General features: G+C 73.9%; 109 protein-coding genes, 1 tRNA gene and 1 pseudogene (2 of these 111 running past the window's edge). 52 read left to right on the plus strand and 59 right to left on the minus strand.

Annotated features, from left to right (window positions below; all coding sequences use genetic code 11):
* The 4 genes from EDF38_RS13260 to dnaK form a co-directional block, all read right to left on the minus strand.
* Positions 1-121, minus strand: the 5' end (the start) of a protein-coding gene (locus EDF38_RS13260; RefSeq protein ID WP_123357001.1) for a heat shock protein transcriptional repressor HspR. It extends 317 nt beyond the left edge of the window; the window shows 121 of its 438 coding nt (coding positions 1-121); the start codon lies at positions 119-121; its stop codon lies off the left edge, out of view.
* Positions 122-157: 36 nt separating this feature from the next.
* Positions 158-1165, minus strand: coding sequence for a DnaJ C-terminal domain-containing protein (locus EDF38_RS13265; RefSeq protein ID WP_123356186.1), 1008 nt, complete (start codon positions 1163-1165; stop codon positions 158-160).
* A gap of 122 nt (positions 1166-1287) precedes the next feature.
* Positions 1288-1986, minus strand: a complete 699-nt coding sequence (locus EDF38_RS13270) for a nucleotide exchange factor GrpE (RefSeq protein ID WP_233572463.1) — start codon at positions 1984-1986, stop codon at positions 1288-1290.
* 6 nt (positions 1987-1992) lie between these two features.
* The gene (gene dnaK, locus EDF38_RS13275; RefSeq protein ID WP_123356188.1) at positions 1993-3864 is read right to left on the minus strand and encodes a molecular chaperone DnaK; all 1872 of its coding nucleotides are present in this window, start codon (positions 3862-3864) and stop codon (positions 1993-1995) included.
* Positions 3865-4133: 269 nt separating this feature from the next.
* Between dnaK and EDF38_RS13280 the strand changes: the two genes are divergently transcribed.
* A complete protein-coding gene (locus tag EDF38_RS13280) occupies positions 4134-5516 on the plus strand; it encodes an MFS transporter (protein WP_123356190.1) in 1383 nt (460 codons plus the stop codon).
* 77 nt (positions 5517-5593) lie between these two features.
* Here EDF38_RS13280 and EDF38_RS13285 read toward each other — a convergent pair whose 3' ends face one another.
* From EDF38_RS13285 to EDF38_RS13305, 5 genes are read right to left on the minus strand one after another with little or no spacing between them, the layout of a single operon-like run.
* Positions 5594-6790, minus strand: a complete 1197-nt coding sequence (locus EDF38_RS13285) for a glycoside hydrolase family 1 protein (protein ID WP_123356192.1) — start codon at positions 6788-6790, stop codon at positions 5594-5596.
* A 35-nt stretch (positions 6791-6825) separates the two neighbouring features.
* Positions 6826-8574 carry an ABC transporter ATP-binding protein gene (locus EDF38_RS13290; RefSeq protein WP_123356194.1) on the minus strand — a complete coding sequence of 583 codons (1749 nt, stop codon included), beginning with the start codon at positions 8572-8574 and terminating at the stop codon, positions 6826-6828.
* Positions 8571-9530: an ABC transporter permease gene (locus tag EDF38_RS13295; protein WP_123356196.1), complete on the minus strand. Its 960-nt coding sequence runs from the start codon at positions 9528-9530 to the stop codon at positions 8571-8573. Before EDF38_RS13295 ends, EDF38_RS13290 begins: the two co-directional genes overlap by 4 nt.
* Positions 9527-10507 carry an ABC transporter permease gene (locus EDF38_RS13300; protein ID WP_123356198.1) on the minus strand — a complete coding sequence of 327 codons (981 nt, stop codon included), beginning with the start codon at positions 10505-10507 and terminating at the stop codon, positions 9527-9529. Before EDF38_RS13300 ends, EDF38_RS13295 begins: the two co-directional genes overlap by 4 nt.
* A complete protein-coding gene (locus EDF38_RS13305) occupies positions 10504-12180 on the minus strand; it encodes an ABC transporter substrate-binding protein (RefSeq protein ID WP_123357005.1) in 1677 nt (558 codons plus the stop codon). The genes EDF38_RS13300 and EDF38_RS13305 overlap by 4 nt, the downstream gene beginning before the upstream one ends.
* Positions 12181-12488: 308 nt before the next feature.
* On the opposite strand from EDF38_RS13305, the gene EDF38_RS13315 reads away from it, so the two are divergent.
* Positions 12489-13910 carry a globin domain-containing protein gene (locus EDF38_RS13315; protein ID WP_123356202.1) on the plus strand — a complete coding sequence of 474 codons (1422 nt, stop codon included), beginning with the start codon at positions 12489-12491 and terminating at the stop codon, positions 13908-13910.
* An 84-nt stretch (positions 13911-13994) separates the two neighbouring features.
* On the opposite strand, the gene EDF38_RS13320 is transcribed toward EDF38_RS13315, so the two are convergent.
* Positions 13995-15146, minus strand: a complete 1152-nt coding sequence (locus EDF38_RS13320; RefSeq protein ID WP_233572464.1) for a LacI family DNA-binding transcriptional regulator — start codon at positions 15144-15146, stop codon at positions 13995-13997.
* Between the two features lie 351 nt (positions 15147-15497).
* Between EDF38_RS13320 and EDF38_RS13325 the strand changes: the two genes are divergently transcribed.
* Positions 15498-16454 (plus strand): hypothetical protein, encoded by a 957-nt coding sequence (locus EDF38_RS13325; RefSeq protein WP_123356206.1) that lies wholly within the window; start codon positions 15498-15500, stop codon positions 16452-16454.
* Between the two features lie 168 nt (positions 16455-16622).
* Here EDF38_RS13325 and EDF38_RS13330 read toward each other — a convergent pair whose 3' ends face one another.
* Entirely contained in the window at positions 16623-19316 is a 2694-nt protein-coding gene (locus EDF38_RS13330) for a S8 family serine peptidase (protein ID WP_123356208.1), read from the minus strand.
* Positions 19317-19608: 292 nt separating this feature from the next.
* Between EDF38_RS13330 and acs the strand changes: the two genes are divergently transcribed.
* The 3 genes from acs to EDF38_RS13345 all read left to right on the plus strand — a co-directional run bounded on the left by acs (position 19609) and on the right by EDF38_RS13345 (position 23745).
* Positions 19609-21687, plus strand: a complete 2079-nt coding sequence (gene acs, locus EDF38_RS13335; protein ID WP_123356211.1) for an acetate--CoA ligase — start codon at positions 19609-19611, stop codon at positions 21685-21687.
* A 217-nt stretch (positions 21688-21904) separates the two neighbouring features.
* Positions 21905-22903, plus strand: coding sequence for a hypothetical protein (locus tag EDF38_RS13340; protein ID WP_123356213.1), 999 nt, complete (start codon positions 21905-21907; stop codon positions 22901-22903).
* 44 nt (positions 22904-22947) lie between these two features.
* A complete protein-coding gene (locus EDF38_RS13345; RefSeq protein WP_123356215.1) occupies positions 22948-23745 on the plus strand; it encodes an isocitrate lyase/phosphoenolpyruvate mutase family protein in 798 nt (265 codons plus the stop codon).
* An 88-nt stretch (positions 23746-23833) separates the two neighbouring features.
* On the opposite strand, the gene EDF38_RS13350 is transcribed toward EDF38_RS13345, so the two are convergent.
* From EDF38_RS13350 to EDF38_RS13395, 11 genes are all read right to left on the minus strand, one after another.
* Entirely contained in the window at positions 23834-25000 is a 1167-nt protein-coding gene (locus EDF38_RS13350; protein ID WP_199734748.1) for a YihY/virulence factor BrkB family protein, read from the minus strand.
* Between the two features lie 121 nt (positions 25001-25121).
* The gene (locus EDF38_RS13355) at positions 25122-25421 is read right to left on the minus strand and encodes a DUF3618 domain-containing protein (RefSeq protein WP_123356217.1); all 300 of its coding nucleotides are present in this window, start codon (positions 25419-25421) and stop codon (positions 25122-25124) included.
* Positions 25402-25836, minus strand: coding sequence for a phage holin family protein (locus tag EDF38_RS13360; protein WP_233572465.1), 435 nt, complete (start codon positions 25834-25836; stop codon positions 25402-25404). Before EDF38_RS13360 ends, EDF38_RS13355 begins: the two co-directional genes overlap by 20 nt.
* Positions 25829-26302, minus strand: coding sequence for a hypothetical protein (locus EDF38_RS13365; protein WP_123356219.1), 474 nt, complete (start codon positions 26300-26302; stop codon positions 25829-25831). The genes EDF38_RS13360 and EDF38_RS13365 overlap by 8 nt, the downstream gene beginning before the upstream one ends.
* 203 nt (positions 26303-26505) lie before the next feature.
* On the minus strand, positions 26506-27912 hold the full coding sequence (locus EDF38_RS13370; protein WP_123356221.1) for a glycosyltransferase 87 family protein: 1407 nt from the start codon (positions 27910-27912) through the stop codon (positions 26506-26508).
* A gap of 117 nt (positions 27913-28029) precedes the next feature.
* A complete protein-coding gene (locus EDF38_RS13375; protein WP_123356223.1) occupies positions 28030-28953 on the minus strand; it encodes a prenyltransferase in 924 nt (307 codons plus the stop codon).
* On the minus strand, positions 28950-29396 hold the full coding sequence (locus EDF38_RS13380; RefSeq protein ID WP_123356225.1) for a lycopene cyclase domain-containing protein: 447 nt from the start codon (positions 29394-29396) through the stop codon (positions 28950-28952). Before EDF38_RS13380 ends, EDF38_RS13375 begins: the two co-directional genes overlap by 4 nt.
* Complete coding sequence (locus EDF38_RS13385) at positions 29393-29767, minus strand: lycopene cyclase domain-containing protein (protein ID WP_123356227.1); 375 nt, start codon at positions 29765-29767, stop codon at positions 29393-29395. The genes EDF38_RS13380 and EDF38_RS13385 overlap by 4 nt, the downstream gene beginning before the upstream one ends.
* Positions 29767-31491, minus strand: coding sequence for a phytoene desaturase family protein (crtI, locus tag EDF38_RS16110; protein WP_199734749.1), 1725 nt, complete (start codon positions 31489-31491; stop codon positions 29767-29769). The genes EDF38_RS13385 and crtI overlap by 1 nt, the downstream gene beginning before the upstream one ends.
* On the minus strand, positions 31488-32450 hold the full coding sequence (locus EDF38_RS16115) for a phytoene/squalene synthase family protein (protein ID WP_199734750.1): 963 nt from the start codon (positions 32448-32450) through the stop codon (positions 31488-31490). The genes crtI and EDF38_RS16115 overlap by 4 nt, the downstream gene beginning before the upstream one ends.
* On the minus strand, positions 32447-33517 hold the full coding sequence (locus EDF38_RS13395) for a polyprenyl synthetase family protein (protein WP_233572466.1): 1071 nt from the start codon (positions 33515-33517) through the stop codon (positions 32447-32449). The genes EDF38_RS16115 and EDF38_RS13395 overlap by 4 nt, the downstream gene beginning before the upstream one ends.
* Before the next feature lie 18 nt (positions 33518-33535).
* On the opposite strand from EDF38_RS13395, the gene idi reads away from it, so the two are divergent.
* The gene (idi, locus tag EDF38_RS13400; RefSeq protein WP_123356229.1) at positions 33536-34108 is read left to right on the plus strand and encodes an isopentenyl-diphosphate Delta-isomerase; all 573 of its coding nucleotides are present in this window, start codon (positions 33536-33538) and stop codon (positions 34106-34108) included.
* A 93-nt stretch (positions 34109-34201) separates the two neighbouring features.
* Here the strand turns inward: idi and EDF38_RS13405 are convergent, their stop codons facing one another.
* Positions 34202-35299 (minus strand): acyl-CoA desaturase, encoded by a 1098-nt coding sequence (locus tag EDF38_RS13405; protein ID WP_123356231.1) that lies wholly within the window; start codon positions 35297-35299, stop codon positions 34202-34204.
* Positions 35300-35574: 275 nt separating this feature from the next.
* Between EDF38_RS13405 and EDF38_RS13410 the strand changes: the two genes are divergently transcribed.
* A complete protein-coding gene (locus EDF38_RS13410; protein WP_123356233.1) occupies positions 35575-36279 on the plus strand; it encodes a DUF308 domain-containing protein in 705 nt (234 codons plus the stop codon).
* On the plus strand, positions 36276-36521 hold the full coding sequence (locus EDF38_RS13415) for a hypothetical protein (RefSeq protein ID WP_123356235.1): 246 nt from the start codon (positions 36276-36278) through the stop codon (positions 36519-36521). The genes EDF38_RS13410 and EDF38_RS13415 overlap by 4 nt, the downstream gene beginning before the upstream one ends.
* A gap of 96 nt (positions 36522-36617) precedes the next feature.
* Here the strand turns inward: EDF38_RS13415 and purB are convergent, their stop codons facing one another.
* Genes purB through EDF38_RS13430 form a run of 3 tightly spaced genes read right to left on the minus strand, consistent with a single transcriptional unit; the run spans position 36618 to position 38892 of the window.
* Positions 36618-38000: an adenylosuccinate lyase gene (gene purB, locus EDF38_RS13420; protein WP_123356237.1), complete on the minus strand. Its 1383-nt coding sequence runs from the start codon at positions 37998-38000 to the stop codon at positions 36618-36620.
* On the minus strand, positions 37997-38434 hold the full coding sequence (locus EDF38_RS13425; protein ID WP_123357011.1) for a low molecular weight protein-tyrosine-phosphatase: 438 nt from the start codon (positions 38432-38434) through the stop codon (positions 37997-37999). The genes purB and EDF38_RS13425 overlap by 4 nt, the downstream gene beginning before the upstream one ends.
* Before the next feature lie 50 nt (positions 38435-38484).
* Entirely contained in the window at positions 38485-38892 is a 408-nt protein-coding gene (locus tag EDF38_RS13430) for a phage holin family protein (protein WP_123356239.1), read from the minus strand.
* Positions 38893-39010: 118 nt separating this feature from the next.
* Between EDF38_RS13430 and EDF38_RS13435 the strand changes: the two genes are divergently transcribed.
* Genes EDF38_RS13435 through EDF38_RS13455 form a run of 5 tightly spaced genes read left to right on the plus strand, consistent with a single transcriptional unit; the run spans position 39011 to position 44628 of the window.
* Complete coding sequence (locus EDF38_RS13435; protein WP_233572467.1) at positions 39011-40081, plus strand: histidinol-phosphate transaminase; 1071 nt, start codon at positions 39011-39013, stop codon at positions 40079-40081.
* A gap of 30 nt (positions 40082-40111) precedes the next feature.
* On the plus strand, positions 40112-41269 hold the full coding sequence (locus EDF38_RS13440; protein ID WP_123356243.1) for a thiamine pyrophosphate-dependent dehydrogenase E1 component subunit alpha: 1158 nt from the start codon (positions 40112-40114) through the stop codon (positions 41267-41269).
* Positions 41270-41328: 59 nt separating this feature from the next.
* Positions 41329-42294: an alpha-ketoacid dehydrogenase subunit beta gene (locus tag EDF38_RS13445; protein ID WP_370275642.1), complete on the plus strand. Its 966-nt coding sequence runs from the start codon at positions 41329-41331 to the stop codon at positions 42292-42294.
* A gap of 11 nt (positions 42295-42305) precedes the next feature.
* On the plus strand, positions 42306-43865 hold the full coding sequence (locus EDF38_RS13450; RefSeq protein WP_123356248.1) for a dihydrolipoamide acetyltransferase family protein: 1560 nt from the start codon (positions 42306-42308) through the stop codon (positions 43863-43865).
* A 25-nt stretch (positions 43866-43890) separates the two neighbouring features.
* Complete coding sequence (locus EDF38_RS13455) at positions 43891-44628, plus strand: GntR family transcriptional regulator (RefSeq protein WP_123356250.1); 738 nt, start codon at positions 43891-43893, stop codon at positions 44626-44628.
* A 24-nt stretch (positions 44629-44652) separates the two neighbouring features.
* On the opposite strand, the gene EDF38_RS13460 is transcribed toward EDF38_RS13455, so the two are convergent.
* Both EDF38_RS13460 and EDF38_RS13465 read right to left on the minus strand, forming a co-directional pair.
* Positions 44653-45114: a glucose PTS transporter subunit IIA gene (locus EDF38_RS13460; protein WP_123356252.1), complete on the minus strand. Its 462-nt coding sequence runs from the start codon at positions 45112-45114 to the stop codon at positions 44653-44655.
* A complete protein-coding gene (locus tag EDF38_RS13465; protein ID WP_123356253.1) occupies positions 45111-45347 on the minus strand; it encodes a glucose PTS transporter subunit EIIB in 237 nt (78 codons plus the stop codon). The genes EDF38_RS13460 and EDF38_RS13465 overlap by 4 nt, the downstream gene beginning before the upstream one ends.
* A gap of 153 nt (positions 45348-45500) precedes the next feature.
* On the opposite strand from EDF38_RS13465, the gene EDF38_RS13470 reads away from it, so the two are divergent.
* The 11 genes from EDF38_RS13470 (at position 45501) to EDF38_RS15955 (ending at position 53804) form a co-directional block, all read left to right on the plus strand.
* The gene (locus EDF38_RS13470; protein ID WP_123356255.1) at positions 45501-46763 is read left to right on the plus strand and encodes a PTS transporter subunit EIIC; all 1263 of its coding nucleotides are present in this window, start codon (positions 45501-45503) and stop codon (positions 46761-46763) included.
* Positions 46764-46874: 111 nt separating this feature from the next.
* Positions 46875-47843 (plus strand): metal ABC transporter solute-binding protein, Zn/Mn family, encoded by a 969-nt coding sequence (locus tag EDF38_RS13475; RefSeq protein ID WP_123356257.1) that lies wholly within the window; start codon positions 46875-46877, stop codon positions 47841-47843.
* Positions 47840-48715, plus strand: coding sequence for a metal ABC transporter ATP-binding protein (locus tag EDF38_RS13480; protein WP_123356259.1), 876 nt, complete (start codon positions 47840-47842; stop codon positions 48713-48715). The genes EDF38_RS13475 and EDF38_RS13480 overlap by 4 nt, the downstream gene beginning before the upstream one ends.
* Positions 48712-49617: a metal ABC transporter permease gene (locus EDF38_RS13485; RefSeq protein ID WP_123356261.1), complete on the plus strand. Its 906-nt coding sequence runs from the start codon at positions 48712-48714 to the stop codon at positions 49615-49617. The genes EDF38_RS13480 and EDF38_RS13485 overlap by 4 nt, the downstream gene beginning before the upstream one ends.
* 13 nt (positions 49618-49630) lie before the next feature.
* A complete protein-coding gene (locus EDF38_RS13490; protein WP_123356263.1) occupies positions 49631-50080 on the plus strand; it encodes a Fur family transcriptional regulator in 450 nt (149 codons plus the stop codon).
* A gap of 170 nt (positions 50081-50250) precedes the next feature.
* Entirely contained in the window at positions 50251-50487 is a 237-nt protein-coding gene (rpmB, locus tag EDF38_RS13495; RefSeq protein WP_043595945.1) for a 50S ribosomal protein L28, read from the plus strand.
* The gene (rpmG, locus tag EDF38_RS13500) at positions 50487-50654 is read left to right on the plus strand and encodes a 50S ribosomal protein L33 (RefSeq protein ID WP_043595944.1); all 168 of its coding nucleotides are present in this window, start codon (positions 50487-50489) and stop codon (positions 50652-50654) included. The genes rpmB and rpmG overlap by 1 nt, the downstream gene beginning before the upstream one ends.
* 2 nt (positions 50655-50656) lie before the next feature.
* A complete protein-coding gene (gene rpsN / locus EDF38_RS13505) occupies positions 50657-50962 on the plus strand; it encodes a 30S ribosomal protein S14 (RefSeq protein ID WP_123356265.1) in 306 nt (101 codons plus the stop codon).
* Positions 50963-51067: 105 nt separating this feature from the next.
* Entirely contained in the window at positions 51068-51355 is a 288-nt protein-coding gene (locus EDF38_RS13510) for an HU family DNA-binding protein (RefSeq protein WP_123356266.1), read from the plus strand.
* 187 nt (positions 51356-51542) lie between these two features.
* Positions 51543-53525 carry a cytochrome c oxidase assembly protein gene (locus tag EDF38_RS13515; RefSeq protein WP_123356268.1) on the plus strand — a complete coding sequence of 661 codons (1983 nt, stop codon included), beginning with the start codon at positions 51543-51545 and terminating at the stop codon, positions 53523-53525.
* Positions 53526-53645: 120 nt separating this feature from the next.
* Entirely contained in the window at positions 53646-53804 is a 159-nt protein-coding gene (locus EDF38_RS15955) for a hypothetical protein (RefSeq protein ID WP_158613379.1), read from the plus strand.
* A gap of 90 nt (positions 53805-53894) precedes the next feature.
* Here the strand turns inward: EDF38_RS15955 and EDF38_RS13520 are convergent, their stop codons facing one another.
* Positions 53895-54587 (minus strand): SDR family NAD(P)-dependent oxidoreductase, encoded by a 693-nt coding sequence (locus EDF38_RS13520; protein ID WP_123356270.1) that lies wholly within the window; start codon positions 54585-54587, stop codon positions 53895-53897.
* A gap of 101 nt (positions 54588-54688) precedes the next feature.
* Here EDF38_RS13520 and EDF38_RS13525 point away from each other — a divergent pair, with 101 nt between their 5' ends.
* A complete protein-coding gene (locus EDF38_RS13525) occupies positions 54689-55585 on the plus strand; it encodes a helix-turn-helix transcriptional regulator (protein ID WP_123356272.1) in 897 nt (298 codons plus the stop codon).
* On the opposite strand, the gene EDF38_RS13530 is transcribed toward EDF38_RS13525, so the two are convergent.
* The 12 genes from EDF38_RS13530 to EDF38_RS13585 all read right to left on the minus strand — a co-directional run bounded on the left by EDF38_RS13530 (position 55582) and on the right by EDF38_RS13585 (position 67048).
* On the minus strand, positions 55582-56631 hold the full coding sequence (locus EDF38_RS13530) for an LLM class flavin-dependent oxidoreductase (RefSeq protein ID WP_123356274.1): 1050 nt from the start codon (positions 56629-56631) through the stop codon (positions 55582-55584). The genes EDF38_RS13525 and EDF38_RS13530 overlap by 4 nt on opposite strands.
* Positions 56632-56771: 140 nt before the next feature.
* The gene (locus EDF38_RS13535) at positions 56772-57389 is read right to left on the minus strand and encodes an HD domain-containing protein (RefSeq protein WP_123356276.1); all 618 of its coding nucleotides are present in this window, start codon (positions 57387-57389) and stop codon (positions 56772-56774) included.
* Positions 57390-57450: 61 nt separating this feature from the next.
* On the minus strand, positions 57451-58818 hold the full coding sequence (locus EDF38_RS13540; protein WP_123356278.1) for a GH1 family beta-glucosidase: 1368 nt from the start codon (positions 58816-58818) through the stop codon (positions 57451-57453).
* Entirely contained in the window at positions 58815-59180 is a 366-nt protein-coding gene (locus EDF38_RS13545; RefSeq protein WP_123356280.1) for a tautomerase family protein, read from the minus strand. Before EDF38_RS13545 ends, EDF38_RS13540 begins: the two co-directional genes overlap by 4 nt.
* 70 nt (positions 59181-59250) lie before the next feature.
* Positions 59251-60204: an aldo/keto reductase gene (locus EDF38_RS13550; protein WP_233572468.1), complete on the minus strand. Its 954-nt coding sequence runs from the start codon at positions 60202-60204 to the stop codon at positions 59251-59253.
* Between the two features lies 1 nt (position 60205).
* The gene (locus EDF38_RS13555) at positions 60206-60976 is read right to left on the minus strand and encodes a VOC family protein (protein WP_123356282.1); all 771 of its coding nucleotides are present in this window, start codon (positions 60974-60976) and stop codon (positions 60206-60208) included.
* Between the two features lie 111 nt (positions 60977-61087).
* Positions 61088-62326 (minus strand): ROK family transcriptional regulator, encoded by a 1239-nt coding sequence (locus EDF38_RS13560; protein ID WP_123356284.1) that lies wholly within the window; start codon positions 62324-62326, stop codon positions 61088-61090.
* 22 nt (positions 62327-62348) lie between these two features.
* On the minus strand, positions 62349-63137 hold the full coding sequence (locus tag EDF38_RS13565; protein ID WP_123356286.1) for a carbohydrate ABC transporter permease: 789 nt from the start codon (positions 63135-63137) through the stop codon (positions 62349-62351).
* On the minus strand, positions 63130-64098 hold the full coding sequence (locus tag EDF38_RS13570) for a carbohydrate ABC transporter permease (protein ID WP_123357015.1): 969 nt from the start codon (positions 64096-64098) through the stop codon (positions 63130-63132). Before EDF38_RS13570 ends, EDF38_RS13565 begins: the two co-directional genes overlap by 8 nt.
* A 25-nt stretch (positions 64099-64123) precedes the next feature.
* Positions 64124-65512: an ABC transporter substrate-binding protein gene (locus EDF38_RS13575; RefSeq protein WP_123356288.1), complete on the minus strand. Its 1389-nt coding sequence runs from the start codon at positions 65510-65512 to the stop codon at positions 64124-64126.
* 171 nt (positions 65513-65683) lie between these two features.
* Entirely contained in the window at positions 65684-66256 is a 573-nt protein-coding gene (locus EDF38_RS13580; RefSeq protein ID WP_123356290.1) for a YdeI family protein, read from the minus strand.
* A 105-nt stretch (positions 66257-66361) separates the two neighbouring features.
* Complete coding sequence (locus EDF38_RS13585) at positions 66362-67048, minus strand: hypothetical protein (protein ID WP_123356292.1); 687 nt, start codon at positions 67046-67048, stop codon at positions 66362-66364.
* A 158-nt stretch (positions 67049-67206) separates the two neighbouring features.
* Here EDF38_RS13585 and EDF38_RS13590 point away from each other — a divergent pair, with 158 nt between their 5' ends.
* Positions 67207-67875: a response regulator transcription factor gene (locus tag EDF38_RS13590; RefSeq protein WP_123356293.1), complete on the plus strand. Its 669-nt coding sequence runs from the start codon at positions 67207-67209 to the stop codon at positions 67873-67875.
* A complete protein-coding gene (locus EDF38_RS13595; protein ID WP_123356295.1) occupies positions 67872-69497 on the plus strand; it encodes a cell wall metabolism sensor histidine kinase WalK in 1626 nt (541 codons plus the stop codon). Before EDF38_RS13590 ends, EDF38_RS13595 begins: the two co-directional genes overlap by 4 nt.
* Positions 69498-69505: 8 nt before the next feature.
* On the opposite strand, the gene EDF38_RS13600 is transcribed toward EDF38_RS13595, so the two are convergent.
* On the minus strand, positions 69506-70501 hold the full coding sequence (locus tag EDF38_RS13600; protein ID WP_148061498.1) for a hypothetical protein: 996 nt from the start codon (positions 70499-70501) through the stop codon (positions 69506-69508).
* Positions 70502-70638: 137 nt separating this feature from the next.
* On the opposite strand from EDF38_RS13600, the gene EDF38_RS13605 reads away from it, so the two are divergent.
* Positions 70639-72033 (plus strand): ATP-dependent RecD-like DNA helicase, encoded by a 1395-nt coding sequence (locus tag EDF38_RS13605; RefSeq protein WP_123356299.1) that lies wholly within the window; start codon positions 70639-70641, stop codon positions 72031-72033.
* A gap of 16 nt (positions 72034-72049) precedes the next feature.
* Here EDF38_RS13605 and EDF38_RS13610 read toward each other — a convergent pair whose 3' ends face one another.
* Together EDF38_RS13610 and EDF38_RS13615 are read right to left on the minus strand one after the other, a co-directional pair.
* Positions 72050-72706, minus strand: a complete 657-nt coding sequence (locus tag EDF38_RS13610) for a heme oxygenase (biliverdin-producing) (protein WP_123356301.1) — start codon at positions 72704-72706, stop codon at positions 72050-72052.
* 115 nt (positions 72707-72821) lie between these two features.
* A complete protein-coding gene (locus tag EDF38_RS13615) occupies positions 72822-73253 on the minus strand; it encodes a DUF4383 domain-containing protein (RefSeq protein ID WP_123356303.1) in 432 nt (143 codons plus the stop codon).
* A gap of 77 nt (positions 73254-73330) precedes the next feature.
* On the opposite strand from EDF38_RS13615, the gene EDF38_RS13620 reads away from it, so the two are divergent.
* A complete protein-coding gene (locus EDF38_RS13620) occupies positions 73331-74239 on the plus strand; it encodes a diacylglycerol kinase family protein (RefSeq protein ID WP_123356305.1) in 909 nt (302 codons plus the stop codon).
* A gap of 73 nt (positions 74240-74312) precedes the next feature.
* On the opposite strand, the gene EDF38_RS13625 is transcribed toward EDF38_RS13620, so the two are convergent.
* Positions 74313-74681: a hypothetical protein gene (locus EDF38_RS13625; protein ID WP_123356307.1), complete on the minus strand. Its 369-nt coding sequence runs from the start codon at positions 74679-74681 to the stop codon at positions 74313-74315.
* 201 nt (positions 74682-74882) lie between these two features.
* Here EDF38_RS13625 and EDF38_RS13630 point away from each other — a divergent pair, with 201 nt between their 5' ends.
* Positions 74883-75089 carry a hypothetical protein gene (locus tag EDF38_RS13630; protein WP_123356309.1) on the plus strand — a complete coding sequence of 69 codons (207 nt, stop codon included), beginning with the start codon at positions 74883-74885 and terminating at the stop codon, positions 75087-75089.
* Between the two features lie 43 nt (positions 75090-75132).
* Here EDF38_RS13630 and EDF38_RS13635 read toward each other — a convergent pair whose 3' ends face one another.
* Positions 75133-76128 (minus strand): helix-turn-helix domain-containing protein, encoded by a 996-nt coding sequence (locus tag EDF38_RS13635; RefSeq protein WP_123356310.1) that lies wholly within the window; start codon positions 76126-76128, stop codon positions 75133-75135.
* 89 nt (positions 76129-76217) lie between these two features.
* Between EDF38_RS13635 and EDF38_RS13640 the strand changes: the two genes are divergently transcribed.
* The 6 genes from EDF38_RS13640 to EDF38_RS13660 all read left to right on the plus strand — a co-directional run bounded on the left by EDF38_RS13640 (position 76218) and on the right by EDF38_RS13660 (position 83888).
* Positions 76218-76712 (plus strand): glutathione peroxidase, encoded by a 495-nt coding sequence (locus EDF38_RS13640; protein ID WP_123356313.1) that lies wholly within the window; start codon positions 76218-76220, stop codon positions 76710-76712.
* Between the two features lie 193 nt (positions 76713-76905).
* Positions 76906-77451 (plus strand): MarR family winged helix-turn-helix transcriptional regulator, encoded by a 546-nt coding sequence (locus tag EDF38_RS13645; RefSeq protein ID WP_123356315.1) that lies wholly within the window; start codon positions 76906-76908, stop codon positions 77449-77451.
* A gap of 279 nt (positions 77452-77730) precedes the next feature.
* Entirely contained in the window at positions 77731-79908 is a 2178-nt protein-coding gene (locus EDF38_RS13650) for a hypothetical protein (RefSeq protein WP_123356317.1), read from the plus strand.
* Positions 79909-80104: 196 nt separating this feature from the next.
* Complete coding sequence (locus EDF38_RS13655; RefSeq protein ID WP_123356319.1) at positions 80105-81565, plus strand: polysaccharide biosynthesis tyrosine autokinase; 1461 nt, start codon at positions 80105-80107, stop codon at positions 81563-81565.
* Positions 81562-82788 carry a lipopolysaccharide biosynthesis protein gene (locus EDF38_RS15960; RefSeq protein ID WP_158613380.1) on the plus strand — a complete coding sequence of 409 codons (1227 nt, stop codon included), beginning with the start codon at positions 81562-81564 and terminating at the stop codon, positions 82786-82788. Before EDF38_RS13655 ends, EDF38_RS15960 begins: the two co-directional genes overlap by 4 nt.
* Positions 82785-83888 carry an EpsG family protein gene (locus EDF38_RS13660; protein ID WP_158613381.1) on the plus strand — a complete coding sequence of 368 codons (1104 nt, stop codon included), beginning with the start codon at positions 82785-82787 and terminating at the stop codon, positions 83886-83888. The genes EDF38_RS15960 and EDF38_RS13660 overlap by 4 nt, the downstream gene beginning before the upstream one ends.
* 16 nt (positions 83889-83904) lie before the next feature.
* Here EDF38_RS13660 and EDF38_RS13665 read toward each other — a convergent pair whose 3' ends face one another.
* Positions 83905-84774 (minus strand): NAD(P)-dependent oxidoreductase, encoded by an 870-nt coding sequence (locus tag EDF38_RS13665; RefSeq protein ID WP_148061499.1) that lies wholly within the window; start codon positions 84772-84774, stop codon positions 83905-83907.
* Positions 84775-84921: 147 nt separating this feature from the next.
* Here EDF38_RS13665 and EDF38_RS13670 point away from each other — a divergent pair, with 147 nt between their 5' ends.
* The 7 genes from EDF38_RS13670 to EDF38_RS13700 all read left to right on the plus strand — a co-directional run bounded on the left by EDF38_RS13670 (position 84922) and on the right by EDF38_RS13700 (position 92859).
* Positions 84922-86277 carry a polysaccharide biosynthesis tyrosine autokinase gene (locus EDF38_RS13670; protein ID WP_123356325.1) on the plus strand — a complete coding sequence of 452 codons (1356 nt, stop codon included), beginning with the start codon at positions 84922-84924 and terminating at the stop codon, positions 86275-86277.
* A complete protein-coding gene (locus EDF38_RS13675) occupies positions 86274-86882 on the plus strand; it encodes a low molecular weight phosphatase family protein (protein WP_123356327.1) in 609 nt (202 codons plus the stop codon). The genes EDF38_RS13670 and EDF38_RS13675 overlap by 4 nt, the downstream gene beginning before the upstream one ends.
* Positions 86879-87700, plus strand: a complete 822-nt coding sequence (locus EDF38_RS13680) for a glycosyltransferase (RefSeq protein ID WP_148061500.1) — start codon at positions 86879-86881, stop codon at positions 87698-87700. Before EDF38_RS13675 ends, EDF38_RS13680 begins: the two co-directional genes overlap by 4 nt.
* Positions 87701-87868: 168 nt before the next feature.
* Positions 87869-88915, plus strand: coding sequence for a polysaccharide biosynthesis protein (locus tag EDF38_RS13685; protein WP_123356331.1), 1047 nt, complete (start codon positions 87869-87871; stop codon positions 88913-88915).
* A complete protein-coding gene (locus tag EDF38_RS13690) occupies positions 88912-89931 on the plus strand; it encodes an NAD-dependent epimerase/dehydratase family protein (protein WP_158613382.1) in 1020 nt (339 codons plus the stop codon). Before EDF38_RS13685 ends, EDF38_RS13690 begins: the two co-directional genes overlap by 4 nt.
* Positions 89928-92333 carry a glycosyltransferase gene (locus tag EDF38_RS13695; RefSeq protein WP_148061502.1) on the plus strand — a complete coding sequence of 802 codons (2406 nt, stop codon included), beginning with the start codon at positions 89928-89930 and terminating at the stop codon, positions 92331-92333. Before EDF38_RS13690 ends, EDF38_RS13695 begins: the two co-directional genes overlap by 4 nt.
* A gap of 52 nt (positions 92334-92385) precedes the next feature.
* Entirely contained in the window at positions 92386-92859 is a 474-nt protein-coding gene (locus tag EDF38_RS13700) for a hypothetical protein (RefSeq protein WP_123356335.1), read from the plus strand.
* A gap of 175 nt (positions 92860-93034) precedes the next feature.
* Here EDF38_RS13700 and EDF38_RS13705 read toward each other — a convergent pair whose 3' ends face one another.
* From EDF38_RS13705 to EDF38_RS13715, 3 genes are read right to left on the minus strand one after another with little or no spacing between them, the layout of a single operon-like run.
* Positions 93035-93820 carry a glycosyltransferase family 2 protein gene (locus tag EDF38_RS13705; RefSeq protein ID WP_233572469.1) on the minus strand — a complete coding sequence of 262 codons (786 nt, stop codon included), beginning with the start codon at positions 93818-93820 and terminating at the stop codon, positions 93035-93037.
* A complete protein-coding gene (locus EDF38_RS13710) occupies positions 93817-95370 on the minus strand; it encodes a PIG-L family deacetylase (protein ID WP_123356337.1) in 1554 nt (517 codons plus the stop codon). Before EDF38_RS13710 ends, EDF38_RS13705 begins: the two co-directional genes overlap by 4 nt.
* Entirely contained in the window at positions 95364-96641 is a 1278-nt protein-coding gene (locus EDF38_RS13715) for an acyl-CoA dehydrogenase (protein WP_123356339.1), read from the minus strand. The genes EDF38_RS13710 and EDF38_RS13715 overlap by 7 nt, the downstream gene beginning before the upstream one ends.
* A gap of 141 nt (positions 96642-96782) precedes the next feature.
* Here EDF38_RS13715 and EDF38_RS13720 point away from each other — a divergent pair, with 141 nt between their 5' ends.
* Entirely contained in the window at positions 96783-97619 is an 837-nt protein-coding gene (locus EDF38_RS13720; protein ID WP_123356342.1) for an alpha/beta fold hydrolase, read from the plus strand.
* Positions 97620-98150: 531 nt separating this feature from the next.
* Here EDF38_RS13720 and EDF38_RS13725 read toward each other — a convergent pair.
* The 3 genes from EDF38_RS13725 to EDF38_RS13735 form a co-directional block, all read right to left on the minus strand.
* Positions 98151-99467 carry a GNAT family N-acetyltransferase gene (locus tag EDF38_RS13725; RefSeq protein ID WP_158613383.1) on the minus strand — a complete coding sequence of 439 codons (1317 nt, stop codon included), beginning with the start codon at positions 99465-99467 and terminating at the stop codon, positions 98151-98153.
* 220 nt (positions 99468-99687) lie between these two features.
* Positions 99688-100533: a hypothetical protein gene (locus EDF38_RS13730; protein WP_123356345.1), complete on the minus strand. Its 846-nt coding sequence runs from the start codon at positions 100531-100533 to the stop codon at positions 99688-99690.
* A 70-nt stretch (positions 100534-100603) separates the two neighbouring features.
* Positions 100604-101098, minus strand: a complete 495-nt coding sequence (locus EDF38_RS13735) for an Lrp/AsnC family transcriptional regulator (protein WP_123356347.1) — start codon at positions 101096-101098, stop codon at positions 100604-100606.
* Positions 101099-101293: 195 nt separating this feature from the next.
* On the opposite strand from EDF38_RS13735, the gene ald reads away from it, so the two are divergent.
* The 5 genes and pseudogenes from ald (at position 101294) to EDF38_RS13760 (ending at position 104505) form a co-directional block, all read left to right on the plus strand.
* Positions 101294-102397, plus strand: a complete 1104-nt coding sequence (gene ald, locus EDF38_RS13740; RefSeq protein WP_123356349.1) for an alanine dehydrogenase — start codon at positions 101294-101296, stop codon at positions 102395-102397.
* Between the two features lie 249 nt (positions 102398-102646).
* A complete protein-coding gene (locus tag EDF38_RS13745) occupies positions 102647-102919 on the plus strand; it encodes a hypothetical protein (RefSeq protein ID WP_123356351.1) in 273 nt (90 codons plus the stop codon).
* 407 nt (positions 102920-103326) lie between these two features.
* Positions 103327-103779 (plus strand): CrcB family protein, encoded by a 453-nt coding sequence (locus tag EDF38_RS16260; RefSeq protein WP_233572470.1) that lies wholly within the window; start codon positions 103327-103329, stop codon positions 103777-103779.
* Positions 103776-104159, plus strand: a pseudogene (locus EDF38_RS13755) (CrcB family protein); the annotation flags it as partial. The gene EDF38_RS16260 and the pseudogene EDF38_RS13755, both read left to right, overlap by 4 nt.
* Before the next feature lie 34 nt (positions 104160-104193).
* Entirely contained in the window at positions 104194-104505 is a 312-nt protein-coding gene (locus EDF38_RS13760; RefSeq protein WP_123356353.1) for a DUF1905 domain-containing protein, read from the plus strand.
* Positions 104506-104664: 159 nt separating this feature from the next.
* Here EDF38_RS13760 and EDF38_RS13765 read toward each other — a convergent pair whose 3' ends face one another.
* Together EDF38_RS13765 and EDF38_RS13770 are read right to left on the minus strand one after the other, a co-directional pair.
* Positions 104665-105591: an isoprenylcysteine carboxylmethyltransferase family protein gene (locus EDF38_RS13765; protein WP_123356356.1), complete on the minus strand. Its 927-nt coding sequence runs from the start codon at positions 105589-105591 to the stop codon at positions 104665-104667.
* Between the two features lie 64 nt (positions 105592-105655).
* Positions 105656-105729, minus strand: a tRNA-Gly gene (locus tag EDF38_RS13770).
* Between the two features lie 271 nt (positions 105730-106000).
* On the opposite strand from EDF38_RS13770, the gene EDF38_RS13775 reads away from it, so the two are divergent.
* A complete protein-coding gene (locus EDF38_RS13775; RefSeq protein ID WP_123356358.1) occupies positions 106001-106477 on the plus strand; it encodes a hypothetical protein in 477 nt (158 codons plus the stop codon).
* 405 nt (positions 106478-106882) lie between these two features.
* Here the strand turns inward: EDF38_RS13775 and EDF38_RS13780 are convergent, their stop codons facing one another.
* Together EDF38_RS13780 and EDF38_RS13785 are read right to left on the minus strand one after the other, a co-directional pair.
* Entirely contained in the window at positions 106883-107548 is a 666-nt protein-coding gene (locus tag EDF38_RS13780) for a hypothetical protein (RefSeq protein ID WP_148061503.1), read from the minus strand.
* 70 nt (positions 107549-107618) lie between these two features.
* The gene (locus tag EDF38_RS13785) at positions 107619-108227 is read right to left on the minus strand and encodes a GrpB family protein (protein WP_123356362.1); all 609 of its coding nucleotides are present in this window, start codon (positions 108225-108227) and stop codon (positions 107619-107621) included.
* A 179-nt stretch (positions 108228-108406) separates the two neighbouring features.
* Here EDF38_RS13785 and EDF38_RS13790 point away from each other — a divergent pair, with 179 nt between their 5' ends.
* Positions 108407-110356, plus strand: coding sequence for a sodium:proton antiporter (locus tag EDF38_RS13790; RefSeq protein ID WP_123356364.1), 1950 nt, complete (start codon positions 108407-108409; stop codon positions 110354-110356).
* Between the two features lie 97 nt (positions 110357-110453).
* On the opposite strand, the gene EDF38_RS15965 is transcribed toward EDF38_RS13790, so the two are convergent.
* A complete protein-coding gene (locus EDF38_RS15965) occupies positions 110454-110606 on the minus strand; it encodes a hypothetical protein (protein WP_158613384.1) in 153 nt (50 codons plus the stop codon).
* Positions 110607-110616: 10 nt separating this feature from the next.
* A protein-coding gene (locus EDF38_RS13795; protein ID WP_123356366.1) for a PfkB family carbohydrate kinase crosses the window boundary here: on the minus strand, positions 110617-111418 show its 3' portion. The gene runs 152 nt beyond the window's last position; only the last 802 of its 954 coding nucleotides appear in the window; its start codon lies off the right edge, out of view — the gene reads right to left on this strand; the stop codon is at positions 110617-110619.

The raw sequence follows: 111418 nt of genomic DNA on the forward strand, positions 1-111418 counted from the left end.
CGAGGCGGTCGTACTGCCGGAGCGTCTGCGCGTGCATGCCCGTCAGCTCGGCCGCCGCGGCGATCGCGAAGACCGGAGAGTGCTCGTCGAGGGGCCACTGCGTGGCGTCGGGTCGGTCCATCGTCTCCACCTCCGGTCGCGGGTCGGTCTGGTCGGTCTAGCCCCGGGCGCGGACGATCAGGTCGTCGCGCGGGTTCTCGGCGGGCAGCGCCGCCGCGAGGGCCTCGACCGCCTCGCGGGCCTTGTCGCTGAGGTGCGAGGGCACGGCCACCTGCACCGTCGCGAGCAGGTCGCCGGTCGACGACTTGGTCGAGACGCCGCGGCCCTTGACCCGCAGCACTCGGCCCGACGGGGTGCCCGGCGCGACGCGCAGCCGCACCGGCTCGCCGCCGAGCGTCGGCACCTCGATCGTGGCGCCCAGCGTCGCCTCGGCGAAGGTGACCGGCACGTCGAGGCGCAGGTTGGCGCCGTCGAGCTCGAACACGGGGTGCTTGCGCACGGCGATGGTGAGCACCATGTCGCCGGACTCGCCGCCGTCGGGGCTCGCCTCGCCCTTGCCGCGCAGGCGGATCTTCTGGCCGTCGTGCACGCCGGCGGGGATGCGGACCTTCATCGGCCGGCCGTTCGCACCCTGCAGCGAGATGGTCTCGCCGACCACCGCCGTCTGGAAGTCGAGGGTCGTCGTCGCTGTCATGTCGCGCCCCTTGGCGGGCCCGCCGTAGCCGCGGAAGCCGCCGCTCGTCTGGCCGAAGCCGCCGCCTCCGAACATGCCGCCGAAGATGTCGTCGAACCCGCCGCCGCCCTGCTGGTACCGGGGACGCTGGCCCGCGCCTGCTCCGGCACCGCCGCCGAACATGGTGCCGAAGACGTCCTCGAACCCTCCGCCCGCGCCTCCTGGTCCGCCGCTGCCCGCGGTGAAGCGGGCTCCGCTGCCCATGGCACGCACCTGGTCGTACTCGCGCCGTTGCTCGGGGTCGGAGAGCACCGAGTTCGCCTCGCTGACCTCCTTGAACTTCGACTCGGACGCGGCGTCGCCGGGGTTCGAGTCGGGGTGGTACTTGCGCGCGAGCTTCCGGTAGACCTTCTTGAGCTCGGCCGGCGTCACGTCCTTGGAGACGCCGAGGATCGCGTAGAAGTCCTTGTCGAACCAGTCCTGACTCGCCACCGGGCACCTCCTTCCTGTGATCTCGGTCGGCGCCGTGCGCCGACCCGAAGAGAATGTGGGAGGCGGTGGGCACCCCCTCGAGGACGCCCACCGCCGGTCGCGACCTGCGTCGCGGATGGTGCTTACTGCGGGGTGTGGACCGCGACCTTGGCGGCCCGGATGACCCGGTCGCCGATCTTGTAGCCCGGCTCGATGACGTCGGCCACCGTGTTCACGGTGACGTCCGCGCTCGGCAGCTGGACCAGCGCGTCGTGCATGCTCGGGTCGAAGACCTCGCCCTTCGCACCGACCTGCGTCAGCCCGAACTTGTCGAGCCCGCCGCGGATCTTCTGGGCGATGACCGTCATCGGGCCCTCGGCCAGGTCGCCGTGCTGCTCGGCCCGGGCGAGGTCGTCGAGCGCGGGCATCAGCGAGCGGACGACCTCGGCCACGACCGCGTCGCGGTTGGCCTCGCGGTCGCGCTCGACCCGGCGACGGAAGTTGACCAGCTCGGCCTGTGCCCGGAGCATGTCCTGGCGCATCTCGGCGACCAGGTCGACGCTCGCGCCGTCGAGGATGGCCTCGTCCTCGGCGCTGAGCGCCTCGGCGGCCATCTCCTCCGCGGCGGCCGCGGCCCCGGCGGGGGCCTGGGCCCCCGCCGGCACCTCGACGTCGGGCGCCTCGGCGTCGACCAGCTGCTCCGGGTCGGTGACGTCGGCGGTGCCGCCGTCCTCCGACGGAGCGGCCGGCTCGGGCCGCAGCTCGCCGGTCTCCGGGTCGATGCGTCGCTTGTCGTTCACGACGGGCTCCTCGTCGGGAGCGCGGTTCTGCTCGTCAGTCATCAGCCCCTACTTCTTGTCGGTGTCGTCGTCGTCCACGACCTCGGCGTCGACGATGTCCTCGTCGTCGGCCGGGGCCTGGTCGTCGGCGGGAGCGCCCTCGGCGCCGGGGGCGCCGGCCTGGTCGGCCTGGCCCTGCGAGTAGATCGCCTGGCCGAGCTTGCCCTGGCTCTCGTTGAGCTTGTCGAAGGCGGGCTTGACGGCGGCGGGGTCGTCGCCGGCGAGGGCCGTCTTGAGCGCGTCGACGTCGGCCTGGACCTCGGACTTGACGTCCTCGGGCAGCTTGTCGTCGTTCTCCTTGATGAGCTTCTCGATCGAGTAGACGAGCTGCTCGGCGTTGTTGCGCACCTCGTTCTCCTCGCGACGCGCCTTGTCCTCCGCCGCGTGCTCCTCGGCCTCGCGGACCATGCGCTCGATGTCGTCCTTCGACAGCGACGAGCCGCCGGAGATGACCATCGACTGCTCCTTGCCGGTGCCCTTGTCCTTCGCGGACACGTGCACGATGCCGTTGGCGTCGATGTCGAACGTGACCTCGATCTGGGGCACGCCGCGCGGGGCGGGGGCGATGCCGGTCAGCTCGAAGGTGCCGAGGTTCTTGTTGTCGCGGGTGAACTCGCGCTCGCCCTGGAAGACCTGGATCGCGACGGACGGCTGGTTGTCGTCGGCCGTCGTGAAGGTCTCGCTGCGCTTGGTCGGGATGGCCGTGTTGCGCTCGATGAGCTTGGTCATCGCGCCGCCCTTGGTCTCGATGCCGAGGCTGAGCGGGGTGACGTCGATGAGGAGGACGTCCTTGCGCTCGCCCTTCAGCACGCCGGCCTGGAGGGCGGCGCCGACGGCCACGACCTCGTCGGGGTTGACGCCCTTGTTGGGCTCCTGGCCGCCGGTCAGCTGCTTGACGACGTCGCTGACGGCCGGCATGCGGGTGGAGCCGCCGACGAGCACGACGTGCGAGATGTCGGAGACCGCGACCCCCGCCTCCTTGATGACGTCGTTGAAGGGCTTCTTGGTGCGCTCGAGGAGGTCGCTGGTCCACTGCTCGAACTGCGAGCGGGAGATGGTCTCGTCGAGGTTGAGGGGGCCGTCGGCGGTCAGCGTCAGGTAGGGGAGCTGGATGCTCGTCGAGGTGCTCGACGAGAGCTCCTTCTTGGCCTGCTCGGCGGCCTCCTTGAGGCGCTGCTTGGCGATCTTGTCGGTGGAGAGGTCGACGCCCTTCTCCTTCTTGAACTTCTCGATGAGGTGCTCGACGATGCGGTTGTCCCAGTCGTCGCCGCCGAGGCGGTTGTCGCCCGAGGTGCTGCGCACCTGGATGGTCGAGAAGTCGTCGTCCTTGCCCACCTCGAGGAGGGAGACGTCGAAGGTGCCGCCGCCGAGGTCGAAGACGAGGATGAGCTCGTCCTCCTTGCCCTTGTCGAGGCCGTAGGCGAGCGCCGCCGCGGTGGGCTCGTTGATGATGCGGAGCACGTTGAGGCCCGCGATCTCGCCGGCCTCCTTCGTGGCCTGGCGCTCGGAGTCGTTGAAGTACGCCGGCACGGTGACGACCGCGTCGGTGACGTCCTCGCCGAGGTACTGCTCGGCGTCGCGCTTCAGCTTGCCCAGGATGCGGGCGCTGATCTCCTGCGGGGTGTACTTCTTGTCGTCGACCGCGACGGTCCAGTCGGTGCCGATGTGGCGCTTGACCGAGGCGATGGTGCGGTCGACGTTGGTGACGGCCTGGCGCTTCGCGGTCTCGCCGACGAGCACCTCGCCGTCCTTCGTGAAGGCGACGATCGAGGGCGTGGTGCGGAGGCCCTCGGCGTTCGCGATGACGGTGGGCTCGCCGCCCTCGAGGACGCTGACGACCGAGTTGGTGGTTCCGAGGTCGATTCCTACTGCACGGGCCATGTGCTGTTCTCCTTCGTGGTGCGGGTGATGCGGGAAGTCAGGGGGCCGACGTGCTTGAGTCGGCCGGGCTCAACTTTACTCACGCTCGGTGGCGAGTCAAGCCGTGAACCTGAAAGTTGAGCCAGAACGACTCAAGGAGCCCCCTTGCCCGCCCGCGCACGTGCCGTGTCGCGTCCCGCCGGCCCCCGGCGCACGTCTCGCCGAGGGCCGACCCGCGCTCCCGACGCACACCCCCCCGACGCGACACGCGCGGCCGCTAGGGTGACGCCATGACCGCCGCCCCGCCCCTGGCCGAGGCGTCGCCGATCCCCCGGCGCCGCGTGATCTCGTGGGCCCTGTGGGACTGGGGCTCCGCGGCGTTCAACGCCGTCGTCACCTCGTTCGTCTTCAGCACCTACCTCGCGAGCGGGGCGTTCGTCGCCCCCGCGGTCGTGGCCGCGGCCGGCGACGACGCCCGCAACCCCGCCCTCGTGCTCGCGAAGGCCGAGAACGCGACCGTCATCTCGACGGCGCTGACCGTGGCCGGCGTGCTCATCGCCCTCCTGGCCCCGGTGCTCGGGCAGCGGAGCGACGGCTCGGGGCGCCGCAAGACGTGGCTCGCGATCAACACCGGGCTCGTCGTCGTGGCGATGGTCGCGATGGTGCTCGTGGCACCGGCCCCGCCGTACCTCGTGTTCGGCGCAGCGCTCCTCGCGGCCGGCAACCTCTTCTTCGAGTTCGCGAGCGTGAGCTACAACGCGATGCTCGTGCAGGTCTCGACGCCGCGCACGATCGGCAAGGTGTCGGGCTTCGGCTGGGGCCTCGGCTACGTCGGCGGCATCGTCCTGCTCCTGCTGCTGCTCGTCGCGTTCCTCCAGAGCTTCGGCGTCGACGGACGCGGGGGCCTGCTCGCCGTGCCCACCGGGACCGAGGGAGGCGCGTGGGACGTCCGCCTCTCGATCGTCGTGGCCGCGGCCTGGTTCGCCGTCTTCGCGGTGCCGGTGCTGCTGGCCGTCCCGGAGCTGCCCGCCACGGCCACGGGCCCGCGGGCGGGGCTGCTGCGCTCGTACCGCCTCCTCGGCTCCACGATCGCGAAGCTCTGGCACACCAACCGGCAGGTGCTGCTCTTCCTGCTCGCCAGCGCCGTCTTCCGCGACGGGCTCGCGGCCGTCTTCACCTTCGGCGCGATCATCGCGGCGCAGGTCTTCGGCTTCTCGCCGAGCGAGGTCATCTACTTCGCCGTCGGCGCCAACCTCGTCGCGGGCATCGGCACCTTCGTCGGCGGCTGGCTCGACGACCGCCTCGGCGCGAAGGCGATCATCGTCGGGTCGCTCGCGGGTCTCGTCGTCGCGGCCGGGGGCGTGCTCGCCATCGGCACGGAGGCCCGGCTCTTCTGGGTCTTCGGCCTCGCCCTCGCGCTCTTCGTCGGGCCGATCCAGTCGTCGAGCCGGTCGTTCCTCGCCCGCGTCACGCCCGCGGGGCGCGAGGGCGAGATCTTCGGCCTGTACGCGACGACGGGACGGGCGGTGAGCTTCCTCGCACCCGGGCTCTTCACGATCTTCGTGGGCGTCACGGGCGACACGCGCTTCGGCATCATCGGCATCGCCCTCGTCCTGCTCGCGGGGCTCGTGCTGATGCTGCCCGTGAAGGCGGTGCAGCGCTCGATCGACTGAGCGCGCCCCGCGCACTCGCGCACCCCGACACACACCCCCGACGCCCGCTCCTCCCCCGGGGCGGGCGCTCCTGCCGGCTAGGCCCCGGCCCGCGTGGCGCGCTCGAGACCACCGCGGCGGGCGACCTCGCCGTACCAGCGCGCGCTCGGCTTGGGGGTGCGCTCGAAGGTGTCGCGATCCCAGGCGATGAGGCCGAAGGTGGGCCGGAAGCCGCTGGCCCACTCGTAGTTGTCGAGGGCGCTCCAGTGCTGGTAGCCCAGCACCTCGACACCCTCCTCGATGGTGTCGTGGACGCCCTCGAGGGCGCCCTGCGTGTACGCGATGCGTCGCTCGTCGTCGGCGGTCGCGATGCCGTTCTCGGTGACCATGACGGGCACGTGGCCGCTGAGCTCCCACGCGCTGCGGATGCCCTCGGCCGCGGCGGCGGGCCAGAACTCCCACCCGGTCAGCGTCGTCTCGAGGCCCTCGGCGACAGGGCGCGGACCCTCGGGCCCGACGAAGGTCTGCGTGTAGGCCTGCACGCCCACGAAGTCGTCACCCGCCGCCATCTCGCTGTACCAGTCGTCGCGGACGTAGCCGTACTCACGGGCCTTCTCCGCGGCGCCCGGCTCGTCGACCGCCTTGAACGCCTGGGTCGCGACGGTCCAGCCCGACCTGAGCCCGTCGACCTGCGACAGCACCTCGCGGCTGCGCCTGTGCGAGGCGAGCAGGGCATCGGCCACCTCGAGGTCGGGGGCCGGGAGGCCGTGCGCGACGAGGTTCGAGGCGTCTTCTCCCCCGGCCAGCATCGCCGCGATGTTGGGCTCGTTGATCGTGCAGACGTACCGCACGCCCTCGCTGACGACCGGGAGGGCGAGCTCGGTGTAGCGCGCGAAGAGGTCGGCGGCGTCGGGCGCCCGCCAGAAGCCGTCGCGCTCGAACCAGCGCGGGACGGTGAAGTGCATCAGCGTCACGATCGGCTCGACGCCGAACTCGTGGCAGGTCTCGACCATGCGGCGGTAGTGCGCGATCTCGGCCTTCGAGACGACGCCGCGCTCGGGCTCGATGCGGGCCCACTCGATGCTGAAGCGGTAGCTGTTCAGGCCGAGCTCGGCGAGCAGGCGGATGTCGTCGCGGAACCGGTGGTAGCTGTCGGCCGCGTCGCCGCTCGGCTCGACGATCGTCGTGCCGGGTGCGTGCTCGTGCACCCACCAGTTCGAGTTCACGTTGTTGCCCTCGATCTGGTGGGCGGCGGTCGCGGCGCCCCAGAGGAAGCCGTCGGGGAAGGTCAGCATGCGTGTCCGTTCAGGTCGTGCGCGGGTCGAGGGGGTCAGGAGGCGCGGTGCGTCCGCCGCGGATTCGGCACGGCGTCGAGGAGGCGCACCGTGTACGGGTCGGTCGGCCGCTGGAGCACCTCCGCGGTGCGGCCGCGCTCGACCACGGCGCCGTCGTGCAGCACCATGACGTCGTCGGTGACGAGCCGCGCGCTGAGCAGGTCGTGCGTGATGTAGAGCATCGAGACGCCCCACTGCTCGCGGAGGTCCTCGAGCAGCGCCAGCACGCCGGCCCGCAGCGACACGTCGAGCATCGAGACGGGCTCGTCGGCGATGATCACCTGCGGGTCGCTCGCGAGCGCCCGGGCGATGACGACCCGCTGCCGCTGACCGCCGGACAGCTGGTGCGGCAGCTTCGCCGCGAACTGCTCGACCGGCGTCAGACCGACCGTCTCGAGCAGTTCGAGGACGCGGCGCCGCGCCTCCTGCCCTCGGAGCCCGGTGTAGTTCACGACCGGCCGCGTCAGCGTGTACTCGACGGTGTGCAGCGGGTTGAGGGCCGAGTACGGGTCCTGGAAGACCATCTGCACGTCGCTCCGCAGGTCGCGCAGGCCGCGGCCGCGCACGCGGCTCACGTCGACGTCGCCGAAGGTGATCGTGCCCTCGCTCGGCTTCTCGACGCCCGTCACCATGCGCGCGATCGTGCTCTTGCCCGAGCCCGACTGGCCGACGAGCGCGAGCGACTGCCCGGGCTCGAGGGTGAACGACACGTCGCGGACGGCCCGCACGGGGTCCTCGCCCCGACGCGGAGGCGCGTAGGTCTTGCTCACGCCGGTCACCGTGATCGCGCTCTGCGCCGCCTTCGTGCTGCGCGTGCCGACGCTCGGCGTGCTGGTGGTCGTGTCGACGCGGCGCTCGCCCCGGGCCCGGCGCACCGCGCGGTCCTCGAAGCCGGGCAGCGACACGACCTCGGCACGGGGGTCGGCGTAGTGCGAGAGCAGCATCTGCGTGTACTCGTGCTGCGGGTCGGCGAGCACCTCGGCCGAGCGGCCGTCCTCGACGATGCGGCCCTCGTGCATGACGAGCACCCGCTCCGTCGCCTCGAGCACGATGCCGAGGTCGTGGCTGATCAGCACCGCCGTGAATCCCTCGCTCTGCTGCAGCGCGATGATCGTGTCCATGACGGCGTGCTGCACGAGCACGTCGAGCGCGGTCGTCGGCTCGTCGAAGACCATCAGCTGCGGCTCGAGCGACAGGGCGAGCGCGATCGAGACGCGCTGCCGCATGCCGCCGCTGAGCTCCCCGGGGAACCGAGCGAGCACCGCCGGGTCGAGCTCGACCTTCTGCACGAGCTCGGCGGCACGGGAGTCCCAGTGCTCGCGCGGCACGTGGCCGTGCGCTCGGAAGACGTCGACGAAGTGCTTGCGGATGGTGCGCACCGGGTTGAGCGCGTTCATGCCCGACTGCAGCACCATGGCGAAGCCGCCCTGGCGCTGCTGCCGCAGGGCCTCGGCGTCGAGATCGCGGATGTCGGAGCCGTCGAAGACGATGCTGCCGCCGTTCGTCCGCGCCGGCGGCCTCTGCAGCCGCGTCAGCGCGTAGCCGAGCGTCGACTTGCCGGAGCCCGACTCGCCGACCAGGCCGACGAACTCGCCGCGGCGCAGCGAGAACGAGACGTGGTCGACGGCCTGCACCGGGGTCGAGGCGGCCGACTCGTAGACGACGCTGAGGTCGCGCACGTCGAGGATCGGGTCGTCGCGACCCGGGGAGGCGCGGTGCTGGTCGGTGAGGTCCGTGGCGGTCATCGACGCGCCTCCTTCGTCTTCTTCGCGGTGCCCTCGCGCAGGCGCGGGTTGCTGACGGCGTCGACGCCGAAGTTGATCAGGGTGAGGCTCATGGCGAGCAGGGCGATGCAGAGACCGGGGGCGAACAGGAGGATCCACTGCCCGGTGAGCAGGGCGTTCGAGTTCTGCGCCCAGTAGAGGATCGTGCCCCAGCTGACGATCGACGAGTCGCCGAGACCCAGGAACTCGAGGCCGGCCTCGGCGAGGATCGCGCTCGTCGCGGCGCCGAAGAACGAGCCGACGATGAGCGACGTCATGTTCGGCAGGATCTCGCGGAACACGATGCGGACGGCGCCCTCGCCGGAGAAGCGGGCTGCCTCGACGAAGTCGCGCGATCGGAGCGACTGGGTCTGGCTCCGGAGCACGCGGGCGCCCCACGCCCAGCCGGTGACGACGATGACCGCGATGATCACCGCGATGCCGCCGTTCTGCAGGTACGCCGCGATGACGATCATGAGCGGCAGGCCCGGGATGACGAGGAACAGGTTGACGACGAAGCCGACCACCTCGGCGGCCGGGCCGCGCAGGTAGCCCCAGCTGAGGCCGATCACGACGGCGACGAGCGTCGCGGCGATGCCGGCCACGAAGCCGACGAAGACGCTGATGCGGGCGCCCCAGATGAGCTGGCTCAGGACGTCCTCGCCGGCGGCGGTCGTGCCCATCCAGTGGGCCCAGGAGGCGTCCTGGTTGCGCTCGAACCCGTTCTCGCTGCCGCCGTACGGCGCGAGCAGCGGGGCGAGGACGGCCGTCAGGACGAAGACGCCGAGGATGACGATGCCGATCCTGGCCTTGGGGTTCGACCACACGACGCCGGCGGTGCGCAGCACGGTCTTCCAGGTGCTGGGCGCGGCCTGCTCGGCGGCGGGGCCGGCAGGGTCGCCGCCCTCGGGGAGGCGGACGGACACGGTGGAGGTCATCGGCGGGTCCTTGGGTCGAGCACGCCGTACAAGATGTCGACGAGGAAGTTGGCGACGAGCACGCTCACGGTGATCATCAGGAAGAGGGCCTGCATCAGCGGGTAGTCCTGGCCGATGACGGCGTTGAACAGCAGGTAGCCGATGCCGGGGTAGCCGAAGACCTGCTCGACGAGGATCGAGCCGCCGACGACCCCGCCGAGGGCGAGGCCGAAGCCGGTGAGGTTGGGCAGGATCGCGTTGCGGGCGGCGTAGCGGACGGCGACCGTGCGCCCCTTCAGGCCGTTCGCCTCCGCGAAGGTCACGTAGTCGTCGCCGAGCGTGTTGATCATCGCGTTCCGCATGCCGAGGATCCACCCTCCGAGGCTCGTGACGAGGATCGTCACCGCGGGCAGCACCGCGTGCAGCAGGGCGTCGCCGACGAACGCGGGCGTGAAGCCCGGCGTGGTCGTCGCGCCGTAGGCCCCCGTGGTCGGGAACCAGTGCAGCACGTAGCCCAGGAAGAAGAGGAGGAGCAGCGCCGTCCAGAAGTACGGGAAGGTGCTCATGAAGCTGCCCGAGAGCGTCGGCAGCGAGTCGAGCCAGGTGCCGCGCTTCCAGGCCGCGGCGACGCCGATCAGGGTGCCGACCACGAAGGCGATGACGGTGCACGCGCCGACGAGGATCAGCGTGTAGGGCAGTGCCTGCCCGACGAGGTGCCCGACCGTCTCGGGGAAGAACGTGTAGCTCGTCCCGAAGTCGAGGCGGACGACCTGGCCGAGGTAGGCGACGTACTGCTGCAGCACGTTGCCGTCGGGCACGCCGAGCTGGGCCTCGATGGCGGCACGGGTCGCCTCGGTCACGGGGCCGTTCTGCGACAGCTTCGCGATCGCGGCGTCCGTGGGGTCGCCGGGCATCAGTCGCGGCAAGATGAAGTTGAGCGTCACCGCCGCCCACAGGGTGAGGACGAAGAGTCCGAGCTTCTGCGCTGCGTACTTCATTCGTCGTCGCCGCCCTGGTCGACGCGCTTCAGCTTCGTGAAGATCAGCAGCGGTGCCTGGTCGTAGTTCTGCGGGGCCATGTACGGGTCGTCCTCGCTCGGCCAGCCGGTGAACTTCGAGTCGTTGAACAGGCCCCAGAGCCCGCCGTAGTAGAGGCCGATGACCGGCTTCTGCTCGTAGACCACGTTCTGCAGCGCGTACGACAGGCGCTGCTGCTCGGCGGGGTCGATCGCGGCCTTCCACTCGACGAGCAGCTCGTCGACGGCAGGGTCGCTGAAGCGGCCGAAGTTCGAGGCCGTCGTCTCGCCGATCGGCGTCGCGAAACCGCTGTTGAGCAGCGTGTTGTAGGCCTGGTACGTGTTGCCGTTGCCCATGCCGCCGAGCGCCATGTCGAACTCGCCGTTGGCGATGGCCGACTGGTAGCCGGCAGGCTGGGGAGCCTGGATCTGCACGTCGATGCCGATCGCGCCCAGCTGTGCCCGCACCTCCTGCACGGCCCTCAGCCAGTCGGTGTAGCCGTTGGCGGTGAGGATCGTGATGCGCAGCTGCTGGCCGTCGGGGCCGACCAGCTGGTCGTCCTGCTGCGTGTAGCCGGCCTGGGCGAAGGCGGCGAGGGCGCCGTCGACGTCCTGGCCGATCACTCCCTCGTCGGGGATCGACGGGTCGAGGTCGTCCTGCTGGTTGGGCAGGATGAGCCCGGTCTGGCCGGCCGGCTCGAGGTACCCCTCGGTCGCCGACTCGGCGATCTGGTCGCGGTCGAGCGCCAGGGCGATGCCGTTCCGCACGTCCACATCGTCGAAGGGCGCCTTCGTCAGGTTCGGCATCAGGCCGATCACGCCGCCCGGCGGGAACCAGTACGAGTTCGTGTCGCTCGCCGCGCCCCAGGTGCCCTCGACGTCGCTGATGAACGAGTACGCCCAGTCGTAGCCGCGCGTGACGGTGTCGAGCTGGTTGTTCGTCGCGGGCAGGATCAGGTGCGCGATGTCGATCTTCTCGGCCTGCCAGTAGGACTCGTTCTTGTCCATCGAGTACTGCAGGGCCGAGTAGTTGCCGAGCGTGAACGGGCCGGTGCCGACCGGGTCGGGGTTGCGGTACGTCGTCGGATCGTCGACCTGGCTCCAGAGGTGCTCGGGCACGATCGTCGTCTGGCCGATGATCTCCATCGCGGGCACGTCGTCGGTCTGCAGGTGGAAGACGACGTGGTCGCCCTCCTGCTCGATCGTGTCGATGTGCTGCCAGGCGCCCTTGAGGTCGAGCGCGGGGTTCGCCTCGATGAGGTCGAACGTGTAGACCACGTCGGCGGGCGTCATGGCCGTGCCGTCGGACCACTCGACGCCGTCCCGGATCGTCATGTCGACCGTGCGCGCGTCGGGCAGGGTCGTCTCGCTCGCGAGCCACGGCGTGATCTCGCCGTCGAGCGGGTTGATCTCGAGCAGGGGCTCGTAGATCCACGTCGACGCGGTGCGCTTGTTCGTGAGGAACGGGTTGAAGTTGCGCTCGAACTGCGGGTTGCCCTTGTCGGCGTTGATCAGCATCGTGTCGGCGCCGATCGTCGGGTCGGGCTGGCTGCGGATCTGGATGCTGCAGCCGGCGACCAGCACGGTCGCGGCGGCCGCCAGGGCTCCGGCCCGGAGGAGCGCCCGGGCACGGCGCCGGGGGTGTGTCGTGTGCATCGTCGCCACGTTCTCTCATTCGTCGTCGAGGTGAGGATGCCCACTGTAAGCGCATACATCAGGGAGCGCAACGGGTCGGGTGCCGGAGTGCCGACCGGAGGCGCGGCACGGGCAGGCAGGACGGGGTCCGGAGGCGCGGCACGGGCAGGTCGTTCGAGGTCGAGAGGGCGCGCCGCGGGTCGGAGCGCGACTGCGCGAGGATCGGGACGTGCGCTGCCCGGGTGCACCGCGCCTCCTCGTGTCGTCCCACGGCCCTGCGCCGAGCGACGGCGGCCGGCGCGTCGGCCGCCGACCCGTCAGGGAGCACCGTGATCACGTCGTCCCAGCTGACCGGACTGCGCACCTCCTTGCCGCTCGTCGCCGAGCGGGCCGACGCGATCGCCGTCGACTTCTACGCGCGGCTCTTCGGCGAGCGCCCCGACCTGCTGCGCGACCAGTTCAACCGGGGCGACCAGGCCCAGGGGCGGCAGCAGCGGGAGCTCGCCCTCACGATGCTCGCCCTCGCCCGCGACGTGGTCGGCACCCAGGTCGGCGTCGGCCGCTCCGTCGCCCGCGGCCGGGAGGCGTCGGCGTCCACCGCCGTGGCCCCGTGGTCGTCGCCCGCCGCCGCCTCGTGGGAGGTGCGGGCCGCCGCCCGCGAGACCACCTCGCGCCTGGCGCAGCGGCACGCCGCCATCGGCGTCGGCCCGGACGAGTACGACCTCTTCGCCCGTCACCTCTCCGCCGCGTTCGCCGCCGCCCTCGGCCCGGCCTGGACCGACGAGGTCGCCGACGGGTGGCGCGCCCTCTACGAGCAGACCCGCGACGAGCTCGTCTCCTCCGTCGCCGCCGTCTACCGCCGCGCCGACCTCGAGCCGGGCGACGACTGGCGCGAGGCCCTCGTGACCGAGCGCCGCGTCGAGGCCGAGGACGTCGTCGCCCTCACGCTCGTCTCCGCCGACAGCGAGGCGCTGCCGGCCTACCGCGCTGGCCAGTTCGCGTCGATCCAGGTGACGCTGGCCGACGGGGCGCGGCAGATCCGGCAGTACAGCCTGCGCGGCGGGGCCGACGAGCAGTGGCGGGTCAGCGCGCGGGTGCTCACCGGCGTGCCGGAGCTCGGCCTGCCACCCGGCGAGGTCTCGAACCACCTGCTCGCCCACGTGCAGGTCGGCGACGTGGTGTCGGTCTCGCCGCCGATCGGCTCGCTGACCGTCGACGAGCTCGACGACGCGCCCCTCGTCCTCGTCTCCGCCGGCATCGGCTGCACCCCCGTGCTCGGCATGCTCGACCACCTGGCGCGCGTCGACCCCGACCGCGAGGTCACCGTGCTGCACTTCGAGCGCACCCCCGAGCGGCACGCCCACCGGGCCGAGCTGGAGGCGCTGGTCGCCGCCCTGCCCCGCGGACGCCTCCGGGTCAGCTACACGCAGGGCAGCCTCAGCGCGCTGAGCGCCGCGAGCACGGTCGGCGTCGCGGGCGCCGGCGCGATCGGCCCCCCGGACGTCGACGCCTCGCTCGACGGCGCGGGTGCCTACCTCGACCCGATCGACCTCGGCACGGTCGACCTGACGCCGCAGCACCGGGTGTTCCTCTGCGGACCGGTGCCGTTCATGGCGATCGTGCGGGCGGCGCTGATCGAGCACGGGGTGCCGGCGGAACGGGTGCACCACTTCGTCTTCGGCCCGGACGACGGCAGCGTGACGCGCACCGACACCGGCCAGCGGCGGCGATCGGCGTTGGACGAGGCGTGAGGTCGGGGCGTCCGGGCCCCGCCGACGGCGTTCAGCGCGCCTCCGGCCCGCCGACGGCGTTCAGCGCGCCTCTGGCCCGGCGGTTCAGCGCACCGGGCAGCTCTCGCGCAGCAGCACCTCGACGGGCAGCGTGACCCGCTGCGGCGGCCGGCCCGGGTCGGCCAACCGCTCGACGATCGACCGGACCGCCACGCGACCGAGCTCGCCCATCGGCTGGCGCACGGTCGTGAGCCGCGGCGTCGAGAAGCGCCCGGCCTCGATGCCGTCGAAGCCCGCGACGAGCACCCGCCCCGGCACGTCCACCCCCGCGCGGCCGAGCACGTCGAGCACGCCGAGGGCCGTCTGGTCGTTCGCGCAGACGACGGCCCTCGGGAGCTCCTCGCCGGAGGTGAGCAGCGCCTCCCCGGCCCTCCGCCCGCCGTCGCGGCTGAAGTCGCCGGGCTCGACGCGGACGCGCACCGGGGCGCCGCCGCCCGCGTCGCGCGCCCCGGCCGCGCCCACCGCCTCGTCGAAGCCGCGGTGCCGGTCGGCCTCGTCGGGCGAGTCGGCGGGCCCGGCCACGTAGGCGACGTCGCGCACGCCGTGCCGCTCGAGCACGAACTCCGTGAGGGCCCGCATGCCCGCGACGTTGTCGACGCTGACGTGGTCGAGGTCGTCGCCGGGCCGCGAGTCGGCGAGCACGACGACGGGGATCCGCCGCGAGACGTGCGCGAGCAGCTCGTCGGGAACCGTGCGGGCCAGCACGGCGAGGCCGTCGACCCGCCCGGCGATGTCGTTGACCATGACGTCGCGGCTCGAGCCCCGGCCGGCCGCGACCATGAGCGCGAAGCCGCGACGCCACGACTCGACCTCGGCACCGCGCAGCACCTCGTCGAAGTAGAGGTTGCTCGGGCTCGACCAGTGCCGCGCCGGGCCGGGGAGCGCGGGAGGCGCGGTCCGGCCCTCCGAGTCGTCGATCAGCGGGATGCGCCCCGCGTCCGCCGCCGCGGGGCGGGCCGGCTCGGGCTCGTCGATGCCGTCGTGCCCCGGCAGGAACAGCCCGAGCACGCCGTGTCGGCGACCCGCGAGCCCGCGAGCCGCGCCGCTCGGCACGTAGCCGAGGGTGCGGACGGAGTCGAGCACCCGCGCACGGGTCTCCGCGCGGACGTCGTCGGGGCGCCGCAGCACACGGGACACCGTCGCGATGGACACACCGGCGTGCGCGGCCACGTCGTAGACGGTGGGGGCCTTCGTCACGGGGTCCTTCCGGGGCTGACGGGTGGGGACCATCCTAGGTCGGCGGTCGTCGGGGGCCTGCACCGCGCCTCTCGGGGGCGGCGCCGTCGGCCGTGCCGGGTCGGGTCGCGCCGCGTCGGGTCGGGTCGCGTCACGTTCCGTGCATCACCGTGTGTTTCGTCGCGACGCGACGCACGAGACGTGACGCGACGGGCCGCCGACGCCGGAGGCCGTCCCCTCGGGCATCCCCCGCGCGTCGGGGTTCGGACATCGCGGTGCGTCCGGACGGCACGCAACGGGCGAAACGTGACGCGACATCCGACCTGTGGACAGCCCAGGAGGCCGTCCCGCGATGTCGGGCACAGTCGTCGGATGCTCGTCGTCCACGAAGATCCCCTGCCCCGCCTGGTCCACGTCGCCGGTCTCGGTCCCGGCGACCGGGAAGCGTTCCGCCTGCGGCGGGCAGCTCGGTCCGGGACCGTCCGACGCCTCCACGCGGGCACGTTCGTCGACGCGACCGAGTGGGACGCCCTGACGCCCCGCCGCCAGCACGTCCTCCTCGTCGAGTCGGCGGCGCGACGCACCGACGAGAGGCACGTGGTGTCCCACCTGTCGGCCGCGGCGCTGCTGCGGTCGCCCGTGCTCGGCGAGTGGCCCGCTCGCGTCCACGTCACCGACCCGCGGGGACGGACCAGCCAGACCACGGCAGCGGTGAGCAAGCACCGCGGACCGCTCGACGACGACGAGGTGACCGCCCTCCGCGGCCTGCGACTCACCTCGCCGCCCCGGACGGCAGCCGACCTGGCCCTGACGACCAGGTCTCGGCGGGAGGCCGTCGTGCTGCTCGACGACCTGCTGCACCGGGGACTGGTCACGAAGGAGGACGTGCTCGCCTCGCTCGACCGCCGACCTGCCGCGCGGGGTCGGACCGGGGCCCGCCGGGCGCTGGCGTTCGCGGACGGGCTGGCGGACTCGCCGGGAGAGTCGGCGGCGCGCGTCGACCTCGACCGGCTCGGCGCACCGCCGCCCGTGCTGCAGAAGTCGTTCGACGTGGGGCGAGGGCGCTACGACCCGAGGGTCGACTTCTGGTTCCCCGACCAGGGATGCGTGCTCGAGTTCGACGGGATGGGCAAGTACACCGAGAGCCGCTGGCGCGGCGTGCTGACGGCCGACCAGGTCGCCGTGAAGGAGAAGTTCCGGGAGGACGACATCCGCCGGCATCCGGACGTGCGCGAGTTCATCCGGTGCACGTGGTGGCACCTGCACGACCTCCGCCGACTGCGCGCCCTGCTGGTGGAGGCGGGGGTGCCGTGCTCACGGCGACTCTGACCGCGGCCGCGTCACGTTCTGCGCGTCACGTCGCGGCGAAACGCGACGCGGTGCGCGGAACGTGACGCGGGGCGCCACCCGACACACGACGGACGCCGCCCGCCCGGGTGGACGGACGGCGTCCGTCGGTGCGGCGGGGCCGCCGCGGCGCGGCGGCCCCGGGCGGGACTACTCGGCCGAGGCCGATCCGGCGCCCGAGCCAGCGCCGGTGCCGGCGGCGACCGTCGCGAGGCGACGGCGACGCAGGCCCGCGGCGGCCACGGCCGCCGTGCCCGCGGCGAGCATGGCCAGGGCGACGCCCGCGAGCGGGGTCGGCTCCGAACCGGTGTACGCCAGGGCGCCGGAGGCGACGGGCGCGCGGACCGGGACGACCACCGAGCCGGGAACGGGCTCGGGCAGCGGCACCGGGTCGGTGCCGTCGACCGGCACGACGACCGCGGCGGCGACGGTGAACAGCACGGGCTCCGTGAAGGTCGACGTCGTGCCGTCGGGCAGCACCTGCAGCGCGGTCACGCCGAGGTCGCCGGCGGGCACGCCGGTCACGGGCACGGACCAGGCGCCGGTGGCGTCGGTCTGCACGAGGGCGGAGGCACCGCCGAGGGCGGGGTCGTACGGCACCGGGTCGGCGATCACGGCGGCGGCCGAGGCACGGGCCTCGACGGCCGAGCTGCCCGCCGAGCCCGACGCGAGGGCCGAGGCCGAGGCGTCGACGGAGGCGGTCGAGCGGGCCTGCGCGGCCGGCAGCACCGGCTCGAGCTCGACGAGCGCCGCGACGTCGGCGGCCGACCCGAGGGTGACCACGACGAGGGCGTCCGCCTCCGCCGTGCCCGACACCGTCACGGTGCCCGGCTCGACGACCTGGCCGGCCGTGGGCGCGGTGATCGACGGACCGGCGACAGCCGCCTCGACGATGAGCTCGAGGGTGGTCGAGCTGCCCTCGGAGCCGGTCAGCTGCAGGGTGACGACGCCCGCCTCGAGCAGGGGCGACAGGACGGCCGGGCCGTCGAGGCGTCCGAGCTCGTCGGCCGTGAAGGAGCCGGTGAGGCCCTCGACGGTGACGGTCTCGCCGGGCTCGAAGTTCGCGCCGAGGACGCGGAACGGGGCACCGGCCTGGACCGTGCCGTCGGCGACCGCCGCGACGGGGCCGAGGCCGAGGTCTTCGGTGACGGCCGCGAACGCGTCCACGACGCCGGCGCCGTAGAGCGCCGAGTCGCCGCGCGGGGTGGCCTGGCTCTCGAGCAGCGCCTGCAGCTCGGCGGGCGAGGCGTCGGGGTGGGTCGAGGCCAGGAGGGCCGCGACGCCCGCGACGTGCGGCGAGGCCATCGAGGTGCCGTTGTACGACTCGTACAGGCCGCCGAAGACGGTGCTCAGCACGTCGGAACCGGGGGCGCTGACGTCGATGACGCCCTCGCCGAAGTTCGAGTAGCGGTCCTCGAACTCGGGCTGGCCGTCGGCGCCCTCACGGAGCGCGGACACCGAGACGACGCCGTCGATCTCGGTGGGCATGTCGTAGCAGCCCTCCGAGACGTCGCGGCCGACGACGGGCGTCGAGTCGTTGGGGCTCGAGTCGTTCGTGGTCTTGTTCGCCAGGTCGTACGACGAGTTGCCGGCCGCGGCGACGCTCAGCACGCCCTGCGTCTCGGAGTACTCGACGGCCCGGGTCACGGCCTCGAGCGCCGGGGCCTGGTCGGCCTCGGTGCTGCACCAGTACTCGTAGGGGTCGACGTAGTAGCTGTTGTTCGTGACGTCGAAGCCCTTGTCGGCGGCCCACATGAAGCCGCAGAGCGCGTACTCGGGGTAGATGTAGCCGTCGTAGTTGACGACCTTGACGCTGGCGAGCGTCACGTCGGGCGCGATGCCGACGATGCCGACGCCGTTGTCGGCGGCGGCGATGGTGCCGGCGACGTGCGTGCCGTGCGACTCGCTGTCGTCGACGGGCACCCAGGCGGACTGCGTCTGGTCGGGGACGCCGTTGACGGCGCAGCCGACCGAGAGGCTCGGGTCGACCTGGCCGGCCAGGTCGGGGTGCGTCACGTCGATGCCGCTGTCGAGCACGCCCACGACCACGCCGGGGTCGCCGGCCGAGATCTGGCGGGCCTCGGGGGCGCCGATGGCCGACATGTCCCACTGCTCGGCCTCGAGCGGGTCGGCGGTGACGGCGCTGTCGGCGAGCGGACGCTCGATGCCCTGCGTGCCGCCGGCGCCCTCGGTCGCGTCGGCGGGCGCGACGGCGCCCTCGCTGACGGGGGCGGTGCGGGTCGGGCCGGCCGACTCGACGCCCTGCGCGGCGCGGATCGCGGCGAGGAACTCGCCGTCGGTCGACTGCGCCGTGACGACGCCGATCTCGGGGTACTCGCTGAGCACCACGCCCCCGGCGTCGGCGACGGCCGTGGCGGCCTCGTCGACGGCGGCGGCACCGGTCGCGTCGGTGTTGACCACGTAGTTCATCAGCTCGCCGTCGGCGACGGTCGCGTCGGCGGCGGGCAGCGGAGCCGCCTGCGCCTCGGTCTCCTCCGCGGCGGCGGGCTCGTCGACGACGGGCGTCTCGTCCTCGACGGCGGGCTCGTCGGCGACGGCCTCACCGTCTGCGGGGACCTCGGCGCCTTCGGTCGGGACGGCTGCGCCTTCGGTCGGAGTGGCGGACGCCTCGTCGGCCCCCTCCGCGTCGGGCGAGTCGGCGACGGCCGAGCCGACGGCCCCGACGGCCCCGACCTCTCCGGCGGCACCGCCCGCCAGCGCCTCGTCGGCCGCGGCCTCGTCGCCGTCGGCGGCGAAGGCGGCCGTGGGGGCGAGCACGAGTGCGCTCGCGAGGGCCAGGGCGGTCGCGTAGCGCGCTCCCCGGCCTCGGGTGGATCTGATCACGTGGACGCTCCTGGGGGTCGATCGCCCACGACGACGTCGGCGACGCCCCGGCGACCTCCCCGCGACCCCCCATGGACCGCGCGGCCCCCGGGGCCGGATGCCCCCCACACTAGGGGCAGCCTCCGACGAACGGGAGCCCCTGCGACCGAACCGACCCCGCGAGGAGGCGCCCGGTGCGCCTCGCGGCCACCGCGCCTCCCCGAGGCGGTCGCCCCGCCGCGCGCGACCGCCGCGGTTACGCGACGTGACGGCAGCCCCGGCGGCCGGCCCCGCGCCTCCGTACGCTCGACGGATGGCCCCGCGCGACACCACCCCGACGACCGGCGACACCATCTCGGCCCTGCTCGACGAGCGGCGGACGTTCCCCGCGCCTCCGGCCCTCGCGGCCCACGCCAACGTGGCGGGCGCCGAGCACGAGCGCGCCGCCGCCGACCCCGTCGCCTTCTGGGAGGAGCAGGCCCGCCGCCTCGACTGGGAGACGCCGTGGACCACCGCCCACACCTGGTCGCCGGTGCGCGAGCTGGCCGACGGCAGCCTGACCGTGCCCGAGGCGACCTGGTTCGCGGGCGGCCGACTGAACGTCGCGGTCAACTGCGTCGACCGGCACGTCGCGGCCGGGAAGGGCGACAAGGTCGCCCTGCACGTCGAGGGCGAGCCCGGCGACCGTCGCGACGTCACGTACGCGCAGCTGCAGCGCGAGGTCGTCAAGGCCGCGAACGGCCTGCGCAGCCTCGGCGTCGGGAAGGGCGACCGCGTGGTCGTCTACCTGCCGGTCATCGCCGAGACGATCGTCGTGACGCTGGCGATCGCGCGCATCGGCGCGATCCACTCCCTCGTCTTCGGCGGCTTCTCGGGCGAGGCCCTGAGGTTCCGCGTCGAGGACACGGGCGCGAAGCTGCTCGTGACGACCGACGGCCAGTTCCGCCGCGGCGCGGCCGTGCCGGTCAAGGCGAACGCCGACCACGCGGTGAGCGGCGAGAACCAGGTCGAGCACGTGCTCGTCGTGCGGCGGACCGGCGACCGGACGCCCGACGTGCCCTGGACCGAGGGCCGCGACCTCTGGTGGCACGACGTCGTCGACCCGCAGCCCGACGTCGACGAGCCCGAGGCCTTCGACGCCGAGACACCCCTCTTCATCATGTACACGAGCGGCACGACCGGTAAGCCGAAGGGCCTCGTCCACACGAGCGGCGGCTACCTCACCGCCGCGAGCTGGACCCACTGGGCCGTCTTCGACGCGAAGCCCGACGACGTGCACTGGTGCACGGCCGACCTGGCCTGGGTGACCGCGCACACCTACGAGATCTACGGCCCGCTGTCGAACGGCCTCACGCAGGTGATCTACGAGGGCACGCCCGACACCCCGCACCCGGCCCGCCACCTCGAGATCATCGAGCGCTACGGCGTCACCACGTACTACACGGCGCCGACGCTGGTGCGGACGCTGGCGTCGTGGTTCCCCGACGGGCTGCCGACCGACCACGACCTCAGCTCGCTGCGCCTGCTCGGCACGGTCGGCGAGGCGATCAACCCGGAGGCCTGGGTCTGGTTCCGCGAGCAGCTCGGCCGGGGCGAGCTGCCGATCGTCGACACCTGGTGGCAGTCCGAGACGGGGGCGGCCGTCATGGCGCCCCTGCCGGGCGTCGACACCCTGAAGCCCGGGTCGTCGCTGCGGGCGCTGCCCGGCGTCTCGACCGCCGTCGTCGACGAGGCCGGCGAGCGCGTGCCGAACGGCTCGGGCGGCTATCTCGTCGTGCAGCAGACCCCGCCGTCGCTCGCCCGCACGGTCTGGGGCGACCCCGAGCGCTACCGCGACAGCTACTGGGCGAAGTACTGGCGGCAGGGCTGGTTCTTCTCGGGCGACGGGGCGAAGTACGACGACGACGGCGACATCTGGGTGCTCGGCCGCGTCGACGACGTCATCAACGTCTCCGGGCACCGGCTCTCGACGATCGAGGTCGAGTCGTCGCTCGTCTCCCACCCGCTCGTCGCCGAGGCGGCCGTGGTCGGCGTGGCCGACGACCGCACCGGGCAGGCGATCGCCGCCTTCGTGGTGCCTGCGTCGAGACCGGCCGGAGGCGCGGTGCGCGACGCCGGGTCCGCCGACGAACCGCCGGTGTGGGCCCCGCTCGCGGCGGAGCTCTCCGCGACGCTGCGGGCGCACGTCGCCGACCAGATCGGCCCGATCGCCAAGCCGGCGACGGTCGTCGTCGTGCCCGACCTGCCGAAGACCCGCTCGGGGAAGATCATGCGACGCCTGCTCGGCGACATCTGCGACGGCCGGGTGCTCGGCGACACGACGTCGCTGCAGGACTCGACGGTGCCCGACCGGATCGCGGCCGTCCTCGCGGAGGTGCGACGCACCTCCTGACGGGGCTCGTCGACTCACCGCGCCGCGCTCCGATCACGGCACCGCGACGAGACCCGCTGCGGCGGTCGGGACGCGGTGCGACATCCCGGCGTCAGCCGGGAGGACCACCCGACGCCATCCCTCCGGAGGCGCGGGTCGGCCCCCAGCGGCGGACGCGCCCCGCCCCCGGCGCTCCGTAGCGTCGGAGGCGACTCGCCCGAGCCGCCGAAGGAGCACCATGACCACCGACCCCACGCCCCCGCACGACCGAGCCGACGCCCCCGCCGCCGACGCCCCGCCCGCACCGGCACCCACGCCCGCACCGGCACCGGCCCCGGCACCCGCACCCGCCCCCGCGCAGGGCCCCGGCGGCTGGGCCGTCGCCGCCCTCGTCGTCGGCATCGCCGCCTTCCTCGTCGGGCTCGTGCCGGGCGTGGGGTTCCTCGTCCCCCTCGCGGGCCTCGCCCTCGCGCTCGTCGCCCTGCTCGTGCGCCGCGACCGCGGTCGTCCGGGCAAGGGCATCGGCGTCACGGCGCTCGTGCTGTCGTCGCTGGCCCTCGTGACCAACGTCGCGGTCACCCTGGTGACGGTCGTCGTGGGCCCGGCCCTCGTCGACGTGGCCGACCGCGCCTGGGACGCCTGGTCGGGCCAGCCGGGATCGTGGTCGTACTCCTCCGGCGACGACCTCGACGGCGCCGCCGGCCCCGGCAGCCCGACGCCGCTGACGACCGACTGCTGGACGGCCGACCTCCCCGCGACCACGTGGGTGACCGAGTCGTCGCTCGACGAGGGCGCCTCCTGCTCCACCGACGTCATGGTGGGCGACGACGCCACCGGCGCCGAGTACTTCGTCACGGTCGCGGCCGTCCCGACCAGCACGAGCGACGGGCTGGCCGGCGACGGCTCGCTCGGCGCCGTGACCGACGCCCTCTCGACGAGCTGGCTGCCCTCCGTCGGCACGGTCGTCGGCGACGTCGACGAGGTGCAGCTCGACGGCGAGCCCGCCCGGGCGGCGAGCATGGCGACCGGCACCGACCTCGGGACGCCCGGCGTCGCGCTGATCGCCCTCGCCCCCCGCGCCCTGTCGACGGACGACGGCTCGGCCCGGCTCTTCCTCGTGACCGTCACCGCGACCGACGGCGGCGACCTCGAGGGGGCGACCGACGCCTCCTCGTCGCGGTCCGACCTCGACCGCGTGGTCGACGAGCTGGCGAGCAGCTGGCGGTGGGCCGACTGACCTCGGTACTGGCGACGCGGAGGCGCGTGCGGTTGGCTGGGACCATGTCGATCTCCAGCACGGCCGAGAAGGCCGAACTCCTCCGCTCGCTGCACGTCCCCGGCGACCCGCTCGTCGTGACGAACGTGTGGGACAGCATCACCGCCCGCGTCGTCGCCGGCGCCCCGGGGGTGAAGGCCCTCGCGACCGCCTCCCACTCGATCTCCGAGGCGCACGGCGTCGAGGACGGCGAGGGGCTCGACGTCGACCAGATGCTGGCCGCCGCCCGCCTGGTCATCCGCGCCGTCGACCTGCCCGTGTCGGTCGACTTCGAGAAGGGCTACGCGACCGACGCGGCCGGCACGCTCGACAACGTCTGGCGCCTCATCGAGGAGGGCGCCGCCGGCCTCAACATCGAGGACAGCGTCGGCCGCTCGAAGGCCGAGCTCTACGACGTCGACACGCAGGTCTCGAAGATCGCCGCCGCCCGCCGGGCCGGCGACCGCGCCGGCGTCCCGATCGTCATCAACGCCCGGGTCGACGCCCTCGCCGGCGACCCGTCGCTCTTCGACGACGCCGTCGCCCGCGCCAACGCCTACCTCGACGCCGGCGCCGACTGCGCCTTCGTGCTCGGCCTCGGCACGGACGAGCTCGTCGCCCGTGCCGTCGAGCAGATCCACGGCAAGGTCAGCGTCATCTCCGGCCCCGACTCGGTGCCGCTCGCCCGCCTGGCCGAGCTCGGCGTCTCGCGCGTCAGCTTCGGGCCGCGCACCCTGGGCCTGACGCTGTCGCACCTCCGCGACGCGGCCGAGCAGCTCACCGCCCGCGGCGACTACCCGGCCGAGCTCGGCTTCGCCTTCTGACGACCCGCCGACGACGAACGGCCCGCCCCTCCGTGCGGAGGTGCGGGCCGTCGTCGTCAGTCCCCCGGCCGGAGGCGCGGTGCAGCGCTCAGCGCGCCTCGCGCCCCGATCCCCGGTCGCGGTCGAGATCCTCCGAGGTGGCGTCGGGTGACGAGCCGTCGCGCCGCCCCTCGCCCCGGGCCTCCTCCTCGGACTCCTGCCGGGCGATGGAGGCCGCGGCGGCCTGACGCAGGCGCATCCCGTCGAGCTCGTCCTGCGCCTCCTGGGCCTTCTTCTTGTCGCTGGCCGCCGTGTCACGGGGCGGCAGCAGGATGTCCTTCTCCGCCCGCATGCCGGCCTGCAGCTCGCGGCCCCGCTCGATCTCGGCGTCGAACTCGGCGCCGAAGAGCAGTGCGTTGTTCGTGATCCAGAGCCACAGCAGGAAGACGATGACGGCGCCGAGCGAGCCGTACGTCTTGTTGTAGTTCGAGAAGTTCGCGACGTAGAAGCCGAAGCCGACGCTCGCGAGCAGCCAGATGCCGATGGCGAGCAACGAGCCGAGGCTCATCCAGCGGAACTTCGGCTGCTTGACGTTGGGCGAGAAGTAGAAGAGCACCGCGACGACGACCACGATGATGCCGAGCAGCACGGGCCACTTCACGATGCCCCAGACGAACACCGCGGTGGAGCCGAGGCCGATGACGTCGCCCACCGTCTGCGCGACGTCGCCGCTCAGCACGAGGATGAGGCCCGCGATCACGACGAGCACGACCGTGAAGGCCGTGATCGCGAGGTTGACGGGACGGAGCTTCCAGACCGGGCGGCCCTCGTCGATCTCGTAGATGCGGTTCATCGCCCGGCCGAAGCCGCCGATGTAGCCGCTCGCCGACCAGAGCGCGCCGAGCACGCCGACCACGAACGCCACGCCCGCCGCCGGCGAGGCGACGAGCTCGGCGATCGGCTCCCGGAGGGCCGTGACGACGGACCCGGCCCCGAGGCCCTCGAGGATGTCGAGCACCGCGCCGGTCGTCGAGCCCGCCTGGCCGAAGAGGCCGAGCAGCGACACCACGGCCAGCAGGCCCGGGAAGATCGCGAGCACCGCGTAGTAGGTCAGCGATGCCGCCAGGTCGGTGCACTGGTCGGCGCCGAACTCGCGGAGGGTCTTCTTGAACACGTAGCCCCACGACCGCTTGTGCAGGTCGGTGGGGTTCTCGGGCTTGCCGTCGTCGTCGGGGGCCGGCGAGGCCGCCTCGCGCTCGGTGCTGCTCTGCGCCATGGGATCCGGGTCTCTCTCGTTCGTCGGTGGTCAGCGACGGGGTGCTGCGGTGACCGTGGTCGGCGCGGTGGCTCGGCCCCGCGGTCGGCGCGGTGGCGCTGGGCGGGTGCTGTGCGTCAGGTCAGCGTCGGGCGGCCTTGACGATGCCGGCCACCAGGGCGGCGACGCCGACGGCGCCCGCGGCGGCCGCGGCCACCACCGGCTTCTTGTCGTCGGCCCAGCGCCGCTCGACGCTGGCCTTGAGGCGACGTGCGTGGGCCGGGACGCTGAGCTTGTCCTCGATCGCGTCGAGGGTCTCGGCGAACTCCTCGCGGGTCCGGGCCAGGTCGAGCTCGATCTCGGGGATGCTCGCGTCGGGGCGCAGCCCGGCCGACTCGGTGGGGTCGTCCGGGGCGTTCTCGTCAGGACCGCGGTTCGGCATACGCTCCCTGTCCCTTCAGGGCGGCGACGTCGGCCTTCACGCTGTCGACTGCATGCTGCGGCACGGGCGGGACGCCCTTCTTCAGCGCCTTGACGCCCAGCAGGGCGAGCACGCCGGTGACGACGAGCAGCACGCCCGCGACGATGAGGGCCGCGAGCCAGGGGGCGACGACGGTGGCGAGTCCGAGGACGCCGGCCGTGATCAGCACGGCGAGCAGGAAGAACCCGAAGAGCGCGGCCCCGACGAGGAGGCCGATGCCGACGCCCGCGTCCTTGAGCTTGGTGACGAGCTCTTTCTTGGCGAGCGCGACCTCGCCGCGGATCATCCGCGACAGCAGGTCGGGCAGGCTGCCGAGCAGCTTGCCGAGCGAGCGCTTCGTGCTCTGCTCGGGGGCCTTCAGGTCAGAGTCAGCCACCGACGTTCACCCCGGGGAGCGTGTCGGTGCCCTTCGACGAGCCCCCGGCCTTGCGGGCCGCCTTGTCGGCCCTGCCCTTGGCCTGGTCGGCGACGTCGTCAGCCTCGTCCCGGGCCTCGGCGGCCTTGTCCTTCGCGGTGTCGGCGACCTCGCCGGCCTTGGCCTTCGCCTCGTCGGCGACGTCGTCCGCCTTGTCGGCCAGGTCGCCGGCGGCGTCGCCGGCCTTGCCTGCGACCTGCTTGGCCTTCGCGGCGGCGTCGCTGGCGGCGCCGGAGAGCTTCTTGCCGACGACCGGCGCGTTCTCCTTGACGAAGTCCTCCGCCTGGTGCACGGACTTCTGGACGGTGGGGTTCTCCCACAGGTCCTCGGCTCGCGACTTGATCTTCACGTACGCACCACGACCCGCGCGGGCCCCCAGGACGTACCCGACTGCTGCTCCGGCGACGAAGAGGATCTTGCCCTTCATGAGTGCTCCTTGGCTCGGACCCGCGCGCGGCGCGGGTGCTCTGGTGTTGTCCGACCTCCCACGGTGGCACGGCAGGCCGGGCGGCGACCAGATTGGCGTGCCCACTGTCCCCTCGGGGAACGGAACGCCCCGGGGTGCCCCGTCCCTCGCCGCGGCGCCGCACCGGCCGCGGCACCGGCCACGGCCGAGTCCGTGCGCCGTCGTCAGCCCTGGCGGTCGAGGACCCGCGCCTCGCGGGTCGCCGCGACGGGCAGCCCGCGATCCGGCGCGAGCAGCCCCAGCGCCCGCCGGAGCGTCCACCCCTCGAGCCCCGCGCCCGCGAGGGCAGCCTCGACGAGCCGCACGGCGCACCAGCCGAAGAGCGCCACGACGATCGCGTTGCGCCCGGCCAGGACGAGCACGGCGAACGGGTTCAGGTCGATCAGCGGTCGGTAGAGGATCGGGAAGACGAGCGTCGTGAGCCCCGCGGCCCAGCCGAGCATCACGGCCGGCACCCGGAACTCGGTCGGCCGGGTCGCGAGGCCGACGGCGACGATCGGGGCGATCCAGAGCATGTACTGGGGCGAGCCGACCTTGTTGAAGACGACGAAGGCGGTCGTCAGCGTGAGCGCGCCGAGCAGGACCAGTCCGTGCTCGTCGGCCGGCCGTCGACGGGCACCGGGCACCCCGAAGGCCGCGACGGCGAGCACGCCGACGAGCGCCAGGATGACGCCCAGCATGAGCTCCGTGCTGCCGTTGATGGCCCAGGTGTCGCCGGGCCCCATCACCTCGCGGGTCGCGAGGGCGACGTTCTGGTAGACGCTCGCGCCCGGCACGCGCAGCATCGCCATCCACACCCACGGCGTCGACAGCGGCGCCTCGAGCTGCAGGCCCCGGCTCGACTGGGTGGTGACGAAGCCGTCGACCCGGGTCAGCCCCCCGCCGAGGGCGACGACCGACGCGACGACCACCGTGACGACGATGGCCGACCGCACGACGGTGGCCCGCTCCCGGGAGGCGACCATGACCGCGCCGACGACCGCGGCGGGCCAGACCTTGATCCAGGTCGCCGCGGCCAGCAGCAGGCCGGCCGCCCGCGGGTGCCGCCCGAGGAGCACGAGCGCCGTCACCACCATCGGCGCGCTGAACCCCTCGAGGCGGAGGAAGGCCACCGGGCTGAGGAGGAAGAGCACGAGCAGCCACCACCAGGCCGCCGGGTTCTCGACCGTGCGACGACCCCGGTCGGTGAGCAGCCACAGCGAGACGGCGTTCAGGGCGGTCAGCATGACGAGCCACACCAGCTGGTAGAGCGACTCGCCCAGCACGTTCGGCAGGACGATCGGCAGCAGCGCCCCCGCGGGGTAGACCCAGCTGAAGTCGAGCACCGGCCACGACCCGGCGCTCAGCGCGTCGCTCGCCCAGGTCCGGTAGAGGGGCAGGTCGCCGCTCACGCCGCCCGCGAGCATCAGCGGCGTGAGCGCCAGGAAGACGGCGCCGTGCAGCAGGGCGAACGCCCGCCAGAGCGCCCGGGGGTGGCGCCGGGCGCGGTCCCACCGGACGCGGGCCCGCCAGGCGAGGTCGTTCAGCCCGCGGGCACGCCGCAGGGCTCCGGCGGTACGGGACGGGCGCATGGTCACGTCGGCACGGTACGGGCACGAGCTTGCACGAGGGTGAACGGGCGGCGACTTCCGCCGAAGATCATCCGGCCGGCTGACCTCGGCCCCGTCGCCCGGACGAGGAGGCGCGGGTCAGCCGCGCAGGGACACCCACCAGATGAGCAGCATCGTCGTCAGGAACCCCGACACGAAGTTGAGGGTGAGGAAGCGCCTCCAGCCCTTGTTGACGCCCTCGGCGTCGGCGTCGGCGACGTTCCACCAGGGCGCGCAGCTGATGGCGTAGCCGACGGGGATGAGCGCCGCCAGCGGCCCTGGCCAGTCGGTGAAGGTCATGAGGACGCCCGCGAGCAGGTACGCCACGACCGAGAGCCGCACGGTCGACCGGGCGCCGATGACGGTGGCGGTCGAGGCGATGCCGCCCTCGCGGTCGGCCAGCACGTCCTGCACGGCGCCGAACGCGTGGCTCGCCATGCCCCAGAGGAAGAACGCGCCGAGCAACGACCAGAGCGCCGGGGTGAAGTCGGCCCCCGCGAGCACGAGGCCGAAGACCGCGGGGCTCACGAAGTGGGTGCTCGACGTGACCGAGTCGACGAACGGCCGCTCCTTGAAGCGCAGCCGCGGCGCCGAGTAGGCGACGACGGCGAACATGCTCACCGCGAGCACGAGCGCGCTGAGCGGCCCGCCCACGGCCACGAGGAAGACGAGGAAGGGCACGGTCGTCACGACCGACGCGACGAGCGTCGGGCGATGCATGCCGCGGTCGAGGAGGGCGCCCTCGACCCCGCCCTTCCGCGGGTTGCGGAGGTCGCTCTCGTAGTCGAAGACGTCGTTGATGCCGTACATCGCGAGGTTGTACGGCACGAGGAAGAAGACGAAGCCGACGATCGCGACGAGCCACGGCACGGTCGAGAAGTCGAACGAGCCGGCGGGCGCGGCCGCGCCGTCGCGCGGCGTCGAGGCCGCCGTCAGCACGTACGCCGCCGCGAAGGGGAACGCCGTGTTGATCCAGCTGAGGGGCCGGGACGACCAGAACAGGGCTCTCAGGGTCGCGGTCACCGCGCCTCCTCGTCCCGGGTCGCTGCGGGCGCGGCGGCGGCCGACGCCGAGGCCTCGACGCGGGCGCGGTCGCGCGGGTGGACGAGGGTGGGCTCGCGGGGCGCGCGCCGCCCGCCGAGCAGGCTCCAGACGCTCGGCAGCAGCACGAGGGCGGCGACGGCGTAGGCGAAGTCCTCGAGGGGCGCGACGCCGATCTTCACGCCGCTGATGCGGGCCTCGTCGTAGCCGACGAGGCCGACGCCGATCATGACGTTGTCGAAGACGGCCGTCATCACGAGCAGCACGACGGTCGCCAGCGCCGCCGCGCGCACGCGCTCGACGAGCGGACGACCCGGTGAGGAGGCGCGTCCCGCCCGCCGACGCGACCAGGCCAGCAGCAGGGCCGCCCCGGCCGCCGCGGCCACGAGGACGAGGAAGACGGCGTTGATCGCCCAGTAGGTCACGAGGCACCGCCCCCGGAGCCCGCCCGGGCGCCGCCGGAGCGCGCCGAGCGGCGCTCGTCGACGAGCTCGAGGGCCAGCCGCGCGCCGGAGAGGAGGTTCATCGTCAGCCAGCACAGCAGCGTGAGGAAGAACACCTCCTCGAGGGGCAGCTCGGGGGCGAGCTGGACGCCGGTCATGAAGGAGGTCTCACCGCGGAAGAAGATGCCGACGTCGATGCCGACGACGTCCCAGACGAGGAAGAACACCACGCCCACGAGCAGCGTCACCGCCGCGCGCCAGCCGTCCCGCCAGAAGAACAGGGCGAAGCGCCGGTCGAGCAGGGCCATGCCGGTCAGGGCGACGCCGAGCGCGACGAGGTAGAGGACGCCCATCAGGCGCCGCCGCCGCCGGTCTCGGCGCGTGCCGGCGCACCGGGCACGGTCGCGGGCTCGGGCAGCGGCTCGGTGCTCGTGTCGCCGCGCATGTTCTTGAGCAGCACCTCGGCGCTGATCAGGCACATGGGCAGCCCGATGCCGGGACGCGACGAGCCGCCGACGTAGAAGAGGTCGGCCACGTGCTCGGACGTGTTGCCCGCCCGGAACATGGCGCTCTGCTCGAGGGTGTGGGCCGGGCCGAGCATGCTGCCGCTCCACGCGTTGACGTCGTCGACGAAGTCGCGCGGCCCGCGGGTGCGGCGCAGCACGACGCGCGACGCCAGGTCGGGCACGCCGGCCCACTCGGCGATCTGGTCGATGACGAGGTCGGCGAGGCGCTCGACCTGCGGGTCGCCGTCGCCGTCGACGTCGCCGCGGCCGATCGAGGGGTCGGCCGGCAGCGGCACGAGCACGAAGAGGTTCGTGTGGCCGTCGGGGGCCGTCGAGCGGTCGATCGTGCTCGGCTTGCAGACGTAGAGCGACGGCGGGTCGGGGATGCGCTTGACGTCGCCGAAGATGCGCTCGAAGTTCTCGTGCCAGTCGCGGGCGAAGAACAACGTGTGGTGCTCGAGCTCGGGCACCTCGCCCTCGATGCCGAGGTAGACGAGCAGGGCGCTCGGGCCCGGGTCGCGACCCGACCAGTACGCGGCGTCGTAGGTGCGCAGGGAGGTCGGCAGCAGCCGCGTCTCGGTGTGGTGCAGGTCGGCCGCGCTGACGACGACGTCGGCCTCGAGCGTGTGCCCGGCGCCGCTCGCGTCCGTCCACTCGACCCCGGTGGCCCGGGCGCGCGCGCCGCGGAGCGACGACGCCGAGCCGGCCGGGCCGTCCCCGCCGGCGGTCGTGACGATGCGCGTGACCGAGGCCTCCGTGACGATCTCGACCCCCGCCTCCTCCGCCACGGCGGCGATCCGCTCGATGACGGTCGTCAGCCCGCCCTGCGGGTAGAGCACGCCGTCGTCGAGGTCGAGCGTGCTCATCAGGTGGTACATGCTCGGGGTGCGGAACGGCGACGACCCCAGGAAGACCGCCGGGTAGTCGAGGATCTGCTTCAGCCGGGGCTCGGTCACCGTCTTCGAGGCGAACGTGTCGAGGTCTTGCAGCAGGAGCCGGGCGAGCTTCGGCAGGCGCACGACGACGTCGCCGCGCAGCAGCGGCGAGACGCTCTCGAAGCTCGTGTAGAGGAAGCGCTGCTTGGCCATCTCGTACGTGTCGCGGGCCGAGCGGAGGTACCGGCGCATCCGGTCGCCGCTGCCGGGCTCGACGCTCTCGAACAGCTCGACGTTGCGCTCGAGGCCGAGGGGCACGTCGATCGGCGCGTGGTCGGGGGTGGTGCCGTCGGCGTCGGGGCCGGGCTCGAAGTACACGCGGTAGCCCGGGTCGAGCGCCACGAGGTCGAGCTGCTCGTCGGCCGTCGTGCCCATCAGCCGGAAGAAGTGGTCGAACACCTCGGGCATGAGGTACCAGCTCGGGCCGAGGTCGAAGCGGAAGCCCTCGCTCGCCCAGCTGCCGGCGCGGCCGCCGACCTCGGGGTTCTTCTCGAGCACGGTGACCTCGTGGCCCTCGCGGGCGAGGAGCGCGGCCGACGCGAGGCCGGAGATGCCGCCGCCGACCACGACGACGCGTCGGCCGTGCCGCTCGACGGTCGTGGCGCCGGTGGTGCGCTTCAGCCAGGGGGTGCTCATGCGGCTCCGGGGGTCGGGGGCGGGGAGGTCGGGAGGGAGGGCGAGGGGGCCGGCGTGGCCGACGAGGTCGACTGCTCGGCGGTGGTCGGGCCCGGCACGGACGCGATGCGCCCGATCGCGGCCCCGGCGGCGATGCGCAGCTTGACCGGGTCCGGCACGCGGACCCGGGCCCGGATCAACGAGGAGGCGGGGGTCGCCTCGAGCCGCCGGTTGAGCTCCGCGAAGAGGCCGTGGGCCAGCGCGACGGCACGTCTCGACGTCGCGGGCAGCACGGGGATGATCTCGCCCGCCACCCGCAGGTCGTCGTCGATGTCGTCGACGAGGCGGCGCTTCGTCGCCTCGTCGAAGGTCGTCACGTCGACCCCGGGGAAGTAGCTGCGGCCCAGGTGCTCGAAGTCGGCCGCGAGGTCGCGGAGGAAGTTGACCTTCTGGAAGGCCGCGCCGAGGCGCCGGGCCCCGTCGTCGAGGGCGGCGACGGTCGACGGCGGGTACGCGTGGCCGACCAGGAAGGCACGGAGGCACATGAGGCCGACGACCTCGGCCGAGCCGTGGACGTACCGGTCGAACGACTCGTCGTCGTGCTCGCTGGCCACGAGGTCGGCGCGCATCGAGGCGAAGAACGGCCGCGTGAGCTCGGCGCCGAAGCCCGTCTCGCGGGCCGTGCGGGCGAAGGCGTGGACGACGAGGTTCGCGCTGAAGCCCTGCCGCATCGCGGTCTCGGTCTCGGCCTCGAAGTCGTCGAGGCAGCGCCGGGCCGCCGCGTCGTCGAGGCCCGCCTCGGCCGCCGGGCCGTCGACGATCTCGTCGGCGACCCGCACGAGCGCGTAGACGTTCTCGACGTGCTGACGGACGTCCGGGCCGAGGAGGCGCGAGGCCAGCCCGAAGGAGGTCGAGTACCGGCGGATCACCCCCGACGCGGTCTCGTCGGCGACCGCGTCGTAGAGGGAGAGGCCCGTCATCGCGCTCTCTCCAGCACGGTCTGCACGACCGGGGACAGCGCCTCGCGGAGCCGGTCGCCCACGTCGGGGCCGTTCAGCAGGTCGAGCGCCCGCCGGGCGTGCTGGTCGACGAGCGACTCGGCGAAGGCGCGGGCGCCGCACGACTCGAGGCGCGCACGGACGTGCTCGGCCTCGGCCTCGGTGAGGTCGGCCTTGCCGACGAAGGGGCGGATCGCGAACCACTCGTCGGTCGTGGCGGCGTGCGCGACGAGCACCGTGCGCTTGCCCTCGCGGAGGTCGCCGAGCGTCGTCTTGCCGGTGGCCTCCTCGGTGCCGAAGACCCCGAGCAGGTCGTCGACGACCTGGTAGGCGACGCCGACCTCGCGCCCGAACTCGCCGACGAGCTGCACCATGGCGTCGGAGGCGCCGGCCAGCACCGCGCCCGCCTGCAGCGGGGCCTCGAACGAGTAGACCGCGGTCTTCGCGCGCTCCATGTCGAGGATCTCGTCGACCGTGGGCAGCTCGGCCGAGAGCGACAGCTCGACGTCGACCATCTCGCCCCCGGCGCTGACGAAGATCGCCTCGTCGAGGATGTCGAGGAGGCGCGCGCGGGTGTCGTGCTCGCACGCGACGTCGAGCAGGAGGCGGCTCGCGCCCGCCAGCGCCAGGTCGCCCGCGATGACGGCGGCCGACATGCCGCGGTGCTCGGCGGCCGGCGTGGGGATGCCGGCCGTGGTCGCCGTGTCGCGGTAGCTGCCGGAGACGTTGGGGATGCCGCGCCGCGAGAAGTCGCGGTCGATGACGTCGTCGTGGACGATCAGCGCCGTGTGCAGCAGCTCGAAGGCCGCGCCGACCCGGGCCACCGCGTCGTCGTCGGTGCCGCCGAGAGCATCGTACGAGGTCTGCACCATGCGCGGGCGGAACCGCTTGCCGCCGCTGGTGTTCCGCTCGAGCACCTGCCAGAGCTCGACGTACCGGTGACCCACGGACTCGGCCCGGCGCTTGGCCAGGGTGAAGAAGGCGTCGAGGACGGCGTCGACACGCTCTTGCCTCGCGTGCGTCCCCGCACGCAGGTGATCACCGTCCACCAGGGCAGACTACCTCTCATGACCACCGACATCTCGGCGCTTCCCCAGTCGCTCGACCCCGATCCGGTCGGCGTGCACGACGAGCTCGTGGTATTGCTCGACGACGCCGGCGAGCCGGTCGGCACCACCCGCAAGGCGACGGTCCACACGACCACGACGCCGTTGCACCTGGCCTTCAGCTGCCACGTCGTCGACGAGCACGACCGGGTGCTCGTCACGCGCCGCGCCCTGACGAAGAAGACCTGGCCGGGCGTCTGGACCAACAGCTTCTGCGGGCACCCCGCCCCCGGCGAGACGCCGGAGCAGGCCGTGTACCGCCGGGCGTCGCAGGAGCTCGGCATCGAGGTGACCGACGTGCGCGTCGTCCTGCCGGAGTTCCGGTACCGGGCGACCGACGCCTCCGGCATCGTCGAGAACGAGGTCTGCCCGGTCTTCACCGCCCGGGCGGTCGGCGTGCCCGACCCGTCGCCCGACGAGGTCGCCGAGTGGGCCTGGACCGACCACGCGGCGCTCGCGCGGGCCGTCGAGGCGACGCCGTTCGCCTTCAGCCCGTGGCTGGGCTGGCAGCTCGCCGCCTGGCCGACGGCCTGACCGCGCGGCCGCGCGGACGACGACGGCCCCGGTCCGCGTGAGCGGGCCGGGGCCGTCGTCATGGGGCACCGCCGGGACGGCGGCGCGGACCGGCTAGCGCGGGCGGAGGGTCGCCGCCGCCGGGCAGTCGAACGGGTCGCGGGCGGCGAGGCCGACGCGGTTGAGGTAGCGGATGACGATGCCGTACGACTTGACCGCGGTGGTCTCGGCGTAGGGGATGTCGTGCTTGGCGCAGTGCTCCTTTACCAGCAGGCTCGCGGCGCGGAGGTGCGGCCGGGCCATGCTCGGGAACAGGTGGTGCTCGATCTGGAAGTTCAGACCGCCCATGAACGCCGTCGAGAAGCGACCGGTGATGTTGCGCGACGTCAGCACCTGCTTGCTGAGGAAGTCGACCTTGGCGCCCTCGGGGATGATCGGCATGCCCTTGTGGTTCGGGGCGAACGACGAGCCCATGTAGAGGCCGAAGACGGCCATCTGCACGCCGATGAAGGCGAAGCCCATGCCGACGGGCAGGAACGCGAAGACGACGGCGAAGTACGCGGCCATGCGGACGGCGATGAGCGTGATCTCGAGCGCGCGGCCCTCGACCTTCTCCTTCGTCAGCAGCACGCGGAACGAGTGCACGTGCAGGTTGACGCCCTCGCCGAGCAGCAGCGGGAAGAAGAGGTAGCCCTGACGACGCGTCAGCTGGCGCATGAGGCCGGTCTGCTTCGCGGCGTCCTCCTCGAGGAACGACACCGTGTCGAAGGCGATGTCCGGGTCCTTGCCCTTGGTGTTCGGGTTGGCGTGGTGACGCGTGTGCTTCGACATCCACCACGCGTAGCTCATCCCGACGACGCCGGCGGCGAGCACGCGGCCGACCTTGTCGTTGCGCGTGCCCGAGTCGAACACCTGGCGGTGCGCGGCCTCGTGGGTGAGGAAGGCGAACTGGGTGAGGATGATGCCGAGCGCGCCGGCGATCAGCAGCTGGAACCAGCTCGACCCCAGCAGCACGAACCCGGTGCCGGTGCCGGCGAGGCACAGCACGAGCACGACGAAGACGGTCACGTAGAAGCCGGTGCGGCGCCTCAGCAGCCCGGCCTCGCGCACGGAGGCGAGGAGGGTCGAGTACGTGCTGGTCGGCTTGCTGGCCCGACCCGGGACGGTGGGGCGGAACCCGGCCGGGGCGGCCGAGGGTGCGATGGCAGACATTGAGCTCCCGCGATGGTCGACTTCCCAGCCGCGTGTCGTGAGCAGTCGCCCTCGGATGCAGCGACAGTAGGGGCGGGGCCTGGGAGACCGCCGGGCAGATCGGCCCTCGTCCATGCCCCCTCCGGCATGCGTCGACCCGGAGGCGCGGGTCGGCTCCCCAGCGTCGGCCGCCGCCCGTCGCGGGGGCCTCCGTCCCCTCGACGGCGAGCGACCCCGGGCCCCGGCCCCCGCCGTCGGGTCGTAAACTGGGTCGGTCCCCCGTCGAGAAGAGTGAAGTGTCGTCTGCCCCCGCGTCGTCCGGGCCCGCCCGTCGGGCCCCGCTCGGCGACTCGTCGGACGCCTCCCGCTCGGCGGCCCGCTACTGGCCGGTGCCGCTGCTGCGGGCCGTCCCCCTGCTCGCCCTCGGCGTGGCCATCACCTTCTCGCCCGACCACTCGGCCCGCGTCGGCCTGCTCGGCTTCGGCGTGGCCGCCCTCCTCGGCGGGCTCGTGCTCGTCGTCGGGTCGCTCCGGCTCCTCGACGACCGGTCGAGCCGTCCCCTCGGCGTGGTGCAGGGCGTGGCGAGCCTCGTGGCCGGCGCCCTGGCGCTGGTCTTCTGGGGCGGGGGCCTGCCCGTGCTCGTCGCGGTCGTGACCGCCTTCGCCGTCGTGACCGGGGCGCTCGAGCTCGTCGCGGGCCTCCGCCGTCGTGGTCGCTCGCCCCTGGCCCGCGACTGGACGACGGTCGGCGCGCTGACCCTCGTGCTGGCCGTGGCCTTCCTCGTGGTGCCGCCCGACTACTCGCGCCAGCTCGGCGGCATCGAGGAGATCGAGGGGGTCCTCACCTCGTCGACCGTGCTGGTCGGCCTGCTGGGAGCATGGGGGGCGCTCGTCGGCGTCTTCCTCGTGATCGCCGGCCTCTCGCTCAAGTGGCAGACCGGCGCCGACGCCGCGCCGGGCCCCGCCACCGACCCCACCGCAGACGGAGCACCCCAGTCATGACCGATCCCAGCTGGCGCGACCGCGTCCGCCCCGCCGAGTTCCTCGGCCTCAGCGCCGTCTTCGCCGTGTTCGTCGGCGTCGTCGTGCTCATGACGACCCGCGAGCTCGACCTCGCGCTGATCTTCCTCTGCATCGGCTTCATCGTCGCGCTCGTGGTCATCGCCATGCTCGCGCTGGCCGCGAAGCCGAACGACGACGAGCGCCACGAGATCGACGAGAGCGACGGCCCCCGGGCCCACTAGCCCCGGCCCGTCCGCCGCCGCACGCACGCACGCACGAGGACCCCGCGCCGATCCGGTGCGGGGTCCTCGTGCGTGCGGCGGGTCGCGCCGGGCGGGCTACGCCAGCCGGTCGACGAGCTGCGACGCGATGCCGGTGTAGCCGGCGGGGGTCAGCGCCACGAGCCGGGCCTTCGCCTCGTCGCCGATGTCGAGGCCCTCGACGAAGGCGACGAGCTCGGCCTGGCCGACGCGCTTGCCGCGGGTCAGCTCCTTGAGCAGCGCGTAGGGGTCGTCGATCGACGAGCGGCCGGCGACGACCTCGGCCCGCACGACGGTCTGGATCGCCTCGGCCAGCACCTCCCAGTTCGAGTCGAGGTCGGCGGCGAGCGACTCGTGGCCGAGCGCGATCTCGCCGAGTCCGCGGCGGAGGTTGTCGAGCGCGAGCATCGAGTGGCCGAGGGCCACGCCGATGTTGCGCTGGGTCGACGAGTCGGTCAGGTCGCGCTGCTGGCGCGACGTGACGAGGGTCGCCGCGAGCGAGTCGAGCAGGGCGCTCGACAGCTCGAGGTTGGCCTCGGCGTTCTCGAAGCGGATCGGGTTGATCTTGTGGGGCATCGTCGACGAGCCCGTCGCGCCCGCCTGCGGGATCTGCGTGAAGTAGCCCATCGAGATGTACGACCAGACGTCGGTCGCGAGGTTGTGCAGCACGCGGTTCGCGTGCGAGACCCGCGAGTACAGCTCGGCCTGCCAGTCGTGCGACTCGATCTGGGTCGTCAGCGGGTTCCAGGTCAGGCCGAGGGCGTCCTCGACGAACGCGCGCGACACCTCGGGCCAGTCGAGGCCCGGGTCGGCGACGACCTGCGCCGAGAAGGTGCCGGTGGCGCCGCTGAACTTGCCGAGGTACTCGGTGCCGACGACCTGGGCCCGGAGGCGCTGCAGCCGGTGGGCGAAGACCGCGAACTCCTTGCCGACGGTCGTCGGCGTCGCGGGCTGGCCGTGGGTGTGGGCGAGCATCGGCACGTCGCGGGCCTCGACGGCCCAGGCCGCCAGGGCGGCGACCACGGCGTCGAAGGCCGGCAGCCAGACCTCGGCGACGGCGGCCTTGACGGTGACCGCGTACGAGAGGTTGTTGATGTCCTCGCTGGTGCACGCGAAGTGCGTCAGCTCGGCGATGCGCTCGAGGCCGAGGTCGGCGAGGCGCGCGCGGACGTAGTACTCGACCGCCTTGACGTCGTGACGGGTGGTCGCCTCGAGCCCCGCGAGCTCGTCGATCGCGGACTGCCCGAAGTCGGCGACGAGCGCACGCAGCGCCTCCTTCTGGTCGGTCGTCAGGGGCTCGGACCCGAACGCCGCGCGGTCGGTCTGCGCGATCAGCCACTCGACCTCGACGTGCACCCGCGCGCGGTTGAGGCCCGCCTCGCTGAGGTGGTCGCCGAGCTGCCCGACGGAGGCGCGGTACCGGCCGTCGAGCGGGCTGAGGGGCTGGGGGGGCAACGTCATGAGGGTCCCTTGCGGAGTGCGGGTTCGATCTGGCGGAAGAGTGCGGCGCAGGCACGCTCGACCGTGTCGAGCACGGAGTCGAACATCGCGGCGTCCGAGTAGTACGGGTCGGGCACGTCCGTGCCGGCGCCGCGGTCGAACGACAGCAGCAGCTGCACCTTCGACCGGTCGGCGTCGTCCGGGGCCCACGACCGGAGGACGCGCTCGTGACCCCGGTCGAGCGCCACGACGAGGTCGTGACGAGCGAAGTCGGCGGTCTCGAACTGCTTCGCCCGGTGCCGGGAGACATCGTAGCCGCGGGCGGTCAGCGCGGCGGCGGCCCGGGGGTCGGGGCCCTCGCCGACGTGCCAGTCGCCGGTGCCGGCCGAGCTGACCTCGATCGCGTCGCCCAGCCCGGCCCGCTCGGCGAGGTCACGCAGCACGATCTCGGCCATCGGCGACCGGCAGATGTTGCCGGTGCAGACGAAGCAGACGCTGAGCCCGCTCACCGTCGTCGGTCGCGCGGCTCGACGATCGGGCGGACGACGATGCCGATCAGCCACGCGACGACCGCGAGCACGAGCGCGCCGAGCACGCCCCACCAGAAGCCCTCGATCGCGAGGCCGAACCCGATCAGGCCCGAGACCCACGCGACGATGCCGAGCAGCAGGCCGTTGACGATGAACGACACGAGCCCGAGCGTCAGCACGTAGAGGGGGAACGCGACGACCCTGATCGCCGTGCCCACGACGCCGTTCACGACGCCGAAGATGAACGCCACGAGCAGGTAGGTGAGCACCGTCTCGGTCGTGCCGCCGTCGCCGAACGCGTCGACGGACACCCCCGCCACGAGGAGCGTCGTCAGCCAGAGGGCCAGCGCGTTGATCAGCAGCCGCACGATGAATCGGGTCATGCGCCCATCATGCCGACCCGTCCCGCCTCGCGGTAGTCGCGGGCGGTGCCTGCACCCGCCCGGCCCACGGGGAGGCGCGGGACGGCGAGGCGGGGAGGCCACGCCCTAAGGTGGCCGGGTGACCCCTCCCGTGCGCCTCCGTCCCGAGATCGCCGCCCTGCCCCCGTACCGGCAGGGCAAGCAGGCCGCGCCCGACGCGTTCAAGCTGTCGTCGAACGAGAACCCGTTCGAGCCGCTGCCCGGGGTCGTCGAGGCCCTGCGCGCCGCCGTGAGCGTCAACCGGTACCCCGACGCCAGCGCCTCCGGCGTCCGGGCCGCCCTCGCCGAGAAGTTCGGCGTGACCACCGACGAGGTGCACGTCGGCGCCGGCTCGGTCTCGCTGCTCAACCAGCTCGTGCTCGCCGCCGCCGGCCCGGGCGACGAGGTCGTCTACGCCTGGCGCTCGTTCGAGGCCTACCCCGGCATCGTGACCGTGGCCGGCGCGACCAGCGTGCAGGTGCCGCTGACCGCCGACGGCCGCCACGACCTCGTGGCCATGGCCGCCGCCGTGGGCGACCGGACGCGCCTCGTGATCGTCTGCTCGCCGAACAACCCCACGGGCACGGTCGTCACCACCCACGAGTTCGAGCAGTTCATGGCCGCCGTGCCGGACGACCTGCTCGTCGTCCTCGACGAGGCGTACGCCGAGTTCGTCACCGACCCCGACGCCGTCGACGGCGAGTCGCTCACCGAGCGGCACCCGAACCTCGTGGTCCTGCGCACCTTCTCGAAGGCGTACGGGCTGGCGGCCCTCCGCGTCGGGTACGCGATCGGCGCCTCCGCCGTCCTCGACGCGGCCCGGGCCACGGCGATCCCGCTCTCGGTCACCGAGCAGGGGCAGGCCGCCGCGCTGGCCTCCCTCGCGCAGGAGGACGAGCTGCTCGCCCGCGTCGAGCAGCTGGCCGCCCGGCGCGACGAGGTGCGCGACGCGCTCGTCGCGCAGGGCTGGGACGTCCCCGCCGCCCAGGGCAACTTCGTCTGGCTGCCGACCGGCGAGCGCACCGCCCGCGCGGCCGACGTCTTCGGCCGCCACGGGATCGTCGTACGGGCCTTCGCGCCGGAGGGCGTCCGCATCTCGATCGGCGAGCCCGAGTCGGTCGAGGGGCTGCTGCTCGCGGCACGGGAAGTGCTGGCGGACACATCCGCCTGACGGCATGCACCCATCGGTAGATTGGGGCGCATGTCCTCCACCGAAGCGGGCCGCGACGTGTCGACGGTCCAGCTCCTCACCCCGAGCGGCGAGCTGACGCAGTCCGACGAGTCCGCCGAGTTCCTGCCCCTCGTCGAGGCCCTCTCCGACGACCAGCTGCGCGCGATGCACCGCGACATGGTGCTCACGCGCCGCTTCGACGTCGAGGCCGCCGCGCTCGCGCGCCAGGGCCAGCTGGCCCTCTGGGTGCCCAGCCACGGCCAGGAGGGCGCCCAGGTCGGGCTCGCCCACGCGACCCGGCCCCACGACCACCTGTTCCCGTCGTACCGCGAGCACGCCGTCGCGCTGAGCCGCGGCGTCGACCCGGTCGACATCCTCCGCCTGCTGCGCGGGCACACGCACGGCGGGTGGAACCCCGCCGAGCACCACAACTTCCACGTCTACACGCTCGTCATCGGCTCGCAGACGCTGCACGCCACCGGCTACGCGATGGGGCTCACGCTCGACGGCAAGGCCGGCACCGGCGACGTCGAGACCGACCAGGCCGTGGTCACGTTCTTCGGCGACGGGGCGACGAGCCAGGGCGACGTCAGCGAGGCCCTCGTCTTCGCCGCGAGCTTCCAGACCCCCGAGCTGTTCTTCCTGCAGAACAACCAGTGGGCGATCAGCGTGCCCGTGTCGCGGCAGTCGCGCACGCCGCTCGTGCACCGCGCCGGCGGCTTCGGCATCCCCGGCACCCAGATCGACGGCAACGACGTGCTCGCCGCCTACGCGGTGAGCCGCCGCGACCTCGACGCCGCCCGCACCGGCGGCGGCCCGCGCTTCATCGAGGCGATGACCTACCGCGTCGGGGCCCACACCTCGTCCGACGACCCCACGAAGTACCGCACCGACGACGAGCTGCAGGGCTGGATCGCCCGCGACCCGATCACCCGCTTCGAGGCGTTCCTCCGCGGCCGCGGCGAGGGCCAGCAGTTCTTCGACGACCTCGGCACCGAGTGCGACGACCTCGGCGCCGACGTCCGCCGCCGCACGGTCGAGCTGCCGAAGCCCGAGGTCGGGCTGATGTTCGACCACGTGTACTCCGAGCCCCACCCCCTGATGCGCGAGCAGAAGGAGTGGCTCGCCCACTACGAGCAGAGCTTCGGCCCGGCCGCCACGGCCACCGACGACGGAGGACGCGCATGACCGACACGACGCAGACCGTGACCGGGGCGGAGGAGCCGACCCGCGCCTCCCTCGCCTCGATGCCCCTCGGCAAGGCGATCACCGCCGGCCTCCGCGCTTCGATGTCCGCCGACCCGCGCGTGCTGCTCATGGGCGAGGACATCGGCACGCTCGGCGGGGTCTTCCGCGTCACCGAGGGGCTGCAGGCCGAGTTCGGCGACGACCGCGTCATCGACACCCCGCTCGCGGAGTCGGGCATCGTCGGCACGGCGATCGGGCTCGCGATGGCCGGGTTCCGCCCGGTCTGCGAGATCCAGTTCGACGGCTTCATCTACCCGGGCTTCGACCAGATCACCTCGCAGCTCGCGAAGCTCACCAACCGCCACGAGGGCACGCTGCAGATGCCCGTCGTGATCCGCGTGCCCTACGGCGGGCACATCGGAGCCGTCGAGCACCACCAGGAGAGCCCCGAGGCGTACTTCGCGCACACCGCCGGCCTCCGCGTCGTCAGCCCGAGCACGCCGCACGACGCCTACTGGATGATCCAGGAGGCGATCGCGTCGAACGACCCGGTCATGTTCTTCGAGCCCAAGAGCCGCTACTGGCCCAAGGGCGAGGTCGACCTGTCCGACCCGCAGGCGCCGCTGCACGCCAGCCGCGTCGTGCGCACCGGCACCGAGGTGACCCTGCTCGGCCACGGCGCCATGGTCAGCGTGCTGCTGCAGGCCGCCGAGATCGCCGCCGCCGAGGGCATCTCGGTCGAGGTCGTCGACCTGCGCTCGCTGTCGCCCGTCGACTACGGGCCGATCCTCGAGTCGGTGCGGAAGACCGGCCGCCTCGTCGTCGCGCAGGAGGCCCCCGGGTTCGTCAGCGTCGGCTCCGAGATCGCCGCGACCGTCGCCGAGAAGGCGTTCTACTCGCTGCAGGCGCCGGTGCTGCGCGTCAGCGGGTTCGACACGCCCTTCCCGCCCGCCAAGCTCGAGACCCTGTACCTGCCCGACGCCGACCGCGTGCTCGAGGCCGTCGACCGCGCTCTCGCGTACTAGAGGAGCAACCCGTGACCAGCGAATTCGCCCTGCCCGACGTCGGCGAGGGCCTCACCGAGGCCGAGATCGTCGAGTGGAAGGTCGCCCCCGGCGACACCGTGCAGATCAACCAGGTGCTCGTCGAGATCGAGACGGCCAAGTCGCTCGTCGAGCTGCCCTCGCCCTACGCGGGCGTCGTCGAGAGCGTGCTCGTCGCCTCCGGCGAGACCGTCGACGTCGGCACCCCGATCATCACCATCGGCACGGGCACCGCCCCGGGCAGCCCCTCCGACCGGGTCGCCGAGGCCGAGTCGGTCGAGTCGGGCGGCCTCGCCCGCACGGCCCGCATCATCGCGCAGGAGGAAGAGGCGCTGTCGGGACAGAGGGCGCGCGGCGAGGCGACCGGTCCCGTGGCCGTCGTCGCGCCTCCGGCCCCCGCGGCGCAGGCCGCCCCCGCGGCCGCGGCACCGGCAGCACCCGCCGCACCCGCGGCACCGGCCCCGTCCGCCGACGACGTCGCCGCCTCGGGCGCGACCGGCGCCGTCGCCTCGTCGGGCGACCCCGCGGCCGACTCCGGGTCGGGTGCCGTCCTCGTCGGCTACGGCGCGGCCGGCGGCCACGCCTCGACGCGACGCCGCTCCCCCTCGAAGACCGAGGTCGACGCCCGGCAGCTGCGCGTCGCCGAGCAGGCCCGTCGCCGACCGACGACGTCGGTGCCCGCCGCGCAGGCGCTGCCGATCATCGCGAAGCCGCCGATCCGCAAGCTCGCGAAAGACCTCGAGGTCGACCTGGCCACGGTGCAGCCCACCGGCCTCGCCGGCGAGGTCACGCGCGACGACGTCATCCGGCACGCGCAGCAGGCGAGCGTCTTCCGCAACATCGAGACGCCCGAGTGGGGCGAGGAGCGCATCGAGCGCATCCCCGTCAAGGGCGTCCGCAAGGCCATCGCCGCCGCGATGACGTCGTCGGCCTACACGGCGCCGCACGTCAGCCTGTTCGTCGACGTCGACGCGACCCGCACGATGGAGTTCGTCAAGCGCCTCAAGGCCTCGCCGCAGTTCGCCGGCGTCAAGGTCTCGCCGCTGCTGATCATGGCGAAGGCGATCATCTGGGCCGTGCGCCGCAACCCGATGGTCAACTCGGCCTGGACCGACCGAGAGATCCTCGTGCGCCACTTCGTCAACCTCGGCATCGCCGCGGCCACCCCGCGCGGCCTCATCGTGCCGAACGTCAAGGAGGCCCAGTCGATGAGCCTGCTCGAGCTGGCCCAGGCCCTCGAGCAGCTGACGTTGACCGCCCGGGACGGCAAGACGACCCCGGCCGACATGCGCGACGGCACCATCACGATCACGAACATCGGCGTCTTCGGCATGGACACCGGCACGCCGATCCTCAACCCCGGCGAGGTCGCCATCGTCGCCCTCGGCACGATCAAGGCCAAGCCCTGGGTCGTCGACGGCGAGGTGCGCTCGCGCATGGTGACCACGATCGGCGCGAGCTTCGACCACCGGGTCGTCGACGGCGACGTCGCGAGCCGGTTCGTGGCCGACGTGGCCAGCGTCCTCGAGGAGCCCGCGCTGCTGCTCGACTGAGCCGCGCGCCCGGGGAGGACCAGCCATGACGCAGCCGATCGTCGACGGGGCCGTGCCGAAGCACGAGCAGCTGCGGGCGATCCTGCAGCAGCTCGCGCAGGCGGGCCTCCCCGCCGGCGCCGCGATCCCGAGCGAGCGGCAGCTCATGGCCGACCACGGGGTCAGCCGCATCACCGTCCGGGAGGCCATCGGGCAGCTCGTCGCCGACGGCTGGCTGACGAGGGTGCGGGGCAAGGGCACGTTCGTGGCCCACCGCGTGGTCCAGTCGACCCTCCACCTGGCCTCGTTCACGGAAGAGATGACGGCCCTCGGGCACGTGCCCGCCACCGTGGTGCTCGTCCGCGACGAGCAGGTGCCGCCCGCCGACACCGTGGCGGCGCTCGGCCTCGAGGCCGGGGCGACGGCCTTCCGGGTGAAGCGCCTCCGGCTGGCCGACGGCGAGCCCGTCAGCGTCGACGACGCCTGGTTCCCCGCCGGGCGGTTCGCCGGCCTGCTCGAGCGCGACCTCAGCCTCTCGCTCTACCGCATGTTCGACGTCGAGTACGGCCTGCCGGTCACCCACGCCGTCCAGACGGTCGCGGCCGAGGAGGCGGGGGCCGAGACGGCGACCCTGCTGGGCACCCGCGACGGCGCGGCCGTGCTGGCCTTCGACCGCACGTCGTGGTCGGGCGACCTGCCGGTCGAGCACGCCCGCAGCTGGTACCGCTCCGACCGCTACCGGCTGTCGATGCACGTGGCGTCGGGCGAAGGCACCCCGGCCTGACGTCACCGGCACCGGCCGGCGGCGCTAGAGGCTGAAGAGCCGCTCCCCCGCGGCGACCGTCGACCCGACGACCGACTGGTCGACGCTGTCGGGCGCGCTGTCGAGCACGACGACCGGGCAGGCGAGCGAGTACCCGGCCTCCGAGACGACGACCGGGTCGACGCTGACGACGAGGTCGCCCGCGGCGACCGTCGCGCCCTCGGCGACGGCGAGCGTGAAGCCCGCGCCGCCGAGCTTCACCGTGTCGATGCCGACGTGCACGAGCACGCCCTCACCCGACGCGGCCACGACGACGAACGCGTGCGGGTGCAGCTTGACGACGACGCCGTCGACGGGCGAGACGACCTCGACGAGCGACGACCCGACCGGAGGCGCGGAGGGCTCGAGCGCGACGCCCGCCCCCACGAGCTGGCCGGCGAACACCGCGTCCGGCACCTCGGCGAGCGCGACGACCCGCCCGGCGACGGGCGCGAGGACGTCCGTCACGCGTCGAGGATGTCGTTGATGTCCTCGGCGAGGGAGTCGGCGATCGTGCCGACGATCACCTGGACGCTGCCGCCCGCGTGGACGACGGCCGTGGCGCCGGCGGCCTTGAGCGCGGCGTCGTCGACGAGCGAGACGTCCTTGACGTCGGTGCGGAGGCGCGTGATGCAGCCCTCGATCTCGTCGATGTTGTCGGCTCCGCCGAGTCCGTCGATCATTGCCTGTGCCTTCGACATGGGGTCTCCTCCAGGGGGTCTGCGGGGGCGGGGCGGGTCTGCCTCGGCGATGCGCGCCTCCTAGTTGACACCACCGGACGGTCTGAGGAAACTACCACCCACTGGTCATGACCGGACAGGACCGGCAGGGCACGGCGACGAGAGGAACGGCACATGTCGAAGACCGAGGCCACGGCCACGAAGACGGGGTCGAAGCGAGGCGCGGGGGCCTTCGCGGTGCTGCAGCGGCTCGGTCGCAGCCTGATGCTGCCGATCGCGGTGCTGCCCGCCGCGGGCATCCTGCTGCGGCTCGGCCAGACCGACCTGCTGGGGGCGATCCCCGGGTTCGAGACGGGCGCCTCCGTCATCGGCGCCGCCGGCCAGGCGGTCTTCACCTGGCTGCCGCTCATCTTCGCGGTCGGCATCGCCATCGGCTGGGCGAAGAAGTCGGACGGCTCGACGGCCCTCGCCGCCGTGGTCGGCTACATGGTCATCGACGGGGTGTTCACGGCGATGTCGCCGCTCGTGCTCGCGGGCGAGACGACGCCGACGGGCGATCCGGCGGTGATCAACTACGGCGTGCTCGGCGGCATCGTGATGGGCCTGCTCTCGGCCATGCTGTGGCAGCGCTTCTACCGGACGAAGCTGCCCGACTTCCTCGGGTTCTTCTCGGGCCGCCGCCTCGTGCCGATCATGACGGCCGTGACCGGCCTGGTCGTCGGCGTCGTGATGTCGTTCATCTACCCGCTGTTCAACGGCGCCCTCACCTGGATCGGCACCGCCGTCGCCTCGAACGACGTGGTCGGCGGCGGCGTCTACGGCGTCGTCAACCGCCTGCTGATCCCGACGGGGCTGCACCACATCCTCAACTCGGTGGTCTGGTTCCTCGTGGGCGACTACACCGGCGCCGACGGGAACATCTACCGCGGCGACCTGACCCGCTTCTTCCAGGGCGACCCGAGCGCCGGCGTCTTCATGACCGGCTTCTTCCCGATCTTCATGTTCGCGCTGCCGGCCGCGGCCCTGGCGATCTGGCGCCACGCTCGCCCCGAGAAGAAGAAGCTCATCGGCGGCATCATGCTGTCGACCGCGCTGACGGCCTTCCTCACCGGCATCACCGAGCCGCTCGAGTTCTCGTTCATGTTCGTCGCCTGGCCGCTGTACGTGATCCACGCGATCCTCACCGGCACGTCGATGATGCTGGTCAACGCGCTCGACATCCACACCGGGTTCACCTTCTCGGCGGGCTTGATCGACTACGTGCTCAACTTCAACATCTCGCAGAACTCGATCTGGCTGATCCCGATCGGGCTCGGCTACGCGGTCGTCTACTACGTGATCTTCAGCTTCGTGATCAAGAAGTGGAACCTCAAGACGCCCGGTCGCGAGGACGACGACGCGTCGGCCGAGTCGGCCGAGGCCGCGACGAAGGCCTGAGCGCCGGAGGCGCGGTGCGGGTCGGAGGGGGAGGGTCGCGACCCTGCCCCTTCCGCGTGCACCGCGCCTCCCCGTTTTGACAATCATTATCAGTAGCAATAGCGTGGCGGCATGACCTCGCGCCGTGCCCTCTCCCTGCTCGCCCTCCCCGCCGCGGCGGCGCTCGCGCTGACCGGCTGCTCGGCGGAGGGCGGGGCCGGCGCGTCGGCGGACGACGGGCGCCTGGCGGTCGTCGCCTCGACGAACGTCTACGGCGACATCGCCTCGATCGTCGGCGGCGACCACGTCGACGTCACGAGCGTCATCAGCGACCCCTCGCAAGACCCGCACTCGTTCGAGGCCGACGCCCGTACCCAGCTCGCCGTCTCGAAGGCCGACGTCGTGATCGAGAACGGCGGCGGCTACGACGACTTCATGCAGACGCTGCTCGACGCGAGCGGCTCGGGCGCCGTCGTCGTCGACGCGGTCGAGGTGTCGGGGCTCGACGCCGACGACCACGACCACGCCGACGAGACCGCCGAGGCCGAGGGCGACGACCACGCGCACGACCACGGCGAGTTCAACGAGCACGTCTTCTACGACCTCGCCAGCATGGCGACGCTCGCGACGACGCTCGCCGACGAGTTCGGCACGGCCGACGAGGCCAACGCCGACGCGTACACCGCCGCTGCCGCCTCGTTCGGCGAGCAGATCGCCGACCTGGAGGCGCAGGCCGCCTCGATCGCCGAGGCCCACGCCGGCGAGTCGGTCGCCTACACCGAGCCCGTCCCCGGCTACCTCTTCGACGCGATGGGCCTCGAGAACGTCACGCCCGAGGCCTTCTCGGAGGCGATCGAGGAGGGCACGGACGTGTCGCCCGCGGTCCTCTCCGAGACCCTGCAGCTGTTCTCGGCCGGCAGCGTCGACCTGCTCGCCTACAACGAGCAGACCTCCAGCCCCGAGACCGAGCAGGTCGAGCAGGCCGCCACCGCGGCGGGCGTCGCGATCGTGCCGGTCACCGAGCTCCTCCCGGAGGGGGATGATTACGTCTCGTGGCAGCAGAGCAACATCGACGCGATCAAGGCGGCCCTCGAGCAGTGACGACCCGCACCACCGACGGCTCCAGCGCCGCCCCCGACGCCCCCACGGGCCGCGGGGGCGGCGCCGTGCTGCGCCTGCGCGACGCCGGCGTGACGTTCGGCGACCGCGCCCTCTGGCAGGGCCTCGACCTCGACGTCGCGCCGGGCGAGTTCCTCGCGGTGCTCGGGCCGAACGGCGCCGGCAAGACGACCCTGCTGCGGACGATCCTCGGGCAGCAGCAGCTGACGAGCGGCAGCATCGAGTTCCTCGGGCGACCGGTGGGGCGCGGTCACCGGCGCATCGGCTACGTCCCGCAGCAGCGCCTGATGGAGTCGGGCACGCCGCTGCGCACCCGCGACATGATCGCGCTCGGGGTGACCGGCCACCGCTGGGGCCTCCGCCGCGAGTCGGCGGCCGAGCGAGCGGCCGTCGACGCCCTCGTCGAGGAGGTGGGCGCCGCCTCCTTCGCCGACGCCCCCGTCGCGAGCCTCTCGGGCGGCGAGCAGCAGCGCGCCCGGGTGGGCCAGGCCCTCGCCGCCGACCCCGCCCTGCTGCTCTGCGACGAGCCGCTCATCTCGCTCGACCTGCGGCACCAGCGCGGCGTCACCGAGCTGCTCGACCGGCAGCGGCGCGCCCGCGACGCGGCGGTCGTCTTCGTCACGCACGACGTCAACCCGATCCTCGACGTGGTCGACCGGGTGCTCTACCTCGCGGGCGGTCGGTTCCGCGTCGGCACCCCCGACGAGGTGCTGCGGGCCGACGTGCTGAGCGACCTCTACGGCACGCCCGTCGACGTGGTGCGCACCATGGGCCGCGTCGTCATCGTCGGGGGCCACGGCCACGACGACCACCACGCCGACGAGCCCGCCGACGACGAGGGAGCGATCCGGTGACCGACCTGCTGAGCCAGCTCTTCTCCTTCCAGGACTTCGGCGAGCTCGTCGCCCTGGTGCGCAACTCGATCATCGCCGGGGCCGTGCTCGGCCTCGTCGGCGGGCTGATCGGCCCGTTCGTCGTGACCCGCAACCTGCCGTTCGCCGTGCACGGCATCAGCGAGCTGTCGTTCGCGGGGGCCTCCGCCGCCCTGCTGCTCGGGGCGAACGTCGTCGGCGGCTCGCTCGTCGGCAGCGTCGTCGCGGCGCTGCTGATCGGCCTGCTCGGCTCGCGCGCCCGGGAGCGCAACTCGATCATCGCCGTCCTGATGCCCTTCGGGCTCGGCCTCGGCATCCTCTTCCTCGCGCTCTACAAGGGACGCTCGGCGAACAAGTTCGGCCTGCTGACGGGTCAGATCGTCTCGGTCGACAACCCGCAGCTCGGCTGGCTGATCGGCATCTCGGCGGTGGTCGTCGTCGTGCTGCTCGTCATCTGGCGGCCGCTGACCTTCGCGAGCGTCGACCCCGACGTGGCCGCGGCGGCCGGAATCCCGGTGCGGGCCCTGGGCCTGCTCTTCATGCTCGTGCTGGGCCTCGCCGTCGCCGTGTCGGTGCAGGTGATCGGCGCGCTGCTCGTGCTCTCGCTGCTCGTCACGCCCGCCGCGGCGGCGCTCCGGGTCACGGTGAACCCCCGCCTCGTGCCGCTGCTCAGCGTGGCGTTCGCCGTCACCTCGGTGGTCGGCGGCATCCTGCTCGCGCTCGGCGGCGGCCTGCCGATCAGCCCCTACGTCACGACGATCTCGTTCGCCATCTGGCTCGTCTGCCGCGTCGTCGGGGCCCGCCGCGAGAGCGGCGGCCGACCGCTCAGGTCGCCCCGGGCCCGCCGGGTACCCTCGGCTGCGGCAGGGAACGTCCCGTCATGACCGGAGGTCGACCGTGGTAGTCCGTCGCAACACCTGGCAGCGCGAGGCCGTCCGCGAGGCGCTCGACACCAGCGAGGGCTTCGTCAGCGCGCAGGCGCTCCACACCCACCTGCGCGAGTCGGGCTCGCCGATCGGCCTGGCGACCGTGTACCGCGCGCTCGCCGACCTCGCGGCCGACGGCTCGGCCGACTCGCTGCAGCAGGAGGGCGAGAGCCTCTACCGCGCCTGCACGCCGGGCACGCACCACCACCACCTCATCTGCCGCACCTGCGGCACCACCGTCGAGATCGAGGCCGACGCGGTCGAGACCTGGGCCCAGCAGGTCGCCGCCCAGCACGGCTTCACCGAGGCGCAGCACGTCGTCGACGTGTTCGGCACCTGCGCGGCGTGCACGGCCGAGCGGGCCGCGGGCCGAGACCCCGCCGTCACCCGCGGCTTGAAACAGCCCGGGCGTGTCGTGTAGTCTCGCTCTTTGGTTGAGTGCTATCTGCGCTCATGTGCACCGCCTCCCAGCACCACGTCGTCCCTCACGGGCCGACAGCTCGTCGTCCGCGACGGGCTCGGGGGACCGGCGCGCCGACAAGTGACCTTGGGTAGGAGCTCCGGCTCCTACGGTACCTACGGAGGAAACCCATGGCAGCAACCTGCCAGGTGACCGGAGCCGTTCCCGGCTTCGGACACAACATCTCGCACTCGCACCGACGCACCAAGCGTCGTTTCGACCCCAACATCCAGAAGAAGACGTACTACGTGCCGTCGCTTCGTCGTAACGTGACCCTGCAGCTCAGCGCCAAGGGGATCAAGGTCATCGACGCTCGTGGCATCGAGTCGGTCGTCAAGGACCTGCTCGCTCGTGGGGAGAAGATCTAATGGCTCGTCAGCAGGACGTCCGTCCCATCATCAAGCTCCGCTCGACGGCGGGCACCGGCTTCACGTACGTGACCAAGAAGAACCGTCGCAACAACCCCGATCGACTCGTGCTGAAGAAGTACGACCCGGTGATCCGCAAGCACGTCGAATTCCGCGAGGAGCGCTAAGCATGGCCAAGAAGAGCAAGATCGCCAAGAACGACCAGCGCGCCGTCATCGTCGCCCGCTACGCCGAGAAGCGCCTCGAGCTGAAGAAGGCCCTCATCGACCCGAACGGCACCGACGAGAGCCGCGAGGCCGCTCGTCAGGGCCTGCAGAAGCTGCCCCGCGACGCGTCGCCGGTCCGCCTCCGCAACCGCGACCAGGTCGACGGCCGCCCCCGCGGTCACCTCAAGGCCTACGGCATCAGCCGCGTGCGCTTCCGCGACATGGCTCACCGCGGTGAGCTCCCGGGCATCACGAAGTCTTCCTGGTAGGTTTCAACCGGTTCCACAGGGCCCTCGGCTCTCTGGTCTGTACCGCACAGGCGCGGTGAACACCGCGCTTCGTCACACCGAATGAAGTCCGAGGAGGACATTTACATGGCTGACAAGTCACTGAACCGCACCGAGCTCGTCGCAGCTGTCGCTTCCGAGTCCGGCCAGAGCCAGGCCGCCGTCAGCGGCGTCGTCGACGCGTTCTTCTCCGTCGTCTCGAAGTCCGTGGCCGACGGCACGAAGGTCACCATCCCCGGGTGGATCGCCTTCGAGAAGTCGCACCGCGCCGCCCGCACGGGTCGCAACCCGCAGACGGGCGAGGCCCTCGAGATCGCCGCGAGCGACTCGGTGAAGGTCAGCGCCGGCAGCAAGCTGAAGGCTGCCGTCAAGTAGTCCTCCGCACCACGCAGCACCTCGTGAGGGGGCGGCGACCTCCGGGTCGCCGCCCCCTCTCGTCGTCCCGGGGCCGCGTGGGGCGCTGCGGGGCAGGCCGTGAGGGGGGCCGTGCGGGCGGGGCGATCGCTCGGCGACGAGGCACCCGAGCCCCGTTCCCAGTCGCACCGACCTAAGCTGAGCCCCGATGTCCAGGATCACCCGCGCCTCCGGACCGGCACTGCTCGTGCTGGTGGCGTTCGTCGCACTCCTCGCGGCGCTGCAGTTCGGCGGCGCCGCCGACGCCCCGCTCGTGGTCGACCCCGGCGCGGTCGTGCGCTTCGGCCTGCCGATGGCCAAGATGATGAACAACATCGGGGCCGCCGTCGCGATCGGCACCCTGTTCCTCACCTGCTTCGCGCTGTCGCGCGACAAGCCCGAGTTCGACCGCGCCATGGACATCGCCGCCGGCGCCGCGGGCTTCTGGGCCGTCGCGTCGGCCGTGACGACCTTCTTCACGTTCCTCAGCGTCGCGAACGTCGCCGTCACCTTCGACGACCAGTTCGGGCGGACGCTCGCGTTTTTCCTCACCGACACCGAGCTCGGCAACGCCTGGCTCGCCACGACGCTCGTCGCGGCCGCGGTGACCGTGCTCTGCTTCGCCGTCCGCAACATCTGGGCCCTCGTCGGCGTCACGGTGCTGGCGGGCGGCGGGCTCATCCCGATCGCGATGCAGGGCCACGCGGCCGGCGCGAGCGGCCACGACGCCGCCGTCACCGACCTCGCGCTGCACCTGCTCGGCGCCGCCGTCTGGCTCGGCGGCCTCGTCGCCCTCGTGCTGCTGCGCGGCACCCTCGAGCGCGGCCGCATCGGCGTCGTGCTGGCGCGGTACTCGACCGTCGCGATCGTCTGCTTCGTCGTCGTCGCCGCGTCGGGCGTCGGCAGCGCCGCGATCCGGCTAGGCGACTGGTCGGCGCTGACCACCGGCTACGGCGTGCTCGTGCTGGTCAAGACCCTCTCGCTGGTGGCGCTCGGCATCTTCGGCGTCGTGCAGCGCCGCTGGCTCGTCGGCCGCATGTCGACGCACCCGACCGCGACCGCCCGCTTCTTCTGGTGGTTCGTGACGGCCGAGCTGGCCTTCATGGGGCTCGCGTCGGGCGTCGCGGCGGCCCTGGCCCGCACGGCCACCCCGGTCGAGGAGGTCGTCGCCACCGACCTCGCCTCGCCGACGCCCGCCGAGATCCTCACGGAGGAGCCGCTGCCGGCCGAGCTCACCCCGATGAGCTACCTCACGCAGTGGAACGTCGACCTGCTCTGGGCCCTCGTCTGCGCGTTCGGCATCTTCTTCTACGTCGCGGGCGTGGTGCGCCTGCACCGTCGCGGCGACGCGTGGTCGCTCGGCCGCACGGTGTCGTGGGTGTCGGGCATGGTCGTGCTGTTCTACGTGACGTGCGGCGCCCCGAACGTGTACCAGGACTACCTGTTCAGCACGCACATGCTGGCGCACATGGTGCTCGGCATGGTGATCCCCGTGCTGCTCGTGCCGGGCGCCCCGGTGACCCTGGCGCTGCGGGCGATCCGCAAGCGCACCGACGGCACCCGGGGGCCGCGCGAGTGGATCATGATCCTCGTGCACTCGACGTACGCGCACGTCATCAGCAACCCGATCGTGGCGGCGGTGCTCTTCGCCGGGTCGCTCTTCGTCTTCTACTACACGTCGCTCTTCAGCTGGGCGACGACGACGCACCTCGGCCACTACTGGATGATCGTGCACTTCCTGATCGTCGGGTACCTCTTCGTGCAGTCGATGATCGGCATCGACCCGGTCAAGGGCCGCCTGCCGTTCCCGATGCGGCTGCTCGTGCTGCTGGCGACGATGGCGTTCCACGCGTTCTTCGGGCTCAGCATCATGACGAGCACGTCGCTGTTCCTCGCCGACTGGTACGGCGCCATGGGCCGCACCTGGGGCGCGACGCCCATGGCCGACCAGTACGCGGCCGGCGGCATCGCGTGGAGCGTCGGAGAGATCCCGACCGTGGCCCTCGCCATCACCGTCGCCATCATGTGGAGCCGCAGCGACAGCCGCGAGGCCAAGCGCAAGGACCGTCAGGCCGACCGCGACGGCGACGCCGAGCTCGACGCCTACAACGAGCAGCTCTCGGCGCTGGCGCGGAGCGACCGGCGCTCCTGAGGCCGCGACGCGGGCGCGCCCCGTGCGAGGGGCGCTCGCTCTGGGGGTCGTGCCGGAGGCGCGGTCCGGCTTGGATCGGACCCGGACGTCACGAGACGCCCCCGACCGAGAGGACCACCCGTGGCAGGAACGATCGCCCGTACGCAGCTCGGGATCGTGGTGCTCGGCGTCGCCGTCGCGGCCGTCGTCGGGGTGGCGGGGCCGCACGGCGCCTCCTCGGGTCCGTCCGACACGGCAGCGCAGCACTCGACCTCGACGACGGACGCCGGCTCGCGCTGACCTGCGCCGCGTGCCGGCTGGTCGCCGGTGCGCCCTGGGGCTCACGGCCCCGCGCTCGCCCGCACCCCCGCACCCCCGCCACGCTCGGGCCTAGAAGGGCGCCACCCCGTCGCGGTCGATGAAGGTGCCCGTGGGGCCGTCGGCGCCCTGCGTCGCGAGCTCGACGATCGCGTCGGTGCCCTCGGTCACGGTCTGGTGGCCGCTGTTGCCGTTGAGGTCGGTCGCCGTGTAGCCGGGGTCGGCCGCGTTGACGCGGATGCCCGGCAGCGCCTTCGCGTACTGCACCGTGAGCATCGTGACGGCCGACTTCGACGCCGTGTATAGCGGCGCCACCACGGTCGACTCGACGCGGTCGGGGTCGTGCACCGCGGTGAACGAGCCGAGCCCGCTCGTGACGTTGACGATCGCCGGCGCCGCGGAGGCGCGCAGCAGCGGCAAGAACGCCTGCGTCGTCCGCACGATCCCCGCCACGTTCGTGTCGAGCACTTCGAGCGCGTCGGCGCCGGTGAGGTCGGCCGGGTCGGAGTGCGAGCCCGTGATGCCCGCGTTGTTGACGAGGACGTCGAGCCCGCCGTGCTCGCCGACGTGGGCGGCGGCCGCGGCGACGGAGGCGTCGTCGGTGACGTCGAGCTGCACGAAACGGGCGCCCAGCTCGTCGGCGGCCTGCTGACCGCGCGTCGCGTCGCGGGCGGCCACCCAGACGGTGTGCCCCTCGGCGAGCAGGCGGCGGGCGGTCTCGTGGCCGAGGCCCTTGTTGGATCCGGTGATGAGTGTCGTGGTCATGGCCCGAGTCTGCGCGCTGCCGTGGCCCAGCGCGTGGCCCGGCCGGGCAGGAGGACTCGCAGTACCAGGCAGGGTCGGCGCCGAGACGCGAGGATGGGCACATGCCCGCACAGGACGCCGAGCTCGGCCGGATGCTCTCGACCTGGCGCGCACGCCTCTCCCCCGCCGACGCGGCCCTGCCCGTGGGCGGTCGCCGGCGGGCCGTCGGGCTCCGCCGTGAGGAGCTCGCCGCCCTCGCCGGCCTCTCGGTCGACTACGTCGTCCGGCTCGAGCAGGGTCGCGCCCGGCACCCCTCCGACCAGGTCGCCACGGCGCTCGCCCGGGCCCTGCAGCTCGACGACGCCGAGCGCGACCACCTGTTCCGCAGCGCCGGGCTCCTGCCCCCGACGACGGCCGTCGTCTCGCGACACATCCCGCCCGGGGTGCAGCGCCTGGTGGCCCGGCTGCGCGAGACGCCGATCGCGGTGTTCAGCGCCTCCTGGGACCTGCTGACCTGGAGCCCGCTCTGGGGCAGCCTGCTCGGCGATCCCGACGGCTGGCCCGCCGACGAACGGAACATCGTCGTGCGGGCGTTCCGCGACGCCCGTCGCGAGGCCGGCGGACCGACCGACGGAGGCGCGGGCACCGCCATCCGCACCCGTCACCTCGACGGGGAGGGCGGCTCCCGGTTCCGCGAGGCGCTCGTCGCCGACCTGCGCCGCACGCTGGTGGACCACCCGGCCGACCCGCGCCTCCGAGCGCTCGTCGACGGGCTCGTCGCCGACGAGCCCGAGTTCGCGCAGCTGTGGGCCCGGGGCGCCGTCGGCGTGCACGAGTCGGCGCGCAAGGTCATGGACCATCCGCTGGTCGGGGAGCTCGAGCTCGACTGCGACGTGTTCACCGTGCCGGGCAGCGAGCTCAAGATCGTCGCCTACACGGCGGCCGAGGGGTCGCCCGCGGCGGCCGGGCTCGACTTCCTCCGGGTGTCGGCGGTCGGCGCGGAGGCGCGGGGCCGCTAGGCCAGCATCTCGCGGACCAACGGCACCACCTTCGTGCCGTAGAGCTCGATGCTGCGCATCATCTGCGCGTGCGGCAGGCGGCCCATGCTGTAGCGCATGTCGAAGCGCGAGGCGCCGAGCAGTGCCATGTTCTTGGCGATCTTCGCCGCGACCGTCTCGGGCGCGCCGACGTAGAGGGCACCGTCCGGGCCGGCGCTCGACTCGTACTGGGCGCGGGAGTAGGGGGGCCAGCCGCGTTCGCGACCGAGCTGGTTCGTCTGCGCCTCCTGGTACGGGAACAGCGCCTCCTTCGCCTCGTCGTCCGTCTCGAGGACGAAGCCGGGCGAGTGCATCGCGATGGGCTGCGACTCCTTGCCGAACTCGCCGAGGGCACGGCGGTAGAGGTCGGCGTAGGGCGCGAACTGGGCGGGCTGGCCGCCGATGATCGCGAGGAAGAGGGGCAGCCCGTAGTGAGCCGCGCGGATCACCGACTGCGGCGAGCCGCCGACGCCGACCCAGGTCTTCAGCGTGCCGCTCTCGGGCCGCGGGTACACCCACTGGTCGCTGAGCGCGCCGCGCTTCGTGCCCTGCCAGGTGACGGGCTCGTCCTTGAGCAGCTCGGCGAAGAGCTGGATCTTCTCCTCGAAGAGCACCTCGTAGTCCTGCAGGTCGAGGCCGAAGAGCGGGAACGACTCGGTGAACGAGCCACGGCCCAGGATGACCTCGGCGCGGCCGTTCGACAGGGCGTCGACCGTCGCGAAGCGCTCGTAGACGCGCACCGGGTCGTCGGAGCTCAGCACCGTCACGGCCGAGCCCATGCGGATCCGCTCGGTCCGGGCGGCGATCGCGGCGAGGACGACCTCGGGCGCGCTCACCGCGAAGTCGACCCGGTGGTGCTCGCCGACGCCGATGAAGTCGAGGCCGACCTGGTCGGCGAGCACGGCCTGCTCGACGAGGTCGCGGATCGACTGCGCGTGCGAGACGAGCTCGCCCGCTCCGTCGACGCCGGCGGGGCGCTCCGTGACGTCGCCGAAGGTGTCGAGTCCGAACTCCAGGGGGTGTGCCATGTGGTGCGCTCCATTTCCATGCGTTTGCATCATGCTACGGGAGCCAACCGGGATCGGCCGCCCGGCATTCCTGCCGCGTGACCGCCGCGTCCCGACGTCGTGGAGCACAGCCCGCCGGAGGCGCGGGCCGGCCGCCCTGCTCAGCCCCGGTCGTCGAGGGGGTTGGCCGCCAGCCGCCGCGTCATGCCCGAGCGGACGGCCCGGCCCGCCTCGGAGCCCGGCTTCCGGTGCGCCTGCGCCGAGATCGCCGTCGCGAACTCGGCCGCGAACCCGTCGCGCGGCCGCTGCTCCACGAGCTCGTCGAGCAGGTCGGCCGGCCAGTCCGCCGCCCCGACGCCGCTGACGTCGAGGCTCGTCGCCCGCTCGAGCAGGTGCCCCTCGACGTCGAGCTCGGCCGACACCGCCGGCCACATGTGCCGGACGATCACGTCGCCGACGCGGCGCTGCCGGTCGTCGTCCCACCCGGCGCCCGCCGCGAAGACGCGCGCGACGTCGCCGCCGGCCCGCTCGAACGAGGTCGCGTGGGCGTCGAAGGAGGGCGCGAGCCCGAGGTCGTGGAGCAGCGACGCGACGTAGAGCAGCTCCTCGTCGACGACGAGGCCCTCGCGGCGGCCGAGGTCGGCGGCGAGCACCCACGAGCGCTCGCTGTGGGCGACGAGGGCCGGGGAGGCGTGGGCGACGGCCACGGCGCGGGCGCGCGCCGCGACGTCGGTGGGCGGGACGAGGAGGCGCGGGACACGGGCGGCGGAGTCGGGCATGCGACGAACCTAGGGCCGTCGCGCGCCGCCGCGCGAGTGCCGGGCGGGGCGCGAGAGCGGGTCAGTCGAGCTCGGACCGCAGGAACCTCCTGAACCAGAGCCCGCTCGACTTCGGCGTCCGCGCCTGCGTCTCGTAGTCGACGTGGACGAGCCCGAACCGACGGCTGTGTCCCCAGGCCCACTCGAAGTTGTCCATCAGCGTCCAGGCGAAGTAGCCGGTGAGGGGCAGTCCTCGCCGGACGGCCTCAGCGCACGCCTCGACGTGCTGCCGCAGGTACGCCAGCCTCTCGGGGTCGTCGACCGACCCGTCGTCGCCGACGTGGTCCTCGTACGCCGAGCCGTTCTCGGTCACGACGAGGGGCAGCCCCGGGGCCGCGGCGGCGGCCTGCTCGAGGACGTCGAGCAGGCCGTCGGGATGGATCTCCCACCCCATCTGCGTGACCGGGGCACCCGTCTCGACGAACTCGACCGACTCGCTGCCGGGGTTCGCGCTCGGCCGCCCGTCGGGCTCGCCCGCCCGTGTCGTGTGGCGGCTGTAGTAGTTCACGCCGAGGAAGTCGATCGGCGCGGCGATCGTCGGCAGGTCGGCGAGGGCGTTCTCCGCGAACCACGGCGCCTCGCCCAGGTCGTCGAGCACGTCCTCGGGGTACGACCCCGTCAGGACGGGGTCGAGGAAGAGCCGGTTGCCGAGCCCGTCGATGCGACGTGCGGCGTCGACGTCGGCGGCGGCGTCGCTGGCGGGTCGGACCGAGTAGAGGTTCAGGGTGATGCCGACCACCGCCTCCGGCGCTGCCTCACGGACGACGGGCACGGCCAGGCCGTGCCCGAGCAGCAGGTGGTGGGCCGCCCGGGCGGCCCGGCTGCCCTCCCGGCGCCCGGGGGCGTGGACGCCGCTCGCGTAGCCGAGGAAGGCGGAGCACCAGGGCTCGTTGAGCGTGATCCAGTTCGGGACGACGTCGGCGAGCTCCTCCACGACGAGGCCCGCGTACTCGGCGAAGCGGTGGGCCGTGTCGCGCTCGAGCCAGCCGCCCCGCTCCTCGAGGGCCTGGGGCAGGTCCCAGTGGTAGAGCGTCGCCCACGGCGTCACGCCGACCGCGAGGAGGCGCTCGGCGAGGGCGCGGTAGAAGCCGATCCCGTCGCGGAGCGCAGGCCCCGTCCCCTCGGGCTGGATGCGCGGCCAGGAGATCGAGAAGCGGTACGCGTCGACGCCGAGGCCGGCCATGAGCGCGACGTCCTCGCCGACGCGGTGGACGTGGTCGTCGGCCACGTCGCCCGTGGTGCCGTCGGTGATCGCCCCGGGCCTCCGGACGAAGGCGTCCCAGATGCTCGGGCCGCGGCCGCCCTCGGCCACCGCCCCCTCGATCTGGTAGGCCGCGGTCGCCGTGCCCCAGGTGAAGGACGACGGGAAGTCGTCGCGGCGGACGCTCACGAGGGGTCCCCCGACGGCGCGAGCCAGTCGCCGTCGCCGTTCTCGCTCAGCGCCACGAGCACGTCGTCGCGCTTGATGCCGAGCGCGGCGAGCCGGTCGACGAGGAGGGCCGCGCCGCGCTGCTTGACCTCCGCGCTGTAGCCGGTGAAGGCGAGCACCTGCACGAAGACGATGTCGGTGCGGTCGGCGTCGGGGAACGTCCGGCTGTAGAACAGGTCGCCCTGCGCGTGCAGCGTGAAGATCTGGAAGAGGTCGTCGGCGGGCATCTCCCACCCCTCGACGAGGGCGCTGTGGACCGCCTCGCTCATGCGGGGACGGAGGTCGCGGAGGTGCTCGTGCATGTCGATGCGGACGAGGGGCATGGTCGTACCTGGTCTCTGGTCGTGGCGGGAAGGGTCGTCGTGCGGGTGAGGGTCGTGGTGCGGGAGGGCGTCAGCGCGGCTCGTCGGCGTCGAGCCAGTTCGCGCGGGCGGGCAGGAGCGCCTCGAGCTCGTCCCAGAACGGCTCCGGCAGCTCGACGGTGGCCGCCGCGACGGTGGCCTCGACGCGCTCGAGCTTGCTGATGCCGACGATCGTCGAGGCGATGCGCGGGTCGCGCGTCGAGAAGCGGACCGCGGCGGTCGCGAGGTCGGTGCCCCACGCGGCGCAGACCTCGCGCATGCGGACGATCGCCTCGAGCGTCGCCGGACGGGCGGGACGGTACCCGTAGGAGTCGACGCGGCCGGTCGTGTCGGCCAGGATGCCGCCGCCGAGCACCGCGGCGTTGAGGACGGCCACCCCCAGCTCGCCGGCGCGCGCGATGAGGTCGCCCGCGCTGCGGTCGACGAGCGTCCACCGGTTGTGCACGAGCAGCACCTCGAAGACCCCGAGCTCGAGGTACCGCGCCATCTGCCGGACGTCGCCCCCCGCGAGGCCCAGGTGGCCGATCTCGCCGCGGTCGCGGGCGTCCACGAGGGCCTCCACCGCGCCTCCGGCGCTCGTCATCCGGTCGGGGTCGTGGAACTCGGGGTCATGGAGCTGCACGAGCGGCAGCGGGTCGACGCCGAGCCGACGACGGCTCTCGTCGAGCGAGCGCCGCACGCGGTCGCCGCTGTAGTCGGCCCCGCTCGGGTCGACCTTCGTCATGACCAGCACGTCGTCGGGCAGGCCGCCGTGCTCGGCGATCGCGCGGCCGATGCGTTCCTCGCTGCGGCCGTCCGAGTAGCCGTTCGCCGTGTCGATCGTGCGGATGTCGCTGTCGAACAGCGCCCGCACCAGGTCGACGGCGTCGCGCTCGGCCACGCTGTAGCCGAAGTTCTCCGGCATGCTGCCGAGGGGCGCCCCGCCCGCGGTGACGGGGCTGACGCGCAGCCCCGTCCGACCCAGGGGGACGAGGTCCCAGCGCACGTCAGGCCGCCGTGACGGCGTGCACGAGCCCGTCGGGGTCGACGTGCAGGTCGAGGCCGGCGGCGCTCCCGACCCGGACGGCGTCGGACGGGGTCGTCCCCTCGAACTCCACCGCGAGGAAGCCGGGGGCGGTGAGCTGCGGCTCGCGCCGTCGCTTGTCGGCCTCGGCGTAGGTGAAGACCTCGAGCGACGTGTCGCCGTCGCGGAAGTACGCGATCTCGAAGCCACGAGGGTCGCTCGGCTGGTGGATGCCCGCCATGAGGTCGAAGCCGACCTCGCCGAGGTACATGGCCGTCGCGTCGAGGTCGTGGACGGTCTCGGCGACGTGGTCGAAGCGGGGGCGTGCGGGGTCACCCAGCGCCCAGTCCCGCTCGACGGCCTCCCGGTCGTGCACCTCGTGGTACTGCAACGGGCCCTCGACGAGCTCGAGCAGCGTGCCGTCGGGGTCGTAGAAGAACGTGATGCGCACGTCCCCCTCGGCGTGGATCGGCTCGAGCTGGAAGGGCACCGCGTCGGCGTGGAGCCGGTCGACGAGGGCGTCGAGGTCCGAGACCCGGAAGCCGACGTGGCGGAAGCCGGCCTGCAGGTCGTCGGGGTCGAACGTCGACGCCTCGGGCCGCGGGACGCGCACCAGCCGCAGCTCGGCCGTCACGGCGTCGAGGACGGCGGAGTCGTCGTCGACCTCGACGACCTCCACCCCGAGGTGGCGGCGGTAGAAGTCGACTGAGCGGGAGATGTCGGCGACGTTGATCAGGACGGAACGGATGGCCATGGGCCACTCCTCTCGGTGGGGCGTCGGAGGCCGCGGATCGACCTCGACTTACTTGATGACGTTCAGTTAGGTAGTCGGGACAGCCGTCGGCACGGCATCACGCAGACCAGGTCAGGCGGGGAGGACGGCCTCTGCGCGGCCTGCGCGGGCGTGCGGGGTGAGGACGTGCTGGAGGGCCAGCGACGCGGCACCGACCGCGGCCGCGTCGAGGCCCGGGTCGACGAGCGTCACCTCGACCTCGTGGAGGCTCCGGGTGCGGGCCAGTCGGGAGCTCTGCTCCTCGATCTCCCGCACGTAGATGTCGCCCGCGTCGGCGAACCCGGGGCCGGCCAGGTAGACGCGGCCCAGGTCGAGCAGGTTCACGACCGAGAGCATCGCGGCGGCGACGTAGCGCGCCGACCGCGTGACGACGGCGGCGCAGCGCTCGTCGCCCCGGGCCGCCGCGCGGGCGATCGCGTCGAAGTCGTGCCGGAGGTGGCCGTCGTCGCCGGACAGCTCGAGCTCGAGCCGCAGCGCCGGGTCGGCCATCGCCTCGGCGACCATGGCCCGGGGGCCGGCGACCATCTCGAGGCAGCCGCGCGAACCGCACCAGCACTGCCGGCCCTCGAACTCGACGACCATGTGGCCGATCTCGCCGACGTTCGACGAGGCGCCCCGGGCGACCGCGCCTCCGGTGACGAGGCCCAGGCCGAAGCCGTTCGACATGTAGAGCGTCGCGAAGTCGTCCCCCGCCGACATGCGCCCGGCCCAGAACTGGCCGAGGGCGGCGCAGGCGGCGTCGTTGTCGCGGACCACGGGCAGGCCCATGCGCGACCCGAGCGCCTCCTGCACCGCGAAGGAGTCCCAGTCGTCCGTCGTGAGGGACATGCGCTCTGCACCGGCCCCCAGGTCGAGGCCGGCCCCCGCCACGCCCACGCCCACGACGTCGGCCGTCGGGATCGCCAGCTCGGCGAGCAGCGCCTCGAGCTCGTCGGCGATGCGAGCGACGACGGCGCTCGGGGCCGTCTGCCCGATGCCGGTCGAGACGTGGTGGCCGATCACCCGGCCGCCGAGGTCCGCGACGACGTAGGTCAACCGGGCGTCGTCGAGGGACACGCCCACGGCGTACCGGGCGTCGGGGTTGAGCTCGAGGAGGCTGCGCCGCTTCCCGCCCGTGGCGTCCCCGTAGCCGGTCTCGACCACGAGGCGGTCCTCGATGAGCGACTTCACGATGCGGGTGATCGAGGTCGGGGTGAGACCCGACATCTCGGCGAGCTCGATGCGGCTCACGGTGCCGCTCGACCGGACGAGGTCGAGGACGGCGCTGCGGGTGTTCTGCGACGAGGGCCCGAGCCGACGGACGGTGGTCATCGGGGGTCCTCCCAGCACGGCGTCACTTGATCGCCCCGGCCGCCATGCCTCGCTCGAACTGCTTCTGCAGGGCGATGTAGGCGACGATCGTCGGGATGGCCGTCACGACGGCCGCGGCGAGGATCTTCGGGGTGTCGTCATTGTACTGACGACGGAAGAACTCGGGCAGGAGCGTCACGACGCCCATGTCGTCGTTGACGAGGAAGACCTTCGGCAGCAGGTAGGCGTTCCACGCGTTGATCAGCACGAGCACGATGAGCGCCACGGCCATCGGTCGGGCGAGCGGCACGAGGATCGACCAGAACATGCGCCAGGAGCCCGCGCCGTCGAGCCGCGCCGCCTCGAACAGGGTGTCGGGGATGCCGTCGACGTATCCCCGGGTGATGAGGACGGTGAACGGTATCTGCAGGGCCGCGATGGGGAGGATCACCGCCCAGAACGTGCCCAGCAGGTCGAGGCGCACGGCCGTGGCGTAGAGGGGGGCGATCAGCACCACCTCGGGGAGGGTGAGCGCTGCCATCATGAGCCAGAAGTAGACCTCCTTGCTGCGCACGCGGAGCTTCGAGAAGCCGAACGCGGCCGCGAGCGTCGCCAGGTAGATGATCACGATCGAGCCGCCGGCGACGATCGCCGAGTTGAGGAAGAAGCGGGCGAAGCCCGGCACGGCCAGGACGGCCGCGTAGTTCCCCCAGCCGGAGCCGGCGAACGACCTCGACACCATGGCGTAGATCGGGATGACGAACGGCACCATCGCGACCGTGACCACGAGCTGCAGGAGGAGCTTCGCCCTCAGGGACCGGGTCTCAAACATCCGGCACCTCCTCGACGAGCGGGGTCCGTTCGCGGCTGCGTCGCTGGATCACCAGCGAGACCGAGACCGCGATGACCAGCAGGATGATCGACAGCGCCGCCGCGTAGCCGAGGTTGCGCGACGAGCCCGCCGTCTCGGCGTAGATCATCGTGCCGAGGAACTCCGACGAGTGAGCCGGGCCGCCCTGGGTGATGAGCCAGACGTTGTCGAAGAGCTTGAGCGCCGTGATGAAGTTGAGGATCGCGAGCGACACCGTCACGGGCTTGAGGTTCGGCATGACGACCGAGAACAGCAGCCGGAGGTTGCCGGCACCGTCGATGCGGGCCGCCTCGAGCATCTCGGGGTCGACCTGCGCCATCCCCGCGTAGTAGAGGATGAAGCCGAATCCGATCGAGCCCCAGCAGCCGACGAGCGTCACCACGAGCAGCGACGTGGTCGACTGGCCGATCCAGCCCTGCGCCAGCGAGCCCAGGCCGACGGCCTCGAGGATGCGGTTGACCGTCCCGTCGGTCTGCCAGACCTGGATCTGTGCCGGGGCCAGGGTCGCCGGGGCGACGACGACCGGGATGACGACGATCACCTTGTAGACGTTCGCCAGGAAGATCTTCGAGTGCATCGCGGCGGCGAAGAGCATGCCGCCGACGACCTGCACGACGAAGACGGCGACGAAGTAGACGCCGGTGTTGCGCACCGCCGTCCAGAAGGTGCGGTCGGTGAGCGCCTCGACGTAGTTGTCGAGGCCCACCGCGGTCATGCGCGATCGGCCCCCGGCCCAGTCGAAGAACGACAGGTAGCCGGAGTACACGATGCTGTAGTAGATCAGCCCGACGGAGATGACGAAGCCGGGCAGGATCCAGACGAGGCCGCCGGGCACCAGGCGCGAACGCCTGCGGCGGGGCGCCTCGGGGCGAGGAGCGGGGGGCCGGGAGGCGACGGGCGCCGCCTCCCGGGGAACGGTCACGGTCACGATGAGACGACCCGCCCGCTCAGTCGCTGCCGACGTCGCTGGGCTCCGCCGAGTCCTGCAGCTCGGCCGCGATCTCGTCGATCGACGCGTCGGACGTGGGGTCGAGGACCCGCTGGATGGCGAGCACGATCGCGTCGAGCGTCGCCTCCGAGGTCTGGTACTGCCGGGTCTGCGTCGTCGACGAGCTGTCGGTGATGAGCTGCTCGATCGCGGGTCGCTGGACGGCGTCGTCGACGAGCGAGATCGACGACCAGTCGGGTGCCACGCCCTGCAGCGCCGGGATGAGGTCGAGGGCGTTCGCCACGTTCTGCTGCCCCGCCTCGGTCATCGACATCCACGACACGAAGGTCTTCGCCGCCCCGATGTTCGGCGAGTCGGCGTTGATGGCGAGCCCGTAGTCGGCCTCTCCGAAGTACTCGGACCCGTTGCCCTTCCCGGCGACGTCCGGGAACGCGGCGGGGAGCTGGGTGAAGCAGGTCGGGTCGCTGACGCCGGCGGCCTCCATGGAGGCCTTGCACGACTCGGCGCCCGAGTACTGGGTGTACCAGAAGCCCATCTGGACCATGGCGGCGTCGCCCTTCATGAACTGCTCGTTCGCGAGGGGGTACTGCGTGCCGTCGAGGGCGTCGGGGGCGATGATGCCGTCGTCGCGCATGTCGGAGATGATCTGGAGCGTCTCGACGCCCGCCGGGTCGTCCCAGTTCGCCTCGCCCGTCGCCGCGGCGATGAAGAAGTCGGGGTCGACCGAGTTGGCGATCGAGTGGAACATCTCGCTCGGGAAGGTGTCGGCGCCGCCGGCGCCCATGGTGAAGCAGGTCTTGTCGATCGCGGCGACCGCCTTGCACGTGTCGACCCACGAGTCGTAGTCGACCGGCACCTCGGCGCCGGCCTCGTCGAGGACGTCCTGGTCGACCCAGAGGTAGCCGGCCGCCATGCCGCCGAGCGGCGCGGAGACCAGGCGACCGTCGGAGTCGCGCAGCTGGTCGACGTAGCCCTCGCCGTACTTCGACTCCCAGTCGGCCCCGAGCTGGTCCTCCGCGAGCGACGACAGGTCGATCGCGTAGGGACCCCAGAGGTCGGGGGTGCCGCCGGCGGGCGAGAGGACGAACACGTCGGGGCCCTCGCCGGAGTCGAGGGCGGGCGTGAGCGTGGTGCGGTAGTCGACGTTCTCGAAGTTCTTGTAGGTGACCTCGATGTCGGGGTGCTCCTTGTTGAACTCGGCGATGTAGCGCTCGGCGACGGGGGTGTCGGGCGTGTAGCCCCACCACGTCACCTCGCCCGACTCGGCCGCGGGGACGGAGTCGCCGTCGTCGCTGCCGCCGCCGCTGCTGCTGCAGCCGCTGAGCACGAGGGCGCTCGCCCCCACGAAGACCGCCGCTGCGGTCAGGTACCTGGACTTCTTCGTCATTCTCGTCGCCTTTCAACACGCCGTCGTGATGGAGCAGGAGGGAAGAGCGTCACCGCGCCGTGGTGAGCGGCGGGGTCCGACCGTCAGGCGGCCGCGAGGCGACTGTAACCACGACGAGGGTCGTCAGGCAATACTTACAAACAATTTGTTACGAAGTTGTCCCGGGCCCGGCTAGCGGTAGTGGTGCTCGCCGCGGGCGGCGGCGGCGACCACGTCGGCGATGCGCGCGGCCCGCGTCTCGGGGCGCTTCAGCGCCGCCAGGCGGAAGTAGACCCGGAACTTCTCGGTCTTGCTCGTCGACTCCCAGAACGCGGCGGCGACCGGGTCGGCGTCCAGCGCGGCCCGGAGGTCGGGCGGGGCGACCGCGTCCTTCTGACGGTAGGCCGCCTCCCACCGTCCGTCGGCCTTCGCGCGCTCGACCTCGGCGAGGCCCCCGGCGCGCATCCGGCCCTCGTCGACCAGCCGGGCCACGTGCTCGCGGTTCACCTGCGACCAGACGCTCGCCCGCCTCCGCGGCTGGAACGCCGTCAGCATCCAGTCGTCGTCGACCCGCTGCCCCTGCCCGTCGATCCAGCCGAAGCAGAGGGCGACGTCGAGCGCCTCCGACCAGGTCATGCCGGTGACGTCTCGCCCCTTCTTGCGCAGCAGCAGCCGCACGCCGTCGACGTGCGCGACCGTCTCGAGGTAGTGCACCCACTGCGGCTCGGTCAGGTGCAGGGCGGGCTTGTCGGCGAGGGCGGCCATGGCGCGAGGCTAGCGCGCGTCGCGTGTCCACGGACCGTCGCCCGACGGCGCCTCCGGCGACGGTCCGTGGACACTCGCCCTCGCGGGCGAAGACGGCGAGCGCCGTCAGCTGCCGGTGGGGGCGTCCTCGACGGGGGCCGTCGGGGCGTCGCTGGGCGGGGTGGGGGCGTCCGTGCCGGGCTCCGGCGCGTCGGCGGGCGGGGTGGGGGCGTCGGCGCCGGGCTCGGGCAGGGCACCCGCGGCACCGGGACCACCAGCGGCGGGGCCGCCCGCCGCAGGGCCGCCAGCTGCAGGCCCCTCCGCGCCGGGCGCGCAGCCCGGGGCGGGTGCACCCTCGGGCGGCGTGGCCGGGGTCGCGCCGTCCTCGCCCGGCGCGGCGGGCGGCGTCGGCGCGCTGCCGTCGGCCGCACCCGGGGTCGGGGCCGTGGTGCTGCCCGAGGCGTCGTCGGTCGCGGGTGCCGACGACGAGGCCGACGGCGACGAGGTCGCGGCGGCGCTGAGGCTCGAGCCGCCGCTCGCCCCTCCGGTCGACGCCGCGACGGCGGCGCCGCCCCCGACGAGGGCGAGGCCGGCCGCGGCGACCCCGAGCGTCAGCACGAGGCGCTTCGAGCCGCGGCGGCGGGCCGCGGCGGGGTGGGCCTGCTCGGTGACGGGCAGCTCGCGGGTCGCGTCGTCTCCGCCGAGCCGCTCGTCGCGGCCGGCGTCGCGGCCGAAGGCGTCGCGGCCCGAGCCGTCGCGGCCGGCGTCGTCGCTGTCGGGGCGGTCGAACGGGCTGTGGTCGTTGCTGGTCATGGTCGTCTCCTGACGGGTGGTGGTGACGCGGACCCCTGTCCGCTGCTGGTACGACCCTCGGGAGCGCACCTGAAGCCCCGCTTAAGTCGCCGGGCCGTCCAGCGCTTCCATAGGGTCGGCACGGCGGCGGCCCATCCCGTGGCCGTACGGTCACGCCGGTGATCCCTCCCGCCCGCGTCCTCGTGATCGACGACGACCCCGCCCTGCTCGCCTCCGTCGTCGCCGCCCTCTCCGCCGAGGGCTTCGCCGTGCGCGGCCTGCCCGACGGCGAGGGCCTCGCCGAGGCGCTCCGCTCCGTCGCGCCCGACCTCGTCGTGCTCGACTGGATGCTGCCCGGCGCGAGCGGCATCCGCCTGGCCGCGACGGTCCGCACGACGAGCGACGCGGCCGTCGTCATGCTCACCGCCCGCGACGAGCTCGACGACCGCCTCCGCGGCTTCGCCGAGGGCGTCGACGACTACGTGGTCAAGCCGTTCTCGATCGCCGAGCTGGTCGCGCGCGTCACCGCCGTGCTCCGTCGCCGCGGGCGCGTCCCCGCCGTCATCGAGGTGGGCGACCTCGTGCTCGACCCGGAGGCGGCGGTCACCACCCGAGGAGGCGTCGCCCTCGACCTCACCGCCACCGAGCACCGCCTGCTGGCCTTCCTCGCCGAGAGCCGGGGGCGCACGGTGTCGAAGACGCAGATCCTCACGCAGGTGTGGGGCTACGACGACTACGACCCGAACCTCGTCGAGGTGCACCTCAGCTCGCTCCGCAAGAAGATGGAGCGCGAGGGGCCGCGCCTCATCCACACCGTCCGGGGCATCGGCTACCGGATGAGCGCGTGAGCCCGGTCGCCCGGCCCGCCGCCCGCGACCGGGACGGCGCCCGCGACCCGGCCGCCGTCCCCGACGGCACCGCGGCCCTCGCCACCGGGTCGCTCCGCGCCCGCACCGTCGTCGCCGTGCTCGTGCTGCTCGCGCTGCTGCTCGTCGCGCTCGGCGTCGTGGTGCAGGCCACGCTGGGCCAGCGGCTGCGCGGCCAGGTCGAGGAGCGCCTCCTCGACCGGGCCTCGGCCGCCGCCGCGCTGGTCGGCACCCTCGACGCCGACGACCTCGCCGACCGCCTGTCGGCCCAGGGGCTGTCGGTCGTGATCGACGACCCCGACGGCGGGTCGGTCGTCGCGGGACCGACGCCCGACGAGCTGCGGGCCGGGCCGCCCGCGGTGGGCGCCGAGCTGCCGCCGGCGCCGGGACGCGCCACGGCCGAGGCGGGACCGGGCTCCGGCGAGGCGGGCGACGCCTCCTCGACGGGGTCGCCCGCGGCCGACGCCACGGTGACCGTCGCCTCCTCGAGCGTCAGCTCGGACGACGAGGTGACGACGCTCGTCTCCCAGCTGAGCGACGGCACGACCATCACGCTGACCACCGACTCGAGCTCGGTCGGCGAGACCCTCGCGCAGCTGCGGTGGGTGATGCTGACGGCGTCGGCGGCGTTCCTCGTGCTGGCGGCCGTCGGGCTCGTGCTCGTCGTGCGGGCCACGCTGACGCCCCTCGACCGCATGACCCGCCTCGCGCGCTCGATCGCGGCCGGCGACCGGGGGCGACGCCTGCGGCCGGCCCGCACCGGGACCGAGATCGGCCGCGTGGCCGTCGCCTTCGACGAGATGCTCGACGGGGTCGAGGGCGCCGAGCGCGCGGCGGTCGAGGCCACGGGCGTCGCGGTCGCGGCCGAGCAGCGCATGCGCTCGTTCGTCTCCGACGCCGCCCACGAGCTGCGCACCCCGGTCGCGGGCATGCGCGCCGCCGCCGACACCCTCGTGCGGTCCGACGTCGACGCCGGCCCCGAGGAGCGTCAGCGCCTGGCCGCCCACGTCGTCCGCGAGGCCGAGCGCGCGTCGCGGCTCGTCGACGACCTGCTGCTCATGGCCCGCGTCGACCGCGGCCTCGAGCTCGAGCTCGCCCCGGTCGACCTGGAGGCGCTGGCCGGCGAGGTCGTCGAGGTCCAGCGCCTGCGCCGACCGTCCCTCGACCTCCGCGTGGTGCGGCGCGGTGCAGGCGGCGCGGGAGAGCCAGGGCGCGGCTCCGCCGTCGTCGCGGCCGACTCCGGCCGCCTCGCCCAGGTGCTCGGCAACCTCCTCGACAACGCCGCCCGCGCGACCGGCGGGCGCGGCCACGTGGCCGTGACGATCGACGCCGACGACCCGCACGCCGTGACCCTGACGGTCGCGGACGACGGCCCGGGGGTCCCCGCCGCCGACCGCGAGCGCGTCTTCGACCGGCTCGTGCGGCTCGACCCGGCCCGGCGCACGGGCGACGGCGGCGCGGGGCTCGGCCTGCCGATCGCCCGCGGCGTCGCGCGGGCGCACGGGGGCGACCTCGTGCTGGCGGGGCCGGAGCACGCGGACGGGAGCGGCGCGGCGTTCCGGCTGACCGTGCCCCGACGGCCGTCGCAGCCCGCGCGGTCCTGACGGCCCGCCTAGCCGAACGTGATCTGGTCGTCCGGCGAGATGGTCATGTCGTAGCTGACGGTGAAGGGGACGTCCTCGTCGATCGTGTACGGCACCCCGTCGAAGAGGGACTGCGCCTCGACGACGAGGTGGGCCGTGCCGGGCACGTCGCGCACGAGCCACTGCCCCGGCGTCGACGACGGCTCGACCACGAGCTGCGGGTAGTCGACCATCGACCAGGTCGGCGTGCCCGTGACGCGGTCGTCGACCTGCCGTCCGAACGGGCAGCCGGCCGGCAGCAGCACGGTCTGCGGCACGCAGGAGTCGTCGAGCTGGTCGTCGAGCTGCTGCTGCAGCTCCGCCGAGAAGGAGGCGCGGGCCACGGTCGCGACGGTCGCCGACGAGCTCGCCCCCACGCTCAGCACCGACGCCTCGACGGCGGGCGCCTCGAGGTAGGTGCTGCTGTGCGACAGCTCGAAGCGCGACGGCGCGAGCACCTCGAACCGCGTGGCGACGTCGCCCCCGGCGGTCGTGACCGAGCGGCCGTCGACCGTGAAGCGGGAGTCGTGCTCGGGCGTCACCGCGAGGATCGCCGTGGGCGCCTGCGCGAACCGCCAGGCCCGGAAGACCCCGAACCGCGTGCCGGCCCGCTGCACGACGAACTGCGACTGCGCCGGGACGCCGTCGAGCGTGTAGCCGAGGGTCACGGTGCGGGTGCCGTCGCCGAGCTCCAGCTGCGAGAGCTCGCGCACGTCCTCCAGGCCGCCGAGCGAGGGGACGTCGAGCAGGGCGTCCTCGAGCTCGTCGGTCTTCTCCACGCCCGCGAGGGTGAGGGCGCTCGACGTGTCGCCTCGGTCGACCGCGTCGACGTAGCCGCGGGCGAAGCCGCCGGCGCTGTAGACCGTGGCGTTGAGGGCGGCGACCGTGACGACGAAGCCGACGACGACGAGCAGGGCCGCGCCGCCCCAGACGGCGACCGTGGGCCAGCGCGGAGCGGCTCCCCGCTCCCCCACAGCAGAGGACATGTCCACAGCTTAGGTCGGCCGGGTCACGGGGAGCCGTGGACCCGGGGAGGCGCGGGTAGATTGTGTCTGTCACCGCGCCTCCTCGAGCCCCTCGGTGGCCTGCCGTGACCACCTCTCCCGAAAGGCCCGCCGCGCCCGTGTCCGTCGCCCTCTCCGCCGAGCAGCAGGCGGTCTTCGACGCGATCGAGCACAGCCGCGAGCACATCTTCGTGACCGGCCGGGCGGGCACCGGCAAGTCGACGCTGCTCAACCACCTGTCGTGGAACACCTCGAAGCAGGTCGTCATCTGCGCGCCCACCGGGGTCGCGGCCCTCAACGTCGGCGGGCAGACGATCCACTCGCTGTTCCGGCTGTCGATCGGGCTCATCGCCGACCACGACATCGAGCAGAACAGCGAGCTGCGCAAGCTGCTCAACACCGTCGACACGCTCGTCATCGACGAGGTCTCGATGGTCAACGCCGACCTGATGGACGCGATCGACCGGTCGCTGCGGCAGGCGCGCCAGCGACGCTCGGAGCCGTTCGGCGGCGTGCAGGTCGTGCTCTTCGGCGACCCGTACCAGCTGCCCCCGGTGCCGGGCGACCTGGAGGAGAAGGCGTACTTCCGGGACAACTACCGGTCGATGTGGTTCTTCGACGCCCACGTGTGGGAGGAGGCGTCGCTGCGCATCTACGAGCTCGCGTTCATCCACCGGCAGACCGAGGGCGACTTCAAGGAGATGCTCAACGCCGTGCGGCACGGCCGCGTGACGGCCGAGATCGCGGGCGCGCTGAACGGCGCCGGCGCGAGGCCCGCCCCGACCGACGGCACGGCGATCACGCTGGCCACGCGCAACGACACGGTGACCCGCATCAACAAGGTCGAGCTCGAACGGCTGCCCGGGCGGCTGCTGACGGCGCGGGCCGAGATCAGCGGCGAGTTCGGCGGACGGGCGTTCCCCGCCGACGACGCCCTCGAGCTCAAGCCCGGGGCACGGGTGATGTTCCTCCGCAACGACTCGGAGCAGCGTTGGGTCAACGGCACCACCGGCACCGTGACGAAGGTGCGCGACACGGTCTTCGTCGAGGTCGACGGAGAAGAGCACGAGGTGCAGCCCGCGGTGTGGGAGAAGTACGCGTACTCGTGGTCGGCGTCGACGAAGCAGCTGAAGAAGGACGTCGTGGCGGAGTTCACGCAGTTCCCGCTGCGGCTGGCGTGGGCCGTGACCATCCACAAGTCGCAGGGCAAGACGTACGACAGCGCCATCGTCGACCTCGGCTCGCGCGTGTTCAGCGCGGGCCAGACCTACGTCGCGCTGAGCCGCATCACGGCGCTCGAGGGGCTCTACCTGACCCGCCCGCTGCGCCCGGCCGACATCATCGTCGACCTCGACGTGCGCCGGTTCATGAGCCAGGCGACGCGGGTGCCGGCGATCCACGCGGCGGCGGACGCCGCGGGTGCGGGTGCGGACGCTTCGGCTCCGAGCGCTGGTGCGGGCGCCTCGGGTGCGGGCGCCTCGGGCGCGGACGCCACCCCTGCCGCCGCGACCTAGCCGCGGGAGCCGGGCGCTACGCCGCAGCCGCCTCGGCCTTCGCCGCGGCGAGCGCCACGAACAGCTCGGTGCTGAACCGGTACGCGACGACCACCTCGTCGAGGAGCCGTTCGCGCGCCTCCGGCGACCAGTCGACCGCGTCGAGCTGCCGGCGGTAGACCGACTTGAACTCCTTGGGGCGGGCGATCTCGGCGAAGAGGAAGAACCCGACCCCGTTCGTGTCGAACCCGAACTGCCGCTGCATGAGCGACCGCACGATCTGGCAGCCCGACAGGTCGCCGAGGTACCGCGTGTAGTGGTGGGCGATGAAGCCGCCGACCCACTCCGACGCGCTCTCGATGCGGGCGACGTAGTCGGCCGTGACGGGCAGCGGGCGCACGAGCGACCGCCAGTCGTCACCGAGGAGGAACTGCAGGTCGGACTCGATCGCCGGCAGCCGCGTCAGCGCCGGCGAGAGGAACTGCTCGGCCACGGCGTCGCCCTGCCACCGGGCCGCGACGCGCTCGAGCGACTCGTAGACGAAGAAGTGCTGCGCGAGCATCTGCACGTAGTCGCCGCGCGTGCCCCGACCGGTCAGCAGGTCGGCCATGAACGAGCAGCCGTCGTCGCCGGTCACGGCCTGGGCCGAGGTGCGCTCTCGCAGGGCCTGCGAGAAGGGGATGACGACGGACATCGTGCCCCTCCGATCAGTTAGGTGACCCTAACCCTAGCGAGGGAGGCGCGGGATGGCCACGGTCGCGCCCCCGAGTTCGCCGAGAAGACGGGATGGAGCGAGCCCCCGCGGAGGCTCAGCGGCGGCGGCGCTCCGCCCCGACGGCGGTGAGCACGAGCAGCCCGCCCGCGACGAGGTGGGTGATGTCGTCGCCGAGGTTGAAGGCCAGCAGGTTGAGCTCGGTGTCGCGCACGATGAACCCGAGCACGCCGAACACCACGAAGACGACGCCGACGGTCGCGTTGAGGGCGCGGGCCGAGCCTCGGTTCGACGCTCCGCCGAGGATCAGCGCGGCCCCCGCGAGCAGCCAGACGACGACCAGGGCCGGGTTGACGTTCCACGGTCCGAGGCGCCCGCCGGTCGTGTCGAAGAACGCGCCCATGTTCTCGGTGAAGAGCGCGACGGCCCCCAGCAGCAGCACGACCGTGCCGATCGTCAGGCCGAGGGCGCGGTTCGGCGACTCGCGGATGGTGGGCTCGTAGGCGGCGGGGGCGGTCGTCGTGGTCATCCCTCGATCATGCCAGGTGCGGCGGAGACGCGACCCGGCAGGGCACTCCCGGGGAGGCGCGGTGCCATCATCGGGGGATGCACCCGCTCCGCGTCGTCGTGGCCGTCAACCCCTCCGCCTCGGCCGGGGGCCGCAGCGGCGTCGGCGCGCAGGTGGTCGACGCCCTCGCCGCGGCGGGCCACGACGTCGTGCCGCTCCGCGAGCCGAGCCACGAGGCCCTCGTCCGCGCCGCGACCGCCGAGCTGGCCCGGGGCGCCGACGCGCTCGTCGTCGTGGGCGGGGACGGCATGCTCAACACCGGCGTGAACCTCGTCGCCGGGACGGACGTGCCGCTGGGACTGGTGCCCTCGGGCACGGGCAACGACATGGCCCGGGCCCTCGGGGTGCCGCACGACGACGCGGAGGCCGCCACGCGCCTCCTCGTGGCGCAGCTGGCGCAGCCGCCCGTGGCGATCGACGCGGCCCGCGTGACGCACGCCGGCGGCACGACCTGGTTCGGCGGCACGCTCTCGGCGGGCTTCGACGCGCTCGTCAACGAGCGCACGAACCGGCTGCGCTGGCCGAAGGGCCGTCGGCGCTACGACCTCGCCCTGCTGATCGAGCTGGTGCGGCTGAAGCACCTCTCGTACCGGCTCGAGCTCGACGGCGTCGCCCGCGAGGTGCAGGGCACGCTCGTCACGGTCGGCAACGGGCAGTCGGTCGGCGGGGGCATGCGCGTGCTGCCGGGCGCCCGCCTCGACGACGGGCTGCTCGACGTGCTGATCGTCGAGCGGCTGACGCGGCTGCAGTTCGTCGGCCTGTTCCGGCGCATGTCGGCGGGCACGCACCTCGCCGACCCCCGGGTGCACGTGCACCGGGTGCGCCGCGTGGTCGTCGAGTCGGACGACGTCGTGGCCTTCGCCGACGGCGAGCGCGTCGGGCCGCTGCCGGTCACGGTCGAGGTCGTGCCGGGCGCCTTGCACGTGCTCGCGCCGATCGCCCGCTGACGCGACGCCCTCCGGCGACGCACGACGCACGACACACGACGCCGCCGCGCCGGCACCGGGACCGTCCGCGTCGCTACCCCTGGTGCGGGTCGAAGTCGTGGGGCCGGAACGCCTCGCCGTCGAGGTCGGGCGAGACGTCGGAGGCCTCCGGCGTGCTGCGCGGCCGCGGCGCGCTGATGCCGCCCAGGCGTGCCCGAAGGTCGGCGACGAGGTCGTCGTCGACGATCTCGGGCCCCGACCACAGGCTCTCCGACGTGACCATCTGGCTCGCCGGGCCGAGCAGCACCTGGATCCGCTGACCGGCGCCCTGCTGGTCGACCGCCGGCACGTCGACCGAGTCGGACCGGCCCGACATCGCGAGCTCGCGGGCGTAGTCCATCAGCGCCTCGGCGATGGCGTCGCCCGTGACGATCACGTCGTCGGAGTAGTGGATCCTCTTCACGTCCTGCTCCTCGTCTCTCGGCCTCGCTCAGCACGGTACGCGCGGCGAGGGCCGAGGGACGGCCGGAGGCGCTGCGTTCGCAAAGCGGATGCCGACTCGACCCCGATCACCTGGGTTTCGTATCCTGGACAACGACCGCGACGGAGCGGGCACCCGACCACCGGGACGAGGCACGGCACGACCTCGGGAGAGCGAGCAGGCATGACCCCCGGCGACGGCGACAGCAGCTACGTCTCGGACCCCGCGACGACGCCCGTCCACATCGCGGGGTACCCCAAGCGACGACCGGCCGGCGACGACGGGACGAACCGGCGGACGCGGGGCTCGGCCCGCGGCGCCGGCGCGGGTGCCGGCCCGACCTACGACGACTTCTTCGTCGACGAGGGCAGCAGCGAGTCCGGCACCTGAGGGACGGTCGCCGGCCGACGCACGACGCCAGGCCGCGCAGCGCTCAGCGGCGCTGCAGCGTCTCGCGCGGGTACTCGCCGAAGCGGCGCACGTAGGCCGCGCTGAACCGGCCCAGGTGCGCGAAGGCCCAGCGGCGGGCGACGTCGGCGACGCTCGTGACCTCGGGCGAGGCCGCGCGCAGCTCCTCGCGCACGCGGTCGAGCCGCACCGCGCGGAGGTACTCCGTCGGCGTCGTCTCGAGGTGCCGGGCGAAGGCCTGCTGCAGGCCCCGAGCGGTCAGGCCCGCGTGCCGGGCCACGTCGGCCGTCGTCACGGGCAGGTGCGCGCTCGCGTGCACGAACTCGACCGCCTGCCTCAGCGACGCGTTCCGGGGGACGAGCACCGCCTCCGGCACGGGGGTCGAGGCGTGGGCGAAGGTGTCGAGCAGGGCACGGGCGACGGTGCGCGCCGTCTCGGCGCGGAGCAACGGCGAGACGTGGCCGGTGAGCGTCGTCCGGGCGACCTGTCGCATGACGAGGTGCCAGGCCCGCAGGTCGGCGGGGTCGACCGGGGCGGCGTGGTCGAAGACCACGGTGCCGGGCAGGGCGCCCTCGCGCTCGGCCGCGACGGCGTCCAGCACCCCGTCGTCGACGTGCACGAGGTTCTGCTGGAAGTCGGCGAACGAGAACGAGAACGGCCGACCGGCCGGGAACACGACGGGCTGCCCGGGCACGACCTGCACCTCGTCGCGGCCGAGGTCCATCACGCCGCGGCCCCGGCTGACCCACTGCACGACGTGCTCGCCGGGCGGCTGGATCGTGCCGCGGATCTCGCCCGAGAACCTCGACGTGCGGAGCGTGAGCGACGCGTCGCCCACGGCGGTGTGGCGGTACGCGAAGTCGAGCTCGGTCCGCTCGGCCACGACCCCGGTGCCGTGGTACCCCCGGGCAAAGAACGACGCGGCCTCGTCGGGCTCGTGGCCCTGCGCCTCGATGCGCACCGTACCAGCGCCCGTCTCCTCCATCACGGTCGAGTCAACGACGAAGGAGGCGCGCGCCACAACTCGACACGAGGGGGTTGACGAGGGGGTCGCCGCCGTGCATCCCGGGGCCCGGCTCGCTGTCGGCCCGGGCGCGTACCGTCAGGCCCATGAGCGCACTGGACGACATCGACCTGACCACCCTCCGCGGCGAGCACACCCGCTTCGGGGCCTTCACCGAGGGCGTGGTGCTCGTCGTCAACGTCGCGTCGCGCTGCGGCCTCGCGCCCCAGTACGAGAAGCTCGAGCAGCTGCAGAAGACCTACGGCGACCGCGGGTTCACGGTCGTCGGGTTCCCGAGCAACCAGTTCCTGCAAGAGCTCGGGTCCGCCGAGGCCATCGACGAGTACTGCTCGGCGACCTGGGGCGTGACCTTCCCGATGATGGAGAAGGTGCGGGTCAACGGCCGCTCGGAGCACCCGCTCTACACCGAGCTGAAGAAGACGCCCGACGCCGACGGCAAGGCAGGCAAGGTGAAGTGGAACTTCGAGAAGTTCGTCGTGACGCCCGGCGGGCAGGTGCACCGGTTCCGTCCGACGACCGAGCCCGACGACCCGGCGATCGTCGCGGTGATCGAGGGCGCGCTGCCCGCGGCCGCCGATTAGCGGGAGGCGGGACTCGGCCTGAGGGGACGTCGGCCCCTCGTCCCTCCAGCGCAGGGGTGGAAGCCAGGATGGACGTCGCCCAGTAGTGGGGGTAGCTTGACGATCAAGATGCTTGTTGACTGAGCATCACGGTCGTCCAGGGACGGATGATCGATCACACGGGCCCTGACCCCGCCCACGAACCGGAGAACCGATGACGACCACCGCCACGGACGGCACCACCACCCTCGACCCGCTCCTCGACGGAGACGACGACACGTCGACCGAGACCTCGCCGCGCGGCCCCAGCAGCGACCCTGAGGCCGACCTCGAGAAATTGCTCAACTCGTTCCGCCTGCTGGTGCTGCACCACTCGCGGGTACTGGGCCACCAGGGCGCCGAGTACGGACTCGGCGCGACCGACATCCGCTTCCTCGCCTACGTGTCGGCAACCGGCGACGCGGTGACGCCCAAGCGCGCGGCCGAGTACCTCGAGCTGTCGACCGGGGCCATGACGAACCTCGTCGACCGCCTCGTCGCGAGCGGGCACCTCGACCGCAAGCCCAACCCGGCCGATCGCCGCAGCGTGATCGTCAGCCGCACAGCGAAGGGCGTCGAGGTGTCGCTCGCCATCGGGTCGGTCTACCGCGAGTCGTTCCGGGAGGCGTTCGCTTCGCACCAGTGGCGAGACCTGGCCGACGGCTTCCTCGACCTCGGCGCGGCGCTCGACCGCAACGGCGCCCTGCCCGACGAGGCCTGACGCCCTCGGTCCCAGGACCAACCCCGCAGCCGCCAGAGGCCCGGGCCCGCATCAGCGGGCCCGGGCCTCTGGCATGCCGCAGCGCCGGGAGGCTCGTTCGTTGACAATCGTGTACTTCGCGTTTAGTATTTCAGTGCATCGCTCGAGTTCGTCGCTCGAGATCGCCATGCCCCCTCCTGATCAGCGTCGGTCGTCTCGCCGCGCAGGACGCGGACGACCGGCCACCACGCCCGCTCGGGAGGGCGAGCCCACCCCCGATTGGAAGGTCACACCGTCACCATGACGCCTCAGAGGAACACCCCCTCCTGCCTGGCCCGCTTCGGCGCGCTCGGCCTCGCCGCCGCCACCGTCGTCACCGGACTCACCCTGAGCCCGACCGCCCCCGCCGTCGCCCAGCCCGCACCGTCCGCGACGCAGGAGGCACCCGCCGAGGCCCCCGCCTCGCCGGCCGCCAGCACCCCCGTCGACGTCTCCTCGTCCACGCCCGTCGAGGTCACCGACGAGGCCGACCTCGCCGCCCCGACGATCACCAGATCGACGTCGTACACCAACGCCGCCGGTCAGACCGTCTACCGCTACGAAGGCACCGGCGTCGCCGGCGCCACCGTCCAGCACGGCCCGAGCCGCGCCTCCTGGCAGGACGGCGCAACCGTCGGCAGCGACGGCACCTTCACCGTCGAGACGACCCGCATCCCGGTCGGCGAGCAGAAGATGGAGCTCCGCCAGAAGCTCGACACCCAGGCCTCCGCCAAGATCGAGGTCGCGATCGCCGACATGGTCGCCGAGCTCCCCCGGGTGGCCGTCACGAAGTCGACGTCCTACACCGACGCCGCCGGTCAGACCGTGTACCGCTACGAAGGCACCGGCGTCGCCGGCGCCACCGTCCAGCACGGCCCGAGCCGCGCCTCCTGGCAGGACGGGCCCACCGTCGGCAGCGACGGCACCTTCGTCCTCGAGACCACCCGCATCCCGGTCGGCGAGCAGAAGATGGAGCTCCGCCAGAAGCTCGACACCCAGGCCTCCGCCAAGATCGAGGTCGCCATCGCCGACATGGTCGCCGAGCTCCCCCGGGTGGCCGTCACGAAGTCGACGTCCTACACCAACGCCGCCGGTCAGACCGTGTACCGCTACGAAGGCACCGGCGTCGCCGGCGCCACCGTCCAGCACGGCCCGAGCCGCGCCTCCTGGCAGGACGGCGCAACCGTCGGCAGCGACGGCACCTTCACCGTCGAGACGACCCGCATCCCGGTCGGCGAGCAGAAGATGGAGCTCCGCCAGAAGCTCGACACCCAGGCCTCCGCCAAGATCGAGGTCGCCATCGCCGACATGGTCGCCGAGCTCCCTGCCGTCACCGACCTCGCGGGCTCCACGACGATCAACCCCGACGGCAGCCGGACCCACCGGTACACCGGCAAGGGCGTCACCGGCGCCGCCGTCGCGATCCGCCTCGGCGGCGGCGACTGGACCCCCGCGTCGGCCACCGTGGTCGACGGCACCTTCACCTTCGAGACACGGCTCACCGCCACCGAACAGACCCCGCTGCAGGTGCGGCAGTTCTTCGCCGGCCTGGTCTCCGCCGGAGTCGTCGCCCCGCTGCCCGTCGAGGAGAACGTCTCCCTGCCCTTCGTGATGGAGTCGCCCCGCACCGGCGACACGTTCACCCCCGGCACCGCGACCTTCGAGGGGACCGGCACCTCCGGCTCGACCATCACCGTCACGCCGCAGCGCGGCCTGGCGCCCGTGACGACCACCGTCAAGGAGAACGGACGCTGGTCGGTGACGAAGTCCCTCGGCAACGGCACCTACGTCCTCGACATCACCCAGACCAGCCCCACCGGCGCTCCCCAGGGCGCCATCCACGCCTTCGTCTACGCACCCACCGGCATCGACGTCGAGCGGAACTTCGAGATGATCACGCCCCGGGTCGGCGACACGTTCACCCCCGACTCGTTCGTGCACTTCGTCGGCCAGGGCACCCCCGGCGCCACGATCACCCTCAAGCCCCAGGGCGGCCTCGCCGAGGCCACCACGACCGTCCGGGCGGACGGATTCTGGACCATCCGCCGCGGCATGGGCAACGGCACCTACACCCTCTCCGTCACCCAGACCGTCGGCGGCGTCGTCACCGGAACCCCGATCACCGGCTTCGTCTACGGCCCCACGGCGGGCGGCGACCCCATCACCCGCGAGTTCGCCGTCACCAGCCACCGGAGCGGCGACACCTTCCCGGCCGACACGACCGTCACGATCCGCGGCACCGGCACCCCCGGCGCCACGGTCACGCTGAAGCCCCAGGGCAACCTCGCCGAGAGCACCGCCCTCGTCGACCGGGACGGCTACTGGGCAGCCCCCCGCGGCATGGGAAACGGGGCCTACAGGTTCGCCATCACCCAGATGCTCGACGGTGAGGTCATCGGCACCCCGATCACCGACTTCGTCCTCACCCCCGCCCGCTGACGCCAGGCACAGCACCACACGGCCGGAACGACGCTCCCGGCACCACACCGAGCCCCGGACCGCACCCAGCGGCCCGGGGCTCGGTGTGCCCCGGCGAGGATCGAGCAGCGAAGGGCAATCTGGTGATGTCGCATTCGAAATGTTAGTATCATCGCGTCCCTGACCTTCCTTCACATCCCGAGAACCGAGACTGCCTGTGACCTCCTACCTCACCGCCGTGCGGCGTCACGTCGTGCTCGTCCTCGTCGGAGTGCTGCTGGGCACCACGTTCGGGGCCGTCGCCAGCGCCGCCTCCGTGCCTCTCTACAGCTCCACCACGACGCTCTTCGTCAGCGTCGGCAGCCGGGGCGAGGCCTCGTCGCTCGAGCTCGCCCAGGGGAGCACCGCCGCCCAGAACAAGGTCGTCACCTTCGTGGACGTCATCCGCACGCCGGGGGTGCTCGGCCCGGTGATCGACCGGCTCGACCTCGACACGACGCCGACCGAGCTCGCCGGGCGAGTCTCGGCCGAGAACACCTTCGGCACCGTGCTCATCGACGTCTCGGTCGACGACCACGACGCCCAGACCGCCGCCGACATCGCCGACGAGATCGGCGTCGTCCTGGCCGAGGTGGTCACCGAGACACTCGAACGCCCGAGCGACGGATCGCAGAGCCTCGTCCTCATCACTCCCGTCGAGCCCGCCGAGGTCGCCGTCGTCCCGAGCACCCCCGGCCCGCTCGTCGTCGTCGGGGTCGCGGCCCTCGCCGGGCTCGTGCTCGGCCTGCTGGCGGCGGTCGTGCGCAGCGGTCTCGACACGCGCCTCCACGACGACGCCGACGTCGCCCGGGTGACCGACGCGCCCCTGCTCGGCGCCATCGACTTCGACCCGGCGTTCTCCGCCGCGCCGCTCGCGGTCGCGACGCACCCGCAGGGCCCGGCGGCGGAGGCCTTCCGCACGCTCCGCACCAACCTCTGGTTCCTCGAGTCGGCGCCGGCGGCCGGCTGCCTCGTCGTGACCTCGTCGCTGACCGGCGAGGGCAAGACGACGACCACGGCGAACCTCGCCCTGGCCCTCGCCGAGAACGGCTCGAGCGTCGTCGTGGTCGACGGCGACCTGCGCCGACCGCGGCTCGCCGAGGTGCTCGGCGTCGAGGGGGGAGCGGGCCTCACCGACGTGCTCATCGGCCGCGCCGACCTCGACGACGTGCTGCAGCCCCGCGGCGACCGCCCCCTCAGCGTGCTCGCGTCGGGAGCCATCCCGCCGAACCCCAGCGAGCTGCTCGGCAGCGAGGCGATGCGGTCGCTGCTCGACCAGCTCGCGTCCCGGTTCGACCACGTCCTCATCGACGCCCCGCCGCTGCTGCCGGTCACCGACTCCGTGCTCCTCTCGCGGCTCGCGCGAGGGGCTCTGCTCGTCACCGCCTCCGGCCGCGTCACGTCGAGCCAGCTCGAGTCGGCGACCCGATCGGTCGAGACCGCGGGCGGCACCGTGCTGGGCGTCGTGCTGACGATGACGCCGCGCACCAGCCGCTCGACCTACGACTACGCCTCCGACCCCGCGGGGGAGGCGCCCGCCACGCGAGCCCGACCGGCCCGCCTCCCCCGACGTGGACGCCTCGTCCCGGCCCGTGCCCGCCGCCGAGCGACCGCATCCGGCCCGAGGCGACGCGCGTGAGCCGCGCCGCGCACCTCGTCGCGACCGGCGTCGCCCGCTACGCGGGACAGCTCGGCTCGTTCGCCCTCGTGGCCCTCGTGCTCGGACCCGACCCGGCGGGCCGCTACGCCCTGGCCCTCGCGGTCACGGCCCCCGTGTTCGTCGTCGCCGGGCTCGGTCTCCGGCCCGTCTTCCTCACGATCTCGCCGCGGGTCGACGCCCGCGACGCCGAGCGGCTCCGGGTCGGCGCGTCGGCCGTGGCCCTCGTGGCGACGATCGCGATGGCCGTCGCGGTCGCCGACCCCTCGACCGCCCTGCTCGTGTCGGTCGTCGCGGCGTCCAAGGCCGTCGACGCCTCCGCCGAGCTCTGGTCGGCCTTCCTCCAGGCCACCGACCGTCACCGACGCCTCACGGCGAGCACCGCCGGGGCCACCGCGGCGCAGGTCGCCGCCGTCGGCGTCGCGCTGGCCGGGGGCGCGAGCGTCTCGGGAGCCGTGGCGGCGGGCACCGGCGCCGTGCTGCTCGTGGTGGCGACGAGCATGCGACCGCGGGGCGGGGCCGACCCGCGCCTCCTCGGCTCCGGGACCCGGAGCGGCAGCGTGCGGCGCCTGGTGACCGCGGGTCTGCCGGCCGGCGTCGCGGCAGGCGTGGCGACCCTGGTCACGACTCTGCCGCAGTACACGCTGGGCCAGACCGCCGCGCCCTCCGACGTCGCCGAGCTCGCCCTGCTGCTCTACGTCGTCGCGGGCGTGCAGATCGTGCTGAACGGCTTGTCGCAGGCCTGGATCCCGGAGGCGCGGAGCCGCCACGAGACCGCCCGCCTCACCGCCCGCCACCTCGCCGCGACCACGCTGCGGTGGTCGGCGCTCACCGTGCCCACGGCCGTCGCGGGCGCGGGGCTGACGGTCGTCGTCATGCCCCTCGTGCTCGGCCCGGGCCACGCCCCCGGGCTCGCCGAGCTCGTGCCGCTCGTCGTCGCCGGCTCGCTCTCGGCCGCGATGTTCTGCGGCACGACCGCGCTGACCGTGCAGAACCGCTACGCCGCCTCGCTCGGCGCCAGCGTGGCGACCGTGCTCGTCGCCGGAGCGGCCGGGCTCGTGGTCGTGCCGGCGCACGGCGTGCCCGGGGCGCTCTGGGTGACCGCCGCCGCCATGGCGACCCGCGTCGTGGTCGCCGGGCTGCTCGCGACGGTCGGAGCGGCGGACCGTCCGGCCCGGCACCGCTCTCAGGGGGCCGGCGCGTGACCGCCGTCCTTCTCCTCGTCGGCCTGCTGACGGTCGCCACCGCGGTCGCCCCGGTCCTCGCCCGACCCGGCACCGTGCTCGAGGCCTGGCCGGGCGCCGTCGCGCCGCTGGCCGCCCTGACGGCGGCGACCGTCAGCTTCGCGGTGCTCGGAAACGGCCAGGTCGTCGACCGGCTCATCTACACCCGCGAGTTCCGAGTCATCGGCGGGGCCGACCTCGTCGACGCCTTCTCCGCGCGGCTCGGCACCGGCGGCGAGCCGCTCTACGTCGCGTTCCTCTGGCTCGTGAGCCGGGCGGGCACCGACAGCACCGCCGGGCTGTACACGGCGGTGGCGCTGGTGTCCGTGGCGGCGTTCGTGGCCGGGACGCGCCTCCTCGTCGGGTGGTCGCGCGTGCCGTACGTGCTGTTCACGGCCCTGGCGATCGGCTTCTTCACGGCCTACGCCGGGCTCATCGTGCGGCAGGGCCTGTCGCTCGCAGCGCTCTACGTCGGCGTCTGCCTGGTGCTGCGCGGCTGCCGATGGTGGACCTGGGCCGGCGCGTTCGCGGTGGCGAGCCTGTTCCACTGGTCGGCGGCGTTCGTCGTCGTGCTGATCTCGCTCGTCGTCGTGACGCGCCTGTCGCTCCGCACGGCGATCGCGGTCTGGACGGTCGCCGCAGGCCTCTTCGTGACGGGGCTCCAGCGCGCGCTGCTCGAGCCGCTCGCCGTGCTCGTGCCGGCGGTCGACGGCTACACCGGCAGCGCCGTGACCCACCAGTACGGCGGGTCGAACCGGCTCGACTTCCTCGCGTTCAGCGCGGTGTTCCTCCTCGCCGGGCTCGTGCTGCGGAGGGTCACGACCGTGCCCTCCTGGTACGACACCCTGCTCGTCGTCTACGCGGCGGCGAACACGTACTTCCTGGCCTTCGGGTTCATCGCCTACGCCGACCGCCTCGCCGCGTACTCGTGGTACCTCGCGCCGCTGGTCGTCGCGGTGCCGCTGTTCGGGCTTCGCGGCCGGCTCGGACCGATCGTCGTCGTGCTCGCGACCGCGGTGCTCGTCGTCGCCGGGCTCGTCCGAGGGCCCTTCGCGCCGCTGCTGGGGCTCGCGGAGTGGTGAGCGGGGCGTGGCATCCCTAGCGAGCGTCGGCGGCCACCGCGTCCGCGACCCCGCGCGGGGCGAACCCGAGCACCCGCCGCGCGAGCGACACGTCGGCGCACGACCAGCTGGCGACCGGCTCGGCCTCGACCCAGTGCAGCTCGTGCCGTACGCCGAGCGCCGCGACGAGCCCGCGGTTGCTGACCGCCTCCCCCGAGCCGACGTTCACGACGCCCGGCAGCTCGTCGCCGGCCTCGACCACGGCCGCGACGAGGGCCGCGACGTCGTCGCCGTGGACGTAGTCGCGCACGAACGAGTCGAGCCCGGCGAGCGCGACGGGCGCCTCCGGCGTCGAGGCGAGGAGGCGCGTCACCAGCGAGCGCCGGAACCCCGGCCCCCACGCGTTGAAGATCCGCAGCGCCACCGGCCGCACGCCCCCGCCCGCCGCGAGCCGGGCGGCGACGCCCTCCTCGGCGGCGAGCTTGAGCTCGGCGTAGCGACTGCCCGGGGCGGGCGGGGCGGTCTCGTCGGCGGGAGTGCGGCGCGCGTCGCCGTAGACCGCCGAGGTGGACGGCACGACGAGCGTGCGGCAGCCCACGGCGTCGGCGGCGTCGTAGAGGTCGAGCACGGCGTCGACGGTGACCCGGCGGGCCGTCTCGGGGTCGGAGTCGCACTCGGCGGGCGAGACGCCCGCGGCGACCACGACGGCCGAGGGCCGGGTGTCGGCGAGCACCGCGGCGAGCGCCCGGCGGTCGGTCAGGTCGGCCACGACGTCGACCCCCGGGGAGGCGCGGCGCGCGACGCCCACGACGCCGTGCCCCCGGGCGCGCAGCCGGCCCGCCACCGCGTGGCCGAGGCCTCCGCGCACGCCGACGACGACCACGGGGCCGTCCGGTCCCTCGAGCATCAGCAGCACTCCTCACCTCGGCGCGACCGAGCCCGCCCAGGCTATCCGCTCGGGCAGCGGAGCCGACTCTTGTTCATCTTGACGGTGAAAGCTAAGATATCAACTCTAGATGAGCCATTCCCGCTCGTCACGACGACCCGGAGCCCCATGGACCTGCTGCCCCTCACCCGCGTCTCGCGCGCCTCCTGGCTCGTGCTCGCCGCCGGCACCGCCCTCGGGCTCGGAGCCGGCCTGGGCGCCGCCGCCCTCACGACACCGAGCTACACCGCCACGGCCGATCTCTACGTCGCGGTCGAGAGCGGCGCCGACGCCTCCGACCTCATCCAGGGCGGCACCGCCGCCGAGCAGAAGGTCCGCTCGTACGTCGAGATCGCCACGAGCGACCGCGTGCTCGCCCCCGTGGTGCACGACCTCGGGCTCGACCTCACCGTCCACCAGCTCGCCGACCGCGTCCGGGCCTCGACGCCGACCGAGAGCGTCATGCTCTCCATCAGCGTGACGACCACCGACCCGGCCGAGGCTGCGCGCCTCGCCGACGCGGTCGCGGCCAGCCTGATCGAGGTCGTGACCGACGACCTCGAGGCGACCCCGGCCCGCGGCGCCGCCGCGCTCGCCCTGCACGCCCTCGGGCAGGCCGACGTGCCGACCCGGCAAAGCGCGCCCGACCACGTCGTGCACGCGGTCGGCGGAGCCCTCGGCGGCGCGGCCCTGGCCCTCGGCGCCGTGTCGGCGGCCGCGGCCGTCGACACCCGGGTGCGCACGCGCGTCGACCTCGACGAGGTCGACGACGGCCCCGTGCTCGGCGAGATCTCGTTCGACCGCCGCCTCGACGAGCGCGGGCTCGTCGTGCACACCGAGCCGCACAGCCCCACCGCCGAGAGCTACCGGCAGCTGCGCACCAACCTGCAGTTCCTCGACTTCGGGGCGACCGGGCGCAGCCTCGTCGTCACGTCGTCGGTGCCCGGAGAGGGCAAGAGCACGACGGCCGCCAACCTGGCGATCGCCCTCGCCGAGAGCGGGGCGCGCGTCGCGCTCGTCGACGGCGACCTCCGCCGGCCCCGCATCGCCGCGATGACCGGCGTGGAGGGGGCCGTCGGCCTCACCGACGTGCTCACCGGACGCCTGCCGCTCGACGACGCCCTCCAGCCGTGGGGCACGGGCTCCCTCGTCGTCCTGCCCGCCGGCACGCTGCCCCCGAACCCGACGCAGCTGCTCAGCTCGCCGGCCATGCGGGCGGTGCTGACGGCGCTGACGGCCTCCGCCGACATCGTGATCGTCGACGCGCCTCCGCTGCTGCCGGTCACCGACGCGACCCTGCTCGCCAAGGTCACGGGCGGCGCCCTGCTCGCCGTGGGCGGCGGCCGCGTGTCGCGCCGCCAGCTCGCCCGCGCGCGGGCCGCCCTCGACGGCACGGGCAGCCGTCGCCTCGGCACCGTCCTGACCATGGCCCCGCCGAACCGAGCGGGCAGCTACGAGTACCGCTCCGAGAGGACCCCCGCATGACCCCGATCCGCCTCCTGGTCGTCTGCACCGGCAACCTCTGCCGGTCGCCGATCGTCGAGCACGCCCTCCGCCGCCTTCTCCCCGACGACGGGAGCGTCGTCGTCCGCAGCGCCGGCACCCGCATCGCGTCGGGGCGTGAGGCGCCCGGGCAGACCCTCCGGGCGGGGGCGCGGCTCGGGCTCGACCTGCACGGCCACCGCACGACCTCGCTCACGGCCGCGGACGTCGCCTCCGCCGACCTCGTGCTCGGCGCGGCCCGGGAGCACCGCCGGGCCGTCGTGTCGCTCGAGCCGCGGGCGCTGCGGCGCACCTTCACGCTGCGCGAGCTCGGCCGGGTCGTCGCGTCGGGCGCGACGCACCCGCTCGTCGAGGTGCCTGCCGCCGACCCGGCCGACCGCGTCGCCGCGTGGGTCGCCGCGATGAGCGCCCTGCGCGGGTCGACCACGCGTCCGGCCCGGCCGGAGGACGACGACGTCGTCGACCCGTGGGGCCAGGCCGACGACGTGTTCGACCAGGCGCTCGCCCAGCTGACGCCGTCGGTCGAGGTCGTCGCCGGCGCGCTCGGCACGCTGCTCGCCGCGCCGCGCGACGGAGGGGTCTCGTGAGCGCCCACGTCCGGGCGGCGAGGTCGGCGGGTCCCCTGCCGATGAGCGTCGTCATGCCGACCATGCGCGCCGACCGCCATCTCGCCACGGCCGTGCGGTCGGTGCTGCGAGACGCCGTCGAGGAGCTCGAGCTCGTCGTCGTCCTCGACGGGCTCGATCCTCGCGACGTCGACCTGCCCCGTGACGACCGCCTGCGCGTCGTCGCCCTGCCCGAGCGGCGAGGGACGCCCGCCGCGCTGAACGCCGGTGCCGCCGCGGGCACGGGCCCGCTGATCGCCCGGCTCGACGCCGACGACGTCGCCCTGCCCGGTCGCTTCGAGGCGCAGCGGGCCGAGTTCGCCCGGCGACCCGGCCTGGTCTGCCTCGGCTCGTCCGTCTCGCTGATCGACGACGACGACGCCCCCGTGGGCGCCTGGCCCGCCGCCACCGGACCCGGCCTCGCCGAGGCCCTGCTGCGGCGCAACGTCTTCGTGCACTCGTCGACGGTCTACCGGCGCGCCGCGTTCGAGGCGGTCGGCGGCTACGACGAGCGCTGCACTCGGATGCAGGACTACGAGCTCTGGCTGCGGCTCGCCACGACCGGAGAGCTCGACTCGCTGCCGGAGGTGCTCACCGCCTACCGCGTGCACCCCGGGCAGCACAGCCGCAACACGCCGCCCTGGGGCGCGCCCGCCCGGCAGGTGCGGGCCTCGCGGCTCGCCCTGGCGCGCCACCTCGGCCGCCCGACGCCGGTGCAGCACGTCGAGAACGCCGCGTGGAGCGCCGCGCAGGCGCTGCGGCACACGGGGCTGCGTCGGTCCGCGTACCTCCGCACCTGAGGCGACTGCCCGGCGGTGCGCGTGCGCGGCGCGCACGGCGTGCTGCGCACGGCCGACGGACGGGTGCACGACGCCCGGATCGTGAGGCATCCGCACGATCCCTGGTCACCGATATACGTACGTGATATTCTTCCACTCAATCTGAATCTCGATCACTTTGGAGGCGTCATGCCCACCACCCGCCGTCCGTGCACGTGCCCCGGCTCGTCGAGGCCGACCCTGGACGAGCTCCTCGGCCGCACCGCATCCCCCGCCCCGCTCGAGGTCGACGCCTCGGTCGTCGCCGGCAAGCGCGTGCTCGTGACGGGCGCCGGCGGCTCGATCGGAGGCGAGCTCGCCCGCCAGGTCGCGGGCCTCGGCCCCGCCGAGCTGCTGCTGCTCGACCGCGACGAGACCGCGCTGCAGCAGACGCAGGTCGCCGTCTCGGGCCACGGCCTGCTCGACACCCGCGACGTGGTGCTCGTCGACATCCGCGACGCCGATGCCGTCCGCCAGGTCTTCGCCGCCCGGCGCCCCGAGGTCGTCTTCCACGCCGCCGCCCTCAAGCACCTGCCGATGCTCGAGCAGTACCCCCTCGAGGGCTGGAAGACGAACGTGCTCGGCACGCTCAACGTCCTCCGCGCCGCGGAGGAGACGGACGTCGAGCGCTTCGTCAACATCTCGACCGACAAGGCGGCCGACCCGATCAGCGTCCTCGGCACGACCAAGCGCCTCGCCGAGCGGCTCACGGCCGACACGGCCGCGCGCACCGCTCGCCGCTACGTCTCGGTCCGCTTCGGCAACGTCTTCGGCAGCCGGGGCTCGCTGCTGCCCCTGCTCGAGTCGCTCATCGCCGCCGGTCGCCCGGTCACCGTCACGCACCCCGACGCCACCCGGTACTTCATGTCGATCCCCGAGGCGTGCCGGCTCGTGCTGCAGGCCGCCGCCGTCGGCTCGCCCGGCGAGGTGCTCGTGCTCGACATGGGCGAGCCCGTCCGCATCCTCGACGTGGTCGAGCGGGTCGTGGCGCGCAGCGGCCGCCCGGTCGAGATCGTGTTCACCGGCCTCCGTCCCGGCGAGAAGCTGCACGAGGTGCTGTCGTCCGCCGACGAGGCGAGCGAGGCCCGCGTCCACCCGCAGATCTCGCACTGCACCGTGCCGCCCCTCGCGGCCGACGACCTCTCGACCGACCTCCTCGTCCGTCCCGTGACGAGCGCCCAGCTGGCCGCCGCGTGAGGATCGCCGTCACCGGCGCGACCGGCTTCGTCGGCCGCCACGCCTGCGCCCGCCTCGCCGCCCGGGGACACGACGTGACCGCCCTGGTCCGCCGCGCCTCCACGGCCCCGGCCGGCACCCGCGAGGTCGTCCTCGGCGACCTCGACGGGTCGGCCGTCCCCTCGGCAGCCCTCGGCCGGCTCGACGCCGTCGTCCACCTCGCCGCGCGCGTGCACGTGATGCGCGACAGCTCGGCCGACCCGCTCGCGGAGTTCCGCCGGGTCAACGTCGACGGCACCCTCGCCCTCGCCCGGGCGGCCGTCGCCGCAGGCGTCCCCCGCCTCGTGTTCGTCAGCAGCGTCAAGGTGCTCGGCGAGCGGGCCGGCGACGGCACCTCCGCCTTCCGCGTCGGCGACGCACCCGCGCCCGTCGACCCCTACGGCGTCTCGAAGCACGAGGCCGAGCAGGCCCTGCGCACCCTCGCCTCGGCCACCGGCCTCGGGGTCGCCGTCGTGCGGCCGCCCCTCGTGCACGGCCCCGGCGTCGGCGGGAACGTCGCGCGCATCGCCCGCCTCGTACGGGCCGGTGTGCCCCTGCCCCTCGGCGCGGTCGACAACGCGCGCACCATGGTCTCGGTCCGCACGCTCGCCGCCGTCCTCGAGGGCGCCGCCGTCTCCCCCGACGCCGCGGGGGCCACCGTCCTCGCGGCCGACTCCCGCTCCTTCTCGTCCGCCGAGCTCGCCCGCCTCCTCGGCGACGGGCTCGGCCGGCCCGCCCGGCTCGTGCCCGTGGCGCCGGCCCTGCTGCGCGCCGCCGGCCGCGCGACCGGCCGCCTCGACGACGTCGACCGCCTCACCTCGTCGCTGCGCGTCGAGCCGGGCTCGAACACTGCGTTCTCGTGGGTCGAGGAGTCCGACCCGGCCGACGAGCTGCGCGCGACCGGCGCGTGGTTCCGGTCGGGGCCGAGTGCCCACGCCCGGCCCGCGTCCGCGTCCGCGTCCGCCGACGTCATCGCACCGCGGGGAGGCGCGGCGTGAGCCCCGCACAGACCGCCCTGCTGACCGGCCTGGTCGCCCTGGCCCTCCCGTCGGTGCTGCTGCCCGTCCTGCGGCGCGCCGGCGCGGTCGACGTCCCGAGCCACCGGTCGTCGCACACGGCGACGGCCGTCCGCGGCCTCGGCGCCGCCACCACGCTCGCCGTCGCGGTCGGCCTCGGCGGAGCGCTCGCCCACGTCGCCGACCCCGCCCACCGCTGGATGCTCGCCGTCGTCGGCGTCGGCTCCGTCGTCGCGGCCCTGGTGGGGCTGGCCGAGGACGTGCGGGGGGTCTCGGTCTCCACGCGCCTCCTCTCGCACCTCGCGGTCGGCGCGGCGGCCACCGCGGCCCTCGTCCTGCCCGCCGGCGGGTCGCCTCTGCTCGTGCCGCTCGGCGCCGTCGCGGTCGCGGGCTTCGTCAACGCCGCCAACTTCATGGACGGCGTCGACGGCATCACGGGGCTGCACGGCATCGTCTTCGGCGCGAGCACCGCGGTGCTCGGCGCCTGGTCGGGCCACGAGTGGCTCACCGGCACCGGGCTCGTCACGGCGGCGGCGTTCGCGGCCTTCCTGCCGTGGAACCTCTCCGGCCGCCGGCTCTTCCTCGGCGACAGCGGCAGCTACCTGCTCGGCGCCGTCACCGCGCTCTCGGTCGTCGCGGCCCTCGCCGTCGGCGTGCCCGCCGTCGCCGCGGTCGGCGTGCTCGCGCCGTACCTGGCCGACACGGGCGTGACGTTCCTCCGACGGGTCGCGTCGGGCGCCCGCTGGAGCGAGCCGCACCGCGACCACGTCTTCCAGCGCCTGACGCACTCGGGCCTCGGCCACCTCCGGGCCGCCGCGGTGACCACGGTCGCCTCGGCGCTCAGCGGCGGGCTGTCGATGATCGCGCTGCAGGGCTCTCTCGCGGCCTCGGTCGCCGGGGCCGGCGGGGCGCTCGTCGTCGCCGCGGGGTACCTCGCGACCCCGCGGGTGCTGGCGTGGGGTCGGGGCGCCGAGGCCGGGGCTGCCGTCGCCGGCGGCTCGGCCGGTGCTGCCGCCGCGGGACCGACGGGAGCGGGGCCGGGGGCCGCGCCGCGCCTCCTCGTCCTCGAGTCGATCGACCTCTGCGTGCACTCGCACTTCGCCGGGCAGCTCGCCGAGCTGCGCCGCCGCGGCGTCGACCCCGTCGTGCTCACCCGCGACACGGGCCTGCTCGCCGACGTGCTCGCCACCGACGGCGTGCGTGGCCTCGACCTCGACATCGCCCGCGACCCCTCGGTGCTCGGCGACCTGCGGACGCTCGTCGCGATCGTCCGGGTGATCCGCCGCGAGCGACCCGTCGGCATCGTCTCGGGCACCCCGAAGGCGGCCCTGCTCGGGGCGGTCGCGGGCTGGCTGACCCGCGTGCCCGTGCGGGTGCACCTGCTGCTCGGCCTGCGCGTCGAGACCATGACGGGCCTCGGCCGCGTGGCGCAGCTCGCCGCGGAGCGCCTCACCGTCCGCCTCAGCACCGAGACCGTCGCCGTCGGCGAGGGCATGCGGCGTCGCGCCGTCGAGCTGGGCCTCGACCTGCGGGAGGCGCAGGTCGTCGGCCGCGGATCCGCCAACGGCGTCGACGTGGCCCGGTTCGCCGCCGCGGGGCACGAGCTCGCGTCCGACCCGGGGTCGGACGTCGGCTCGGGCACGGGGTCCGGGCTGGACCCGGACGTCGGCTCGGGCACGGACGCGCTCGTCCGGTCCGAGGCCGGGCTGGGTCGGACGCAGGCCGCGCGTCGCGTCGTCGGGCTCGCCCCGGAGCCCGAGGGCCCGGTCGTCGGCTTCGTCGGACGTCTCGCCGTCGACAAGGGACTCGACTGCCTCGTCGCCGCGGTGCGGCGCATGCGGGCCGACGGCGTCCCCGCGCAGCTCGTACTCGTCGGGCCGGACGACGGCGTCGACCACCTCGCCCCCGAGACCCGGGCCGCCCTCGGCGAGCCCTGGGTCGTGCGGCCGGGGCTGGTCACCGACACCGCGTCCGTCTACGCCGCCTTCGACGTCTTCTGCCTGCCCAGCCGCCGTGAAGGGCTGCCGACGGTCGTCCTCGAGGCCGCCGCGGCCGGCGTGCCGGTCGTCGTCTCGGACGCGACCGGGACGGCCGACACCGTCGACGACGGCCGCACCGGGCTGATCGTGCCGGTCGACGACGTCGAGGCGTGGGCGGCGGCGGTCGCGGGGGTCCTCGGCGACCCGGGAGGCGCCTCCCGGCGTGCCGTCCTGGGGCGCGAGTTCGTGCGCGAGCACTTCGCCGCCGAGGTCGTGCGACAGCGGTACTGCGACCTCTACGAGCGACGCCTGCGCGCCGCGGGGGCGGTGCTCCGGGCGCCGTCGGCCGACCCGGCGCCGGCCCACGCCCCGGCCTCGGGCCCGGCACAGCCCGACCTGACCTGACCTGACCTGACCTGACCACCCTCCATCCCCTCCGTCCTGAAAGGACCCCACCATGCTCAAGCGCACCCCCTTCCTCATCTCGCTGCTCGTCCTCGGCTCGCTGACCGTGGCCGGCTGCACCTCCGCCGACGACGACGCCGCCCCGGCGCCCACGGACGTCGCGACCGACTCCGCCGCGGACGAGGCCGCCGACGACTTCGACCTCGAGGGCCTGACCGCCGCCGAGCGCGAGCAGGTCGAGCCGACCGGCGCGTGCATCGACGGCTACGCGATCATCCGGCCCGTCGACACGGAGTTCACGCAGCCCGAGCCCTGCGACACCGTCTCGGTGCTCGGCACCGGCTCGACCATCACGCTGACCGACGTGGACCACCTGCTGCTCGAGTCGGGCCCGAACACGATCACCGTCACGGGCGGCCTCGACTCGATCATGAGCATCGCCTCGGGCAACGAGGTCACGTACGACGGACCGGCGGTCGAGCCCGAGGACTCGGGCAGCGACAACACGTTCACGAACGTCGGCTGAGCCCGCCGCGTCGGGCCCGGCCGTCCGGCCGGCGCGTCGCCCCGAACCGCGTTCCGAGCCATGAACTGCGTTCCTCCGCGGTTCATGGCTCGGAACGCGGTTCTTCGCGTGCGGCGGATGATCCCTCCCCAGCCAGCCAGGCAGCCCGCCCGCCCACCGGCCCGGCCCGGCCCGGCTACGCGAGCAGGTCCGTGGCGAGGTACCCGGCGTACCCGCCGCGCGTCCGCCCGACGCGTCGTCCGGAGGTCAGCACCTCGCCCGCCTCCGACGCGACGATCGACGCCCCCGAGGCGCGGAGCCGCTCCACGAGCGTCACGTCCTCGTGCAGGTCGAGGTCGCCGAACCCCCCGGCGGCCAGGTACGCCGAGGTCGCCACCCCGAGGTTCGCCCCGTGCACGTGCCCGTTCGGCCGCCCCGGGGTGTGCCGCGACGTCCACGCCGCGATCTGCTCGGGCGAGAGGTCGGCGAAGTCGGGCCGGACCGTCCCCACCACCACCTCGGCGCCCTCCCGCGCCAGCTCGACCTGCGACGTCAGCCACGTCTCGGGCACCGCGGAGTCGGCGTCGGTGTTGGCGATCCAGGTGCGTTGCGGGTCGACGCCGAGCAGCTCGAGCTCGGCGAGGGCCCTCGCCACCCCCAGCGACCGGGCCAGCCCGACGTTGCGGACGCGCGCCTCGACCACCGTCACGCCGGGCGCCAGCCGGGCGACGGCGGCGGTGTCGTCGGTGCAGTCGTCGGCCACGACGACGACCACGACCCGCGCCTCCTCGTGTCCGGGGACTCGGGCGGGCTCGCCGTCGGCGGGGCACGACCCGGACAGCCGGAGGCGCGCCCGGCCGATCGAGGCCAGGCACCTCCCGATGAGCGCCGCCTCGTCACGGGCGGGGACGACGACCGCGATCCCGAGCAGCTCGGGTCGGACACCGCCCGAGGGGGTGTCGAGGCCGATCGAGCCGGTCACCGGAGACCCGTCCGCTCGGCGACCGACCGGCCGTCGCGCGACACGACGTCGAGGAGGAAGTCCGCCTCGACGTGCTGCACCACCCGGGTCAGCCCGGAGCGGTGCGCCTCCGCCGCGAGCGCCGCGTGCACGGCGTCGCCGCTCTGCGCGAAGTCGCCCTCGTCGTGCCGCCAGTGGCACGCGACGATCGAGCCGCCCGGCGCGAGCGCGCCGGCGACCGACGACAGCAGGGCCGTCAGCGCCTCGGGCTCGAGGTAGTAGCCGACCTCCCCGATCACGACGAGGTCCCAGCGGCCCTCGGGCAGCCCCTCGGAGGCGTCGGCCTGCTCGACGCGGACGTGTCGTCGGTCGGCGAGGCGGGCCCGGGCGCGCTCCACGGCGACGGGCGAGACGTCGAGCGCGAGGACGCGGTCGGCCCGGTCGGCGAGCTCGGAGGTCACGACGCCGATCGAGCAGCCGATCTCGAGCACTGCTCCGTACCGCTCGTCGGGCAGCGCGCCCAGAACGAGCGACCGCTTGCGCCGCTCGTACCAGCGCGTCGTCACGCCCCACGGGTCGTCGCGGCGGGCGTGCGTGTCGTCGAAGCGCGCCGGGTCGGCGGCGGGGTCGTGCGGCCCGCGAGCGTCGGGCGCGGCGGGGTCGGGCGCGGCGGCGGCAGACGCGGGGGCGACAGGTGCGGGGGCGACAGGTGCAGCGGCGACAGGTGCAGCGGCGACGCGCGCCACCGTGACCGTGACGTGCTCCAGCGCCGCCGTCGCCACGGGCTCGACGACGAAGACCTCCTCGCGGGAGAAGTGCTCCGCGAAGTCCGGGCGCAGCACCGCCTCGTCGCCGGGAGCCGGGGAGAGGGGACGGAGCTGGCTGACGTACCGGGCGAGGGCGCGCTGCTTGGCGCCCCGCGCCTCCTCGTCGGTCGTCGCGTGCACCAGGTCGGCCCACGGCACGTCCGGGTGCCCCGGGTCGGCCCAGTGCCACATCCAGATCGGGTAGCCGAGGAGGCGCGGCGCGGCCGACCGCGCACCCTCGCCCCCGGTCTCGGCCGGGAGCTCGGCGACGACGGCGGCCGCGATCTCGCCGAGCACCCGGTGGTCGCGGTGCCCGTCGCCGCGCCACGGGGCGAGCAGCAGCCCGGGGCGCCGGTCGCGGAGCAGGTCGGCCACGCGGGCGTGGACCTCGTCGCGGTGCTCGCGCAGGGCTCCGTCGGGCACGCCGAGGGCGACCACCTCGACGGCGGGGCCGAGCTCGGCGGCGGCGGCCCGCGCCTCCTCGAGGCGGAGGTCGCGGAGCGCGGCCCGGTCGACGGTCGACGAGTCGGGGTGGGAGGCGGCTCCGTCGGTGACCACGACGACCGTGACCGGCCGTCCGGCGGCGGCCGCGGTGGCGATCAGGGCGCCGGCCCCGAGGGTCTCGTCGTCGGGGTGGGCGGCGAGCACGACGACGGGCCCGTGCCCGCGCGGGTCGACCTCGGCGAGGGCGCCGAGGGCGAGGCGCGGGTCGGCGGCCCACACGGCGGAGGGCGTGCCGGCCTCGCGGGCGTCGAAGCTCACCACGGGTCGACGCCCGTGGGGGCCGCGTCGGGTGCGGCGGGTGCGGCGGGTGCGGCCGGGGCGGCGGCGGCGGCGAGGGCGCGGTCGCGGTCGCGGACCGCCCCGCCGAGCGACGCGTCGTCCTTCTCGGCGTGGTGCTGGCGCAGGTAGAGCTCGAGGTCGGCGACGCGCTTGGCGTGCGCGGCGTCGGACGCCAGGGGTGCCGGGCCGAGCGCGTGGGCGACCGCGGCCAGGACGTCCTCGGCGGCGTGCGCGACGGAGCCGCGCACCCGCTTCGCGAGCAGGCGCCCCTCGGCGCCCGACGCGGCCCCGGCGTCGACGAGCCCGGCGGCCTCGGCGAGCGCGCGTCGGGCGTCGCCGAGCCGCTCGTCGACGACGCCCAGCGCGCGGAGCAGCCACGGGTCGGGGTCGCGGCGCACCGCGGCGGCGTGCAGGGCGCGGGCGACGCCCACCGCTCCGCCGTACCAGCACGACGCGACGCCGATGCCGCCCCACTCGAACCCGGCGCGGCGCAGGTACCAGCCGGGCGCCCCCACGGGGAACGCCTCGACTTCGTCGAACCGCACGGGCCCCGAGGGGATCTCGGCCATGCCACGGGCGTGCCACGCCCCCGCGACGACCTCGACGCCGGGCTGGCGCAGGTCCACCGCGAAGAGGCGGCGCTCGTCGCCGACCCAGGCCGTGACGAGGGCGCCGTCGAGCTCGCCGGCGAGCGAGCACCACGGCTTCTCGCCGGAGAGCAGCCAGGCGGGAGCGGGTGCGTCGGCCGTGGGGGCCGGGTGGGCGGCGTCGGGGGCGGGTGTCGGGGAGGCGGGCCGCGCCTCCTCGTCGACCTCGGCGGTGGTCGGCGAGGTGAGCCGGGCCTCCAGTCGGGGCGCCGCCCCGGGGGGAGCCTCGGCGGCGAAGACACCCCAGGTGAAGCCCGACGAGGAGGCGCGGGCCGGCAGCACGACGCCGGTCGCCTCGCCCGTCGTGCCCCGGCCGAGGCCCGCGTCGGCGGTGCGCGCGGCGTCGGCGGCCTGCCTCAGGATCGCGACCGCGTCGAGGTGCGGCTCGACGGCCCGGGCGAGCGCGACGTCGTGGGCGGCGAGGGAGGCGAGCGCGCGCCAGAGGTCGGCGGTGTGGCCGGTGCCGGGGACGGGGGTCGGGGTCGCGGGGTCGGTGGCGGAGGTGAGGTCGGCGGCGAGGGCGAGGGCCTCGGCGACGGAGTCCGGGAGGTGGTCGGCGACTCGTCGGGTGATCGTCCCGTGGTCGGAGGCGCGGGAGAGCTGCATCCTCTGACCGTAGGCCCCCGTGAGGCATGCTCGATCCGTGTCCGGGGGACACGTCTCGGTGACAGCCCACCAGACCGACAGGCGGGGCGGGTACGAACGGGAGGCGTGGGGCGCGGACGCGCTCCCGGGAAGGCAGACATCATGACCGAGGTCACCGCCCACCACGGGCTCTTCAAGGACACGAACCTGCACGTCGACGACTTCGGCGGCAGCGGCCGCACCGTCGTGCTCATCCACGGCTGGCCGCTCTCCGGCGAGTCCTGGAGCAAGCAGGTGCCCGCGTTCGTCGACGCCGGCTACCGCGTCGTCACCTACGACCGCCGCGGCTTCGGCCGCAGCGACAAGCCGAAGACCGGCTACGACTACGACCACCTCACCGAGGACCTGCACACCGTCCTCACCGAGCTCGACCTGCAGGACGTCACGCTCGTCGGGTTCTCGATGGGCGGCGGCGAGGTCGCGCGCTACTTCAGCAAGTACGGCACCGAGCGCCTCCACAGCGTCGTCTTCGCCTCGGCCGTGCCCCCGTACCTGATGAAGACCGACGACAACCCGGACGGACCCCTCACCAAGGAGGCGGCGGCCGACATGACCGCCGGGCTCACCAAGGACGAGGACGCCTTCTACGACGACTTCACCACCGGTTTCTTCTCGGTCGACGGCGTGCTCAAGGTCACCGAGGAGGAGCGTCAGGACGCCCTCCGCCTCGCCAAGCAGGCGAACAAGACCGCCGCGCTCGAGGCCATGGCGTCGTTCGCGAACACCGACTTCCGCGAGGACCTGACGAAGGTCACCGTGCCGACGCTGGTCATCCACGGCAACGGCGACGCGACGGTCCCCTTCGAGGGCTCGGGCGCGCGCACGCACGCCGCCATCGCCGACTCGGAGCTGCACGTCATCGCGGGTGCGCCCCACGGTGCCAACGTCAGCGACGCGGACGAGTTCAACCGCGTGGTGCTGGAGTTCCTCGCGCGCTGACGCGCTTGCCGCGCGGCGCGCGGCGCCGTGTCGACCCGCACCCCCGATCCGGCGTCACACCGTCAGTCCCGACGGTGCGACGCTGGTCCGGGGGTGTGGCGCGTGCGGAGTGCCACCGGGCGCACCGCGCCACATCGACCCGCACCCCCGATCCAGCGTCGCACCGTCCGACCCGACGGTGTGGCGCTGGTCCGGGGGTGTCGCGCGTGCGGGGCGCCGCCGGGCGCGGTGCTGGTGGTTCGATCGCGGCCGGCGTCCGCACCCCACGGACCCGCACACACCCCTGCACGCGCCGACGGGTCCGTGCGGGTTCAGAGGGTGACGCGGCGGGACGCACGCGGAATGCTCAGTCCGCGCCAGCCCGACACCGTCCCGACGGACGCGGCTGCGCCGCGCACCCACACCCCACGAACCCACACACACCCCCCAGCGCGCCGACGGGTCTCCGCGGGTCCGCAGGGTCCGGGGGCAGAGGTCGCATGCGACCGCACACCGCCGCAGCCCCGCGCGCCGCGCCCCGCGCCCCGCGCGCTAGAACGACGTGATGCCGTGCAGCGGCCGCTCCGGGGCGAGCATCGCGCGCAGCTGCTGCACGGCGCCGCGCCGACGCTCGCGCACGAGGTCCGCCGCCGCAAGGGTCACGGGGTCGACGCCGCCGAGCCAGAGCGAGCCCAGGGTCGCCACGTCGAGCTCGACGTCCGCCCGGCGGACGCTGGCGCGCTTGACGGTGGCCGCGCCTCCTTCGCTGGTGACGCGGTAGGTGCCGCCGGCCAGGCCGAGCGCGTCGGCGACGGCGATCGTGACGACCCCGTCGGCCGCCCACGGCCGAGCCTGCAGGGCCGCGATCGGGTCGAGCACCCGGAGCCACACGTGGTCTTGGTCGCCGGTGATGCGCACGGCCCGCGGGTCGGGCAGCACGTGCGGCAGCGGGTCGGACTGGGGTGCCGAGTCGTAGCGGATCGTCGTCACGAGGTCGACGGCGAGCAGCAGCTGCCACAGGCCGAGGTAGGCGTCGTCGCTCGCCGCCACGAGGTCGACCACGACCAGCACGTGCACGTGCTCGGCGCCGCCCGGCTCGAGCTTGTAGGTGACGTAGCCGTCGATCTCGCCCGCGGCGTCGCGGTGCACGGCCGCCCGCACCGCGAGGTCGGGCGAGCCGTCGGGGCGGCGGCGGCCGAGCAGCCTGTTCCACGCACCCTCGTGCCGGTCGATCGAGCCGGGGCTGCGCCGGTGGAACGCCGCGAACACGACGGGCGCGACCTCGGCGAGCGCCGACCGCGGGACGAGCTCGACCGTGCCCTCGGGCTCGACGACCAGGCCGGAGGCGCGGCGCACGTCGACCTCGACGGCGCGCTCGCGCGTGGCCACGCCGAACCCGAACCGGCGGTAGATGCCGCCCTCGCTCGCCGTGAGCGCGGCGACCGCGAGGCCCGAGGCCTTCGCCGCGGTCAGGTCGTCGGTCATCATGCGGCGGAGGACGCCCCGCCGGCGATGCGTCGGCTGCACCGTCACGCCGGAGATGAGGTGGGCGTCGAGCAAGGCCCCGCCGCCGACGTTGATCGACTTGGTCAGCGTGACGAAGGTGGCCACGGGCCAGCCCTCGGCGTCGAGCGAGCCGGGGCGCTGCTGCTTCGCGTAGACGCCGGTCAGCACCCGGCCGTCGTCGACCCCGCGGAGGGTCTCGAGCCCGGCGGCCAGCGGCGGCAGCTCGCCCTCGTGGAAGCCGAGGCTCGCCGCCTGCGCCCACGCGGCCGAGGCCTCGTCGGCGCGCGGCTCGTCGGCGGTCGACCCCTCGCCGAGGGCGGGGGAGAACGTGCGGATGTCGTAGTCGTCGTCGAAGGAAGCCACGTCGGCCAGCGTAGGGCGCACCACCGACGACGTCGTCGGCCGGACGGAGGAGGCGCGGGTGGACACCACGGGGCGGGCACCCGTCGACTCCCCTCGGGACGGCGGCGCCGCATCCCGTCTCGCGCATCGCGTCACGGAAGAACGCGGCGCGACGCCCGGAACGTGACGCGACGCGGGGGTGCGAAGCGACGCGACGCGCGGCGCGCGGCGCGCGGGCCGTCTACAGCAGCACCGTGCTGCTCCGCCACCCGAGCGACTCGTCGCCCGTCTGCCACACGACCGTCAGCCCGCGCGGCGCCCCGTCGGTCGACGTGCCGCCCAGCGGCACGTCGAACGTCCGCCCCGACCCGGCAGCCGCGGGCTCGGGCACCTCGACGGGCTCGCCGTCGATCCACGCCCACACGGTCGACGGGTAGCCGACGACCGACGGCGCGGTCGCGTCGGCGCTGGCCGGGCTCGCGAACGACAGCCGCGCCGGGGCCGCCGGGTCGACCGCCTCGGCCGCGGCGACCGGGTCGACGTCGCCGTCCTCGGCCCCGACGTCGGGGTTCGACCAGGTGTACAGCGACTCCCCCGTCGGCGGCACCCCCGCGTCGTCGAGCCGGAGGCCGTCCGCGGTCTCGCGGACGATCCACGCGTCGGCCTCCGAGTCGGTCGTGATGCTGACGAGCGTGAAGGCGCCCTCGGGGCCCTCGACGACGTCGGTGCTCCCGGCGAGGAGCTGGCCGGCCTCCTCCGCGGTGACGGTGCCGTCGGTCGGCGAGTACTCCGCGAACGTCGCCTCCGAGCCGTAGGACGCCTGCGCCTCCGCGGACAGGAGCGGCCAGGCGGTGGCCGTGTCGCCGGCGACGATCGCGTCCAGGTACGCGGTGACCAGCGCCTCCTCGGGGGTCGCGGAGGGGGCCGCCGTGGTGGCCGCGTCGGTCGCGGTCACCGTCGTCGTGACGGTCGGCGGCGCGGCCGTGTCGCCCTCGGCCGGGGTGCACCCGGCGAGGCCGACGACGAGGGCGGCGGTCGCCGCGGTGCCGAGCGAAGCGGTGGTGAGTCGTGCTCGTGTCTGTGTCATGCGGGCGACGGTAGCGACGCCTCCCCGGGTCGTCCCGGTCTTCCCAGGGGACGAGGAGGCGCGCCCCGCGTCACCGGAAGGAGGCCGCCACCCCGTTGCGGTGGTAGTCGAACACGATGCTCGTGCGGGTCGACGCGACCGACGGCTGTGCCGAGAGGTGGTCGACGACGAAGGTGCGCACCGCGCTCGAGTCGGCCACGGCGATGTGCACGAGGAAGTCGTCCTGCCCGCCGACGAAGAACACCTGCAGCACCTGCGGCAGGCGGCGCACCGCGTCCGAGAACTCGGCGATGCTCGCCTGCCGCGCCCCGGGCCGCAGCGTCACGCCGACGATCGCCTGCAGCGGCAGGCCCAGGCTCGTCTGGTCGACGCTCGTGAGGAACCCGGTGACGACCCCGCGGTCGATCAGCGCCCGCAGCCGGGTGTGCGCGGTCGACGGCGCGACCCCCACGGCGTCGGCGAGCGCGGCGTTCGAGATGCGCGCGTCCGTCTTCAGGACGTCGAGGAGGCGTCGGTCGAGCTCGTCGAGCGGGGCGGACCCTCGAAGATCGTTCGGCGTAGACACGGTGTGAGCTGCTTTCTCTGGCCTGACGACGTGGTCCGGTCAGTCTCACAGAATCTTCTTCGCCGGAAACGTCGGCGTAACGAACGATCTCCACGATTGGGCCGAGGAGCACGGCCGGCGCACGCCGGTCGACCCACGGCCGACGAGCGTCGGCGCCCACGGCCGGCAGACGCCGGGCGAACGATCGGAGAAGCGATGCGCGTCGGAGTCCCCACCGAGATCAAGAACAACGAGAACCGGGTGGCGATCACGCCCGCCGGGGTCGACGCCCTCGTCCGCCGCGGCCACGAGGTGCTCGTCGAGGCGGGCGCCGGCCTCGGGTCGCGCATCGCCGACGCCGACTTCGCGGCCGCCGGCGCGACGATCGTCGCGACCGCCGACGAGGTCTGGGGCGGCGCCGACCTCCTGCTCAAGGTGAAGGAGCCGATCGCCGCCGAGCACCACCTCCTCCGCGCCGACCAGGTGCTCTTCACGTACCTGCACCTCGCCGCCGACCGCGCCCTGACGGAGGCGCTGGTCGCCTCCCGCACGACCGCGATCGCCTACGAGACGGTCCAGCTGGCCGATCGCTCGCTGCCGCTGCTGTCGCCGATGAGCGAGGTGGCCGGGCGTCTGTCGATCACGGTGGGGGCGTACCAGCTGATGCGCGCCTCCGGCGGTCGGGGCACCCTGATGGGCGGCGTGCCGGGCACCCCCAAGGCCAAGGTCGTCGTCATCGGCGGCGGGGTCGCGGGCGAGCACGCCGCCGCGAACGCGCTCGGGATGGGCGCCGACGTGACGATCGTCGACCTGTCGCTGCCGCGCCTTCGACAGCTCGAGTCGCGCTTCGGCGGGCGCGTGCAGACCCGGCCGTCGACGCCGCACGAGATCGCCGCGCAGGTGCGCGACGCCGACCTCGTCATCGGGTCGGTGCTCGTGCCCGGGGCGGCCGCGCCGAAGCTCGTCACCGACGAGATGGTCGCGGGGATGAAGGCCGGCGCGGTGCTCGTCGACATCGCGATCGACCAGGGCGGCTGCTTCGAGGGGTCGCGGCCGACGACGCACGACGACCCGACGTTCGCCGTGCACGACGCCGTGTACTACTGCGTCGCCAACATGCCGGGCGCGGTGCCCGAGACGTCGACGCGGGCACTGACCAACGCGACGCTGCCGTACGTGATCGCCCTCGCCGAGAAGGGGTGGCGCGCGGCGACGGCCGCGGACCCGGCGCTCGCGCTCGGGCTCAACGTCGTCGACGGAGGCGTCACGAACGCGGGCGTCGCGGCGGCGCTCGGGACGGAGCTGCACGAGGTCTCGTGAGGCGCCGCAGGCGGTGCGCCGCGGGCGGTCCACGCGCGGGGACCGGGCCGGGGCCGGATCGGTCGGCACCGTCGGACCGGCGCTGCACCGTCGGTCCCGCCGGTGCAACGCCGGTCAGACGGTGCAACGCCGGTCAGACGGTGCACGGCGAGGGGCGACACGCGGAGCGGCCGGACCAGTTGCGAGCCGTGAGGAGGCCTGCCTACACTCGTGCCCTGTTCGAACACACGTTCGAGAGAGGCGGCCCTGATGAACATCTCCACGACCCGATCCGACGTCGCCCTCTGGTTCGCCGGCGAGGCCCCCGACCGCCTCGTCCACGACGGCGTCCGGTACCGCGTGACCGACATGCCGACCAAGCTCTACGACGAGCCGATGTTCACGCACGAGCTCATCACGCACCCGCCGCGACAGTTCGTCGGCTGGCGGTTCCAGGCCACCGACGGGGTCGGTACGACCCACATGTTCGAGGTGCTGCGCGACGCCGCGGGCCGCTGGGTGCTGGGTCGCGTCTACGACTGAACGAGGCCCGGCACCGCGACTCCAGCACCTGAGCAGGGGCCGTGGAGAGACGGAGGCGCGGAATCGGCACCGCACTCCGGGCCGACTTTCCACCTGTGGATAACCCTGTGGGCAACCTGTGCCGACACGCCGCCCTCCCCGTGGAGAAGCGGGGGAGAACAGGGGAATGACTGTGGACAGATCTGTGGAAATGACAGTGGTGTAATTCGGTCAGGGCCTCGTGATCAGGGATTTTGTTAGGCCTCGACCCTGTGGACAAGCATGTGCTCCTGTGGGGAGAAGCAAGACGAGGAGCAGAGGCGGGCCGTCGTGGTAGAGCTCGTCCAGGCCCGACCTGTGGACGCCCGCTCCCGCGGCCCGACCCGCGGTAGCGTCGGGGTCGGTCGTCGTCGGACGGAGGAACGCGCGTGCTGGAGGCGGTACCCGTGCACCTGCGCTGGCAGGCCCTCGCCCTCGTGGCACCGGGCGGCGAGGTCGGGACGGGAGCGCGCGAAGCGCTGGCGCTCACGTGGCCCGCGCCTCCTGACGGGGTGCCCTGGACCATCGCCGCGATCAACGTCCGCGGCGCCTTCGTGCTCGGCGTGCTGCTCGAGGCGCTCGGGCGCCGCGGACCCGACGAGGGCCGTCGCCGAGCGCTGCGCCTGTTCGCCGGCACGGGCGTGCTCGGGTCGGTCGTGGCGGGAGCGGCCGCGGCGGCGGCGGGCATCGCGGTCGCGGCTCGCGTGCTCCCGGGGCGTTCCGTCGCGGCGGGCGCCGGAGACCGGGACGGCCATGGGGGCGGCGAGCCGGACGGTGCGGCCGCGGACGGTGCGGCCGCGGACGGTGCGGCCGGAGACGGACGAGGCGGCGGCGAGCGGTGACCTCTCCCCTGCTGTTCCTCGCGATCGCCGCCGCGGGCGGGCTCGGCGCCGCGTTGCGCCTGCTCGTCGACGGTGCCGTGCGGTCGGCGAGCCTGCGCGCGAGGTGGCTGCCGTTCCCGCTGGCGACGACCGTGATCAACGTGACGGGGTCGTTCGGGCTCGGCCTGCTCACCGGGCTCGCGGCGTCGGCGGGGATGCCGCACGAGTGGCTGCTCGTCGGCGGCGGCGGCCTGATGGGCGGCTACACGACCTTCAGCACGGCGAGCGTCGAGACGGTGCGGCTGCTCGGTGGGCGGCGCCGGGCCGCCGGCCTGCTCGCCGGCGTCGGCATGCTCGTGCTGTCGGTGGCCGCCGCGCTGCTCGGGCTGGTCGTCGGCGGGGCCTGGCGCGGCGGCGGGCTGGCAGCATGGCGGCATGACGTTCCGTTTCGAGGCCGAGCTGTGGCGCTGGGCCGCGCGCCGGGAGCTCTGGACCTTCGTCAGCCTGCCCCTCGACGTCAGCGACCTCGTGACCGAGCTGGTCGAGGGAGCGACGAACGGGTGGGGCTCCGTCCGGGTCGACGCCGAGATCGGCGGCACGCGGTTCCGGACGTCGATCTTCCCCGCCGGGACGGGGCTCGGCGAGGCGGGGTCGTGGGTGCTGCCGGTCAAGCGGGCGGTGCGCGACGCGGCCGCGGCGGAGCTCGGCGACGTGGTCACGGTCGAGCTCGAGCTCGTCGACTTCTAGGCGGGCGCGCGGCCCTCGCGTGGCGTCGCGCGGCGCGGCGCGGCGCGGCGTCACGTTCCGCGCGTCGCGTCACGAGAGAACGCGACGTGACGCGCAGATCGTGACGCGACGACACCGGCCCGCCGCGGCACGCTGCACGAGGCACCGGGCTCGGGCGCCTCACCGCTGCGCGGGCACGGGGAGGCGCGGCCACCAGCACAGCACCGCGTCGCGGTACCGACGGAAGTCGTCCCCGAACCGCGCCTCGAGGTCGCGCTCCTCGTGGGGTCGCACGGCGACGTTCCAGAACACGGCGCCGGCGATCGCGTAGGCGACGACCAGCCACGACGACAGGAGGAGGCCGACGGCGACGCCCTGCGCGATGCTCGCCACGGCCATCGGGTTGCGGACCACCCGGTAGGGCCCCGCGACGACCAGCCGGTTCGGCATGGCGGAGGGCAGGGGCGTGCCGTCGCCGAGCGTCGTCATGACCGCGCCCGACCACAGGCCCGCCGCGCTCGCGACGACGAGCAGCACGACGCCGGCCACCGTCGTCGCGGCGTCGGCCGGGCCCGACAGCGGCAGCGCCAGGCCCCACCGCCGCTCGAGGAACGCCACGACGAGCGGGATCACCGCGAGGAACAGCCCCCAGAAGACGACGATCTCGAGGGCGGTGGTGGCGAGGTTCCTGGCGGGGCCGCGGCGCGCCTCCGCGGGTCGGAAGCCCAGGGGGCCCCAGATCACCCAGTGCGTGGGGACGCGGCCGAGCAGCAGCTGGGCGAGCGCGAGGGCCGAGCCGACGACGGCGCCGGCCATGAGGAGGACTCCCCAGCCGGCCTCGCCGGTGACCGTCGCGAAGACGGCCAGGGCGACGGCGACGAGGGTCGTCCAGACGGTGGCGACGACGGCCGCGGGGCGGAGGCCCGCCGCGGCGAGCGCGGACGCCCCGACGAACAGGGGGACGTCGAACACGGCGACCAGCACGGGGTCGAGGCTGCCGAGGGTGGCGTCGCGGACGGACGGGACCGTGGCGACGGCGATCCACCACGCGGCTCCGGCGACGGCCTGCAACGCGAACCAGGCCCTGCCCCACCGCGTGCTGCGCATGGGGCGACGCTACCGGTCGGAGCTGGCGACGCGGGCCCGAGATCTGGAGCGAGTGACTGGCCGATGGAGCGAGTGACGGGAATCGAACCCGCGCTACCAGCTTGGGAAGCTGGAGTTCTACCATTGAACTACACTCGCGCGCCGCCTCGGAGGCGAACTCGTCCACTATAGCGACCCGCGCCTCCCCGTCTCCGCTGCCTCCGCGTGGCGTCACGTTCTGCGCAGCGCGTCGCGAGAGAACCCGACGCGGCGCGCAGAACGCGGCGCGCAGAACGCGACGCGACGCGAACGACCACGGCCGCCGCACCCGCTCCCCACGCCGTCGGGCACGCGCACCGCGGGGGACGCGCACCGCGGCCGCGGCTGTGAATCCGGGCGGGGCCGCCCCGCGCCTCCTACCGTCGACCGCATGATCACGAAGAAGACCCTGCTGCCGATCGCCGCGCTGCTGATGCTGCCCCTCGCCGGCTGCACGGGCGGCGCCCAGAACACCGCCGCCGGGGGCGACGAGCCCGACGCGTCGTCGAGCCGCACCGACCCGGGCCAGGAGAATGACCTGAACTGCACGCGCATCAGCGAGAGCGCCCTGGCGTCGCTGGCGGACGGGGTCGACGACGACGTGCTCCTCGGCTACGCCGCCCAGGACGGCTCGACCTGGTACGTCGCGGCCCCGGTCGGCGAGAACAACGTGCTCTCCGACACCGTCGGACTCTGGGTGACCGACGGCGACGTCGAGGCCGACGAGTTCGACGGCACGTGGACCTCTGCGAACGACGACGCCGACGAGACGTCGACCTTCGACCGGTCGTCCACGGCGGACGATGACAACGACGCCGCCGAGCAGGCGCTGAGCTGCATCGAGGACGCGGGCGAGTCCGTCAACTGACGCGACCCCCACGAGGAGGCGCGGTGCCTGCCGGTCCGACACCGCGCCTCCCCCTGCGGTCGCGTCGCCGCGCGGGGCCGGTGCCGCGCTCGGCCCTGCCCGTCCGCGCTCAGGAGCTCCGCACCCTCGGGACCCGCACGCACCCCGCGGCGCGCCCGAGGGTGCAAGCGGGAATCGAGGGTGTCCGCGGTTCTCGCGGGTCTCGCGTGCAGGCACAGTGAGCTCGCGGGTCAGGCCGGTGCCGCGCTCGGCCCTGCCCGCGCTCAGGAGCTCCGCACCCTCGGAACCCGCACGCACCCCGCGGCGCGCCCGAGGGTGCATGCGGTTCTCGAGGGTGTCCGCGGTTCTCGCGGGTCGTGCTCGTCCACGCTCGCGGGCTCGCGGGCTCGCGGGCTCGCGGCGGCGCTAGTCGTCCCAGGCGGGGCGGGCCTGCTCGGCGGCCGTCACCACGTCGACCGCGGGGAGGGCGTGCCGGGTCTCCCCGATGCCGAACTCGGGCCAGGTCATGACGATCTCGCGGGGGCCCTCGGGCGGCAGCGGCCACAGCCACAGGGTCGCCGAGGTCGCGTAGGAGCGGTCGTCGCCCGACCCGCCCTGCTCGGCCAGCACGAGCAGCGGCCCGGTCGGCGCCGCGGGCTCGCCGAGGCCGGTGTCGTCGCCCGGTCCCGCCCCGGCGGGGACGTCGAGCTCGGCGGGGAGCTCGTACTCGGCGTGCGACAGCACGGGGGTGCCGTCGGCGAGCACCAGGCCGAAGCGGATGCCCCGCGCAGGGTCGGCCTGGCCACGGAACCGACCGCCTTCGAAGCGGTCCATCAAGTCCGCCCAGTCCCGACGCCCCTGGCCGCGGCTGCGCAGCATCCAGCGGAGGCTCAGGGCGACGCCGGTGGGGTAGACCGCCATGCCCGTGAGGCCCACGGCGACGTGGTCGCTCGACGCCAGCAGCACGGACGTGCCGACGGCCGTCGGCCACCAGTCGGCGGGCGGCCCCGTCCAGTCGGGCCGGCGGGGCTGGTCGACGTCCTCGGGGTCGGCGTCGTGACCGTCGGGCGCGATGTCGGGGAAGAACTGCATGAGCCACCTCACCACGCGCCGCCGCGGGCGACAAGACCGGGTACGGACGAGCCGGAGGTGGCCGACGCCCTCACCCGCAGGCCGGCGTCGCCGCCCCCGCAGACCCCTCGGCCTGCGCGGCCCGCGCCCGCGCCTTGATCGCGGCGATCACGTCGTCCTTCGCGGCCGCGTAGTCGTTCGTGTCCTCCCACCGGCGGGTCATGAGCTCGCGCTTGACGTCGCCGTAGAGCGCGCGGTCGGCCGCGTCCGACCGCAGGTGGTCGCGCAGCAGGAGGTAGTCCGACACGGCCGTGGCCCCGCGGTCGTACACGTGCACGTGCACGTCGCGCTCGGGCGTCCGCACGAGTCGGTGCCCGGGCTCGCGGGTGCGCAGCTCGTACCCGGCGGCGAGCAGGGGCTCGAGCCAGTCCTCCTCCGCGGTCACGTCGGCGACCGCGACGACCACGTCGACGACCGGCTTGGCCGCCAGGCCCGGGACCGACGTCGACCCGATGTGCTCGACGACCACGTCCTGCCCGGCGAGCGCCGCGACGATCCGCGCGCGGTGCTCGCGGAAGACCTCGGCCCAGCGTGGGTCGTGCTCGTGGAGCGCCACCCGCAGCGGCTCGGCGCCGCCGACGAGCTCCACGTCGGTCACGTCGGGTCGCCGCGGCGGGCGGGCTCGGTCGTCGGTCGTCATGTCGTTCCTCCGGGTGTCGCGGCGTCGGGGTGACGCAGTGTCGGGGTGTCGGCCGAGGCCGCCTCGGTCGGGCGGCCAGCCCGCGAACGTAGCCCACCCCGGCCCCGGGGGCAAGGCCGCGCGCCCCGCCGCGTCTCACCCCGCCCCACCGCGGCCGCGCGAGGTGCCAGGCTCGACCCATGACCGAGATCCCCCTGCTGCTCGTCGTGCTCGTCACCGGGTTCGTCGTGATCGCCGCCTCCACGCTCGTCGGGCCGCGGCTCGGGGTGGCGTCGCCGCTGCTGCTGGTCGGCATCGGGGTCGCCGCGAGCTTCCTGCCGGTGTTCGCCGAGGTCGAGATCGACCCCGAGCTGATCCTCGCCGGGGTGCTGCCGCCGCTGCTCTACTCGTCGGCGGTGTCGATGCCGGCGATGAACTTCCGGCGCGAGTTCGGCGCCATCAGCGGCCTCTCGGTGCTGCTGGTCGTCGCGAGCGCCCTGCTGCTCGGCGTCTTCTTCATGCTCGTGCTGCCCGACCTCGGCTTCGCCTGGGGCGTGGCCCTCGGCGCCGTCATCAGCCCGACCGACGCCGTCGCGACCTCGATCGTCAAGCAGACCTCGGTCTCGAAGCGGGTGGTCGCCATGCTCGACGGCGAGAGCCTGCTCAACGACGCGACCGCGCTGGTGCTGCTGCGGACGGCGATCGTGGCGACCGCCGCCTCCTTCTCGTTCTGGGGCGCGCTCGGCACGTTCGCGTACTCCGTGGTGGTCGCCCTCGTGATCGGCCTGGTGGTCGGCTGGCTGAACCTCACGGTGCGTCGACGCGTCACCGACTCGACGGTCAACACCGTCATCTCGTTCGCGGTGCCGTTCGTGGCGTCGCTCCCGGCGAGCGGCGTCGGCGCGTCGGGGCTGGTCGCGGCCGTCGTGGCGGGGCTCGTCACGGGCGTCCGCGCGCCGCACGAGCTCTCGCCGCAGAACCGCCTCTCAGACACCCAGAACTGGCGGACGGTCGAGCTCGTGCTCGAAGGAGCGGTCTTCCTCACCATGGGCCTGCAGGTCAAGACCATCGTCATGGCCGTGCAGGACGACCACGCCGGCGTCGCCCCCGCCCTGCTCGTCGCGGTCGGGGCGCTCGCCCTGACGGTCCTCGTGCGGGCGGCCTACGTGGCGCCGCTGCTGCGGGTGCTGTCGGTGCGGGCGCGGCACGCCGAGGCGATGCGGCCGCGCGTCCAGGACATGTACGAGCGCATCGAGGCCGAGGGCAGCGCCGAGACCTCGTTCGCCGAGCTGAACCGCCGCGCCCGCGGGCGCGGAGAGGCGAGCGGAGGCGCTGCGGCGGCGATCGCGACGGGGTCGGACTCCGTCGTCGCGCCCGTGACGCCTGGCGACGGGACGCCCGCGAACGGAGGCGCGACGACCGGACCCGAGGACGCCCCCGTGCCCGGCAACCCCACGCCGAGCAACCCCGCGACCGGCACCCCCGCGACCACCGCCCGCGGTCGCGAGCCCCGCCGCACCCGGCTCCCGCGTCAGGCCCGCCGCGCGGCCCGTCCCGCCCGGACGCGCGCCGCCCGCACGCCCTCGCAGCGCACGCTCGACCAGTTCACGCGCCGCGTCACGCAGGGGCTCGCCGACATCGAGTACTTCCTGCGGCAGCCGCTCGGCTGGCGGGACGGCACCGCCGTCGTCTGGGCCGGCATGCGCGGGGCCGTCACGGTCGCCGCGGCGCAGACCCTCCCCGACGACACCCCGCAGCGTCCGGTGCTCGTGCTGATCGCGTTCGCGGTCGCGGCGCTGTCGCTGCTCGTGCAGGGCGGCACGATCGGCCCGCTGCTGCGCCGCATCTCGCCGCCGGTCGACGAGGCGGGCAGGCACGCGGCCGAGGACGCCGAACGAGACCGCATCCTCCGCCTGCTGCGCGAGAGCGCGGAGAGGGTGCCCGCCCCCGAGGCCGACGGCGTGACCCGGTCGCGGGAGGGCTTCGTCGTCGCCCGCGACCACACCCTCGCCGTGCTGGCGGCTCAGCGCGAGGCGTTGCTCGAGGCGCGCGACAACGGGCTGTTCGACGCGGACGTGCTCGCGGCAGCCCTGGCCGACCTCGACGCCTCCGAGATCGCGATCGAGCTGCGCGGCCGCACGGTCGGCTGACCGGGGGCCTGCGACCCCGTGCGGCGACGCGAGCGACGACGGAGGCGCGGTGACGGACTGACCGTCACCGCGCCTCCCCCCTGTGGTGCCGGGGTGCTCAGCTGTCGGTGGACTCCGAGTCCTTGTCGTCGTCGACGAGGCCGTCCTTCTTGCCGTCGGGCAGCTCGTCGGTGTAGGTCGCCTGCTCGTCGGTGATGTTCTCGGTCGAGCCGTCGGGGGCGGTGGACGGGGTGCTGTCGTTCGTGCTCATGGGGTGGACGCTACGCCGATCCGCCGACACCGGGTCGGCCTGCGACCTGACGCGCGAGCAGCGCGTCCGTCTCCGCGGCCGTGGGCCCCGTCGCCGGGCCGCGCCGGGTCGTCGCGAGGGCCGCGGCCGCGTTCGCGCGCCGCACCGCCTCGAGCAGCGGCGTCCCGCGCAGCAGCGCGGCGACGAGGACACCGGCGTGGGCGTCGCCCGCCCCGTTCGTGTCGAGCGCCTCCACGGGGAACCCCGCCACGAGCACCGCGGGCCAGCCGCGGTCCGCGACCCAGCAGCCGGCGGCGCCGTCCCGGACGAGCGCGGCACCCCGGGCCCGACGGCTGAGCGACTCGGCCGCCTCGGCGAGCGAGGACGACGTCGGCGAGAGGAGCCGCGCCTCCCTCGCGTTGGCGCTGACGACGTCGGCCCGGGCGACGACGGCCTCCAGCGCCTCGGGCGGCAGCGTGGCGACGAGCGGGGACGGGTCGAGCACGACCCGCACCTCGTCGGCCAGCGACGCGACCCAGTCGACGATCGCCTCGCGGTTCACCGGGTGGGCCAGGCCGTAGCCCGAGACGAACGCGACGTCGCCGGCGACCGGCCGCACGCGGTCGAGGTCGGCACGGGTGAGCTGGCCCTCGGCCCCGACGGTGGTCACGAAGGTGCGCTCGGTCGACGCGTCGACGAGGGCGACGCACCAGCCGCTGTCGACGTCCACGAGCCCGGGCTGGAGCACGTCCACGTCGGCGTCGGCCAGGGCGGCGCGCACGACGTCGCCGAACGGCCCCGTGCCGTACTGGCCGCCGAACGCGACCTCGGCG

The sequence above is a fragment of the Frigoribacterium sp. PhB160 genome (assembly GCF_003751785.1).
In the GTDB taxonomy this organism is placed as follows: Bacteria; Actinomycetota; Actinomycetes; order Actinomycetales; family Microbacteriaceae; genus Frigoribacterium.

What these genes read in the sequence shown, in the direction of transcription:
- rpsN (WP_123356265.1), top strand. Translation starts at nt 50,657, where the DNA reads ATGGCCAAGAAGAGCAAGATCGCCAAGAACGACCAGCGCGCCGTCATC.
- EDF38_RS13285 (WP_123356192.1), bottom strand. Translation starts at nt 6,790, where the DNA reads ATGCTGACCTTCCCCGACGGCTTCCTCTGGGGCGCCGCGACCGCCGCC.
- EDF38_RS13365 (WP_123356219.1), bottom strand. Translation starts at nt 26,302, where the DNA reads ATGAAGGGCAAGATCCTCTTCGTCGCCGGAGCAGCAGTCGGGTACGTC.
- EDF38_RS13430 (WP_123356239.1), bottom strand. Translation starts at nt 38,892, where the DNA reads ATGACCCGATTCATCGTGCGGCTGCTGATCAACGCGCTGGCCCTCTGG.
- rpmB (WP_043595945.1), top strand. Translation starts at nt 50,251, where the DNA reads ATGGCAGCAACCTGCCAGGTGACCGGAGCCGTTCCCGGCTTCGGACAC.
- EDF38_RS13370 (WP_123356221.1), bottom strand. Translation starts at nt 27,912, where the DNA reads ATGCGCCCGTCCCGTACCGCCGGAGCCCTGCGGCGTGCCCGCGGGCTG.
- EDF38_RS13630 (WP_123356309.1), top strand. Translation starts at nt 74,883, where the DNA reads ATGACCCCCGGCGACGGCGACAGCAGCTACGTCTCGGACCCCGCGACG.
- EDF38_RS13445 (WP_370275642.1), top strand. Translation starts at nt 41,329, where the DNA reads ATGCCCCTCGGCAAGGCGATCACCGCCGGCCTCCGCGCTTCGATGTCC.
- EDF38_RS13280 (WP_123356190.1), top strand. Translation starts at nt 4,134, where the DNA reads ATGACCGCCGCCCCGCCCCTGGCCGAGGCGTCGCCGATCCCCCGGCGC.
- EDF38_RS13765 (WP_123356356.1), bottom strand. Translation starts at nt 105,591, where the DNA reads ATGCGCAGCACGCGGTGGGGCAGGGCCTGGTTCGCGTTGCAGGCCGTC.
- EDF38_RS13465 (WP_123356253.1), bottom strand. Translation starts at nt 45,347, where the DNA reads ATGTCGAAGGCACAGGCAATGATCGACGGACTCGGCGGAGCCGACAAC.
- idi (WP_123356229.1), top strand. Translation starts at nt 33,536, where the DNA reads ATGACCACCGACATCTCGGCGCTTCCCCAGTCGCTCGACCCCGATCCG.
- EDF38_RS13565 (WP_123356286.1), bottom strand. Translation starts at nt 63,137, where the DNA reads ATGTTTGAGACCCGGTCCCTGAGGGCGAAGCTCCTCCTGCAGCTCGTG.
- dnaK (WP_123356188.1), bottom strand. Translation starts at nt 3,864, where the DNA reads ATGGCCCGTGCAGTAGGAATCGACCTCGGAACCACCAACTCGGTCGTC.
- EDF38_RS13405 (WP_123356231.1), bottom strand. Translation starts at nt 35,299, where the DNA reads ATGTCTGCCATCGCACCCTCGGCCGCCCCGGCCGGGTTCCGCCCCACC.
- EDF38_RS13580 (WP_123356290.1), bottom strand. Translation starts at nt 66,256, where the DNA reads ATGGCCGCCCTCGCCGACAAGCCCGCCCTGCACCTGACCGAGCCGCAG.
- EDF38_RS13345 (WP_123356215.1), top strand. Translation starts at nt 22,948, where the DNA reads ATGTCGATCTCCAGCACGGCCGAGAAGGCCGAACTCCTCCGCTCGCTG.
- EDF38_RS13530 (WP_123356274.1), bottom strand. Translation starts at nt 56,631, where the DNA reads ATGGCACACCCCCTGGAGTTCGGACTCGACACCTTCGGCGACGTCACG.
- EDF38_RS13510 (WP_123356266.1), top strand. Translation starts at nt 51,068, where the DNA reads ATGGCTGACAAGTCACTGAACCGCACCGAGCTCGTCGCAGCTGTCGCT.
- EDF38_RS13425 (WP_123357011.1), bottom strand. Translation starts at nt 38,434, where the DNA reads ATGGCCGAGATCGTGCTGCGTGACCTCGCCGAGCGGGCCGGGCTGGGC.
- EDF38_RS13670 (WP_123356325.1), top strand. Translation starts at nt 84,922, where the DNA reads ATGGACCTGCTGCCCCTCACCCGCGTCTCGCGCGCCTCCTGGCTCGTG.
- EDF38_RS13305 (WP_123357005.1), bottom strand. Translation starts at nt 12,180, where the DNA reads ATGCACACGACACACCCCCGGCGCCGTGCCCGGGCGCTCCTCCGGGCC.
- EDF38_RS13515 (WP_123356268.1), top strand. Translation starts at nt 51,543, where the DNA reads ATGTCCAGGATCACCCGCGCCTCCGGACCGGCACTGCTCGTGCTGGTG.
- EDF38_RS13730 (WP_123356345.1), bottom strand. Translation starts at nt 100,533, where the DNA reads ATGACACAGACACGAGCACGACTCACCACCGCTTCGCTCGGCACCGCG.
- EDF38_RS13775 (WP_123356358.1), top strand. Translation starts at nt 106,001, where the DNA reads ATGATCACGAAGAAGACCCTGCTGCCGATCGCCGCGCTGCTGATGCTG.
- EDF38_RS13600 (WP_148061498.1), bottom strand. Translation starts at nt 70,501, where the DNA reads ATGTCCTCTGCTGTGGGGGAGCGGGGAGCCGCTCCGCGCTGGCCCACG.
- EDF38_RS13560 (WP_123356284.1), bottom strand. Translation starts at nt 62,326, where the DNA reads ATGACCACCGTCCGTCGGCTCGGGCCCTCGTCGCAGAACACCCGCAGC.
- EDF38_RS13475 (WP_123356257.1), top strand. Translation starts at nt 46,875, where the DNA reads ATGACCTCGCGCCGTGCCCTCTCCCTGCTCGCCCTCCCCGCCGCGGCG.
- EDF38_RS13700 (WP_123356335.1), top strand. Translation starts at nt 92,386, where the DNA reads ATGCTCAAGCGCACCCCCTTCCTCATCTCGCTGCTCGTCCTCGGCTCG.
- EDF38_RS13720 (WP_123356342.1), top strand. Translation starts at nt 96,783, where the DNA reads ATGACCGAGGTCACCGCCCACCACGGGCTCTTCAAGGACACGAACCTG.
- EDF38_RS13340 (WP_123356213.1), top strand. Translation starts at nt 21,905, where the DNA reads ATGACCACCGACCCCACGCCCCCGCACGACCGAGCCGACGCCCCCGCC.
- EDF38_RS13745 (WP_123356351.1), top strand. Translation starts at nt 102,647, where the DNA reads ATGAACATCTCCACGACCCGATCCGACGTCGCCCTCTGGTTCGCCGGC.
- EDF38_RS13300 (WP_123356198.1), bottom strand. Translation starts at nt 10,507, where the DNA reads ATGAAGTACGCAGCGCAGAAGCTCGGACTCTTCGTCCTCACCCTGTGG.
- acs (WP_123356211.1), top strand. Translation starts at nt 19,609, where the DNA reads ATGGCCCCGCGCGACACCACCCCGACGACCGGCGACACCATCTCGGCC.
- EDF38_RS13665 (WP_148061499.1), bottom strand. Translation starts at nt 84,774, where the DNA reads ATGCTCGAGGGACCGGACGGCCCCGTGGTCGTCGTCGGCGTGCGCGGA.
- EDF38_RS13610 (WP_123356301.1), bottom strand. Translation starts at nt 72,706, where the DNA reads ATGTCCGTCGTCATCCCCTTCTCGCAGGCCCTGCGAGAGCGCACCTCG.
- EDF38_RS13455 (WP_123356250.1), top strand. Translation starts at nt 43,891, where the DNA reads ATGACGCAGCCGATCGTCGACGGGGCCGTGCCGAAGCACGAGCAGCTG.
- EDF38_RS13640 (WP_123356313.1), top strand. Translation starts at nt 76,218, where the DNA reads ATGAGCGCACTGGACGACATCGACCTGACCACCCTCCGCGGCGAGCAC.
- EDF38_RS13615 (WP_123356303.1), bottom strand. Translation starts at nt 73,253, where the DNA reads ATGACCACGACGACCGCCCCCGCCGCCTACGAGCCCACCATCCGCGAG.
- EDF38_RS13785 (WP_123356362.1), bottom strand. Translation starts at nt 108,227, where the DNA reads ATGACGACCGACGACCGAGCCCGCCCGCCGCGGCGACCCGACGTGACC.
- ald (WP_123356349.1), top strand. Translation starts at nt 101,294, where the DNA reads ATGCGCGTCGGAGTCCCCACCGAGATCAAGAACAACGAGAACCGGGTG.
- EDF38_RS13555 (WP_123356282.1), bottom strand. Translation starts at nt 60,976, where the DNA reads ATGGCCATCCGTTCCGTCCTGATCAACGTCGCCGACATCTCCCGCTCA.
- EDF38_RS13520 (WP_123356270.1), bottom strand. Translation starts at nt 54,587, where the DNA reads ATGACCACGACACTCATCACCGGATCCAACAAGGGCCTCGGCCACGAG.
- crtI (WP_199734749.1), bottom strand. Translation starts at nt 31,491, where the DNA reads ATGAGCACCCCCTGGCTGAAGCGCACCACCGGCGCCACGACCGTCGAG.
- EDF38_RS13440 (WP_123356243.1), top strand. Translation starts at nt 40,112, where the DNA reads ATGTCCTCCACCGAAGCGGGCCGCGACGTGTCGACGGTCCAGCTCCTC.
- EDF38_RS16115 (WP_199734750.1), bottom strand. Translation starts at nt 32,450, where the DNA reads ATGACGGGCCTCTCCCTCTACGACGCGGTCGCCGACGAGACCGCGTCG.
- rpmG (WP_043595944.1), top strand. Translation starts at nt 50,487, where the DNA reads ATGGCTCGTCAGCAGGACGTCCGTCCCATCATCAAGCTCCGCTCGACG.
- EDF38_RS13355 (WP_123356217.1), bottom strand. Translation starts at nt 25,421, where the DNA reads ATGCCGAACCGCGGTCCTGACGAGAACGCCCCGGACGACCCCACCGAG.
- purB (WP_123356237.1), bottom strand. Translation starts at nt 38,000, where the DNA reads ATGACGTTGCCCCCCCAGCCCCTCAGCCCGCTCGACGGCCGGTACCGC.
- EDF38_RS13415 (WP_123356235.1), top strand. Translation starts at nt 36,276, where the DNA reads ATGACCGATCCCAGCTGGCGCGACCGCGTCCGCCCCGCCGAGTTCCTC.
- EDF38_RS13290 (WP_123356194.1), bottom strand. Translation starts at nt 8,574, where the DNA reads ATGACCGCCACGGACCTCACCGACCAGCACCGCGCCTCCCCGGGTCGC.
- EDF38_RS13325 (WP_123356206.1), top strand. Translation starts at nt 15,498, where the DNA reads ATGCTCGTCGTCCACGAAGATCCCCTGCCCCGCCTGGTCCACGTCGCC.
- EDF38_RS13385 (WP_123356227.1), bottom strand. Translation starts at nt 29,767, where the DNA reads ATGGGCGTCCTCTACCTCGTCGCGCTCGGCGTCGCCCTGACCGGCATG.
- EDF38_RS13760 (WP_123356353.1), top strand. Translation starts at nt 104,194, where the DNA reads ATGACGTTCCGTTTCGAGGCCGAGCTGTGGCGCTGGGCCGCGCGCCGG.
- EDF38_RS13545 (WP_123356280.1), bottom strand. Translation starts at nt 59,180, where the DNA reads ATGCCCCTCGTCCGCATCGACATGCACGAGCACCTCCGCGACCTCCGT.
- EDF38_RS13585 (WP_123356292.1), bottom strand. Translation starts at nt 67,048, where the DNA reads ATGACCAGCAACGACCACAGCCCGTTCGACCGCCCCGACAGCGACGAC.
- EDF38_RS13575 (WP_123356288.1), bottom strand. Translation starts at nt 65,512, where the DNA reads ATGACGAAGAAGTCCAGGTACCTGACCGCAGCGGCGGTCTTCGTGGGG.
- EDF38_RS13685 (WP_123356331.1), top strand. Translation starts at nt 87,869, where the DNA reads ATGCCCACCACCCGCCGTCCGTGCACGTGCCCCGGCTCGTCGAGGCCG.
- EDF38_RS13525 (WP_123356272.1), top strand. Translation starts at nt 54,689, where the DNA reads ATGCCCGCACAGGACGCCGAGCTCGGCCGGATGCTCTCGACCTGGCGC.
- EDF38_RS13675 (WP_123356327.1), top strand. Translation starts at nt 86,274, where the DNA reads ATGACCCCGATCCGCCTCCTGGTCGTCTGCACCGGCAACCTCTGCCGG.
- EDF38_RS13645 (WP_123356315.1), top strand. Translation starts at nt 76,906, where the DNA reads ATGACGACCACCGCCACGGACGGCACCACCACCCTCGACCCGCTCCTC.
- EDF38_RS13650 (WP_123356317.1), top strand. Translation starts at nt 77,731, where the DNA reads ATGACGCCTCAGAGGAACACCCCCTCCTGCCTGGCCCGCTTCGGCGCG.
- EDF38_RS13620 (WP_123356305.1), top strand. Translation starts at nt 73,331, where the DNA reads ATGCACCCGCTCCGCGTCGTCGTGGCCGTCAACCCCTCCGCCTCGGCC.
- EDF38_RS13715 (WP_123356339.1), bottom strand. Translation starts at nt 96,641, where the DNA reads ATGCAGCTCTCCCGCGCCTCCGACCACGGGACGATCACCCGACGAGTC.
- EDF38_RS13780 (WP_148061503.1), bottom strand. Translation starts at nt 107,548, where the DNA reads ATGCAGTTCTTCCCCGACATCGCGCCCGACGGTCACGACGCCGACCCC.
- EDF38_RS13470 (WP_123356255.1), top strand. Translation starts at nt 45,501, where the DNA reads ATGTCGAAGACCGAGGCCACGGCCACGAAGACGGGGTCGAAGCGAGGC.
- EDF38_RS13295 (WP_123356196.1), bottom strand. Translation starts at nt 9,530, where the DNA reads ATGACCTCCACCGTGTCCGTCCGCCTCCCCGAGGGCGGCGACCCTGCC.
- EDF38_RS13270 (WP_233572463.1), bottom strand. Translation starts at nt 1,986, where the DNA reads ATGACTGACGAGCAGAACCGCGCTCCCGACGAGGAGCCCGTCGTGAAC.
- EDF38_RS13350 (WP_199734748.1), bottom strand. Translation starts at nt 25,000, where the DNA reads ATGGCGCAGAGCAGCACCGAGCGCGAGGCGGCCTCGCCGGCCCCCGAC.
- EDF38_RS13535 (WP_123356276.1), bottom strand. Translation starts at nt 57,389, where the DNA reads ATGCCCGACTCCGCCGCCCGTGTCCCGCGCCTCCTCGTCCCGCCCACC.
- EDF38_RS13790 (WP_123356364.1), top strand. Translation starts at nt 108,407, where the DNA reads ATGACCGAGATCCCCCTGCTGCTCGTCGTGCTCGTCACCGGGTTCGTC.
- EDF38_RS15965 (WP_158613384.1), bottom strand. Translation starts at nt 110,606, where the DNA reads ATGAGCACGAACGACAGCACCCCGTCCACCGCCCCCGACGGCTCGACC.